The 106,203-nt window shown below is 61.9% G+C and carries 130 protein-coding genes and 1 tRNA gene (2 of these 131 running past the window's edge); 57 read left to right on the top strand and 74 right to left on the bottom strand.

The genetic code is table 11. The features are described from left to right. From ACFPFG_RS11715 to radC, 5 genes are all read right to left on the bottom strand, one after another. Positions 1–178, bottom strand: partial view of a Smr/MutS family protein gene (locus ACFPFG_RS11715; protein WP_013803859.1) — the start only. Its footprint begins 482 nt before the window's first position; only the first 178 of its 660 coding nucleotides appear in the window; the start codon lies at positions 176–178; its stop codon lies off the left edge, out of view. A 68-nt stretch (positions 179–246) separates the two neighbouring features. Further along, positions 247–2,817 carry a TonB-dependent siderophore receptor gene (locus ACFPFG_RS11710; RefSeq protein WP_380106651.1) on the bottom strand — a complete coding sequence of 857 codons (2,571 nt, stop codon included), beginning with the start codon at positions 2,815–2,817 and terminating at the stop codon, positions 247–249. 98 nt (positions 2,818–2,915) lie between these two features. After that, positions 2,916–3,908, bottom strand: a complete 993-nt coding sequence (locus tag ACFPFG_RS11705; RefSeq protein ID WP_380106649.1) for a FecR family protein — start codon at positions 3,906–3,908, stop codon at positions 2,916–2,918. A gap of 8 nt (positions 3,909–3,916) precedes the next feature. Then, positions 3,917–4,429, bottom strand: coding sequence for a sigma-70 family RNA polymerase sigma factor (locus tag ACFPFG_RS11700; protein WP_183018830.1), 513 nt, complete (start codon positions 4,427–4,429; stop codon positions 3,917–3,919). Positions 4,430–4,478: 49 nt separating this feature from the next. Next, positions 4,479–5,159: a RadC family protein gene (gene radC, locus ACFPFG_RS11695; protein WP_197957217.1), complete on the bottom strand. Its 681-nt coding sequence runs from the start codon at positions 5,157–5,159 to the stop codon at positions 4,479–4,481. 97 nt (positions 5,160–5,256) lie between these two features. Here radC and ACFPFG_RS11690 point away from each other — a divergent pair, with 97 nt between their 5' ends. Together ACFPFG_RS11690 and ispH are read left to right on the top strand one after the other, a co-directional pair. After that, positions 5,257–5,727 carry an FKBP-type peptidyl-prolyl cis-trans isomerase gene (locus ACFPFG_RS11690; RefSeq protein ID WP_012203830.1) on the top strand — a complete coding sequence of 157 codons (471 nt, stop codon included), beginning with the start codon at positions 5,257–5,259 and terminating at the stop codon, positions 5,725–5,727. A gap of 1 nt (position 5,728) precedes the next feature. After that, positions 5,729–6,727, top strand: coding sequence for a 4-hydroxy-3-methylbut-2-enyl diphosphate reductase (gene ispH, locus ACFPFG_RS11685; RefSeq protein ID WP_197957216.1), 999 nt, complete (start codon positions 5,729–5,731; stop codon positions 6,725–6,727). A gap of 75 nt (positions 6,728–6,802) precedes the next feature. Here ispH and ACFPFG_RS11680 read toward each other — a convergent pair whose 3' ends face one another. Then, on the bottom strand, positions 6,803–7,501 hold the full coding sequence (locus tag ACFPFG_RS11680) for a CBS domain-containing protein (RefSeq protein WP_183018833.1): 699 nt from the start codon (positions 7,499–7,501) through the stop codon (positions 6,803–6,805). 137 nt (positions 7,502–7,638) lie between these two features. Between ACFPFG_RS11680 and serS the strand changes: the two genes are divergently transcribed. Both serS and ACFPFG_RS11670 read left to right on the top strand, forming a co-directional pair. After that, on the top strand, positions 7,639–8,955 hold the full coding sequence (gene serS, locus ACFPFG_RS11675) for a serine--tRNA ligase (RefSeq protein WP_183018834.1): 1,317 nt from the start codon (positions 7,639–7,641) through the stop codon (positions 8,953–8,955). 33 nt (positions 8,956–8,988) lie between these two features. Further along, positions 8,989–9,078 (top strand) — tRNA-Ser (locus tag ACFPFG_RS11670). Between the two features lie 78 nt (positions 9,079–9,156). Here ACFPFG_RS11670 and ACFPFG_RS11665 read toward each other — a convergent pair. The 28 genes from ACFPFG_RS11665 to ACFPFG_RS11530 form a co-directional block, all read right to left on the bottom strand. Continuing rightward, a complete protein-coding gene (locus tag ACFPFG_RS11665; protein WP_380106645.1) occupies positions 9,157–9,630 on the bottom strand; it encodes a site-specific integrase in 474 nt (157 codons plus the stop codon). A gap of 266 nt (positions 9,631–9,896) precedes the next feature. Continuing rightward, positions 9,897–10,262: a helix-turn-helix domain-containing protein gene (locus ACFPFG_RS11660; protein ID WP_380106643.1), complete on the bottom strand. Its 366-nt coding sequence runs from the start codon at positions 10,260–10,262 to the stop codon at positions 9,897–9,899. A 26-nt stretch (positions 10,263–10,288) separates the two neighbouring features. Further along, complete coding sequence (locus ACFPFG_RS11655; protein ID WP_380106641.1) at positions 10,289–10,591, bottom strand: hypothetical protein; 303 nt, start codon at positions 10,589–10,591, stop codon at positions 10,289–10,291. 66 nt (positions 10,592–10,657) lie between these two features. Next, positions 10,658–10,897 (bottom strand): hypothetical protein, encoded by a 240-nt coding sequence (locus ACFPFG_RS11650; protein ID WP_380106639.1) that lies wholly within the window; start codon positions 10,895–10,897, stop codon positions 10,658–10,660. After that, the gene (locus ACFPFG_RS11645) at positions 10,894–11,763 is read right to left on the bottom strand and encodes a hypothetical protein (RefSeq protein ID WP_380106638.1); all 870 of its coding nucleotides are present in this window, start codon (positions 11,761–11,763) and stop codon (positions 10,894–10,896) included. The genes ACFPFG_RS11650 and ACFPFG_RS11645 overlap by 4 nt, the downstream gene beginning before the upstream one ends. Beyond that, positions 11,760–11,984: a hypothetical protein gene (locus ACFPFG_RS11640; RefSeq protein WP_380105566.1), complete on the bottom strand. Its 225-nt coding sequence runs from the start codon at positions 11,982–11,984 to the stop codon at positions 11,760–11,762. The genes ACFPFG_RS11645 and ACFPFG_RS11640 overlap by 4 nt, the downstream gene beginning before the upstream one ends. Next, positions 11,981–12,229: a hypothetical protein gene (locus ACFPFG_RS11635; RefSeq protein WP_380105564.1), complete on the bottom strand. Its 249-nt coding sequence runs from the start codon at positions 12,227–12,229 to the stop codon at positions 11,981–11,983. The genes ACFPFG_RS11640 and ACFPFG_RS11635 overlap by 4 nt, the downstream gene beginning before the upstream one ends. Further along, complete coding sequence (locus ACFPFG_RS11630) at positions 12,230–12,463, bottom strand: hypothetical protein (RefSeq protein WP_380105562.1); 234 nt, start codon at positions 12,461–12,463, stop codon at positions 12,230–12,232. It lies immediately after the preceding gene. 38 nt (positions 12,464–12,501) lie between these two features. Next, positions 12,502–12,915 carry a hypothetical protein gene (locus tag ACFPFG_RS11625; RefSeq protein WP_380105560.1) on the bottom strand — a complete coding sequence of 138 codons (414 nt, stop codon included), beginning with the start codon at positions 12,913–12,915 and terminating at the stop codon, positions 12,502–12,504. Positions 12,916–12,917: 2 nt separating this feature from the next. Further along, positions 12,918–13,145, bottom strand: coding sequence for a hypothetical protein (locus tag ACFPFG_RS11620; RefSeq protein WP_380105558.1), 228 nt, complete (start codon positions 13,143–13,145; stop codon positions 12,918–12,920). After that, positions 13,142–14,617, bottom strand: coding sequence for a hypothetical protein (locus ACFPFG_RS11615; protein ID WP_380106636.1), 1,476 nt, complete (start codon positions 14,615–14,617; stop codon positions 13,142–13,144). The genes ACFPFG_RS11620 and ACFPFG_RS11615 overlap by 4 nt, the downstream gene beginning before the upstream one ends. Beyond that, on the bottom strand, positions 14,614–15,216 hold the full coding sequence (locus ACFPFG_RS11610) for a hypothetical protein (protein ID WP_380105554.1): 603 nt from the start codon (positions 15,214–15,216) through the stop codon (positions 14,614–14,616). Before ACFPFG_RS11610 ends, ACFPFG_RS11615 begins: the two co-directional genes overlap by 4 nt. A 164-nt stretch (positions 15,217–15,380) precedes the next feature. Further along, complete coding sequence (locus ACFPFG_RS11605; protein ID WP_380106496.1) at positions 15,381–15,872, bottom strand: hypothetical protein; 492 nt, start codon at positions 15,870–15,872, stop codon at positions 15,381–15,383. A 7-nt stretch (positions 15,873–15,879) separates the two neighbouring features. Next, positions 15,880–16,374: a siphovirus Gp157 family protein gene (locus ACFPFG_RS11600; protein WP_380106495.1), complete on the bottom strand. Its 495-nt coding sequence runs from the start codon at positions 16,372–16,374 to the stop codon at positions 15,880–15,882. Between the two features lie 43 nt (positions 16,375–16,417). Then, complete coding sequence (locus ACFPFG_RS11595) at positions 16,418–17,089, bottom strand: hypothetical protein (protein WP_380106494.1); 672 nt, start codon at positions 17,087–17,089, stop codon at positions 16,418–16,420. A gap of 49 nt (positions 17,090–17,138) precedes the next feature. Continuing rightward, entirely contained in the window at positions 17,139–17,789 is a 651-nt protein-coding gene (locus tag ACFPFG_RS11590; RefSeq protein ID WP_380106492.1) for an ATP-binding protein, read from the bottom strand. A gap of 199 nt (positions 17,790–17,988) precedes the next feature. Continuing rightward, complete coding sequence (locus ACFPFG_RS11585; RefSeq protein WP_380106490.1) at positions 17,989–18,288, bottom strand: hypothetical protein; 300 nt, start codon at positions 18,286–18,288, stop codon at positions 17,989–17,991. After that, entirely contained in the window at positions 18,285–18,500 is a 216-nt protein-coding gene (locus ACFPFG_RS11580) for a hypothetical protein (protein WP_380106634.1), read from the bottom strand. Before ACFPFG_RS11580 ends, ACFPFG_RS11585 begins: the two co-directional genes overlap by 4 nt. After that, complete coding sequence (locus ACFPFG_RS11575) at positions 18,497–18,742, bottom strand: hypothetical protein (RefSeq protein WP_380106633.1); 246 nt, start codon at positions 18,740–18,742, stop codon at positions 18,497–18,499. The genes ACFPFG_RS11580 and ACFPFG_RS11575 overlap by 4 nt, the downstream gene beginning before the upstream one ends. A 2-nt stretch (positions 18,743–18,744) precedes the next feature. Continuing rightward, on the bottom strand, positions 18,745–19,035 hold the full coding sequence (locus ACFPFG_RS11570) for a hypothetical protein (RefSeq protein ID WP_380106631.1): 291 nt from the start codon (positions 19,033–19,035) through the stop codon (positions 18,745–18,747). Positions 19,036–19,102: 67 nt separating this feature from the next. Further along, positions 19,103–20,164 (bottom strand): hypothetical protein, encoded by a 1,062-nt coding sequence (locus ACFPFG_RS11565; RefSeq protein ID WP_380106629.1) that lies wholly within the window; start codon positions 20,162–20,164, stop codon positions 19,103–19,105. A 14-nt stretch (positions 20,165–20,178) separates the two neighbouring features. Continuing rightward, on the bottom strand, positions 20,179–20,373 hold the full coding sequence (locus ACFPFG_RS11560) for a hypothetical protein (RefSeq protein ID WP_380106626.1): 195 nt from the start codon (positions 20,371–20,373) through the stop codon (positions 20,179–20,181). Continuing rightward, positions 20,363–20,722: a hypothetical protein gene (locus tag ACFPFG_RS11555; protein WP_380106625.1), complete on the bottom strand. Its 360-nt coding sequence runs from the start codon at positions 20,720–20,722 to the stop codon at positions 20,363–20,365. The genes ACFPFG_RS11560 and ACFPFG_RS11555 overlap by 11 nt, the downstream gene beginning before the upstream one ends. 567 nt (positions 20,723–21,289) lie before the next feature. Then, complete coding sequence (locus ACFPFG_RS11550; protein WP_380106623.1) at positions 21,290–21,529, bottom strand: hypothetical protein; 240 nt, start codon at positions 21,527–21,529, stop codon at positions 21,290–21,292. 25 nt (positions 21,530–21,554) lie between these two features. Next, a complete protein-coding gene (locus tag ACFPFG_RS11545; RefSeq protein ID WP_380106621.1) occupies positions 21,555–21,890 on the bottom strand; it encodes a hypothetical protein in 336 nt (111 codons plus the stop codon). An 806-nt stretch (positions 21,891–22,696) separates the two neighbouring features. Then, positions 22,697–22,957 (bottom strand): hypothetical protein, encoded by a 261-nt coding sequence (locus tag ACFPFG_RS11540; RefSeq protein ID WP_380106619.1) that lies wholly within the window; start codon positions 22,955–22,957, stop codon positions 22,697–22,699. 2 nt (positions 22,958–22,959) lie between these two features. Next, positions 22,960–23,358 (bottom strand): lipoprotein, encoded by a 399-nt coding sequence (locus ACFPFG_RS11535; protein ID WP_380106617.1) that lies wholly within the window; start codon positions 23,356–23,358, stop codon positions 22,960–22,962. Between the two features lie 11 nt (positions 23,359–23,369). Then, positions 23,370–24,074, bottom strand: a complete 705-nt coding sequence (locus ACFPFG_RS11530; protein ID WP_380106615.1) for a S24 family peptidase — start codon at positions 24,072–24,074, stop codon at positions 23,370–23,372. A gap of 58 nt (positions 24,075–24,132) precedes the next feature. On the opposite strand from ACFPFG_RS11530, the gene ACFPFG_RS11525 reads away from it, so the two are divergent. From ACFPFG_RS11525 to ACFPFG_RS11345, 37 genes are all read left to right on the top strand, one after another. Beyond that, a complete protein-coding gene (locus tag ACFPFG_RS11525; RefSeq protein ID WP_380106613.1) occupies positions 24,133–24,348 on the top strand; it encodes a helix-turn-helix domain-containing protein in 216 nt (71 codons plus the stop codon). A gap of 27 nt (positions 24,349–24,375) precedes the next feature. Next, the gene (locus tag ACFPFG_RS11520; RefSeq protein WP_380106611.1) at positions 24,376–24,609 is read left to right on the top strand and encodes a hypothetical protein; all 234 of its coding nucleotides are present in this window, start codon (positions 24,376–24,378) and stop codon (positions 24,607–24,609) included. Between the two features lie 24 nt (positions 24,610–24,633). Continuing rightward, positions 24,634–24,828 (top strand): hypothetical protein, encoded by a 195-nt coding sequence (locus ACFPFG_RS11515; RefSeq protein ID WP_380106609.1) that lies wholly within the window; start codon positions 24,634–24,636, stop codon positions 24,826–24,828. 33 nt (positions 24,829–24,861) lie between these two features. Further along, the gene (locus ACFPFG_RS11510; protein ID WP_380106607.1) at positions 24,862–25,614 is read left to right on the top strand and encodes a hypothetical protein; all 753 of its coding nucleotides are present in this window, start codon (positions 24,862–24,864) and stop codon (positions 25,612–25,614) included. Continuing rightward, positions 25,611–25,985: a hypothetical protein gene (locus tag ACFPFG_RS11505; protein WP_380106605.1), complete on the top strand. Its 375-nt coding sequence runs from the start codon at positions 25,611–25,613 to the stop codon at positions 25,983–25,985. Before ACFPFG_RS11510 ends, ACFPFG_RS11505 begins: the two co-directional genes overlap by 4 nt. Beyond that, positions 25,963–26,934: a DnaB-like helicase C-terminal domain-containing protein gene (locus ACFPFG_RS11500; protein WP_380106603.1), complete on the top strand. Its 972-nt coding sequence runs from the start codon at positions 25,963–25,965 to the stop codon at positions 26,932–26,934. Before ACFPFG_RS11505 ends, ACFPFG_RS11500 begins: the two co-directional genes overlap by 23 nt. 28 nt (positions 26,935–26,962) lie before the next feature. After that, entirely contained in the window at positions 26,963–27,142 is a 180-nt protein-coding gene (locus ACFPFG_RS11495) for a ClpX C4-type zinc finger protein (protein ID WP_380106453.1), read from the top strand. Beyond that, the gene (locus ACFPFG_RS11490) at positions 27,139–27,918 is read left to right on the top strand and encodes a hypothetical protein (protein ID WP_380106451.1); all 780 of its coding nucleotides are present in this window, start codon (positions 27,139–27,141) and stop codon (positions 27,916–27,918) included. Before ACFPFG_RS11495 ends, ACFPFG_RS11490 begins: the two co-directional genes overlap by 4 nt. Further along, complete coding sequence (locus ACFPFG_RS11485; RefSeq protein ID WP_016449449.1) at positions 27,915–28,313, top strand: hypothetical protein; 399 nt, start codon at positions 27,915–27,917, stop codon at positions 28,311–28,313. The genes ACFPFG_RS11490 and ACFPFG_RS11485 overlap by 4 nt, the downstream gene beginning before the upstream one ends. Beyond that, positions 28,310–28,747 carry a DUF3310 domain-containing protein gene (locus ACFPFG_RS11480; protein ID WP_380106449.1) on the top strand — a complete coding sequence of 146 codons (438 nt, stop codon included), beginning with the start codon at positions 28,310–28,312 and terminating at the stop codon, positions 28,745–28,747. Before ACFPFG_RS11485 ends, ACFPFG_RS11480 begins: the two co-directional genes overlap by 4 nt. Next, positions 28,744–29,082: a hypothetical protein gene (locus ACFPFG_RS11475; RefSeq protein WP_380106447.1), complete on the top strand. Its 339-nt coding sequence runs from the start codon at positions 28,744–28,746 to the stop codon at positions 29,080–29,082. The genes ACFPFG_RS11480 and ACFPFG_RS11475 overlap by 4 nt, the downstream gene beginning before the upstream one ends. Continuing rightward, complete coding sequence (locus ACFPFG_RS11470) at positions 29,079–29,411, top strand: hypothetical protein (RefSeq protein WP_012203863.1); 333 nt, start codon at positions 29,079–29,081, stop codon at positions 29,409–29,411. Before ACFPFG_RS11475 ends, ACFPFG_RS11470 begins: the two co-directional genes overlap by 4 nt. Next, complete coding sequence (locus ACFPFG_RS11465) at positions 29,408–29,992, top strand: recombination protein NinG (protein ID WP_380106445.1); 585 nt, start codon at positions 29,408–29,410, stop codon at positions 29,990–29,992. The genes ACFPFG_RS11470 and ACFPFG_RS11465 overlap by 4 nt, the downstream gene beginning before the upstream one ends. Beyond that, the gene (locus ACFPFG_RS11460) at positions 29,985–30,350 is read left to right on the top strand and encodes a hypothetical protein (protein WP_380106443.1); all 366 of its coding nucleotides are present in this window, start codon (positions 29,985–29,987) and stop codon (positions 30,348–30,350) included. The genes ACFPFG_RS11465 and ACFPFG_RS11460 overlap by 8 nt, the downstream gene beginning before the upstream one ends. Positions 30,351–30,508: 158 nt before the next feature. Next, positions 30,509–30,916: a terminase small subunit gene (locus ACFPFG_RS11455; RefSeq protein WP_380106601.1), complete on the top strand. Its 408-nt coding sequence runs from the start codon at positions 30,509–30,511 to the stop codon at positions 30,914–30,916. Continuing rightward, on the top strand, positions 30,913–32,217 hold the full coding sequence (locus ACFPFG_RS11450; protein WP_380106599.1) for a PBSX family phage terminase large subunit: 1,305 nt from the start codon (positions 30,913–30,915) through the stop codon (positions 32,215–32,217). Before ACFPFG_RS11455 ends, ACFPFG_RS11450 begins: the two co-directional genes overlap by 4 nt. Next, positions 32,214–32,378 carry a hypothetical protein gene (locus tag ACFPFG_RS11445; protein ID WP_209672598.1) on the top strand — a complete coding sequence of 55 codons (165 nt, stop codon included), beginning with the start codon at positions 32,214–32,216 and terminating at the stop codon, positions 32,376–32,378. The genes ACFPFG_RS11450 and ACFPFG_RS11445 overlap by 4 nt, the downstream gene beginning before the upstream one ends. Then, entirely contained in the window at positions 32,378–34,591 is a 2,214-nt protein-coding gene (locus ACFPFG_RS11440) for a portal protein (RefSeq protein ID WP_380106597.1), read from the top strand. Before ACFPFG_RS11445 ends, ACFPFG_RS11440 begins: the two co-directional genes overlap by 1 nt. Then, on the top strand, positions 34,588–34,878 hold the full coding sequence (locus tag ACFPFG_RS11435; RefSeq protein ID WP_380106594.1) for a hypothetical protein: 291 nt from the start codon (positions 34,588–34,590) through the stop codon (positions 34,876–34,878). Before ACFPFG_RS11440 ends, ACFPFG_RS11435 begins: the two co-directional genes overlap by 4 nt. Before the next feature lie 74 nt (positions 34,879–34,952). Continuing rightward, on the top strand, positions 34,953–35,915 hold the full coding sequence (locus ACFPFG_RS11430; protein ID WP_380106592.1) for a hypothetical protein: 963 nt from the start codon (positions 34,953–34,955) through the stop codon (positions 35,913–35,915). 12 nt (positions 35,916–35,927) lie between these two features. After that, positions 35,928–36,899, top strand: a complete 972-nt coding sequence (locus tag ACFPFG_RS11425) for an SU10 major capsid protein (RefSeq protein ID WP_380106590.1) — start codon at positions 35,928–35,930, stop codon at positions 36,897–36,899. Positions 36,900–36,953: 54 nt separating this feature from the next. Continuing rightward, positions 36,954–37,268, top strand: coding sequence for a hypothetical protein (locus tag ACFPFG_RS11420; RefSeq protein WP_209672593.1), 315 nt, complete (start codon positions 36,954–36,956; stop codon positions 37,266–37,268). Further along, on the top strand, positions 37,265–37,843 hold the full coding sequence (locus tag ACFPFG_RS11415) for a phage adaptor protein (RefSeq protein WP_380106588.1): 579 nt from the start codon (positions 37,265–37,267) through the stop codon (positions 37,841–37,843). The genes ACFPFG_RS11420 and ACFPFG_RS11415 overlap by 4 nt, the downstream gene beginning before the upstream one ends. Then, positions 37,840–38,910 carry a hypothetical protein gene (locus tag ACFPFG_RS11410; RefSeq protein WP_380106586.1) on the top strand — a complete coding sequence of 357 codons (1,071 nt, stop codon included), beginning with the start codon at positions 37,840–37,842 and terminating at the stop codon, positions 38,908–38,910. Before ACFPFG_RS11415 ends, ACFPFG_RS11410 begins: the two co-directional genes overlap by 4 nt. After that, entirely contained in the window at positions 38,907–39,530 is a 624-nt protein-coding gene (locus tag ACFPFG_RS11405; RefSeq protein ID WP_380106584.1) for a hypothetical protein, read from the top strand. The genes ACFPFG_RS11410 and ACFPFG_RS11405 overlap by 4 nt, the downstream gene beginning before the upstream one ends. Then, positions 39,527–39,844 carry a hypothetical protein gene (locus ACFPFG_RS11400; protein ID WP_380106582.1) on the top strand — a complete coding sequence of 106 codons (318 nt, stop codon included), beginning with the start codon at positions 39,527–39,529 and terminating at the stop codon, positions 39,842–39,844. Before ACFPFG_RS11405 ends, ACFPFG_RS11400 begins: the two co-directional genes overlap by 4 nt. A gap of 2 nt (positions 39,845–39,846) precedes the next feature. Beyond that, a complete protein-coding gene (locus ACFPFG_RS11395) occupies positions 39,847–41,385 on the top strand; it encodes a hypothetical protein (protein ID WP_380106581.1) in 1,539 nt (512 codons plus the stop codon). After that, the gene (locus ACFPFG_RS11390) at positions 41,385–41,630 is read left to right on the top strand and encodes a hypothetical protein (protein WP_380106579.1); all 246 of its coding nucleotides are present in this window, start codon (positions 41,385–41,387) and stop codon (positions 41,628–41,630) included. Before ACFPFG_RS11395 ends, ACFPFG_RS11390 begins: the two co-directional genes overlap by 1 nt. A gap of 3 nt (positions 41,631–41,633) precedes the next feature. Next, a complete protein-coding gene (locus ACFPFG_RS11385; protein WP_380106577.1) occupies positions 41,634–42,647 on the top strand; it encodes a hypothetical protein in 1,014 nt (337 codons plus the stop codon). Further along, positions 42,647–43,003 carry a hypothetical protein gene (locus ACFPFG_RS11380; RefSeq protein ID WP_380106575.1) on the top strand — a complete coding sequence of 119 codons (357 nt, stop codon included), beginning with the start codon at positions 42,647–42,649 and terminating at the stop codon, positions 43,001–43,003. Before ACFPFG_RS11385 ends, ACFPFG_RS11380 begins: the two co-directional genes overlap by 1 nt. A gap of 1 nt (position 43,004) precedes the next feature. After that, positions 43,005–43,817, top strand: coding sequence for a hypothetical protein (locus ACFPFG_RS11375; protein WP_380106574.1), 813 nt, complete (start codon positions 43,005–43,007; stop codon positions 43,815–43,817). After that, entirely contained in the window at positions 43,817–45,019 is a 1,203-nt protein-coding gene (locus ACFPFG_RS11370) for a hypothetical protein (protein ID WP_380106572.1), read from the top strand. Before ACFPFG_RS11375 ends, ACFPFG_RS11370 begins: the two co-directional genes overlap by 1 nt. Beyond that, complete coding sequence (locus ACFPFG_RS11365) at positions 45,019–47,247, top strand: hypothetical protein (protein ID WP_380106570.1); 2,229 nt, start codon at positions 45,019–45,021, stop codon at positions 47,245–47,247. Before ACFPFG_RS11370 ends, ACFPFG_RS11365 begins: the two co-directional genes overlap by 1 nt. A gap of 146 nt (positions 47,248–47,393) precedes the next feature. Then, entirely contained in the window at positions 47,394–47,816 is a 423-nt protein-coding gene (locus ACFPFG_RS11360) for a hypothetical protein (RefSeq protein WP_380106568.1), read from the top strand. A gap of 68 nt (positions 47,817–47,884) precedes the next feature. Then, positions 47,885–48,199, top strand: coding sequence for a hypothetical protein (locus ACFPFG_RS11355; RefSeq protein ID WP_380106566.1), 315 nt, complete (start codon positions 47,885–47,887; stop codon positions 48,197–48,199). After that, positions 48,196–48,702: a glycoside hydrolase family 108 protein gene (locus tag ACFPFG_RS11350; protein ID WP_380106564.1), complete on the top strand. Its 507-nt coding sequence runs from the start codon at positions 48,196–48,198 to the stop codon at positions 48,700–48,702. Before ACFPFG_RS11355 ends, ACFPFG_RS11350 begins: the two co-directional genes overlap by 4 nt. Further along, a complete protein-coding gene (locus ACFPFG_RS11345; protein WP_380106562.1) occupies positions 48,699–49,142 on the top strand; it encodes a holin family protein in 444 nt (147 codons plus the stop codon). Before ACFPFG_RS11350 ends, ACFPFG_RS11345 begins: the two co-directional genes overlap by 4 nt. 311 nt (positions 49,143–49,453) lie before the next feature. On the opposite strand, the gene ACFPFG_RS11340 is transcribed toward ACFPFG_RS11345, so the two are convergent. The 18 genes from ACFPFG_RS11340 to ACFPFG_RS11255 all read right to left on the bottom strand — a co-directional run bounded on the left by ACFPFG_RS11340 (position 49,454) and on the right by ACFPFG_RS11255 (position 67,469). Next, a complete protein-coding gene (locus ACFPFG_RS11340; RefSeq protein ID WP_183018835.1) occupies positions 49,454–50,434 on the bottom strand; it encodes a hypothetical protein in 981 nt (326 codons plus the stop codon). 23 nt (positions 50,435–50,457) lie between these two features. Beyond that, positions 50,458–51,459: a hypothetical protein gene (locus tag ACFPFG_RS11335; RefSeq protein ID WP_183018836.1), complete on the bottom strand. Its 1,002-nt coding sequence runs from the start codon at positions 51,457–51,459 to the stop codon at positions 50,458–50,460. 697 nt (positions 51,460–52,156) lie between these two features. After that, positions 52,157–52,399: a DUF2274 domain-containing protein gene (locus tag ACFPFG_RS11330; protein ID WP_004883121.1), complete on the bottom strand. Its 243-nt coding sequence runs from the start codon at positions 52,397–52,399 to the stop codon at positions 52,157–52,159. Then, complete coding sequence (locus ACFPFG_RS11325) at positions 52,396–53,676, bottom strand: TraB/TrbI/VirB10 family type IV secretion system protein (RefSeq protein ID WP_004883119.1); 1,281 nt, start codon at positions 53,674–53,676, stop codon at positions 52,396–52,398. The genes ACFPFG_RS11330 and ACFPFG_RS11325 overlap by 4 nt, the downstream gene beginning before the upstream one ends. Before the next feature lie 2 nt (positions 53,677–53,678). After that, the gene (trbG, locus tag ACFPFG_RS11320) at positions 53,679–54,671 is read right to left on the bottom strand and encodes a P-type conjugative transfer protein TrbG (RefSeq protein ID WP_004883112.1); all 993 of its coding nucleotides are present in this window, start codon (positions 54,669–54,671) and stop codon (positions 53,679–53,681) included. Continuing rightward, positions 54,668–55,372 (bottom strand): conjugal transfer protein TrbF, encoded by a 705-nt coding sequence (trbF, locus tag ACFPFG_RS11315; RefSeq protein WP_004883108.1) that lies wholly within the window; start codon positions 55,370–55,372, stop codon positions 54,668–54,670. The genes trbG and trbF overlap by 4 nt, the downstream gene beginning before the upstream one ends. 29 nt (positions 55,373–55,401) lie before the next feature. After that, on the bottom strand, positions 55,402–56,766 hold the full coding sequence (gene trbL, locus ACFPFG_RS11310) for a P-type conjugative transfer protein TrbL (RefSeq protein WP_004883106.1): 1,365 nt from the start codon (positions 56,764–56,766) through the stop codon (positions 55,402–55,404). Continuing rightward, on the bottom strand, positions 56,763–57,089 hold the full coding sequence (locus ACFPFG_RS11305; protein WP_004883103.1) for a hypothetical protein: 327 nt from the start codon (positions 57,087–57,089) through the stop codon (positions 56,763–56,765). The genes trbL and ACFPFG_RS11305 overlap by 4 nt, the downstream gene beginning before the upstream one ends. Positions 57,090–57,101: 12 nt before the next feature. Then, positions 57,102–57,839: a P-type conjugative transfer protein TrbJ gene (trbJ, locus tag ACFPFG_RS11300; RefSeq protein ID WP_004883101.1), complete on the bottom strand. Its 738-nt coding sequence runs from the start codon at positions 57,837–57,839 to the stop codon at positions 57,102–57,104. Further along, positions 57,836–60,286: a conjugal transfer protein TrbE gene (trbE, locus tag ACFPFG_RS11295; RefSeq protein WP_004883099.1), complete on the bottom strand. Its 2,451-nt coding sequence runs from the start codon at positions 60,284–60,286 to the stop codon at positions 57,836–57,838. Before trbE ends, trbJ begins: the two co-directional genes overlap by 4 nt. Positions 60,287–60,297: 11 nt before the next feature. Further along, a complete protein-coding gene (locus ACFPFG_RS11290; protein ID WP_004883097.1) occupies positions 60,298–60,570 on the bottom strand; it encodes a VirB3 family type IV secretion system protein in 273 nt (90 codons plus the stop codon). Beyond that, entirely contained in the window at positions 60,567–60,950 is a 384-nt protein-coding gene (locus ACFPFG_RS11285) for a TrbC/VirB2 family type IV secretion system protein (RefSeq protein WP_004883090.1), read from the bottom strand. Before ACFPFG_RS11285 ends, ACFPFG_RS11290 begins: the two co-directional genes overlap by 4 nt. Beyond that, on the bottom strand, positions 60,947–62,014 hold the full coding sequence (gene trbB / locus ACFPFG_RS11280; protein ID WP_004883088.1) for a P-type conjugative transfer ATPase TrbB: 1,068 nt from the start codon (positions 62,012–62,014) through the stop codon (positions 60,947–60,949). The genes ACFPFG_RS11285 and trbB overlap by 4 nt, the downstream gene beginning before the upstream one ends. Continuing rightward, positions 62,011–62,475, bottom strand: a complete 465-nt coding sequence (locus tag ACFPFG_RS11275; RefSeq protein ID WP_004883086.1) for a ribbon-helix-helix protein, CopG family — start codon at positions 62,473–62,475, stop codon at positions 62,011–62,013. The genes trbB and ACFPFG_RS11275 overlap by 4 nt, the downstream gene beginning before the upstream one ends. Further along, positions 62,472–64,487: a conjugal transfer protein TraG gene (locus tag ACFPFG_RS11270; RefSeq protein ID WP_004883083.1), complete on the bottom strand. Its 2,016-nt coding sequence runs from the start codon at positions 64,485–64,487 to the stop codon at positions 62,472–62,474. The genes ACFPFG_RS11275 and ACFPFG_RS11270 overlap by 4 nt, the downstream gene beginning before the upstream one ends. A 266-nt stretch (positions 64,488–64,753) precedes the next feature. Next, a complete protein-coding gene (locus ACFPFG_RS11265) occupies positions 64,754–65,029 on the bottom strand; it encodes an EexN family lipoprotein (protein WP_004883082.1) in 276 nt (91 codons plus the stop codon). Continuing rightward, positions 65,026–65,970, bottom strand: coding sequence for a LysR family transcriptional regulator (locus ACFPFG_RS11260; RefSeq protein WP_004883081.1), 945 nt, complete (start codon positions 65,968–65,970; stop codon positions 65,026–65,028). The genes ACFPFG_RS11265 and ACFPFG_RS11260 overlap by 4 nt, the downstream gene beginning before the upstream one ends. Before the next feature lie 74 nt (positions 65,971–66,044). Continuing rightward, entirely contained in the window at positions 66,045–67,469 is a 1,425-nt protein-coding gene (locus ACFPFG_RS11255) for an efflux transporter outer membrane subunit (protein WP_028699135.1), read from the bottom strand. 109 nt (positions 67,470–67,578) lie between these two features. On the opposite strand from ACFPFG_RS11255, the gene ACFPFG_RS11250 reads away from it, so the two are divergent. The 6 genes from ACFPFG_RS11250 to ACFPFG_RS11225 all read left to right on the top strand — a co-directional run bounded on the left by ACFPFG_RS11250 (position 67,579) and on the right by ACFPFG_RS11225 (position 75,285). After that, the gene (locus ACFPFG_RS11250) at positions 67,579–68,214 is read left to right on the top strand and encodes a TetR/AcrR family transcriptional regulator (protein ID WP_028699136.1); all 636 of its coding nucleotides are present in this window, start codon (positions 67,579–67,581) and stop codon (positions 68,212–68,214) included. After that, the gene (locus ACFPFG_RS11245) at positions 68,214–69,380 is read left to right on the top strand and encodes an efflux RND transporter periplasmic adaptor subunit (protein WP_023123862.1); all 1,167 of its coding nucleotides are present in this window, start codon (positions 68,214–68,216) and stop codon (positions 69,378–69,380) included. Before ACFPFG_RS11250 ends, ACFPFG_RS11245 begins: the two co-directional genes overlap by 1 nt. A gap of 22 nt (positions 69,381–69,402) precedes the next feature. Further along, a complete protein-coding gene (locus ACFPFG_RS11240; protein ID WP_004883075.1) occupies positions 69,403–72,519 on the top strand; it encodes an efflux RND transporter permease subunit in 3,117 nt (1,038 codons plus the stop codon). A 190-nt stretch (positions 72,520–72,709) separates the two neighbouring features. Next, the gene (locus ACFPFG_RS11235; protein WP_004883073.1) at positions 72,710–73,045 is read left to right on the top strand and encodes a DMT family transporter; all 336 of its coding nucleotides are present in this window, start codon (positions 72,710–72,712) and stop codon (positions 73,043–73,045) included. Between the two features lie 12 nt (positions 73,046–73,057). Continuing rightward, a complete protein-coding gene (locus ACFPFG_RS11230; protein ID WP_004883071.1) occupies positions 73,058–73,675 on the top strand; it encodes a DUF3313 family protein in 618 nt (205 codons plus the stop codon). A 155-nt stretch (positions 73,676–73,830) separates the two neighbouring features. After that, on the top strand, positions 73,831–75,285 hold the full coding sequence (locus ACFPFG_RS11225) for a patatin-like phospholipase family protein (RefSeq protein WP_196636953.1): 1,455 nt from the start codon (positions 73,831–73,833) through the stop codon (positions 75,283–75,285). Here ACFPFG_RS11225 and ACFPFG_RS11220 read toward each other — a convergent pair. From ACFPFG_RS11220 to ACFPFG_RS33595, 9 genes are all read right to left on the bottom strand, one after another. Continuing rightward, positions 75,278–77,260: a relaxase/mobilization nuclease domain-containing protein gene (locus ACFPFG_RS11220; protein ID WP_004883068.1), complete on the bottom strand. Its 1,983-nt coding sequence runs from the start codon at positions 77,258–77,260 to the stop codon at positions 75,278–75,280. The two genes, ACFPFG_RS11225 and ACFPFG_RS11220, sit on opposite strands and share 8 nt — an antisense overlap. 436 nt (positions 77,261–77,696) lie before the next feature. Next, a complete protein-coding gene (locus tag ACFPFG_RS11215; protein ID WP_004883067.1) occupies positions 77,697–78,296 on the bottom strand; it encodes a S26 family signal peptidase in 600 nt (199 codons plus the stop codon). Further along, the gene (locus ACFPFG_RS11210; protein ID WP_004883064.1) at positions 78,293–78,838 is read right to left on the bottom strand and encodes a DUF2840 domain-containing protein; all 546 of its coding nucleotides are present in this window, start codon (positions 78,836–78,838) and stop codon (positions 78,293–78,295) included. The genes ACFPFG_RS11215 and ACFPFG_RS11210 overlap by 4 nt, the downstream gene beginning before the upstream one ends. After that, on the bottom strand, positions 78,835–79,110 hold the full coding sequence (locus ACFPFG_RS11205) for a hypothetical protein (RefSeq protein ID WP_004883063.1): 276 nt from the start codon (positions 79,108–79,110) through the stop codon (positions 78,835–78,837). The genes ACFPFG_RS11210 and ACFPFG_RS11205 overlap by 4 nt, the downstream gene beginning before the upstream one ends. Further along, positions 79,107–79,745 (bottom strand): ParA family partition ATPase, encoded by a 639-nt coding sequence (gene parA, locus ACFPFG_RS11200; RefSeq protein ID WP_004883061.1) that lies wholly within the window; start codon positions 79,743–79,745, stop codon positions 79,107–79,109. Before parA ends, ACFPFG_RS11205 begins: the two co-directional genes overlap by 4 nt. 265 nt (positions 79,746–80,010) lie before the next feature. After that, a complete protein-coding gene (locus ACFPFG_RS11195) occupies positions 80,011–80,853 on the bottom strand; it encodes a replication initiator protein A (protein ID WP_004883059.1) in 843 nt (280 codons plus the stop codon). 26 nt (positions 80,854–80,879) lie between these two features. After that, positions 80,880–81,164 (bottom strand): helix-turn-helix transcriptional regulator, encoded by a 285-nt coding sequence (locus tag ACFPFG_RS11190; protein ID WP_004883058.1) that lies wholly within the window; start codon positions 81,162–81,164, stop codon positions 80,880–80,882. Between the two features lie 112 nt (positions 81,165–81,276). Further along, on the bottom strand, positions 81,277–82,044 hold the full coding sequence (locus ACFPFG_RS11185; RefSeq protein WP_004883055.1) for a DUF2285 domain-containing protein: 768 nt from the start codon (positions 82,042–82,044) through the stop codon (positions 81,277–81,279). A 343-nt stretch (positions 82,045–82,387) separates the two neighbouring features. Beyond that, positions 82,388–82,738, bottom strand: coding sequence for a DUF2958 domain-containing protein (locus tag ACFPFG_RS33595; RefSeq protein ID WP_028699139.1), 351 nt, complete (start codon positions 82,736–82,738; stop codon positions 82,388–82,390). A gap of 319 nt (positions 82,739–83,057) precedes the next feature. On the opposite strand from ACFPFG_RS33595, the gene ACFPFG_RS11175 reads away from it, so the two are divergent. Next, on the top strand, positions 83,058–83,351 hold the full coding sequence (locus tag ACFPFG_RS11175; RefSeq protein WP_064717570.1) for a helix-turn-helix domain-containing protein: 294 nt from the start codon (positions 83,058–83,060) through the stop codon (positions 83,349–83,351). Here the strand turns inward: ACFPFG_RS11175 and ACFPFG_RS11170 are convergent. The 4 genes from ACFPFG_RS11170 to ACFPFG_RS11155 form a co-directional block, all read right to left on the bottom strand. Further along, the gene (locus ACFPFG_RS11170; protein ID WP_103790875.1) at positions 83,348–83,566 is read right to left on the bottom strand and encodes a hypothetical protein; all 219 of its coding nucleotides are present in this window, start codon (positions 83,564–83,566) and stop codon (positions 83,348–83,350) included. The genes ACFPFG_RS11175 and ACFPFG_RS11170 overlap by 4 nt on opposite strands. Positions 83,567–83,653: 87 nt before the next feature. Further along, complete coding sequence (locus ACFPFG_RS11165) at positions 83,654–83,968, bottom strand: DUF736 domain-containing protein (protein WP_004883051.1); 315 nt, start codon at positions 83,966–83,968, stop codon at positions 83,654–83,656. 810 nt (positions 83,969–84,778) lie between these two features. Next, a complete protein-coding gene (locus ACFPFG_RS11160) occupies positions 84,779–86,845 on the bottom strand; it encodes a ParB/RepB/Spo0J family partition protein (RefSeq protein WP_004883050.1) in 2,067 nt (688 codons plus the stop codon). A gap of 80 nt (positions 86,846–86,925) precedes the next feature. Continuing rightward, positions 86,926–87,756: a DUF932 domain-containing protein gene (locus ACFPFG_RS11155; RefSeq protein WP_004883049.1), complete on the bottom strand. Its 831-nt coding sequence runs from the start codon at positions 87,754–87,756 to the stop codon at positions 86,926–86,928. A gap of 640 nt (positions 87,757–88,396) precedes the next feature. Between ACFPFG_RS11155 and ACFPFG_RS11150 the strand changes: the two genes are divergently transcribed. The 5 genes from ACFPFG_RS11150 to ACFPFG_RS11130 all read left to right on the top strand — a co-directional run bounded on the left by ACFPFG_RS11150 (position 88,397) and on the right by ACFPFG_RS11130 (position 95,680). Then, positions 88,397–88,627: a type II toxin-antitoxin system RelB/DinJ family antitoxin gene (locus tag ACFPFG_RS11150; RefSeq protein ID WP_050554911.1), complete on the top strand. Its 231-nt coding sequence runs from the start codon at positions 88,397–88,399 to the stop codon at positions 88,625–88,627. 61 nt (positions 88,628–88,688) lie between these two features. Then, a complete protein-coding gene (locus ACFPFG_RS11145; RefSeq protein ID WP_380106545.1) occupies positions 88,689–90,098 on the top strand; it encodes a Shedu immune nuclease family protein in 1,410 nt (469 codons plus the stop codon). A gap of 105 nt (positions 90,099–90,203) precedes the next feature. After that, positions 90,204–92,342: an AAA family ATPase gene (locus ACFPFG_RS11140; protein WP_004883041.1), complete on the top strand. Its 2,139-nt coding sequence runs from the start codon at positions 90,204–90,206 to the stop codon at positions 92,340–92,342. A gap of 8 nt (positions 92,343–92,350) precedes the next feature. After that, positions 92,351–94,144: a UvrD-helicase domain-containing protein gene (locus ACFPFG_RS11135; RefSeq protein ID WP_207570148.1), complete on the top strand. Its 1,794-nt coding sequence runs from the start codon at positions 92,351–92,353 to the stop codon at positions 94,142–94,144. Positions 94,145–94,432: 288 nt separating this feature from the next. Next, positions 94,433–95,680, top strand: coding sequence for a hypothetical protein (locus ACFPFG_RS11130; RefSeq protein ID WP_004883036.1), 1,248 nt, complete (start codon positions 94,433–94,435; stop codon positions 95,678–95,680). 239 nt (positions 95,681–95,919) lie between these two features. Here the strand turns inward: ACFPFG_RS11130 and ACFPFG_RS11125 are convergent, their stop codons facing one another. The 6 genes from ACFPFG_RS11125 to ACFPFG_RS11100 form a co-directional block, all read right to left on the bottom strand. After that, positions 95,920–96,987 carry a PDDEXK nuclease domain-containing protein gene (locus ACFPFG_RS11125; protein WP_004883035.1) on the bottom strand — a complete coding sequence of 356 codons (1,068 nt, stop codon included), beginning with the start codon at positions 96,985–96,987 and terminating at the stop codon, positions 95,920–95,922. Beyond that, on the bottom strand, positions 96,984–98,183 hold the full coding sequence (locus tag ACFPFG_RS11120; RefSeq protein WP_004883034.1) for a tyrosine-type recombinase/integrase: 1,200 nt from the start codon (positions 98,181–98,183) through the stop codon (positions 96,984–96,986). The genes ACFPFG_RS11125 and ACFPFG_RS11120 overlap by 4 nt, the downstream gene beginning before the upstream one ends. A gap of 205 nt (positions 98,184–98,388) precedes the next feature. Further along, the gene (locus ACFPFG_RS11115) at positions 98,389–98,670 is read right to left on the bottom strand and encodes an H-NS histone family protein (protein WP_183018837.1); all 282 of its coding nucleotides are present in this window, start codon (positions 98,668–98,670) and stop codon (positions 98,389–98,391) included. Positions 98,671–98,804: 134 nt separating this feature from the next. Continuing rightward, positions 98,805–99,164, bottom strand: coding sequence for a hypothetical protein (locus ACFPFG_RS11110; protein WP_380106541.1), 360 nt, complete (start codon positions 99,162–99,164; stop codon positions 98,805–98,807). A 151-nt stretch (positions 99,165–99,315) separates the two neighbouring features. Next, the gene (locus ACFPFG_RS11105; RefSeq protein WP_197957199.1) at positions 99,316–99,669 is read right to left on the bottom strand and encodes a four-helix bundle copper-binding protein; all 354 of its coding nucleotides are present in this window, start codon (positions 99,667–99,669) and stop codon (positions 99,316–99,318) included. A 128-nt stretch (positions 99,670–99,797) separates the two neighbouring features. After that, positions 99,798–100,154 (bottom strand): PRC-barrel domain-containing protein, encoded by a 357-nt coding sequence (locus ACFPFG_RS11100; RefSeq protein WP_183018840.1) that lies wholly within the window; start codon positions 100,152–100,154, stop codon positions 99,798–99,800. A 400-nt stretch (positions 100,155–100,554) separates the two neighbouring features. Between ACFPFG_RS11100 and ACFPFG_RS11095 the strand changes: the two genes are divergently transcribed. Next, positions 100,555–100,923 (top strand): bacteriocin, encoded by a 369-nt coding sequence (locus ACFPFG_RS11095; RefSeq protein ID WP_183018841.1) that lies wholly within the window; start codon positions 100,555–100,557, stop codon positions 100,921–100,923. Between the two features lie 99 nt (positions 100,924–101,022). Beyond that, positions 101,023–101,373, top strand: coding sequence for a DUF1304 domain-containing protein (locus tag ACFPFG_RS11090; RefSeq protein ID WP_380106538.1), 351 nt, complete (start codon positions 101,023–101,025; stop codon positions 101,371–101,373). A gap of 500 nt (positions 101,374–101,873) precedes the next feature. Here the strand turns inward: ACFPFG_RS11090 and ACFPFG_RS11085 are convergent, their stop codons facing one another. Then, positions 101,874–102,284 (bottom strand): hypothetical protein, encoded by a 411-nt coding sequence (locus ACFPFG_RS11085; protein WP_380106536.1) that lies wholly within the window; start codon positions 102,282–102,284, stop codon positions 101,874–101,876. A gap of 54 nt (positions 102,285–102,338) precedes the next feature. Continuing rightward, positions 102,339–104,051 carry a 4-hydroxythreonine-4-phosphate dehydrogenase PdxA gene (gene pdxA, locus ACFPFG_RS11080; RefSeq protein ID WP_380106534.1) on the bottom strand — a complete coding sequence of 571 codons (1,713 nt, stop codon included), beginning with the start codon at positions 104,049–104,051 and terminating at the stop codon, positions 102,339–102,341. 138 nt (positions 104,052–104,189) lie between these two features. Between pdxA and ACFPFG_RS11075 the strand changes: the two genes are divergently transcribed. Beyond that, positions 104,190–105,092 (top strand): LysR family transcriptional regulator, encoded by a 903-nt coding sequence (locus ACFPFG_RS11075; RefSeq protein WP_183018845.1) that lies wholly within the window; start codon positions 104,190–104,192, stop codon positions 105,090–105,092. A gap of 17 nt (positions 105,093–105,109) precedes the next feature. Here the strand turns inward: ACFPFG_RS11075 and ACFPFG_RS11070 are convergent, their stop codons facing one another. Then, positions 105,110–106,021, bottom strand: a complete 912-nt coding sequence (locus ACFPFG_RS11070) for a LysR family transcriptional regulator (RefSeq protein ID WP_380106531.1) — start codon at positions 106,019–106,021, stop codon at positions 105,110–105,112. Between the two features lie 142 nt (positions 106,022–106,163). Between ACFPFG_RS11070 and ACFPFG_RS11065 the strand changes: the two genes are divergently transcribed. Next, on the top strand, positions 106,164–106,203 hold the 5' end (the start) of the coding sequence (locus ACFPFG_RS11065; protein WP_183018847.1) for a DUF3311 domain-containing protein. Its footprint extends 167 nt past the window's final position; the window shows 40 of its 207 coding nt (coding positions 1–40); it begins with the start codon at positions 106,164–106,166; its stop codon lies off the right edge, out of view.

The raw sequence follows: 106,203 nt of genomic DNA, 5'->3' as shown, positions 1-106,203 counted from the left end.
GCGCGGACTTGAGCGCATGCACCGGGCCCACGGTGTTTTCGAACAGCTTTTGCTCGGCCAGGAGGCGGCGCGCCGCCTCGGCGCGCTGCTGCTGGAGCAGGGCCTCTTGGGCGGCGGCTTCGGCCAGTGCGCGGCGCACTGGCGCGAGGTCCTGCAGGCTGGTGGCTTTCAAAGTCATGGTGACGCCGGTTGTACCGCAATTTCGGCACCCCGGCGGCCATGGCGCCCTCTCGATGGCTGGCGAGTCTAGAAGCGATAGCGGGCGCTGACCTGGACATTGCGCGGCGCGCCGTACATGCCCGAGTACCACCAGCCGGACATGGCCGCGATGTACTTGCGGTCGAACAGGTTGTTGACGTTCAGCGTCAGCGACAGCTGGTCGCTCACGTCATAGCGGGCCATGAGCCCGGCCACGGCGTAGGAGGCCTGGCGTGCGCTGACCTGCTTGCCGACCTGCCAGGCTTCGCCGCTGTACTCGATGCCGCTGCTCCAGTTGACGCCACCGCCTACGGTCAGCCTGCGCCATTCGCCGGGCATGCGGTAGGTGGTCCACAGGCGGGCCATCTGGCGCGGGAAGGTGGTGTTGATGCGCTGGCCCGTGGCGTCTTCGGAGCTGCTGAAGTTGTAGGAAGCGGCAATCGACCATTGGCGGTTGATGGCGCCGTTGACTTCCAGGTCCAGGCCCCGCGTCTTGGCGCCCTTGATGGCGCGCGACGCGGTGGTGGTGGTGCCCGGGATGAACTGGCCGGGATCGGACTCGGCCAGGTTGTCCTGGCGGATGAGGTAGACGGCGGCGCTGGTGGCCAGGCGCCCGTCCAGGAATTCGCTCTTGATGCCGGCCTCGTAGGTGTTGCCTTCCTGCGGGTCCAGGAAGGAGCCGTTGCGGTCGCGCGAGGTCTGCGGGCTGTAGATGGTGGCAAAGCTGGCGTACAGCGTGTGCTGCGGGTTCAGCGTGTAGACCAGGCCTGCATAGGGCGTGAACACGCGGCGCTCCGACGAGGGCGAGGTCTGGTGGTATCCGTCCGTGGTGTCGGTGCGGTAGTCGCTGTCGTAGTTGAACAGCTTGCCGCCCACGATGAGCTTGAGGTCGTCGGCCAGCGCGAAGCGGCCGGCGCCGTACAGGCTGGTCTGGCGGCGCGTGCTGTCGAAGACCACGAAGCGGTCGCCGAACACCGGGCTGCCGCTGCTGTCCCACTGGTAGATGTTGACGGGCTTGTTGCGCAGGCCCGTGATGTCGAAGCTGCCGTCGGTCAGGCTCTGGAAGTCGGTGTAGTCGAAGCCCAGCACCGCCTCGTGCTCGCGCCCGCCCAGGTTGAAGGGGCCGCGCAGGTTGATGTCCACGGATTTGTTGCGCAGCCGGTAGTCGCGCCGCTCGGCGTTGAGCGACAGGCCATCGCCGGTCTCCCGGTCGAACAGGCTGTTGTTGACGGCCAGGTAGACCGCGTCTTCGCGCTGGTTGGAGCGCAGGTAGTTGGCCGAGAGCTTGAGCTGCCACCGGTTGGCCAGCGCCTGCTCCAGCGTGACGAAGGCGCTGGTGGAGTCGGTGTTGAAGCGGTTGTCGCGGCTGGCCGGGTTGAAGGAGACGGGGAAGTCGGTCTGCCGCCCGTCGCTGCTGAACAGCGGAAAGCCCAGGTAGGCCATGGAGCCGCGCGAGCGGCCGCGCTGGTGGTCCAGCCCGGCGGTGAGCTTGAGCGTGGAGGTCAGGTCGGCCTCGATCACGCCATAGAGCACGTCCTTTTTCCTGCTGTAGAAGTCGATGTGGCTGTCGCCCTCCTGGTGCACGGCGACCAGGCGGCCGCGCACGCTGCCCGAGGCGTTGAGCGGCGAGGACAGGTCCAGCACGCCGCGCCGGTTGCCCCAGGAGCCCACGCTGGCCTCGGCCGAGCCCTGGAACTGCGCCGTGGGCTTCTTGCGCACCATGTTGACGATGCCGGACGGATCGCCCGCTCCCGTGGTCAGGCCCGAGGCGCCGCGCAGCACCTCGATGCGGTCGTACAGCGCCATGTCGGCAATGCTTTGCGTGGGCAGGGCGTCCAGGCCCAGGAATTCGGTGTGCGTGCTGACGCCGTCGAGCTGGTAGTTGGTGATGGGGTAGCCGCGCGCATTGGCGTTGCTGCGCTCGGTGCCCAGAGCCGAGGTGGAGATGCCCGGCACGCGCGCCAGCACGTCGCTGATGCTGGTGAGGTTTTCGTCCTCCATGCGCTGCTGGGTCATCACGCTGACCGACTGCGGCGTGTCGCGCACGCTCAGCGCCAGGCCCGTGGCCACGCCGCTGGGGCCGCGCGCGGTGTAGCTGCCCGTGCCTTCGGTCGTGCCCGGCCGGTCGGCCTGGGCGACCACCTTGACCTCGGCCAGCGCATGGTCCTGGGTGCGGCCCGGCACTGCCGTGGCCGATGACGCTGCGGGCGCGGAGGGGGCGGCCAGCACCGTGAGCGTGCCCTGGGGCGTGCGTGCCAGCCGCAGCCCGCTGTCGGCCAGCGCCAGCTGGGCGGCCTGCTCCACGCTGTAGCTGCCCCGGATGGCGGGCGCGCGCTTGCCGGCCAGCAGGGCCGGATCGGCGCTGATGCTGCGCTGGGCCTGGCGGGCGATGCGCGCCAGCGAGTCGTCCAGCGCGCCGGCGGGCAGGTTCCATTCCAGCGTGGCGGCTGCCTGCGATGGGCTGGCCGCCGCCGGCTGTGCCCAGGCCTGCGGCGGTGCGGACAGCGACCAGGCCAGCGCGGCGGCCACGGGCAGCAGCAGCGACGGCGGGATCGGCCTGCGGTTTGCGGGCGTGCTGCCGGGCTGCGGGATACGGAGAGGGCGGCGTGCGGAGGCCATGGAGTCGGAGGTCCTTGTCGTTGCGGTGGAAATGAAGGGCTTTCATTCCGTATGTGCGACAAGGGCGGCAAAACCCCTCACGCGGCGCAAAAAAAGATTCAAGCGGACCGGTCTCGCACGTCGATCACCGTCAGCCAGTCCCCCCAGCGGCGCACGCTGACGGGATGGGTGTCCACCAGGTCCTGCAGCACCTGGTCGGGCCGGGCCAGCTGGAACACGCCGAAGATCCGCAGGCGCGCGGCCTCGGGGCTGATGCGGATGATGCCGGCCTGGTAGGGCCGCAGCGCTTCGATCACCTCGCCCAGCGGCTGGTCGCGCACGTCGATGACGCCGTCGGCCCAGGCGGCCGGCGCCAGGTGGGCGGTGTCCTGCGTGCGGATGCCGTCGGCGTCGATCCAGGCGCTGCGGCCCTCCTGCAGCCGGTGCTGCCGGCCGTTCAGGCTGGTGAGCAGCACGCTGTGCTCCAGCACATGCACCAGGGTGCTGCCTTCTGCCTGGCGCACCATGAAGCGCGTGCCCAGCGCCTGGGCCGTGCCCTGGGCGCTTTGCACGACGAACGGGCGCAGCGGCTGGCCCGGCGCGCTGGCAGCCACCTGCGCCAGCAGCGCGCCTTCGCGCAGGCGCACCAGGCGGCGGGTGTCGCTGTAGGCAATGTCGGCGGCCGAGCGGGCATCCAGTTCGATCTCGCTGCCGTCCGGCAGCCGGTGGTGGCTGCGCTGGCCGGTGCCCGTGCGCAGGTCGGCGGCCAGCGTGGTCAGCGGTGTTTGCCGGTGCACCAGCCAGGCCGTGGCGGTGCTGGCCAGCAGGGCGGCCAACCCACCGCGCAACAGGCCGCGCCTGCGCGCGGCCTTCGGGATGGGCGCCACCAGCGCCTGCAGGCCCAGGGACGCCGTGCCCCCGCCCTGCCGGCGCAACTGCACAAGGGCGGGCTCCACCCCGGCGGACAGGCGTTGCTGCACCATGGCCCAGGCCTGGGCATGGCCGGGCGACTGGCGCAGCCAGTGGGCGAAGGCGCGGCGGTCGTCATCGCTGGCGTGGCCCGAGTCCAGGCGCACCAGCCAGTCGATGGCCTGATCGGTGGCGGCATCCATGCAGGCGATCAGCCGGGGCAGGCCTGCGGCGAGAGGTACAGGTGCACCAGGGCCTGCTTCATGTAGCGCTCCACCGTGGCAATGGACACGCCCATGGCTTCGGCGATCTCGGCGTGCTTGAGGCCGTCGAGCCGGCGCAGCAAGAAGGCCTGCCGCACCTTCGGGGGCAGGCCGTCCAGCCATTGGTCCAGGGCCTCGATGGCTTCGCGCACCAGGGCGTAGTCCTCGGGGGAGGGCGCCACTTCCTCGGGCAGCGTGGCCAGCGCATCGAGCCAGGCCTGCTCCAGCTCGCGCCTGCGCCAGAAGTTGTAGAGCACCCGCTGGGCCAGCGTGGTCAGGTAGGCGCGCGGCTCCTGGATGGCATGGGCCTGCCGGGACGCCACCACGCGCTCGAAGGTGTCATGCGCCAGGTCCTCGGCCTGGTGGGAATTGCCCAGCTTGCGCCGCAGCCAGCCGTGCAGCCAGTCATGGTGGGCGACGTAGAGCGTGTGCACCGGGTCGGCGGTGGACGGGGAGGGCATGGTGCAGCGGCTTTGCAAATGAGAATTTTTCTCATTTTACAGAGTCTGCCTACAGCAGCCCCTCGCCGGCCATGGACAGCGAGGCACCGGGCGCCACGATCACATGGTCCAGCACCTGGATGTCCACCAGGCCCAGGGCGGCCTGCAGGCTCTGCGTGACGGCCCTGTCCGCGGCGCTGGCCTGGACATGGCCGCTGGGATGGTTGTGGGCCAGGATGACGGCGCCCGCATGGTGGTGCAGGGCGCGCAGCACCACCTCCCGGGGGTAGACGCTGGTGCGCGTGAGCGTGCCCCGGAACATTTCCTCCAGCGCGATCAGCCGGTGCTGGCTGTCCAGGAACAGCACGGCGAAGACCTCATGCTGGCGCGCCGCCAGGTGCAGCTGCAGGTAGCGCGCCACGGCCTCGGGCGAGGCCAGGGCCGGGCGCTCGCGCAGTTGCTCGGCCATGGCGCGGCGCGCCAGTTCGAGCACGGCCAGGAGTTGCGCGCACTTGGAAGGCCCCAGCCCCTTGATGGCCCTCAGGTCCGCGTGCCCGGCCTGCAGCAGCCCGGACAGGCCGGCCCGGCCGGGTAGCTGCAGCAGTTCCTGGGCCAGTTGCAGCACGCCCTTGCCGGCCATGCCGGTGCGCAGCACGATGGCCAGCAGTTCGATGTCGGAAAGCGCCGAGGGGCCGTGTGCCGCGAGCTTTTCGCGCGGCTGGGCCTGGGCGGGCAGGTCTTTGAGAGCCATGGTTCAGCCAGGTGGGGGGCGCCGCAGGGACACCGTTGCACGGGGCGTGGGGGCATGGATGTTTTTCTACAATACGGGCCAGTTTATCGGGACTTCCATGACCTCTAGCGCTTCTTCCTCGGCCCTCCCCACGGTCCAGACCGGCTCGTTCCTCACGCTGCACTACCGCCTGTCCGGTCCTGCAGGCGATGTGATCAACACCTTCAACGACAAGCCCGCCACGCTGTCCCTGGGCGCGGGCGAGCTGTCGCCCGCCGTCGAGCAACGGCTGCTGGGCCTGGCCGAAGGCACGCGCACCACGTTCGAGATGCCGGCCGGCGAAGCCTTTGGCGAGCGCAACGGCGACATGATGCAGTGGGTGGCGCGCAAGCTGATGAACGAGCTGGGCGACCCGCACGAGCAGTACGCGCCCGGCGACGTGGTGCAGTTCCCCACGCCCGACGGCCTGGGCAGCTACGCGGGTGCCGTGGTGCAGGTGCGCGAGGACGGCGCCGTGCTGTTCGACTTCAACCACCCGCTGGCGGGCCAGCCGGTGACCTTCGAAGTGCAGATCATCGGGGTGCTCTGAGGTGCTGGATTCGACCTCGCCCCAGGAAATCCTGCTGGCCGAGCCCCGGGGCTTCTGTGCCGGCGTGGACCGCGCCATCGAGATCGTGGAGCGTGCGCTGGCCAAGTTCGGCGCGCCCATCTACGTGCGCCACGAGATCGTGCACAACACCTTCGTGGTCAACGATCTCAAGGCCAAGGGCGCGATCTTCATCGAGGAGCTGGACGACGTTCCGCCCGGCTCCACCCTGGTGTTCAGCGCCCACGGCGTGAGCCGGGCGGTGCAGGACGAGGCGCGGCGGCGCGGTTTCTCCATCTTCGACGCCACCTGTCCGCTGGTGACCAAGGTGCATGTGGAAGTGGCCAAGCTCGCCAAGGAAGGCTACGAGTTCCTGATGATCGGCCACAAGGGGCATCCCGAGGTCGAGGGCACCATGGGCCAGCTGTCCGAGGGCATCCACCTGGTCGAGGACGAGGCCGATGTGGCCCGCGTCAACCCCCGCCAGACCGAGAAGCTGGCCGTGGTCACGCAGACCACGCTGTCGGTGGACGATGCCGCAGGCATCACGGCGGCCATCCGCGCCCGCTTTCCGCAGGTGCGCGAGCCCAAGCAGCAGGACATCTGCTATGCCACGCAAAACCGGCAGGACGCCGTCAAGGTGCTGGCGCCGCAGGTGGATGTGCTCATCGTCGTGGGCAGCCCCACCAGCTCCAACAGCAACCGCCTGCGCGAGCTGGCCGCGCGCCTGGGAACCCCCGCCTACATGGTGGACAACGCGGGCGAGCTGCGCGAGGAATGGTTTGCCAAGGCCGGGCGCGTGGGCCTGACGGCCGGCGCCTCCGCCCCCGAGGTGCTGGTGGACGAGGTCATACAGCGCCTGCGCCAGCTGGGCGCGCTGTCGGTGCGCAAGATGGATGGCATCGAGGAGACGGTCAAGTTCCCGCTGCCCAAGGGCCTGAAGATCGACGCGGCCACGGGCCTGGAGATCTCCGTGGGCAAGCAGCCCGAGACGGGCGGCTGAACCGCAGGCGCAGCGGACATTGGCCAAAAGCAAACGGGCGCCGGGCGCCCGTTTTGCATGGTGGGGCCGAAAGCCTCAGCTCCACAGATCCAGCGGAGGATCGGAGGCCACGGCGCGCAGGATGTCGGTGCGGCTGATGAAGCCTGCCAGCAGGCCTTGTTCATCGGTCACGGGCAGGCCCGGCAGGCCGGTCTCCAGCAGCACGCCGGCCACGCGGCGCAGGTCGGTGGTGGTGGCCACCGTGGGGATGGGGGAGATCATGACCTCGTTCACGGGCCGGCGCGCCAGGGCAATGGCGTCCTTGATCGCACCGGGCTCGGGCAGCAGGTCCAGCGGCGCCATGTCGGCGCGCAGCAGCAGCCCGACCACGCGGCCACCGGCATCCAGCACGGGCGCCTGGGCCACGCCATGCTCGGCCAGCACGCGCCAGGCGTCGTTGACACCGGCCTCGGGCGATACCGTCACGGCCTCGTGGCTCATCACGTCGGCCACGGTCTGCAGGGGCTGGCGTGGCTGGCTGGGGCCTTTTTCCGTGGAAAGGTAGGCATCGACGGCGCCGCGGCTGCGCGGGGCCGGCTCCGGCGCGCTGGCCGGCTGGCCCGCGAGGTCGGCCAGGATGGCGGGGAACGAGGCGGCGGCGTCGCCCGCCATCACATCGGCCGAGCGTGTACGCAGGGCCTGCGGCCGCTGCACGCGGCGCACGGGCGCCACCTGGCCCAGCCGCTCGGCGGGACCGCGAAACATCTGTCCGTTGGGACCGAAGACAAAAAACATGGGTGCTCCCGGGTGCGCAAACCGCTGTGGGCGGCATATTGGAAGTATCGGCGCTGGCGCGGGATTTCTGTAGCGGCAAGACCCCCAACGCCCAGGGGCGGGCGCTGCCATGGCGATACCGCCTAAAATTGCCGGCTATGCTCGATATCCTTCTTCTTCGCAAAGACCTTGACTCGGCCGTCGCACGGCTGGAGACCCGCAAAAAGCCCCAGGCCTTCCTGAATGTGGAGGCCTTCCAGTCCCTGGAAGCAGAGCGCAAGTCCCTGCAGACGCGGACCGAGGAGCTGCAGTCCAAGCGCAACCAGCTGTCCAAGCAGATCGGCATGCTGATGGGCAAGGGCGAGAAGGACGCTGCCGAGGCCGCCAAGGCCGAAGTCGGCAGCCTCAAGACCGAGCTGGACCAGTCGGCCACGCGCCTGGAGCAGATCCAGGGCGAGCTGCAGACCATGCTTCTGGCCGTGCCCAACCTGCCGCACGACAGCGTGCCCGTCGGTGCGGACGAAAGCGGCAATGTGGAGGCGCGCCGCTGGGGCACGCCCAGGGCCTTTGATTTCGAGGTCAAGGACCATGTGGACGTGGGCCAGCCGCTGGGCCTGGACTTCGACATGGGCGTCAAGCTGTCGGGCTCGCGCTTCACCGTGATGAAGGGCCCGATCGCCCGCCTGCACCGCGCCCTGGCGCAGTTCATGATCGACCTGCAGACCGACTCGCATGGCTACACCGAGTGCTATGTGCCCTACGCCGTCAATGCCGACTCGCTCAAGGGCACGGGCCAGTTGCCCAAGTTCGAGGGCGACCTGTTCGCCGCCAAGAAGGGCGGCCAGGACGGCGAACCCGTGCCCGACAACGCGGCGCTCTACCTGATTCCCACGGCCGAGGTGCCGCTGACCAACTTCGTGCGCGACGTGGTCGTGGCCGAGGACCAGCTGCCCATCAAGCTCACGGCCCACAGCCCCTGCTTCCGCTCCGAGGCCGGCAGCTATGGCCGCGACACGCGCGGCATGATCCGCCAGCACCAGTTCGACAAGGTCGAGATGGTGCAGATCGTGCATCCGGAAAAGAGCTACGAGGCGCTGGAAGAGATGACCGGCCATGCCGAGGCCGTGCTGCAGAAGCTGGGCCTGCCCTACCGCGTGATGAGCCTGTGCACGGGCGACATGGGCTTTGGCGCGGCCAAGACCTATGACCTGGAAGTCTGGCTGCCTGCGCAGAACACCTACCGCGAGATCAGCTCGGTCTCCAACTGCGAGGCCTTCCAGGCACGCCGCCTGCAGGCACGCTTCAAGAACGCCCAGGGCAAGAACGAGCTGGTGCACACCCTCAACGGTTCCGGCCTGGCCGTGGGCCGCACGCTGGTGGCTGTGCTGGAGAACTACCAGAACGCCGATGGTTCGGTGACCATCCCCGAGGCGCTGCGTCCTTACATGGGCGGACAGGCTTTGCTGAAGGCCTGAATTTTTAGGCTATAATTTCAGCTTCGACGCTGCGGAGAGGTGGCAGAGTGGTCGATTGTACCTGACTCGAAATCAGGCGTACGTGCGAACGTACCGAGGGTTCGAATCCCTCCCTCTCCGCCAGAAACATTACGCCCAGTGCTACATAAAAAATAGCACTGGGCGTTTCTGTTTTTGCCGTGCTGGTAAAAATCTGGACAACTAGCCAATCTTCCTGACGGCGCGTGTAATCGCCTCGGTTGAAAGATGGCTGTACCGTTGGGTACTTCGGCTGTCCTTGTGCCCAAGAACCTTCCCTATGGTGTAGAGGTCCACGCCGGCCTTAAGCATCGCACTTGCTGTGCTGTGCCTCAGGTCGTGGAAGTGCAACTCAGGAAGTCCTGCAGCGTCCCTCGCCTTGCGCCAGTTGGCCTGGATCGTGATCTTTGGGCATTGCCGGAATCTGCGAGCGCAAACCGAAACCTTCGGATGAATCGGCACAATCCGGCGCTCGCCGTTCTTTGTGTCATCCAGCACCCAGTTTGAGCCCATTACACGCGCCGCCAAAATCTCGCTCAGACGCATCCCGGAATAGAAGGCCATCCGGATCGCCATCCGGGTCATCCTGTGGCGCACCAGCTTGGCTATGTTGAGCATCGCTGCACGGTCGATGTAGTGGTGACGCTCGTTCTTCACCTCAGGGACTGCGACTTTCTCTCCTGGGTCGTGGTCGCAGTAGTCATGATGTCTCCACGCATACCGACAGGCGGCGGTGAGGTAGCGAATGCGATTCCTGATCGAAGCCGGTGCAAGCGGGCGCCCATCAGCGTTCACGGCTTTCTGAGCGTATTCCCGGCATACCTGAGGAAGTTCAGAGAGCTTCCGGCCTTGGTAGGCCCAGAAGATCAAACAAAGCTCTCGCTCAACATTAGCGCCTTGCTTGAGGGCCGGAGCCCTCTCGGTCAAGTAACAAGTGACAGCGTCCTCGATTGAGCGCTCTTCTTTCTGCAATCCTGTACTTGTCGAATATAGCCGTGCTGATTCTTGCCGGTCGTAGGCGTCAGCCTGGGCTCTAGACCACGTTTTCGGAAGAGCTTTTGTAGCGCGGACTCGGCGCCCGTCAATACGGCGCGAGAACTCGAAAACGTAGCAGCCTCTTTCTTTGTCACGGTAGATCGACATGAGAGTTTGAATTCCATCAAATCAGTTTCATCAAAAATCACCTTTCGCCCGACGCGAAGGCATGGGATAGGGCCGTCGGGGGCGGCCAGTGTATAGACGTAGCGCTTGGAAACTTGCAGAAACTCTGCGGCTTGCTGTGCGTTCATCTGTTCCTCCAAAGAAAAAGCCCCGACTAGCGGGGCGTGGTGTTTTCGGTAAGTGCTGCTCTGATCTCTGCGTACGCCCTGGAGACCAGGCTCCCAGACCATCCGCAATTCACAGAGATCTGGCGCTTCATGCGCAATGGAATTTCCGCAGGCATCAACTGAAAAGCCCTGTACAAAATGTCAAAGTCGTGATCTCCTGGGCCGATCCAGCTGTCCATAAGGACAATGATCTCGCTCAGTGATTCCTTGTCAGACGGCCCATCTGGAGGCATGTGACGCTGTATAACCGTCATGATCGCGTTCAACGTGTCGCGGTCGGTAGTTGCCATGTCATCCCCTCAAATAAAAGAACCCGCTGGTGCGGGCTCTGGTTGCTGGTCCTGTGGCTCGCTTGCTCATGGCTGGTCCTTTCTGGCTCGGATGGCGTCAGCAGCGGCGTCGCAGCCCTTTTCCCAGGCCCACGCGCCGTCGCGCTGGAACTCGCCGGGCACCGGGAGGTCATCGCATGTCTTGGCGGCTTTCTCAAGCGCGCATTTCCACGCCCACTCGACCTTCTCCTGCTCGCTAAGCTCGGCCCACTGGTTCATTGCGTCAGCCTGGGCGTTCCAGGCTGCGATGATCTCTGCGTACGTCATGACGATCCTCCGGTGATGCCAGGCAGCGGGCCGGTGGCCTTTGACGTGAGCCCGGCGCGGCCCTCCTCGGTGAGGTGCAGGCGCGTGACGCGCAAGGGGCCGTCTGAGACAACCTCGCGGCTGGCGATCAGCGATGCGGTCCGATTTTGCGAATTCGCGGTTTTGTCAACCAGCGGTTCTTGCAGATTCGGCGATTTGTCAACCAGACAGGCGTCGTGCTGATCCGTGATCGCCACGAACCACGCCTCGGCCTCGGCGGCGTCGTTGAAGTGCAGGCTGACCGTGGCGCCGCCGTCGATGCTGCTTGCCATCGCGCCGGCACGGTAGCTCAGCGGCAGCGGCTTGCGCGCCTCCAGCTCTGCCAATTGCTGGGTGGCCTGAGCATGCATCTGGGCCTGCATGCGGTGCTGCTGGGCCAGCTGGTCAGCGCGCAGCTTGTGCTCGGCCGTGGCGCGTGCTTCTGCTGCAAGCTTCTCTTCCATCTCTGCCATGCCGACCTCTCGGCCCTGGCGAAATCCTGCCCAGTCTGGCTTGAACTCCTCTTTGGCCTCCAGCTCTGCGATGCGGGCGTATGGGTCGAAGGCGTCCGGCCTCTTGCTGTCTGCATAGCGCTCGGTGATGGCGCGGATTTCGGGGTGGTGCTGGATGCTGCCCAGGGCCAGTTCCGCTGTCATGTGCGGCTTGCTGGCGTGATGCACGGCCCAGCGCTCCACGAACTCCAGCGTCTCGCGCATGGCCTCGTTGTCGGCCTGCAGGCGGCGCAGCTCGGCGGCGGCTGGCTGGAGCCATGCCGCGTAGCCGCAGAAGCCTTCCTCAAGGCCTCGGGCCAGGCGCTCCGCTTCGGAGGGTGTTGGTGCTGTGGTCACGGGGTCTGTCCTTTCTCGGCTGCCAGCAACTGTTCGCTGGCCTCGTGCATCCGCTTCCAGGCTCGCTGCCGTTCTGCGGCGCAGAGCTTGATGATTCGCTGCGTGGCGTCGAAGTGCTCCATGCTGGGCGCGCTGGCACCTTCGAGCATGCTGATCACGGCGTTGAACACGTAGAGATCAGCATTGGCGCGCGTGGCCTCTTCCAGTGTTGCCCGCTTCATGCACGTCCTTTCTGCTGCGCCTGGGCGCGCTTCAGGCGCCACTTGATCTGACGGGCATAGATGTTGTCGGGGGCATGCTCCACCGCGCCATCTCGCATCATCTTTTCCAGCTCACGGCGCACGGGAGCGGCGTTGCCACGGAAGCCGACGCAGTTTGCGATGTGGTATGTCATGGCCCCATCGGAATGAATGTTCAGCATCTTGAGGATCTCTTCGCGCGAAACGCGCTTTGCTTTTTCGGCCATTCAGCTCTCCTTGTGCGCCTGGGCGCGCTGCTTGTCGATGATTGCGTCCCACTCGTCGGCACGGCCACGAATGTCGATGCGCTCGCCGCCGCTGGTGACGTGGTTGGTGGTGGCCTTGAGCCAGCGGTAGCGCTCGGCATCCATGCCGTCCGGTGAGCGCATCCAGAGGACGAGCACGGCCAGGCCGCCGCCGAGGACCCCCAGGCCCAAGGCGAACAGGTAGTTGAGGTCCATGTCAGCTCTCCTTGTGCCCAGTGGGGCGCGCGGGTTCGTTACCAGACACGGAAGCCTCCAGACTTCTCGGCCCAGTCAGCAAATGCGCGCGTTTCCTCAACGAAGTCGCGGCGCACGGGCAGGGTGTAAAGGCGGGTGCGGTCGTCACGCATGCGCTGCTGTTCGCTGGCCGGCATCTTTTCCCACTCGGCATACAGGCTGTCCTGCAGGTCGGCCACCCAGCGAGCGATCTGCGCCATCTGCTTCGCCTCGGAGGCCGAGACCCGGGCGCCATCGTTTGTGGAAACGCACAGTCCATCCTTGCGATTCCGCGCGACGTACTGCCCAGGCACGAAGGCCTTGCCATAGCCCAGGGGCAGGCCAACGCCGGCATCCAACATCCACGGCCACGAGAATCCGCCGGCGTTGAAGTCGCCTGCCGCCTTGTTTCGCGGGTTCAGGGTGTATCCCATGCTCACGTCCCCTTGGCTGCTGCCTGGGCTGCGGCCTTGCGGTTCTTGGGCTGCCGTGCTTCAGCGGCCGCACGGCGCCACCCTTTCGCGCGAGCGTGGTCTTTCCCGTGATCGCCGTTGTCGGGTGGACAGGGCAGGCCGTCTGCGAACATCTTCCTGCCCTCGGCGTCCAGGCCGCCCTCCTTCTGGACCTTCTTGTGCAGGGCCTTGTGTCCGAGGCTGCGGCTCATTGGTCACCGCCTTCCTTGGCCTGGGCTGCGGCTGCGCATGCTGCGGCGGCCGTGTCGCCCTGGCCGCGCGCCAGCACCTTGCGGTCGGGGTTGATGAGCTGAGCGCCGTACATCGGCTTGTCCGTGATCCACGCCATCCAGCCTGTCTGCCGCGTGTACGCCAGCTCGAAGTAGGCGTAGGGGTTGGCATCCAGCAATGCGGCGTGCACGTCCAGCAGGGCCTGCACGGGCGCCAGTGCATCCACTGCAGGCGCAGCAGGTGCTGCCAGAGCGCCCTTGAGCTGATCGCACAGTGGCACAACGATGTGTGCGATACGCTCGCGCAGTTGCCCGGCGCCGTGGTACTTGATCGCGCAGTCGCGCAGGTCGTTGACCAGGCGCGCGGTCTGGTGGTCCTTCCAGGGCGCAGCAGGTGCTGCCATCGGGGCCTTGGATGCAAGGTTGGTCAAAACCATTGCCAAGGTCCCCATGCTGTATCGAATGTTGGGCAGGTCGCTGTATCCCTTGGCCGTGTCTGCAAACCTTGCCCAGTCCAGCAGTTCCTCGCGCGCAACGGGCCAAGCCATGGGTGTGGGCGCAGCAGGTGCCTGGGGCGCTGCTGCCGCGAGGTGAGCCTCAAATTCCAGCAGCGCGCCTTCTGCTGTGGTCGGCTCGCGGTCCTCTGGCTGGGAGTACATCCATTCGATGAATTGGCGAGCCGAGCCGACGGGGGCTGCAGGCGCTTCCAGGGCGGGCGCTGCCGGGGCAGACTGCACTACCGCGCGCGCGGCTGACAAACCATCGGCCCATGTGTTGGGGCACTCGTATCCCGTCCAACTCGGCTCCGAAAGATCGTCAATTGCTGCCAGTGTTGCAGCCCGGTCGATGGCCGGCCCAGCCACAGCGGCAGGCCGATCGGCGCGCATCTCGTGCGCAACACCCTCTGTCGGCTGATCTGCAGCGATGGTTGCTGCGTCGATCAAACCGATACCTTGAGCCCAGGCCGGACCGTTATCAATGGCGAACTGCTGCAGAACGTCGCTGGTCCCGTCCAACCAGCTCGTGAGCACCAGGTCGTCAGGGCGCCGTCCATGGCACAGCAGAGCGATAGCGTCACCGAATCGCTGGAGGTAGGTCGTGGGCTTGCGCCAACCCTCGCCCTGAGGCGCCACAGCGGGAGGCGCTTCCAGGGCGGGCGCTGCCAGTGCTTTGATGCGATCTGCCACGGAGCGCGCGCAATCCTGCATTTCAGAATGGCTGTCGTAGATAGCGCTGTGCTGCAGGTCGGACGCGCAGAGCAGTAGGGAATCATCCTTGTCGCCCTGGGGCGCCACAGCGGCAGGAGCTGCCCCGGCGAGGCCTGCGGCAAACACGTCCCGGCCATACGCCAGCAGTGCTGCGCGGTCTGCGCCGGTGACGAAGTTCAGGGAGTGGGGCGCCATCAGCGACGTCAGGTGCAGGTCGTCGCCGGGCTGGATCTTTGTTGCTGTCATGCTGCTTGCTCCGTGGTGTCGGCGGGGTTGAGGAAGTCGGCGGGGAGCAGGACGCCCAGCTCGTTTGCGGGCCGCCAGCAGAGCGGCTTGCACGTCGCAATCACTGCGTTCAGGACATCGAATGCCTCGCGCAGCTCATCCGGGACCTCGCCGTCTTCTGGCAGGTCGTCCATGAAGTGCTCATTGGGGTCGATGGGCTGCGCGTGCACTGGCTTGCATTGCACGAGGCGAACGTCTGCTGGATTTAGTTCGTGCTCCTCCAGCCAGTCGCTCAGGTCATCGAGGTCGAAGAAGTAGCGATCGCTGTCGAAGACGCACAGCGGCAACAGCTCCTCAGAAAGAGGCGCCTTCGGCATGGCCTGCCACTTGGTCTCGTTCTTTTCAGCGTGGCACGCCTCGCAGTAGGAGCGGTTTTCGACCGGGCCGTGCTCGGGGTTGGCTTCGCAAAGCCTGTGGGTCGATCCACAGTAGCGCGCCATGTGCTCGTCGTTGCCCCAGAACCTACCGCCGCGCGAAACCCAGCCGGTGACGGTCTGAATGCTTGCGGCTTCGGGGGAGCTGGCCAGGATCATTTCGGGCTGTTGCTTCGTTGCTGTCATGAGGCTTCCTTGTTGAGCAGCCGCCAATGCGCTGCAGTGGTTTGGATGACGTGGCCTGCGCGCTGCAGCAACTGCTGGCAGGCCGGGGGTGGGGTCGGGGTCATGGGGCGGAAACAGGAAAGCCCTCGCGGCATGCACCGGGAGGGCTTCGGGGGAGGGGAGTGTCAGGCTCTGACGTCGAGCCGGTTTTTGATCGCCGTTACCTTCTGGTGGTACTCGTTGGCCGCGTACACGCGCTCCAATGCGTCACGAAGCTCTCGCCGCGTGCACTGCTGCTGCATCTCATTGCAGATGCGTAGGGCCTCGTAGATAGCGTCGTACTCTGGCTTGGATGCTCCCCAGGTCTGTGCGCGGTCATGACGGGCGCTGATGGAGCGCATTGCGTCCTGTGCAGCCACCATCGCAGCTTCTGCATCTGGGAAGTAGTCGCTCGCCAGGAACCTGCCCCAGTTGATCCGCAGCGTCAGCGTGTGCCACGTCGATTCGTCGGCAGTGCCTTCGATCAGCGTGGTGGCGAGACCGAGCGGGACAAGCTGTAGCTGAGTCTCGTCTGCCTTGCCGAATCGGATGTTGATGGGCAACTGGATGTGCCCAGCACCACGAACAGGGCGCCGCTGCTTCTTGGCCGCGCGGCGCTGGGCTCTGTTGAGTTGCATGGGGGCCTCAGCTGATGACGAGTCGATCTTTGCGGATGATTTGAGCCCCGCTGACCGGCTGGCCTGCCTTGATGGCAGCCTTGATCTTGGTCTTGCTGGGTTCTGGCGGCTTTGGCTCATTGCAAAGCTCTGGCGGGAACTGATAGCCATCAGACAGCACAACAACCTCATCGCGCCCAAAGTACAGCTTTGCGCCGAACAGGCCGTTTTCATGCTTGACCTCGGTGATGCCGGTAGCCTGCATGCAGTCAGCCATGTATGCCTTGAAGCGGACAAGGCGATCTTCCCGGGCCCTCAGCTTCTCCTGCATCTGCTTGAGCATCGCCTTGGCTGCAGCGATGTTCACTTCTTCATCCTTTGCATAGGCCACGCACGCCACGGCCTTCTGCTCGAACAGGGCCACACTGCCTGCGTAGGATTCGGAAATCTCTCCTGTGTCTGGGTCAATCTCCCCCATGGCCTCGCGCACTTGCTGCGCTGCATCGAACAGAGTGATGTTCATGATTTCTCCAAAAGAAGAGGGCGCCGAAGCGCCCCCTTACGCATCAATAGGGAAAGTCGTCATCGCTCGGGGCAAAACCAGCGTTGGCTGGATGCCCAGCAGGCGGACCGCCGTTTTGCGCATGTCCGGCGCTTTGGCGTGGCGCTGGGCGGTTCTTCAGCGGGCGATCTGCCAGCATGGAAGCCAACGCATCCAGCTTCTTCGCTTGCGTTGCGCGGTCCAGGATCTCGGAGGCAGTGAAGCCGGTAGCCGCCTCGAATGGCGCGACAAGCTCCAGGCGCCATCCTGTTTCGCCAGTCTTTTGGCCATCGCGCATCTTTTCGTATTCCGTGTTGACCAGCACCAAGCCGATAGGCTTGCCAACGAGATCGGGGAACACGTCTGCTTCTTCCTTGTAGCGCTGCTTCGCCTCGTAGTCGTAGCGCTCGACCTCAGCCCGGCCCTCAGACAGGGATTTCAGCTTCATGCAGGCCATGATGGCGTTCACGGCCTTGAAGCCGCCCAGGTACTCGTTTTGGGCATTCATCGTCCAGATGTCGAAGCGCGTGGTCTGCTTCGAATCTGTCTCGAATGTGAAGCCGATGCCGTGCGTTCCCTTCTTCGTGCTCACCAGCTTTTCGGCCCTGGTGAACTTGCCCTTGTACTTCCCCGTTTCGGACAGGTAGTTGCTGACGTTCTCGGCTTCACGAGCTGCTGATGTGTCGAGTTGGTACATTGCGCTTGGTCCTTTGCTTGGTGGCGCTTGGAAAAGAAAAACCGCCCTGTTAGGCGGTTTCGGTGGAGCCGTAGAACTCGCATATCTTTGAGTCCACATCGGCGAGATCGTTGGGTATGTGGTGGTCTTGGAACATGCCCATTGGGGACTTGCAGCAGTCCTGGCCGTTGGTCTGGGTGGCAAATAGGTACTGCCCGTTGATCAGCTCGGTGCGCAGGACGATCGTGAAATAGCCCTCTGGGACAATCATGCTGTCCACCATCTTCCCGACCGTCTTCATCCTCACCTGCCCGGTCTCGTCGGTCTGGGTGTGCGTCATGATGTAGACGCGCCGGTGTTCGGCCAGCTTTCCAGCGGTTTGGAATACGCTCCAGGCGTTCTTGGCGATGTCCGTGAATTTGTCGTAGCCGCGCTCGTTGCTTCGGGAGATCAGCTCGTTGATCAGCACAGCCTGATAGTCGTCAATCACGACGATTTCCTTTGTGCTGCCCTCCAGGATGCGCAGGATCTTTTCAGGGCTGTCGGTGCGAATTACGCTCCCTTGCGGATTCTCTTTGCTGCAAGGCTTCCAGCCGCCTGCGCGGAACGGCAGAGGTTTATTGATGCACTGGATCAGCAGCGTCTTATCTGGGTCCAGGTTGCGCAGGCTCGTTGACTTCCCGCTGCCCGAGTTGCCGAGGATCATTGTTGCAATGGACATGGTTTTTTCCTTGAGTTGCTTGGGGTGCTTGGTCGTGCTCCATTTGTCGGCAGGAGGCTTCCTCTGCCATGGATTCAGCGAGGTCGTAGTGATAGGCCATGGTGATCTCGGTTGCGCTAGAAGGCGCCGGAGTTGATGGCGGCCAGGGCCAGCGTCAATGCGCTGATCCCGAGCCACAGGAAGAGATAGAGCAGGGCGTTCATGGAGCCTCCGCGCTGGCCTTGGCGATCAACTCGTCCAGCCTTTGGACGGAGCCCAGCGGGTAGCCGAAGTAGTTGCCATCCCGCACGAACGCCTGGAACTCCTTGAGCAGATCGAGCATTTCGGGCGCTGCGGCGATCAGCGCCCGGTTCCGTGGGGCAATTGACTCGCCCACCATGTGCCCGCCGTATGCTTCAACATGGTCCGAGCCGCTCATCTCGGGCACAGGGTGATCGGCCACCACGGCGCCATAGTGCTTCCCAATGCGCCACGGGCCGGGGGTGTGTTTGTTCGTCATGCTTTTTCTCCCATGAATTTCTTGAGAGCCTTCTCGGCGAGGTCCACTTCCCAGAAGTGGCTCCAGGAGACGGGCCCAGGGCTGCTCTGGTAGCCGGCCACGCCCGCGCTGTCTTTGACGATGGCCAGCAGGGCCTGGAGCGCGTGCGCCAGCCCGCCGTTGATCTCCGCGATGCGCAGCAGCTCGTCGGTGTTGGGGTGCTCGCGCGTCATGAGCTGGGCTCCTTCTCGCGGGCGCGCAGCATGGCGTCGGCCAGAAAATAGGCGCGCTCCGCAATGGCTTCGCAATAGAGCTTGTCTCCCAGACTGTCTGCAAACACGCCCGCAATTGCCTTGGCTGCGAAGTAGTCGCGCAAGGTCATCCCGCCGCTGGGCGCGATCTCGTAGCGCTCGTCGCCGTCGCTGCTGATGCCGGTGAACTGGGCGTTGAGGCCCGGGAATGCGTATTCGGGCATGGTCATTTCTCCTGTGCACATGTATGGAATCCGTCGGCCCAGATGGGCGTGCCGCCCTCGCATGCCCGGGCTGCGGCGCGTGCAATGCGCTGCTCCTCGGGCGTGGGCTGGGGCTCCTGGGCTTCGGCCTGGCTGCAGCCGACTGTGGCCAGCACAACCAGCACAGCGAGCAGCCAGCCGCCGGGCACGCCATCGGCGTCTGGCTCATGCACCGGGCCGGGCCGCGAGCACTCGCGCAGGTAGCGGGCGTCGGGATCGGGGTTGAAGGGCTCGGAAGGGGTCACTCGTTGCATTGCGGTGGCTCCTGAAAAGCGAAACCCGCCGGGAGGTGCGGGTTCTGGGGGAGTTGGATGGGCGGGGTCATGGGGACTCCTCGGGTTGCAGCAGCCCGTGCTCAACGATGTGTAGCGCGCCGATGGCGGCCGCGAGCGGGATCTGGCCCACGTATTCGTTGATGCAGTTGTTGAGGTCCTGCACCAGCTCGCCAATTTCTGGGTATGGCCTGCCACCAAAATTCGGTCTGGCTACCTTCGCTTCGGCGTTTTCTGCGGCCAAAGATCGGCGCGCCAGGAGCCATACGCACTGCACGTCACTCAGGCCAGCGTTCGATGGGTGGGGGTCATGCACCAGGCGCCCGTCATTCATCACGACCATGTGTGGCGTACCGCGCGGGGAAGTGCCGGACACAAGGTAGTCGGCCTCAAATGAGCGGTTGCCTGGGATCATCACTGCGCTGTAGCCCTGAGACGCGGCGAACGACTCGAACAGCTCCCAGCACTGCTGTGGGCTGCCGCTGGCCGCGAAATCCGGCACCTGGTCGATGCGCAGGCCCAGCATGAAAGCCATAGAACACTGCATGCAGTTGCCAGACCCCGCCACCTGCTTATATCGAATGTTTTCAGGAATATCGGAGCTACGGAATGGGATTCCAGCGTGGTGCAGGCCATCTCTTGCATGGACAGGAGCGGAGCAGCGACGACAGTTGTACGGGTCGGTGCAGCCGTCCAAAGAAGCTGTTCTAGATTCCATCGTCATCTCCTCAGATTGCATCGGCGCAGTGCTGGAGCGCCTGGAGTCCATTGCCAAGATGGCCGCCTGCAATTCCTCCCAGGGCTCCATAAGGTCAGAACAGCGCTCAAGATGTCCTTTGTCCTCGCAGCGCCCCAGCCAAAATGCCATTGCGTTCCACTCTTTTGCCGGGAGTGAAACTGTTTCTACGTCCCCCTCCGATATTGCCGATGCCTCGGGATACTTTTCGAGAGCCGCCCTTGCTGCATCCACGCGAGGCTGTATTGCTTCTGCACAGCCCTCCCATGCCGGATCGCGCTTCGCAGCATCGCGCATATTTCCTTGGGCTATGAACATGTCCGTGAGCAACTGCCTCAAGGCCTCGCGCAGTTCTGCAACTTCAGGGTTCTTCATGGGTATCTCCAAAATCAGATAGCGTCAGCGCTGAACTCCAGCGCCTGGGGTTGTTGGGCGAGCGCGGCGCGCACCAGCTCGGGCGGCATCGGCTCGGAGAACTGGCGCTGCAGCGCGGCTTCGAGCGTGGCGCAGCGGGCTTCGAGTTGCATCAGCCGGAACTCGGCCAGGGCAGGGTGGCGGGCCACGGTTGCGGCGTCAATCAGCATTGCGGGCCTCCTGCATGTCGCGGCGGGCGCGCGCTCGGGCCTGCTGGCACAGCCAGTTGAGAAAGATGACGCCAACGCGGCCGCAGGCCCGCATGTCGGCCGAAGTGATGGACTGCTCGAAGCCGCCGTATCCCTTGGATGCGACCTCCAGTTCCTGAGCAACTGCCAGCGGCATCTTCGGCACCACATCGCACAGGAAGTCTGCAGCGAAGCCCGTGCGCGCGTCCAGGTCGATGTACTCGGCCTTGACCTTGGCGCTCAGGGCCTCGTCCTCGGCGTCGTACTCGCCCAGCTGGTGGGCGTAGGCATCAGCGTCCTGGCTGGCGAGGCATGGGGGGCGGGCGTTCATTGCGGCACCTTGCGACGGTGTGTGTGGTTCATGAATCCCCAGCCTCCTGAGGGCTTGGACGTGTCTGTGTGCCCCTCGCAGTCCGCGCAGAGCGGAGCGCCACACACGAACTGCCCCGTGTGGTCGCATTCCTGCACTGCTTGAGCGCCGCACACACAGCACTTCACGGCGGCATGCTGGGTGCAGATATCGCCATCGCAGGGCGCTTTGCAGGCGCCGCGCCAAGCAAGGTCGTATTTGCAAAAACTCATGGTGTTGCCCCTGTGCGGCCCGCAGGCCATGAAAAAAGGCCCTGCAATGCAGAGCCTGGGTGTAAAGAGCCGCGTGGTGCGCGCAAATCGCTTGCATCCATCTCCGGTGCGCGCGCGGCTGGAAAACCATCACAACTGCAACCGGCAGAGCTGCAGCACTATCCCGAGGGACCCAGTTGCAGATGTGATGGGCCTGGCCTTTAACGTCGCCAGGGCGGACGGCCTACATGGGCTGCTGTAGCCTGTCGCGGATTTCGCTCAGGTCTCGCATGTCGCCTCCTTTCTTGGTTGTCCCTGGGCTTGCCAGGGCGGGGGATCAGCGGGCTTGCATCGCGTTGATCAGGCGCATGGCGGCCTCATCTTGGTCAGCCTGGGTCTTGGCCTGCTCGGCTTCTGACAGCTTGATGGCAAGTTCCTCGTCGCTCATCCCGATCACCTTGGCGATGCCCTGGCGGATCTGGGACGCATCGCTGCGACTCAGCACTACGCCTTCGCTGTTGACCGGCCCAAGCGCGCGAATGAAGTCCGCCGAGTGGGTATAGGGGTGTCTGCTCATCTCTCATCTCCTTGGTGTGCCCCGGCTACGAGCCGGGGGAGGGGGGGCAGGCAATGGCGTAGTCCTTGCCATCCACGACGGTCAGGCTCTCGTGACCGCCGTACTCTTCGACCTCTATGCGCGCGCCCTTGGTCACCCATTCCACTTGCAGTTGCCCACCGCCACCGAGGTAGGCGTTTGGACACTTCTCCTTGGCGATCCGCTCTGCCTTGGCGCGATCCCCGTCGAGCACTGCCTGGACGATCTCCTTGTCGAACAGAAGAATGTCGCGGTACTCGCCATTCCACGAAGACCATCCGGCGCCGTAGCCAGGCGACACCAGGACCGCGATCTGGCCATTCTTTTCGTACTTCTCAGTCATCTCTTGCTCCTGTGTTGAAAAAACGAAGCGCACTCGGCGAATGCGCTTTGGTCTTTCCCCTGATGTCGTTCAGGGCACACGTGCCGCATCGGATGGCGGCAAACACTGCAGGTTCTCCCGGCCGCTGCAGGCCTCCACCCTCGGGCTAGAGAGACGCACACCTCGGCGGGTGCTCAGCTACGGGATTCCTTCGCTGCTCTCAGTCATTGCCGTCACCGCGTCCGCAACACGCACGCCCCTTGAGGCTCGACCTGCCCTCTGCTTCCTGTCGGGCTTCCCGGCTCCGTATCGCTTGCCGAGGTCGTTTCGCGTTTGTTGCTGCGATGGGTGTATTGAACTATAGTTTTCGCATGCCGTCAACTATAGTTTCTCGAAGAATGAACAAAAGTTCAAAAAGCCCTACACTTGAGCCAAGCAGACATGAAAAAGCCCGCACGGGGCGGGCTAGGAGGTTGTGATGGACAGTCTAAAGAACGATGGCACCAAGCACCTGGACATACTTGCCAGTGCAAGCAGGCCAACGCCTGCGTACAGCTACAAGGAGATCATCCTCTTCCTTGAGACGCTAGAAGCAGGATCCGCGCGGTTTCCTCAAATGCTTCAAGCTTGCGATCTCTTGATATGCTTGCAAGAAGACTTGATCGCATCCGCTCAAGGTCGGCTTGCAGAGCTGCAGCGAATGCGGGGTCGTCTTTCCGCTCTCTGAGAAGCGCTGTCAGCGCAGGCATCATTGCCAGTTGTGTGCCTGCAACTGCGTCTAGGTGGTCTTGCAATCTCTCTAACATAGCTCTCCCCCATACAGGCTGTCACGCGATCTTGTAGGCGATGAAACCTGCGATGACTGATAGGACGCCGCCCCACCAGCCAATGCCTCTATCAATCTTCTTCAGGTGCTCCCGCATGTCGTTGATCTGCCAGCGTTGGTTTTCTTCCCACTCGTGTTGCTTGGCATGAAGCCTCTCCAGAAGGCTGATCATTTCTTGAGCATGCCTATCCATTTCTAGGTGATGCCTAGCCTCATCGCTCATCCGTTCTGAACGATCCTCGAAGGCGTCAATCTCATGCATCTTCACATCCTGATCTGTAGGTCGTACGTTGCGCCTGCATCGTCCTGACATTCTCCGAATCCCTGGCTGTTCGTGGTGGAGAATTGGAACTGACAGCGCAGGCCAGATCCATCGGCCGCGCGTGCGATCAAGTTGCCGCCACCCACGCCGGAGCTGGAGCCGAAGCCAGCAAAGCTCTTGCCCTTGCCAGCTGTGCCGAACATGGAGCCAACAGAATCGCCAGATGCGAACACATACTGCCCTCGGTAGAGCTTATCGCCCAAGGTGATCTCTACCGAGCTGTCGTTCTCATGGGCTACACCCTTACCCGTGACAGGCCCTCCGCGCTGCTGGAGATTCAGTTGGTATGAGCAGCCGGCCAACGCCAGGCAGGCGACGGCTCCAATCACTATTTTCCTCATCGCACTCCTCCTTAAAGCTTCTGGCCATTCCAAGCCCAGAGCACACGCCCCAGGACGTTCAATTCCTCGCGCCCATCAAGCACATCCACAGTCTTGATGGACGGGTTATCGCTGCTGATCTCAAAGCTCCCGTCGTACTTCTGTCGCACGCGCTTGATGAAAACCCGCCCGTGCCCCTCAAGCACATAGACGCCATCAATCGTCGGATCTTTGATTCCCGTGTCCACCAGAAGCACATCCCCATCGTTGTATGTGCCCTTCATAGAGTCGCCGTAGCCATGAATGAATCTCAACGCTCGCAAGCTTGATGGCCTGATGCGCTGTTGAAGCCAGGAACGTGAGATTGGCAGGTCGCCTGTGAAGACCTCGCCATCAAGGCCGTCATCTCCCTGTCCCATAGAGCCTGAGTTCGCCAGCAAAGGAACCATCAGCGTGTCCTCGTCGTTCTGCGGGGCTGGCACAAGCGCTGGCACCTCGATCACTTGGACGCGATCCTTCGGCCCTTCCCCCAAGGCCAGCCAGTCAGAAGCCACATTCAGTTCACGCGCTGCCACGGCATTGTTCTCGGCGCTGAAAGTCTTGCTCAGACCCTCAACCACCTTTCGCGCTGCTTGATAGGACACGCCAAGACGCTTGGCAAGCTCCTTGGTGTCCACCTTCGCAGAAGTCATTGCCTCGTTCAGGCGCTCTCTGTAATCAACCATGGTTGTGATCATTGGTTGTTTCAAGAAAACTATAGTTTCCTTTGTGCGTGAACTATGGTTAAATGAGCGCATGACGATCCAGAAAACCGATGCCATAGCTGTGCTGGGCGGCTCGAAGCGCGATGCCGCTTCGGCCCTCGGCGTGTCCTACCAGGCCATTGACAAATGGCCGGAGACCTTGAGCAACAAGGTCGCTGATCGCGTGCTCGCTGCGTGGGCTCGGAGGAACGTGAAGAACCTCCCTGGGCCATTCCGCGCAACCAAGCAAAAGCCCACCTCCCGCTAACCCAACAACAAAGATCCCGAGCCTCCTATGTACGCCGACCGTAAACGACTCTGCAAGAACCGCGTCCCTGTCTATCTGGACGACTACATCTACGAACGCCTGACCCAACTGGTGTCTTTGCAGGGTGGTGAAAAGTCTGTGGTGAGCCGGGATGCTTTCGTTCGCGGCCTGGCGATTTTGGAAGAAGAAGTGCATGCCAAAGAGTGTGCACAGAACAGCGAAAACAAGCGAGACGTAGGTCCAGCCTATGTCAATGCGTGAGTAAGCACTTCTGAGGCACTGAAAATGTTCCGCCCCACACAACCGCCACCAAACCACGTTGCAGAGCTGACCGACGAGCAGCTAAAGCAGGCCAAGCGCATCGCTTCCAAAACAGGCAAGACCCTGGAACAGGTCATTGCCGCAGCAATCAGCCGTGGCGCATCTGCCGCCTACACGGATGTTCTGACGGGCCGCGCGCCTGTTCGGAATCCCAGCTGATTTTTTAAAGCACTGAAATAACACGGAGCAGACATGCGCGACTACGGCAAGGTCCACAGCACGTTCTGGTCAAGCCCCACGACCAGCAGCATGACGGACGATGGAAAGGTGCTGGCCCTGTACCTGCTGACGTGCTCGCACAGCACCATCGCAGGGGTTTTCAGGCTGCCTGATGGGTACGTTTCTGAAGACTTGGGATGGCCTTTGGAAAGGGTTGCTCAAGGGTTCGCGGAACTGTTTGCCAAGGGTTTCGCCAACCGTTGCGCGACCACTAAATGGGTCTGGATTTCCAAGCATTTGGAGTGGAACAAGCCGGAGAACCCAAACCAGCGCAAGTCAGCCGCCAAGATCGCCATCAGCGTGCCCGACGAATGTGGCTGGAGGCTAGAGTTCATGCGGGTTTGCGGCCCATTGCTTGAGATTGAAGCGCCACAAATTTCTAACCCTTCCGAAACCGTTAGCCAACCCTTTCTTAACCAGGAACAGGAACAGGAACAGAAGAGTATTGATGCTACTTCTGCGAAGTCGCCACGTGGCACCGCCTTGGCGGCGGACTGGACCCTTCCTGATGACTGGAAAACCTGGGCAGAGAAGGAACGCCCGGATCTGGACATGGCGAAGGTTGGGGACTCGTTCCGCGATTTCTGGATTGCCAAGCCGGGGAAGGACGGGCGCAAAGCGGACTGGCACGCGACGTGGCGCAACTGGGTGCGGAACCAGCGCCAGGGCTACCAGCACACCCAGGTCAACGGACGGGCAGACACCGCCCCGAGGAACTTCGTGTGATCGGCCACGCCCCCCTGCTGAAGATGCGCCGCGATGGCGTGCTGCCCTACGACGTGGTGCACGTCATCGACGGTGACAGCGAATTCTCAATCGAGCTTGCCCAGCAATGGCACCGCATCCCGAGTTCGGCCAGTGGCCTGCTCACGCCGCACGTGGTCGTTGGCCAGGAAGACAGCCCTGAACGCCTGGACGTGCGGTTCTGCCGCCAGCTGGGGGTTGTGCTGGAAGCCAACCGAGGCCAAGAGCGCGCACAGCGTTTGTTCAAAGCAATCCGGGCAGTTGAGCCAGCCATTCTGTGCTGCGCCATGCCCGACGAAATCTGGTTTTACACGAAGGAGCAAGGCGGCAATGGCAAACGTATTCACGCCTGACGACATCGATTTCGCTGCATACGAGCACGAGACCGATGCGCAGCAAAAGGTGCTTCCGGCATCGTCCTGGGTGCAGGAGCTGATCGACCGGATCCGCAATCCGATCCGTGCCAAGCAGGCCTTCATGCCCTGGCGCAAGACGGCCCAGTTGGTGCAGTTCCGCCCGGGCGAGGTGACGCTGTGGGGCGGCGCTAACGGCAACGGCAAGTCGCTTGTGACGGGGCAAGTCGCGCTGTCGCTGTGCGGCCAGGGCGAGCGCGTGGCAATCGCCTCGTTCGAGATGAAGCCCATCAAGACGCTGGAGCGCATGGGCCGTCAGTGGTCCGGCACCAACCCTGCGCACCCGGCCTATGCAGGCAACGACGACGGCCAGCGCATCCTGATCGACACCTACGAGCAGTTCAGGGACTGGACCGACGACAAGCTGTGGCTGTACGACCAGCAGGGCACCGTGACGACCGCCCAGGTCTGCGCCGTGGTCCGCTACGCCGCTGTTGAGCTCAAGGTCACGCACTTCGTCGTGGACAGCCTGATGAAGTGCGTGCAGGGCGAGGACGACTACAACGGTCAGAAGCTCTTTGTTGACGAGCTCACCGCAATTGCCCGCGACCACGGCATCCACATCCACCTGATCCACCACATCAAGAAGCCGGCCAGCGAGGACCACAAGCCCAACAAGTACGACATGAAGGGCTCGGGCGCCATCACTGACCAGGTGGACAACGTGATCGCCGTGTGGCGCAACAAGCCCAAGGAGCGCAAGCGCGATGAGGGCCTGCTGACCGAGGAAGCCGACGTGAAAGAGCCCGACTGCCTGCTCATTTGCGACAAGCAGCGCAATGGCGAGTGGGAAGGCTCCATCGGCCTCTGGTTCGAGCGCGACAGCCAGCAATTCGTTGCATCCCATGGCGAAGAGCCGCTCGTGCTCTACACGCCCGACATGCAGTAACTCAACGGATCAACAAAGGAGTGGGGCAATGAGGATCGATTTGAAAGAGGGCGAGAAGCTCTACATCTGCGACTTCTGCGGCATGTCGTCCGAGGCTGACGCGCATTTCATAGTGGCTCGAAACGGTGCCACTTGCATCTGCGAAGAGTGCGCCAAGAGCGCCGCGCAGTTCATCAACGAGACCAAGGCATCGAAGGAGGCAGCATGAGCAAGACACAGAGCGAGGCGCTGAGGCTGGCGCTCGAGTTTGAAATTTGCGAGGACTTCGACATCAACCCATCGATCATCGATGCAGCCGCAGCGGCCGCCGAGCTGCGCCGCCTGTACGCAGAGAACATCGCGCACAAGGCCGATGTCATGAGCTTCCACTACGCCATGAAAGACGCCGGATGGCACCCTGGCCGCACCGATGACCTGCTGACCGACATCATCCGCGCCAAGGGCAAGGAGCTGATTCAGGTGCACGCAGAGAACAAGGCCCTGCGTGGCTTGGCCGCTACCTGCTACGCCGGCTTGGGCGCTGAATGCAACCTCCCCGAGAACTGGCTGGATGCTCTGAAAGCGGCGGCTGACGGTGAGCCCTTCGAAACCGAGGGCCTGCTGCCGTTCAATGCAGCCGAGGCGCGCGACGAGACCATCCGGCAGTTGGAGGCACAGATCAAGGCCCTGCGCGAAGTGCTGCAGGCCGTCGAGATGGATGTGGTCTACGTGGGCAGCGGTGAGAACGTGATCAGCGATGCGACGCGCGCCAAGGTCGAGGCGGTGCTTGGGAAGTTCGGAGCGCCTCAGGCAGTTACCCAGCCAGTTGGCGATGATCGTGAGGCGTTCGAGGCCTGGGCCAAAAGCCAGCCCATGATCCTTGATCTAAGCCCACGAGGTGATGGCTACGCGGGCGCGTTTGCGCAGACGACATGGATGGGCTGGAAGGCTCGTGGGGCAGTTCTGGCGCCCCAGGCAGCAGCCAAGAATGGAGGCGCAGCATGAGCACCGAACGCGAAATGCTCGAAGCAGCGGCACGGGCCATGGGCATGCACGTCCTGGCAGAAAGCGAGCCGTGGCCGTCCGAGTGCGAGGGATGGTTTTTCAAGGAAGTGGATGGTCAGGCCTATCTGTGGAATCTCGACGGCCCGGCGAGGCCGTGGAACCCGCGACACTCCAAGGAGCAATCCATGGACTTGATGGCCGCCCTGCGCATCAGCGTGGAGCACAACGACCCCTACGACCGCCATCCCTGGGTCTGCGCCAGCGTGTGGACGGACGGCGATTCTTCGGCGCAGCAGTACCTCGAAGACGTCCCCGACGAGTCCCAGCGTGCCGACCGCATGCGCCTGGCCATCCTGCGCTGTGCTGCGGATCAAGCGCCGAAGGAGCAAGCATGAGCGCCCTCAACACCCAAGCAGGCGGCACCCACTACAAGGACTGCCCCATCCAGCCCATCCAGTACATCCACGCCAACGGGCTTGATTTCTTCCAGGGCAACATCGTGAAGTACGCCACCCGGCACAAGGCCAAGAACGGTGCCGAGGATCTGCGCAAGGTCATCCACTACGCCCAGCTTGCACTGGAGCTGCAGTACGGCATCAAGCCCGCTGACGAGCTCGCAGACATGGTTCGGGCCGGGAAGGGGGCCACGTCCTGGAAAGACCCGGGCTGCTGGTGCGAGGCGTGCGATCTGGCCGCGAACGGCCCTTTCCGCTCGCGTATGAGCCTGTGTCCGGCCTGCGGCGACAAGCGCTGCAAACGGTCCAAGGACCACCGGGAGAACTGCAGCAACCCAGCGCAAGCCCAGGCGGGGAAGGGGGCTCAGGCATGAGCGACCGCGCGCCCATCGATCCACAGGTGGCCGTGGACTACATGCTCCAGACCGCGCCCCGCTACGCCGCTGCGAAAGCAAAGCGCGTGCAGCTGGAGGAGTTCCGCAAGAGCAAGAAGGCCATCCTGATGCAGCAGTCCGAAGGGAAGACCGTGGCGGACCGCGAGGCCTCTGCATACGCCCACCCGGAGTACATCGAGCTGCTGAATGGCCTGGAAGCTGCCGTGGAGGCCGAAGAACTCTTCCGCTGGAAGATGAAGGCGGCAGAGCTGCAGGTGGAGATTTGGCGCAGCCAGGAGGCAAGTAGCCGCGCAGAGGGGAGGGTGGTTCGATGAAAGCCGACCAACTGGCAGAGATCATTCTTCGCGCATCGACCCGCAACTTGGATGATGAAGTTCGGATCGTCGTTCACAACCCGGGGAAGGTTGGGCCGCGTTCTTCTGTCCCCCTTCAGGTGGCTGGATACGGGATGGATTGGGAGCGCGGCACGTTCGAGTTGATCCCGGCCATGCCTCTGACTCGCCTGACACCAGAGGATGTGGCCGCGATCCACAAGAGCGTCAGCGCAGGCTCATCCTGGCATGCATACCAGGCGCACAAGAAGCTGCACGAGCGCATTCAGCAGCTTGAGGCCGAGATTGCGGCACTGAAGGGAGGCCAATGACCTTCCGCCGCACACGTTGTGCCCACTGCCGCGCCAAGCTCACGCCAGAGCGCCCGAGCCAGATCGTCCACGCCGAATGCGCAGAGCCCTACGCCATCGCCAAGCGCGAGAAGGAAGAGCGAGCCCAGGCCAAGGCGGTGCGCATGGCCGCCAGGGTCGAGAAGGCTGAAACGCGTCGGCGCAAGGCAGCTCTGATGACTGCCCAAGACGCCCGCAGGATCGCCCAGCGCGCCACCAATGCATTCGTCCTGGCCCGTGACCATGGACTGCCCTGCATCTCATGCGGAAAGACTGGAGAGGGCGCATACCACGCAGGGCACTACAGGAGCTGTGGATCAGCCCCGCACCTGGCTCTTGATCTGCGCAACATCCACCGCCAATGCGCGCCCTGCAACCTACACCTGCACGGCAACCTCATCGAATACCGCAAGGGTCTGATCGCGCGCTTTGGCGAGGACTTTGTTCTGACCTTGGAAGCAGACGAGACGCCCCGCGCGTACAAGAAACACGATTACGAGGCAATCGCTGCAGAGCGCCGCGCCGCCACCCGAGAGCTGAAGAAAGGGGATCGCCATGGATGAACAGAACTACCTGGATCAGATGCTTAACGAGTGGCTCGCACGGTGGCACCGCTGGACCGCAGGCTACCGCTATCAGGCGCAGCCGGATGAGCGCGAGGATGAGCCCAGCATCTGGGAAGACCCAGCACGCAGCATCAACGAGCTGCAGTCATTCGAGGCGTCGATCTACGACATTCAGGAGCCGCACCGAACGTGCCTGATGATCCAAGCTCGAAACCTGGCATGCAGAGCAAATGTGTGGACAAGCCAGAGGCTGCCAGCCGATCCGAAAGAGCGGTTTGTATTGCTGCAGGAGGCCAGAAATCAACTCGCAGCCAAGATGATCAAAAAAGGGTTGCTGTCAGTTGACACAGCCTGAAAAATCGCTACTATCTGATCCGGGTGCGGTGGTGCGCCCAAAATTACCAAGGCCTCGATTGCTCACGCAGTCGGGGCTTTTTCATTTCCGCAGGGCGGCACTAACCCCTCAAGCCCTCCTCCTTCGAGTGCTTAGCCCTGCACCCAACTGAGACCATCATGGCCCTGACCATCAAGCAGGAGGCCTTTGCCCTTGCCTACGTGGAAACGGGCAACGCCTCCGAAGCGTACCGGCGCTCCTACAACGCCGAGAACATGAAGCCAGCAGTGATTGCAGTGAAGGCCAGCGAGTTACTGGCAAACGGTAATGTCGCGGTAAGGGTGGCTGCGCTCCAGGCGTCGCATGTTGAGCGGCACGAAATCACGGTGAGTGACCTGATCCGCGAGCTTGAAGAGGCCCGGGTTGCCGCAAGCACTTCTGAGAAGCCAAAGGCTGCCGCAATGGTGGCCGCAACGATGGGCAAGGCAAAGCTGCTGGGCCTGGTCACTGATCGGCAAGAGCTATCCGGCAAGTATGGCGGACCAGTCGAGACTGTCACGAGAGTAGAGCTAGTTCCCCTGAAATGACCACTGCGCAGATTGCCATCCCTGAGAAGCTGATTGAGCTGTTCTCGGGGGAGGCAGACGTGCGCGCGTGTGATGGCGGTCGAGGGTCTGGCAAGACACGCAGCTTCGCCAAGATGGCTGCTGTCAAGGGCTATCAGTACGGTAAGGGGGGCGTCACCGGCATCTTGCTGTGTGCTCGGCAGTTCATGAACTCGCTTGAGGACAGCTCGCTGGAAGAGTGCAAGCGTGCGATTGAGGATGAGCCATGGCTTGCCGCTTACTACGACGTGGGCGACAAGTACATCAAGAGCCGCGACGGGCGCATCACGTTTGCGTTTGCCGGCCTGGATCGCAACATCGCATCTATCAAGTCCAAGGGGCGTCTGCTGTTGTGCTGGGTGGATGAGGCTGAGCCAGTGACGGATGAAGCCTGGACAACGCTGATCCCCACGCTGCGGGAAGAAGGCACGGATTGGAACGCTGAACTCTGGGTGACGTGGAACCCGAAGCGCAAGAGTGCGCCGGTCGAGAAGCGGTTCAAAGGGTTGAGCGATCCGCGCATGAAGTACGTGCGTTGCAACTGGAGGGACAACCCGAAGTTTCCCGCGCTGCTTGAGCGTGTGAGGCTGCGTGACTTGGCTGAGCGCCCTGAGCAGTACGCGCACATCTGGGAAGGCGACTACGCCACGGTGATCGAGGGTGCGTACTTTGCATCGCACATCGTCAAGGCGCGCCAAGACAACCGGATTGGCCGCGTGCCGGCCGACCCGCTGATGACGCTGCGAGCCTTTGTGGACATCGGCGGCACAGGCGCCAGGGCTGATGCCTTCGCGATGTGGATAGCCCAATTCGTCGGCAAAGAGATTCGAGTGCTCGACTACTACGAGCAAGTGGGTCAGCCGCTGTCGTCGCACCTGAATTGGATGCGTGAGCACGGCTACGACAAGGCCCAGATCTGGCTGCCACACGATGGCGCCACACAAGACAAGGTGCACGACGTGTCCTACGAGTCCGCGCTACGCCAGGCGGGCTACACGGTCACGGTCGTGCCGAACCAGGGCAAGGGCGCTGCAAAGGCCCGTATCGAGGCTGGCAGGCGCCTGTTTGGGTCGATGTGGTTCAACGAGGCCACGACTCAGCCAGGCCTAGAAGCGTTGGGCTGGTATCACGAGAAGCGAGATGAGCAGCGCGGCATTGGCCTTGGTCCAGAACACGACTGGTCCAGCCATGGCGCTGATGCATTCGGGCTGATGTGCGTGGCGTATGAAGAGCCACACGCGGCCAACAAGCCCATCCAATACAAGCGAAGGATGCTCGCATGAACGAGACACACACCTATCCCGATGGATCGGCCCGGGTTGGATGCCCGCCGTTCCCGAAGCTCTCCCCGATTGAGCAGGCCGCTGGCAAGCAAGAGCCAGAAGCCCAGACAGAGACCCTCGACAAACCGAAGCGCGCGCCGCGACAACCAAAGGCTGAGTGATGGCAAAGATGGACAACGACACGCTGATGAAGCACCTGCAATCAAATGAGCAGGATGCGGCGCAGTACGTCGAAGCCATTGGGAACACTCGTCTTGCTTCGATGCGCGAGTACTACCGTGAGCCGTATCCTGGTGATGCAGACCTTGAGGGCTGGTCCCAGATCGTCACGTCTGAGACTCAGGACACGGTTGAGTGGATCTTGCCCGAGCTGCTGGACGTGTTCACGTCTACGGATGAGGCGGTCTCCTTCGAACCGCGCAAAGCCGAGGACGTGACCGGCTCGTCTCAAGCCACGGACACCTGCAACTACGTCTTCTACAAGCAGAACAACGGCTTCCTGACGCTGTACACGGCGTTCAAGGATGCGCTGATCGCCCAGAACTGCGCTGTGCAGTGGCGCACGGTGGTTGACCAGGTGCGCGAGAGCCAGGAGCTGCAAGGCGCATCGCCCGAGGTTCTGGCGATGCTTGAGCAGGAAGGCTTTGAGATCGAGGCTGCAGAGCCGATCATGGGCGCCATGGTGCCGCTGTTCAATGTGAAAGTGGCCAGGACTGTCGAGAAACGCAAGATCTGCGTTGAGGCCTTCCCTCCTGAGCAGCTGATGGTCAAGCGCGGCTGGACCTCGCCGCTCCTGTCCGACTGCCCCTATGTCTCGCGCGTGATGGAAGTCACGCTGTCCGATCTCAAGCAGATGGGCTTCAAAGACGTGGAGGCCTCTGATCTCCGTGCCTCCGAGGACGCCTTGCCCCAGGGGCTGGAAGAGGACTACAGGCTACAGCGCACCGATGGCCGCTACACAAGCGCAGATGACACCATCGACAACGCAGACGAGAGCCTGGCGACTGGCTGGCTGCGCATCGAATACGTGCTGGTGGACTTTGACGGCGACGGCATTGCAGAGCGCCGGCTAATCTATCGCCTGGAAAACAAGCTGCTGTCCAACGAGGAGACCAGCCACGTCCAGATCGCCACGACCAGTCCCATTCTGAACACGCACCGTTGGGACGGCATGTCCATCGCTGAGGCAGTGGCTGACCTGCAGCGCCTGAAGACGGACCTGACCCGCAGCATGGTCAACGCTGCGAACCTGGCTGTGAATCCGCGCAAGACCGTCCTGACAGATACCAACGGCACGCCATACGCCGACATCGATGATCTGTTGGACTTCCGGATCGGCGGAATTCTTCGAGTGAAGAAGCCTGATGCGCTTGGCATCGAACCTGCTCCATTCAACGGCAACCAAATCCTGCCCGTCCTATCCTATGTGGACGAGATGGCCGAGAAGCGCACTGGCGTCTCCAAGCAGCAGCAGGGCCTGGACCCGAACAGCCTGCGCCCTGACCGCACGGCTGCCGAAGTGATGATGACGGCCACGGCGGCCAAGCAGCGCGTGAAGCTGATCGCGCGCATCTTCGCTGAGACGCTGGTGAAGCCCATCTTTCAGGGCATCCTGAAGCTGCTCACCGATGGTGACATGGAGCCGCTTGCGTTTCGTCTGCGCGGCGAGTTCGTGCAGTACGACCCGAACGAGTGGCGTGACCAGTACGACATGACCATCAATGTCGGCTTGGGCACGGGCGACAAGTCACAGCAGATCGGCTTCTTCCAGAACCTGCTGCAGTTGCAGATGGGCTTGGCGCAGTCGCCTTATGGGCAACTGATGATCCAGCCTCAGAACATCTACAACACCTACGCCAAGCTAGTGGAGCTGGGTGGGCAGAAGAACGTGGGCGACTTCATTGGGGACCCCCAGGGAAAACAGCTTCCGCCGCCTCAGCCCCCGCCACAACTGGCGCTGGAACAGGCCAAGATGCAGCAGCAGGCCCAGGCGACCCAGATGGAGCTGCAGTACAAGGCCCAGGCCGACGAGATGCAGCGCAGGCAGCAGGCTGAGCTGGAGATCATCAGGCAGCAGGCCCAGCAGCAGACGGACACAAACCGGCGTGAACTCGAAGCGCAGATGCACCGGATGAAGCTCACCCAAGAGGCAGAGTTGAACGCGATGCAGGCTCAGTACGAGGATGCCAGGCACCAGCGCGAGATGGCATTCCAGCAATGGAAGTCCGAGCAGGACATGCAGTTCAGCCGCTGGAAAGCCGAGCTTGATGCCGCCACCAAGATCGAGTCTGCGAACATCAGCAGCAAGGCCAAGATCAATAATCCCGCGACACAGGCGGCCACGGACGAGTTGGGCCGGGAGATCCAGCCATGACAGACCAGCAGATCGCAGACATGGGCGAGTACGCAAAGCAGGTTCTGTCCAACCCCGCGTTTGACGAGGCAATGAAGAGATTGCATGAGGTGGCTCACCAGGCGTTCAAGCAGACCGACATCAGGGACGCCGAGGGGCTCAAGCTGGCCCGCCAGTTTGCTGCGGTGACGGATGATTTCGAGGTCATCCTCAAACGCATGGTGGAGGGAGGGAAGCTGGCCCGAATCAACCTTGACAAACATCGAGACGAGGGCGCAGTGAAAAAGCTGGCCCGCAAATTCCGGTAGTCGCCTACCTCATCGGGCGCTGCCCACAAGCCACCCTGGCGACCTCGGGTGGCTTTTTGTTTTAGGAGCATCAAATGGACGGACAAGCCGATCAGGCCCCGATCTCTAACGATGATCTGGCTGCCTTCTTGCTCGACAACCCGGAAGCAGACCGGGCCGAGGATCAAGGGGAGCAACAGCCAAACGCTGAGTCCCCCGACGAGGACAAGGACGAAGCGGAAACCACAGACGACAGCCCGGATGATGGCGGCGATGAGCCTGCCGAGGAGCCCGATCCGACAAGCAGTCGCAAATTCAAAGTCACCGTCAAGGGCGAAGACGGCGCGGACCTTGAGCAAGAGGTTGACGAAAAAGAACTCGTGGCGGGCTACCAGCGTCACTCCGACTACACGCGGAAGATGCAGGGCCTGTCGCAGCGAGAAGAGCAGGCGGCAGAGATTGTGCGCACACGGGTGACCGATGCGCAAAACCACTACGTCCAGCAAGCGCAAATGGCACAGGCGCTTGTGGCTCGGCTCGCTGGGTTGAGGTCTCCCGAGGAAATGCTGGCACTGTCGCACAGCGATCCAGCTGCTTACGTGGCCGAGCAGGCTCGCACGCAGCAGATCCAGGGCGTCATCGCACAACTGCAAAACCAGTGGCAGCAGGAGCAATTTCAGCAGCAGCAGGCTCAACAGGCAGAAATGCAGAAGAGCTTTGCGCGCTGCTGGGGCGTGATCGGCCAGAAAGGCATTGATCGCCCCAAGCTGCAGCACATATTCGAGACGTTCTCGAAGGAATACGGCGTGTCGCAGGATCGGTTCTCGACCCTGAATGATCCGGCCGTCGTGCTGGCCATGGCTGATGCAGTGGCATACCGGGAGCTACTCAAGAAACGCGATGAGGTGAAGAAAAAGGCTGAGGGCGCCCCTCGTCTGCCTCAGAAGAACGGCGTGCCCCGCAACGAGTCGATGGACAAGCGACGCGTTGATCGGCTGCGTAGTGGCAAGGGATCGCAAGGCGACCTGGCCGCATTCATTGCACAACACAATCTGTAAGGAGCTGCCAAGATGGCCGTCCCAACCAACACCTACAACCGCTACACGGCGGCAAACAACGTCCGCGAAGACCTCGCCGACTTCATCTCGCGCCAAGACCCCGAGAGCACGCCTATCGTGTCTGGCGCCGGCCGTGGCAAGGCCACAAACACCCTGCATGAGTGGTCCCGTGACGCTCTGCGCGCGCCCAACGCGGACAACGCGGCACTGGACGGCGACGACGCTGCCGCCTCGGCCAAGACGCCCCCCCAACGCGTCGGCAACATCTGCCAGATCTTCCAGGACACCGTGTTCATCTCGGGCCGCGTGGAAGCTGTGGACAAGGCCGGCAAGAAGTCCGAAATGGCCTACCAGAAGGCCAAGATGTACAAGGAGCTGCAGCGCGACATCGAGAAGATGGTGGTGTCGAACAACCCCGCTGTGGTGGGCTCTGGCGCCGTCGCGGCCAAGTCTGGTGGCCTGGGCGTCCTGCTGTACACCAACGCCAGCCACGGCGCGGGCGGCTCGACTGTTGCCCACACGTCCGGCGCCCCCACGACGGCGCCGACTGCTGGCACTGCGCGCGCTCTGACGGAGACCATCTACAAGACGACGCTGCAGACCACGTACACCACGGCCGGCAAGATCCCCCGAGATGTGTTCTTCTCTCCTGCCCACAAGGTCGTGGCATCCAGCTTCGTCGGCATCGCGCAGATCCGCCACGAGGCCAAGGGCGAGAGCCAGGGGACCATCGTGGGCGGCGCCGACGTGTACGTCTCCGACTTCGGCGCGGTCAGCCACATGCCTCACTACATGATGGCAGGCGGCACGAACGTGTACGGCCTGGTCCTGTCCGAGCTGGATACGGTGTACCTGCGCTCGTTCCAGAGCAAGCCCCTGGGCCGCACTGGCGACAGCGACAAAGAGCAGATCCTGGTCGATGCCACGTTGCGCGTGAAGGCCGAGAAGGCCAACTTCAAGATCGCCGACCTGTCTGGCGGCTGATCCATCCAACTGAGCACAAAGGGCCCTTCGGGGCCCTTTTTCTTTGGAGTGAACATGAGCTTCGGCCACTTCCAGATTGATGAGGGTGTGAACCCAAATACCGGCGTCCGGACCATCTACCACTTCGAGGGCGATCAAGTGGTGGTGCAGAAGGTCTACGACGCTGAGCCCTACATCCTGAGAGCCAAGGAAATGCGCGCTCGCAATGAGGGTAAGCGCTGGGGAGAGGGAAAAGAGGTCGGCGTTCTCCCGCCGTGGGTATCTCACCAGATCACCGCCATCGATGACGAGGCACAGCGCACCAAGGCCATGAAGGCCTTCTTCCGCGAGAACCCCGTTTTCCTGGCTTACGACGCATTCCTGCAATGAACTACGGCCAACTCAAGGCGGCGATGGCCGCCTACACGCACAGGTCGGATGCGGCAGCCATGGCGGATTCGTTCCTGCCGATTGCCGAACAACGCATCTACTTCGGCGAGTCCAATTCGCCAGCGATCCGCGTGTCGTCGATGCTTTCCACGGTCGCGATGGCCGATGGCGCCAGGCCTGCGGGCTTTCTGGAGGCTAAGAAGGTGTTTGAGCTGGGCAAGCCATGGATGCCGCTCGAGTTCCGACCGATGGAGTTCATGGATCACGAGTGCCGCGCTTTCTCATGGGACGGCGAAACCATGGTCCTGTCGCGCGACATGGCGTTTCCCATGCAGCTGACCTACTACGGGCAGTTTGCGACGCCTGCATTGGATTCGGACACGAATCCGATCCTCGCCAAATTCCCTAACGTCTACCTCACCTCGATGCTTGTTGAGTTCGCCCGCTGGGCGCGCGATGACGAGATGCTTGTGCGTGAGGCGGGCAACTATGCAAGCGCTGTTTCTTCGGCGCAATCCGCAGATCAACGGACCCAGCACTCTGGTTCCATGCTCGTTATGAGGAAAAGGCCATGAGCGTAGAAGCCGCCCTCTATCCACCACAGCTGAACACGTCGTGGCCAAAAGCCGATGACATGGTTTCGGAGGGTGACAACCACATCACCCTCATCAAGACTGTGCTCAAGACCACGTTCCCCAACGTGGCCGGCGCTATCAGCGCCACGGATGTGCAGATCAACTACCTGGTCGGCGTTACCGCTTCTATCCAGGGCCAGATCGACAGCAAAGGCGCAAAGGCCGGGCAGACGTGGACCGGCACGCATGACTTTTCTGGCGCAACGGCCATCACGGTGCCGACTCTTGCCCAGGCCACGAGCACGACAGGGGCCGCATCGGCAGCCTTCGTGCAGAACGAGTGGTCCACTCGCCTGCCGAACTACACCGGCCCGATCACGGCATCCACGACTGAACTCAACCGCATGGTTGGTGTGACCTCTGGGGTGCAGTCGCAGATCGATTCCAAGGGGGCCATTGCAGGTCAGACGTGGACGGGGACGCACTCCTTCCCGAGCACGACGACAGTTGGCCCGTTGACGCCGACGATCCAGGGCTATCTGGCCACCGTGACCAGCGATGTGCAGACTCAGATCAACACCAAGGCGGCGAAGGCTGGCGACACCTACTCGGGTACACACAACTTCACCGGCGCGGCCATCACGGTTCCGACGCTGACAACTGGAGCTACCGGCAATGGCGCCGCGAGCGTGGATTTCGTCAATGCCACGGCGCTCTCTGGTGCGCTTCCTGGGCAATCTGGCAGCTCTGGGAAATTCATCACAACTGACGGGGCGAACGCCTCATGGCAGTGGCCTCAGATTCCTGCGGTGGTGCACACAACAGGCGGCGTCCTGCAGATAGGTCGTTTGAATATCCTGAATTGCACCGGACAGACCTTTACTTTGCCAGCTACATTTCAAGATAACGACACGTTTGGGTTTGTTCATATCAACGCGAATAGCGAAAACTCTATTGACTGGGGTAGCCGCAATCTATTTGGCCGCCAACCATTGGTGATGGTTCTGTCTGGTGACAACGTGCGCGGCTATGTGCGTTGGAATGCCCTTGCCGGGAGTTTTGTATGAGTGATTATTCTGATTTCTTTGGCGGCGGTGGCGGTTCCGCAAAGCTTTGGGCAAGTGGAATGACCGTCCGGAAATGGCAGACAGTTCAAAGCCCGTCGGATGGTGAGCTTTACACGCGCACATCGGCAACCGGCTCCGGATCGACTGACCCAGCAGACGACTTCACAAACTATGTGGCGGCCAGCTATGTCCGCACATCGTCTCTTCGGTCGTCGGCACTTTCTCCTATAGGGGCTTCATCAACTTTTGCCCAGTACGGGGCGACAGTTGTAAACCCTAGCATATCCGCAGGAGTGCGGACGCTAATAGTTAGCGCGACGGGGCGTGGTAGTGTTGGATTTCTTGGCGTCTCAAATTTTATTGGTTCTTCCAGGACATTCCGGCTTGAGTTAATAATTGATGGTCGCGCCCTGGTAGACAACAATATATCTCTTTCGACAAATCAATATATCTTGCCTATTGGTCGCACATCAATGAATAGCGCAGGAAATGAGGGGTACTATGCGTGGGATGACAACTACCCCATCAATTTCAGGAGATCAGTTGCTGTATACGTAACTCCAACGACTGCAGTAAGCACATCTTTCTACATCGCGCATAATCTGCGAGGCATGGCATGACAGAAATGATCACGGAAACCGTTGGCGGTCTTGAGATAACGCGCTGGCCAGATGCTGCAGCAGAAGATCTGCGCCACCAGCGACATATCAGCGTTGGGGCGTTCTTTGACCGCTTCGGCGCGCTCAAGTGGGCCGTACTTGCAGATTCAAGCGACAAAGTTAAGGCGGTGATCCAAGACGCGAGTGTGCGCAAGTACATCGACCTCGACAATGTGGATCTGCCTGCCGGCCTGGCGATTCTCCAAGCAGCCGGCCACGCGATTGATCCGGTTGCCATCCTCGCCGCGCCGATACAGCCGCACGAGCTGCCCTAGACATGCCGATAAAGACATCAACTGATCTTGGGAAGATCGGCATTGTCAAAGACATGCAGTCCCAGGAGATACCCACGAATGCATGGTCAGATGGGGCGAACGTGCGCTTTCGAGACGGAGGCGTCGAGCGCATGAAGGGCGAGCTGAAGGTGTTCGATACACCTTCGGTCGTGCCTTACTGGCTTCAGCCGTACTACCAGGGCGGCAAACGTCACTGGATCCATGCCGGACTGAATGCCGTGTTCGCCGATGACGGCGCGGCGCGAGCCACAATCACTCCCACCACTGCGCCAACTGGTGCGATTGACGACCGCTGGACGGGCGGTGTACTCAATGGTGTCTTGGTGGCCAACAACGGCAAGGACGTTCCGTGGTCTTGGGGTGGGACTGGCCTCATGACTGCGTTGCCTGGATGGGATGCAACATGGCGCGCAAAGTCGCTGCGGCCGTTCAAGTCGGTTCTTGTGGCGCTGGGGATTACCAAGGGCACGACCGTATACCCGCACATGGTCAAGTGGTCTGTGCCTGCTGTTCCTGGAGCGGTTCCGGCATCGTGGGATGCAACGGATGTGACGAAGACTGCCGGCGAATTGGATCTCGCAGAAGAGCCGAGCCTGCTTGTTGATCAGCTGCCCCTGGGTGATGTGAATGTCATCTACAAAGAAAACAGCATGTACGCCATGCGGGCGACTGGTGGGCTGGACATCTTCTCGTTTCAGCGCCTGCCCGGTGCTGTCGGCGCGCTGGCCCGGGGCTGCATCGCACAGACACCTGTCGGGCATGTTGTGCTCACTCACGGCGACGTGATCGTCCATTCCGGCCAGGGTCCACAGTCGATCATCAACGGGCGCTTGCGCAAGTGGCTGTTTGCCCAGATCGACAGCACGAACCGCAGCCGCGCGTTTGTGGTGTCGAATCCGCCAGTGAAAGAGGTTTGGGTGTGCTTTCCTGAGCTTGGCAAGGAGTCCTGCACGCTTGCGGCTTGCTGGAACTGGGAAGAGAACACATGGAGCATCCGCAGTCTACGTAATGTGACGTGCGGCGCTATCGGGCAACTTGACTCCGGCACTACAAACACATGGGGCTCGCAGAACTATGCGTGGCAAGACGCCGCGCAGGCCTGGAATGAAGACCCGTTGTCTCCGGCCCAGGAGCGGCTGCTGATTGGCTCCACGGCACCCATCATCAACGCTGTGGAGATCACTGGAACGATCAACGGCGCTGGATACACGAGCTATGTGGAGCGCACTGGCTTGACACTGGACTCGCCGGAGACGGTGAAGACTGTGCGCGGTCTGCGATTCCGCGCGCAAGGCGCACAAGGGACACGGCTGCAAATCGAAGTCGGTGGCCAGATGAGCATGGAAGACCCTATCAAGTGGTCCCAAGCTGTGAACCACACGATAGGCGGCAATCCCTATGGCCAGATCGACACTTTTGCAAATGGCCGGTTTCTGGGAGTGCGCGTCACGTCGCTTGACAACCAGCCCTGGCGCTTCCAGAGCTACGACACCGATTTCGTGGTTACAGGGAGGTACTGATGTACGTGCCGAACAACGTCCCGGCAAACCCTGCCGAGATTCCGCAGTTCCTGCAGCAAGAGCTGCTCAACTTACAGAAGGCCCTCAGCGGGCCTTTTTCTTTTCTGTTGCTCGACAAGCAGTATGTGCCGCCGAACCGCCTATTTGAGGGGATGGTGGTTCTCGCAGATGGCACGCAGTGGAATCCGGGATCTGGTGCTGGCTTCTATGGCTATCGGGATGGTGGCTGGAAACTTTTGGGGTGACATATGGATTATCTCTACAAATATGCTGATGGCTCGACTGGAAGTTCTCCCTTCCAGAAAGATGCGAGCGGCAACTTCATTCAAGGCCCGAACGGTCTTGTGGAGGGCTGGTTCCAGGGGACCAAGAATGACAGCGGCGGCTACACCCAGGGCTTGAGCAATCAGGCTGTGGGGGGTGCCTTGGGTGGAAATGGCTTCACTGTCTCCACAGGCAACAACCAAGCGCCGGGCGGTTCTGGCGGCTACTCAGGAGATCTGGGTGGAGGTGGTGGCGGCGGCGGGGGAGGTGGTGGCGGCGGCGGCGGCTCAAGCTACATGAATCAGACGAATCCATATCTGCAGCAGCAGATGGATGCGATCACGAAGACCATGACCGGCAACTTCAATCGCAACGTGCTGCCCAATATCTCGTCTCAGGCCATGGCAGCCGGTGGATTCGGTGGATCGCGCCAGGGCGTGATCGAGGCCAATGCCATGAGCGACTTCGGTCAGCAGCTTGGCGGCGCTCTCGCAGGCCTGGGCAACAGTGCATTCGGGCAGCAGCTGCAATACGACCTGGGCCGCCGTAACAACGATCTGGGCTACTACAACGCGGGCAACAGCTACAACCTGGGCCTGGGGAACCTCGGCCTTGGGTACGCAGGCCTTGATCGTCAGATCAACAACGACAACAACAGCTGGGCGTTGCAAGGCGCAAACCTCGCCAACAACGCGTGGAACCAGTTGATGGGCAACAACCAGACCGGATTGAACGCTGGGAACACGATCCAGAACACGCCTCTGAACTACCTCAACAACTTCGGAAACTTGATCAACGGCATCGGCTCCGGGTTCGGCACTACCACGGGCACCGGAAGCACTCAGGGGAATCCCCTGCTGGGTGCGTTGGGTGGAATGCAGCTTGGTGGCCAGATCGGCAATCTGTGGGGCTCTGGTAGCAGTGGGGGCGGTGTCAGTGGTGGAGGGTCTGGCCTTGGCCTGAAGGGTCCTGGAACGGGGTTCTGGAGCACTCCGTAATGCACTTCATTCCAAGCACCGTGCCCGATGAGGCTGCAGCGGCTCTGGAGCCAGCATTTCGTCGCACCCACACAGACACCGCCGAAGCATGGCTGGAGCGCTGCCGGCGCGATCTAGCCCAGCTCTGGGAGCACCAGGGCTATTGGGCAATAAGCGAAGTCATCAACGGCAAGACGTGCCGCGTGCTGCACCTTGTTGCTAGTGCGGGCGTGTTCAACAACGAACTGGTGGACGAGATGGAGGCCTGGGGCCGGTCCATTGGTTGCAAAAAAGTAGTGGCCGAGGTGAGGCGCGGTATGACCCGTCGCCGCCACGGCTACCGGATCAAAGCAGTTTCAGTAGAAAAGGACCTCTGACATGCCAGCAGCAATCGCGCCCATCGCCGGGGCAGTCGTCGGCGGACTTATGAGTGACAAAGGCGGCGGCCAAACTCAGACCCAGAATCGGGAGCCATGGGGGCCTGCCCAGCAAGGCTTGAAGGATGTGCTCAGCGATGCGACGAAGCTGCGCGAGTACTACAAGCAGAACCCGTTCAACCAGCTGCAGCAGACCAGTTATCAGAACCTGTACGGGGACATCGACAACTACCGGCAGAACATGGCGCCGTCCATGATGGCCCTGTCGAACAGGCTGATGAACAGCAACTACCAGCGCGCGCCGGCTGGTTCCGAGATGGGCGGGATGCTGCAACCAGAGCGGGCGTTGGGCGCGGGCAACTACCGCTCGGGCGCGGCCATGGGCAACTCGGTAGCTGGTGGCCAGGGAGGCGGCGGCGCGCTGCAGGGGTTGCTAGGCCAGGCCGGCCAAGGCCATACGCCGCTGACGCAAGGCGGCCTACTGGGCGGCATCTCTGGCGCGTTGGGTGGCGCTGGCGGGCTGATGAGCGGGGGCGGCCAGGACATGACTCAAGGGCAAGGCGTGGCCCAAGGCATGCAGTCGAGCGGCCTTCGCCCAACAGACATGATCCCGACGATGAGAACGAACCCTGGGGAAGCATATGGGCAGATCGACTTCAAGGCGCTGAACCCATGGACGAGCGGCGCGATGCCAGAGCCCAAGGCGCCGGAGAGCAACACGGGTAATCTGACTGATGCAGAGATCGAGTATCTGCGCCGCCAGTTCGATCTTGCAGAAGGCCGGCGTCTGCATGGCAGTGATGGAGGTGCGTAATGGCTGGACTACTCGATTTCCTGAGCAGCCCTGAGTCTCAACTGGGCCTGGGGTTGCTGGCTGCGGCCGGCAGTGGACAGCGCTTTGGCCCGGGTCTGTTGAGCGCTGTGCAGTACTCAAATGAGGCGCGACGCGCTGCTGATGATCAGTCGTTCCAAAAGCGTCAGCGCGACCAGCAGACCAAGGCATGGGACTTGCAGGACCAGGAAAGCGCACTTGCGCCTCAGTTCCTGCGTTCTGGTGGTGGTGGAGCGCCGAGTAGCTTTGACATGCAGGGCTATGCGAACGCAGTCATGGGCGTCAATCCTCTGCGCGGCATGCAGCTTCTGCAGTCTCTGCAGAAAGAGGTGCCTGTGGACAAGATCGATCCGACGAAGTTCACGCCCGCCTCTCTGGCAAAGTTCGCGCAGAGTCGGAACTATGGGGATCTGATGCCGCGTGACAAGCTGGAGTTTGTGGAGGGCGTTGGCGTCAACCCGTTCGACCCGAACAACGCAAATCGCTCCATCCCGAACCCAAACAAGCCGTTCCAGATGGACGCTCAGGGCAACATCTTGCCCAATAAGGCGTACCAGAACTACGAGATCAGCAAGGCCGCTGCCGGCGCGGCGCGCACCAGCAACAACATCAGCGTCAACACTGAGAAGTCGTTCCTGAACGAGATCGCAAAGGGCGTTGGCGGGCAGCTGGATGCATCATTGGCTGGGGCGAAAGGAGCGCAATCTACGCTTGGCACTTTGAACAATCTCGACGCTGCGCTGAACAGCAAGAAGCTCCTTGCTGGCCCTCTGACAAAACCAGGGCAACTGCTCTTGCAGGTCGGTCAGCAACTGGGGATCGGCGGGAAGAGTGTAGAGGAAACGCTGCAGAACACGAGAGGCGCCATCCAATCCATGGCCCAATTGGAGTTGGATGCCTCTGGGCAGCTAAAGGGGCAGGGTTCGTTGACGGATCAGGAGCGCGTACTTCTACGCAGGGCAGCTTCCGGTGATATCAACATGACCTTGCCCGAACTCCAATTCCTATCTCGCACTGCCCGCAAGACCGCGGAGAACCGCATCCGCCAGCACAACCAGAACGTGCAGCCTCTGCTGAACAATCCCAATGCTGGAGCCTTGGCGCCGTTCCTCACTGTCCCACAGCCCGAGGCCGCACAAGCGCCTGCAGGCGGTGGCGTTGTTGACTTTTCGAGTCTCAAATAATGGATGTACGTCTGCCGGATGGCACCATCATCAGCAATGTTCCGGACGGCACGACAAAGGCCGACCTGGTCACGAAACTGCAGAAAAACGGGATGGCCGTACCTGCCGACTGGCTGCAGCAAAGCGCGCCCGCTGCTCCCGCGCAGCCAGTGCAGGAAGCGGGCCAAGCAATCAACCGAGGCATCTCCGGCATTCCGCGCCAAATTGGGTTGACCGGGCGTTATGGCTTGGAAGGTGCGGCCAACGCTCTGCAGGTATTCACTGAGCCTGTCGCTGGTTTGATGCGGGCCGCTGGCATCAAGACTGCTCCATTGGGAGAGGTGGCAACGAGCTTGGCAGACGCGGTGGGGCTGCCTAAGCCGGAGGGCTCGCTCGAACGGGTGGTTGGTGACGCCTCCCGCCTTTTGGCAGGCGCTGCAACGGGTGGCGGCGCATTGAGCGCTACTGGGGGCCTGCTTGGGAAGGCTGGTTCTGCACTTTCGCCTAACGCGGCCGGCTACACAGGATGGGCGCGCGATGCAATGACAGCCGCAAAGCCAGCTCTTGCTGAGGCTGGGCGTCTGACTATGCCTGCCGCTACTTCAGCTATTGGCGCTGGCGGGCTCTCCGGCCTGTCGCGCGAGGGCGGCGGGGATGAGTTGCAGCAAGCATCAGCCGGCCTTGTTGGCGGCCTGATCGGTGGCTCTATCCCGTCTGTCGCACGTGGGGCCGCCACATTGGGCCGTCGTTTGGCGCCTGGCTCCATGACGCCCCAGCAGTTGGACGCGCAGATCAGCGTTATCTTCGAGCGGGCTGGTGGCGACTATTCCACCGTTCCAGAGAAGGCGCGCCAGGCGCTAAGGACAGAGCTCGCCAAATCCCTGCAGGCCGGGAAAGAAATCCGCCCTGACGCTGTGCGCCGACTTGCTGACTTCGAGGCCGTGGGCGCAACGCCAACGCGCGGCATGGTCACATTGGACCCTGTGCAAATCACGCGAGAAATGAACCTCGCAAAAATGGGGGCCAACAGTGGCAATCAGGAGTTGCAAGGTCTGGCTCAAATTCAGAACCAGAACAATGCCCGGCTTATCCAGGCGCTTAACGAACAGGGGGCCGGTCGTGGCGATCTGAACCGTGCCGGAGAACAGATCGCATCGTCCATTCTTGGCCGCCGCGACAGTCTCCGTTCTGCCGAACAAGCAGCATGGGATGCCGCCAAATCCTCGCCTGGCTACCGTCAGCCGATCTCCCCCAAGGTGATCAGCGACATCAACCAGACGCTAGGTGAAGAGGGCCTGATGCCCTTCATGAACCCCACAATTTCTCGATACATGGGGGCTTTCCAGCAAGGTGATCAGCCATTCACCCCGCAAGACTACCGCAACCTGCAGTCCATGCTGTCGCGCGAAATTGCAAAGGGCGGCAACGAGGGAGCTGCTGCCAGCGCGGCTGCCCGGGTGCTGGGCCGATCCGAAGTGCAGCCGATCACAAATCCAGGCGGGATCGACTTCGGAAACTCGGTGCTCACTGGTGACATGGCTCAGCGCCTGCGCGCGATGGATGCGGCTCCAGGATCGGCGATTGATGCGGTGAACCGTGCCAGAGGCGCGACACGGGCTGCCTACGCCTACGAAGACTCATCGCCACTGGTGCGGGATGCATTGGCTGCCAGTAAATCATCGGATCCCGCCAATCTTGCTCAGCGGTATGTGGTCAACGGTACGCCCACGCAAGCCAAGATGCTTGCCAAAGAGGTCGGCCCAGAAGGCGTGCCTGTTATCAGAGATGCCATCGTTTCGCATTTGCGAGACAAGGCCTTGGGCGCTGGCACAGCAGATGAAACTGGCAAGTTCAGCAGTTCAGCCTACAACAGAGCACTCAAGGCCATTGGGGATGGGAAGCTCTCTCAGTTTTTCTCGCCAGACGAGATCGAGTCGTTGAAGCGAGTCGGCCGAGTCGCCTCGTACACACAAGCACAGCCAGTCGGCAGCGCCGTGAACAATAGCAACTCTGGCGCACTGGTGCTTGGGCGAGGAGCCGATATTCTCGGTGGGTTTGCCAACAAGATCCCTTTTGGACAAGAGGTGATCACGACACCCCTGAGAAATTTCAACGTGATGTTGAGCCAGGGGAATGCGCAGAACATCCAGCGCGGTCTTCTTGCGCCGGTCGAGCGCGATCCTATGCTGCGTGGCTTGCTCACGCCAGCTGCAGCCTACTCTGGCGGCCTACTTGCGCCCCCTCCATGAGCTGATGATGGCCATGATGATCAGGGCGCAGAACCACCCGATAGCGCCTGGTGAGTAGCCGCTATCTCTGATCATCTGATTGATGGTCTCACGCAAATTTTCCATAGTCCTATGCCCGCCTTGAGCGGGCTTTTTGTTGAGAAAACATGGCTGGTGAATACGACCCAACGAGCGGCATGAGCCCGCTGGAATTGCTCCTTGCTGGCATCGGCCAGGGCATGAACAACACAAAGTCTGGGATACAGCAGTCGCTGGGTCAACTGTCGAAGCAGGACATTCGAGATCTGCGCGATCTCGACTCGCCGCTGCTGTCTACCGGGATGGGGCGCGCGGGGTCAGTCCTGGGCAGTACGTTGAGCATGGTTCCCGTCGCATTCGCACCTGGCGCCAACACATTGGCCGGTGCAGGCCTCCTGGGCGCTGGCATGGGGCTCCTGCAGCCCAGCGGATCCACTGATGAGACGTTGCGCAACGCCGCGATGTTTGGGCTCCTTGGCCCGTCCAGCCAGCTTTCCGGGCGTGGGCTTGGGGGACTGCTTTCGATGCCTGGCAAAGCCGCCGCTTACTAGCTTGGCGATCAGCAACAGTCCGAGCGCTGCAAATGGCACCAGGAAATAGGACAGATAGGACCACACAGATGAGAACCTCCTTGGAGCCTACAGGGCCGGTACAACGGATCATCGAATTCAAACTGCCACTGCAATACCTGCTCTCGATCCTCGGCGGTATCGCCGTGATGATCGTGACGATGTATTTCAAGGGCGAGCGCGCAGCTGAAGAAATCGTGGCGCTCCGTGGCGACATCCGCGAGTTGCGGGCCGAGTTGAAGGTGAAGGACAACACACAGAACGGTCTGTCAGGCGCGCTGACACTGCTGCAGTTCCGGCTTGACACAGCAGAGTCCGACATCCGCGTGCTTAAGCAGAGTGAAGCCCCGAGGAAGACCAAATGAGCGAGTTCCAACCTGCATTTGAATCCATGATCGTGAACGAGGGTGGCTACAAGCTGACCAACGTTGCCGGCGACAAGGGCGGCATGACCTATGCCGGGATCGCGCGCAACCGGTGGCCGAACTGGAGCGGCTGGGACGCCATCGACGCAGGCGGCAGGCCAGCAGCAGATGCGGTGCGCGCCTTCTACAAGCAGAACTTTTGGGATGTGATGAGGCTGGATGACGTGTCGTCCCAGGTGATCGCGCGGCACCTGTTTGACTTCGGTGTGAATGCTGGCCCAGGCACGGCGGTCAAGATCGCCCAGGTAGTGGCTGGTGTCACGCCCGATGGCGCAGTTGGGCCGCTCACCCTGGCAGCGCTCAACATGTCTGACCCCGAGCTTTTCAGCGCACGGTACACCATTGCCAAGATGGCCCGCTACCGCGATATCGTCACGCGCGACAGGAGCCAGGGCAAGTTTCTTCTTGGATGGCTCAACCGCACCCTCAAGGAGGCAGCATGAATCCGTTGATCCTGGCCGGCATCGTGGATGCCATTGGCAAGATTGCTGACGACCTCTTCACGTCCGACAAAGAACGTCTGGACGCGCAGATCGAACTGCAAAAGGTCAGCATTGAGGCCGCCAAGATCGATGCCAGCCTGGCTACCGGCCAAATGGAGGTCAACAAGGCCGAGGCCACGAATACTAGCCTGTTTGTCGCCGGTTGGCGCCCAGCTATCGGCTGGGTCGGCGCTGCATCGATGCTGTACCAGTTCCTAATCTATCCGTTCCTGGTCTGGGGCTGGGCGCTGATGCAGGCCAAGGGCTGGGTGCCGGTTACGATGAGCGCACCGCCCATGCTGGAGGCAGAATCACTCTGGGTGATCCTGTCCGGCATGCTGGGCATTGCAAGCTTGCGCACGGTGGAAAAAGTCAAGTCGGCAGGGGCTTCGAAGGGGTAAAAGTGGTGGGGGGATTTTTGACACAGACCCCGCACAGGCTTCACAGAATGCGGCTGCCGCACTTGCCAAACCCGATGTAGATCAACAACTTGTGGCATCTGCAAGGACTGCGTACAAAACTCGAAATCAGGCGTACGTGCGAACGTACCGAGGGTTCGAATCCCTCCCTCTCCGCCAGAAACATGAAACCCAGTGCTGTGAAAGCGGCACTGGGTTTTTCTGTTTCTGGCGTGCCGGTGGCCGCCTGCAATGGGAAGGCCCTGCCCGGTTGCTTGCTTGCATTCGTGCCTGGCAAGTGCGCCATGCTCCGCTCAGGCCGCACGCCGCTTCCAAATCACCCCGTCCACCAGGTAGTGGTGAAAAGCAAGGGTGAAGTGCGCTATCAGCACGGCAGGCAGCCCCAGCCAGAGCAGTTGCGTGCCTGCCCAGTCGATGGCCAGGTAGAGCATCGAGCCCAGTGCCACGCACACACCACCATATCGGGCAGCGTTCTTCCACAGGCCGGTCTCCGAAGCCTTGTCGGCTTGTGCGTGTCGTTCGCGGCGGATGTTCTGCACCCAGACGAATAGCAGGTATTGCAGGTTGTGCCACAGATTGATCAGGAGCCAACCGAGCGTGATGTCGGTGATCCAGATGTAGGCCAAGAAGCAGGTGAATGCATGCGAGACCACAAAGCCATCGTGACGCCAATCGATGTTTCCCGTCAGAGCCAGGCGAGCCTGTCGCCATAGCCAGCACGCGCTGCAAGCGATGGCCGCAACGCCCATCGCATTGGCCGCCTGGGCAGGTACGGCGGGCAGTTGGATGGGGTAGCCCAGAAAGGTCTCGGGCGCCTGGGCGCAGCGGGCAAGCAGCCCCCACGCGGCAATGAGGTAGATGAGGGCTTCGGCGAGCCTGTCCGGTCGCAAGGGATGCATCCCTGAACGCCGATAGGCCCTGGCGATGCCGAAGGACTGCCTCGCCACGTGATAGCTTTGCGCGCAGAAATATAGCGTGAACAGCCCGGCGACCTCGAATGCCAGCACGGTCGCCACCACACCCCCGAGCACGATCACGGGCAGGCCAAAGATCAGGAAGCGATGGCGCCGGATATCGGCCATGCTGGCTCCGATCCGGGTAAAGGTGGCCATGACATGAGGATTGGCCAAAAGCCAGGTATCCACCAGCACGATGGCGAGCAGCATGGCAGGCGATATCGAAGCCATGGCCGCCATGCCGAGGGCCACTGCCAGCGTGCCGGCAATGAACAGGCTGTCGAATCCTGGATGCCGTGCCAGCAGGCCGGCACGCATGGCGTTTGCGTGTGGCAGGGGAGTCATGTGACGATGGGTGGCCGGATCTGCGGCCGGGGCGACCCGAGCGGTGCGGGCTTTGGCGGGATGGTGAAAACGGTTTCCGGGCGCAAATAGCGCTCGGTGCCATCCTTGAGCCTGTCAAGCGCCTGCATGCGGGCAGCGGCGAAGCGTGACTCGAGCGTCAGCCGGCTTGACATGCCAGACAGGCCCGTTGCCGGCAGGCGCTGGTAAGGGTCATAGACCTCACTGATCTCGCAGGGGTAGCAGCGATTGCCTGCGTCGAGTTGGCTTGCCACAGAAATTTTGTAGACAACGCCTTCGGTTTGATCTGGAGCGATGGGAAAGGTGAAGGTCAATTCGGAAAATATGGAATCCTTCGTCGTATCGCTTGCAAGCTTGAATCCGGCAGCGCTGTATGCGTCGATGATCGTAGTCTTCAGACTTGACGGTTCAATGCCGACAAATGAGTTGTCGTATAGGTTTCTTTCTCCTCGCCAACGGTTCTGATAGTTGAATCCAAACTCCGCGTCCATGGATTTTCGCCCGAGATCGTGAATGTCGGCATAGGCTTGATCGATGGCCGAAAATACCTGGCGACTCAGGTCGTACTGAAGCATCCACGAAGAAGATTGAAGGCTGGGGAGATCGGGAATCATGGTCAACCGCAAGAAGCAGTTGGCGCACCTCCTGCTCTTGTCGAGGTTCTCGTCCACGCGTAGCACCACATCAATGCGCTGAATTTTTCCTCCCGTCGCCAAGGAGTAGAAGAATTTGTATTGCGCTGTTCCATCCTTCGATTTTTCAATGGCCGTATGGGAGAACCGGGCGCGTTCAAAAGAACTGATCACCAGTTTTCTGAAATCATCCACCTTGATGCCACGATAAATGGCGACTGGAAAAGCATTGGGCGATGTTCTTTCGTGAAGCATGATCGGTGATTGGATGTTCTGCCCTGGGGCACCATGGACCATGGTCATCCAAAATAAAGCGATCATCACCAGTGTTTTTGATCCGTCAAACATGATGTTTCTTTGGTGCAGTATTCATAATGATCGCTGAAGCCGCGCGACGTGGGCCAAGTTGCATGAGATCAGATCTGCTGCGCAAAGGCATTCTCAATTATGGGGTTCATCACCAATGCATTCAGAGGAATCTGCCTCTTGAAACCACAAAGGCTGCTTACCATACCAGCAAATGCATGGTTTCAGCAGTTGTGGTGCATGGCAGTCCCGCTCAATGCCGCCGAGGCTTGTGGCCCGAGTCGCCGCCCACTGGGCCAATGGGCAGTGGCCTCCTGGCTTTCGGCGTGGACTCCTGGCAGGAGGATTTTGCCAACGGCCCTCTGAGCTGCTCGAGGCTCTGCTGCCTTTGCAGAACGGTGGTGCAACTCCGGCCTGTGCTGAGGCAGCAGGGCGTTGCGGCCATAAAAAATGTCCGCAGTCAAGCGATTGTTGAAATCAGCCTGATGGCCGGAAGTCTATATGGGGTGCGGGTTTGGCTCTACTTCGGGCCGCCTTGCGGGGCTGTGGCGTTGTGGGCTGGGAGCCACATAGGAGCTTCGCGGTAGAAAGCCCGAGCGTGCTGCATCGGGGGCGGTTGCCTGCAGGCGGTAGCCGCGTTTGGTCTTCATAGCCCAATCGGTCGCCGTCCTCCAGAATGAAGAACGCGCAGCCTTGGGCTGCGCGTTTGAGGGATGGCCGCCAGCGGAAACCGGCATCATCAGCTTGGCTTCGGCGGCGCGGCCTTGCCCGCGCCTCCCTTCCTGAATCCCCGATCTCCGACCATGAAGGCTTCTAGCATGTGCGGAATTAGCACCGTGGCATCGACCGCCTCGCCGTAGGTCTGCGCGTGCAGCGTAGCGTAGCGGTCGAGGTCGGCTTTCAGGCTGGCCGGGCAAGCAAAAGTCAGCTTCGTGGATTCCGTTTTCGGCAGCGGCCCGAGCCGTAGCTTGCGCGTCGTCATCGCGAAGTCCCCCTGTTGAAGAAAAGTGGCTGGTACGGCCGCAGCACCAGATCGCGGTTGACGATGATGCGAACCGGCAAGCCGGGGCGCTCCGTCAAGGTGGGCTGGATGTTGAGGTTGCGCCGGGTCATCTCCTGACCGACCTGATTGATGCTGTCCTGGGCGCTATCGCGGCCGGCGATGATGACGCGATCACCGTCCTGCCGGTTCTCCGGCGCAGCCAGTTCGGCACCGATGCCCAGTAGCGTCGTCAGTGCCGCACCGGCAAAGACGCGATCCCAATGCCAATCCACATCATCTTCCAAGCCGGCGTAGCCGGCCGGATCGGTGCCGGCCAAGTTGTCGAGCTTGAGCGAAGACGTGTCGGGCAGGATGATCCGGTTCCACACCACTTGCACGCGGCTCTGCCCGTAGCTGACCTGGCTGTTGTATTTGCCCAGGATGCGTGACCCCTGCGGGATCAGCAGGAACTTGCCGGTAGCCGTGTCATAGACCGGCTCCGTCACTGTGGCGATCACATCGCCCGGCAAGTCCGACTTGATGCCCGTCACCAGCGCCCCGGCGACCACCGTTCCGGCCATGACCTGATACGGCGACGCCGGCAGCGTCAGGTTGCCGGAATCACGGGCTTCCGTGGTTCCGGCTTTCTGGAATGCCTCTTTCTGGTCTTGCCGGTTCTGCACGGCGGTCGGGTCGGCGGGCTGGGCCGCCGTCGACGCAGGCCCGGCCGCCAGCGGGTCGAAGGCCGCATTGGCGGTGAAGCCCGGCGCAGCGGCTACCTGTGTCTGCGCCACCGGCGCGGCCTTCTGCGAACCAGAGCGGAAGAACACCGCCGATGCCGCTGCTGCTTCGGCTTCCTTGCGCAACGCGTCGTTGGGGTCGTTGCCGGGGGCCGCGTAGGCGGCCGTCACCGGCTGCTGCGACTTCACAATGGCCGGGCCAAGATCGCCTGGCAGCGGCGGCCCCAACTCCGGCACGGATGCCGCCAAGGGGGGCGGCAGCTTCGAGTAGTCCGCCGGCAGCGCGTCCAACCCTTCGGACTTCGAGACGCGATCGACGTTGTAAAGCTCGGTCTGCTCGCCTGCACCGCGCCGCTGCGGTTGCAGCGACCACATCAGCGCGCCGAGCACAGCGACCGAGAGACCGCCGACGAGGATGGCCAGCGTGCGCCGGTTCAGGCGCGTGACCGGGCGCGGTTGGGCGCGCAGCGCAACTGCCTCGGGTGCCACCTTGCCCGCATGCGGCGTGGCGAGGTCGGGAGTGTCGTCCTGGCTCATGGTCAGTTCCTCCGCGCCAAGCCATCCGTGCGTTCGATACGCACCACGTCACCCTTGTCGCCGCCCAGGCGCAGTTCGGCCGCGCCGAACAGCCGATCCACGATGTAGTAAGGCGAGCGAAAACGGTAATTCACCAGTTGTCCGTCGCCCTGCGCGCCGATGACGAACAGCGGTGGCAGCTCGCCTTGGGCGATTCCCGGCGGGAACTGGATATAGACCTTCTCGCCATCGTCGAAGGCGCGCAGCGGCTTCCACGGCGGATTGCTGCCTGAGACGGAATATCGGAAGCGGATCTTCTCCAGCGACAGTCCGGTATCGACCGGTGCGGCGGCGCTAGCCGCCTGCGACTGGCGCTGCAAGGCCAACATCCGGTCTTTTGGGTAGTCCCAGGACACCGACGCCATCCATGCCTTTTCCGTCGAGGTCAGTTCCAGCAGGTATGTTCTGCGACTGGTGGTGATGACCAAATTCGTCTTGAGGCCTGAGCGGATGGGCTTGACCAGCACATTGATGCGCATCGCGTCGCCGCTGCCGCTGGACGTGTCACCGACGATCCAGCGCACGGTATCGCCGGCTGCGACCGTCACTAGTTCCTCGCCCGGCTGCAAGGAAACCACGGTCACGCGTCCCGGCGCGGCATAGACTTGGTAGAGCGCACCATCGGTGAAGGGCCACACCTGAATCGCATTGACGTAGCCCTCGCGCGTGGGCGCGATGCGCGCCTCGGCATTGGCACGGGAAACGCGCACCTTCTCATCGGCCGGCTCCGGCTTAGCCGGGGCCGCGTCCAACTCGTGCAGCGGCTTCAACTGCGCTGGCAGCGCCAGCGGCTCGGGCATGGCGACGACTTCCACTGGAGCAGGCGGCTCCGGCAGCGGCTGTGCCTGCACCGGCTCATCGAGCGAAATGGACGGAGGCGGCTTGCCCTGCGAAGCGCAGCCCGACAGGGCCACCACGGTCAGCGCGAAAGCGTATAAGCGGAAAGACAGGTTCATGGCTTGGCTCCTTCAGAAGAATCCAGTTCGCGGCTCCACGACAGGCCGTTGACGTAGATACCCAGCGGGTTCTTGCGCAGGCGCTGTTCGGTGCGCGGGGTTTGCAGGACGGTGGAAAGCACCGCGTTCCATCGCTCGGTCCCGGCGGGGGCACCGTTGATGAACCGTTGCTCCGTCCAACGGACGTTGAACGAGGCATCGCTGGCGCGTACCACGCTGGTGATCTGCACCGTCACCGACTCGCGGCCAACACGGGCGAAAGGATCGTTCTTGCTGGCGTAGTCGTTGAGCACCGCCGCGCCTTTGTCGGTGGTGTAGTCGTAGGCGTCCAGCCAGTTTTGCCGCACCACGATGGGATCGATAGACAGCGAGCGCACCAGCGTCACGAAGCGCGCCAGGTGGTGCGCGATCTGCGCATCGGCGGGCCGGTACGGCGTGGCGGCTTCGCCGACGGCGCGCACCTGCCCCGACTGATCGACCTCGATGACGTAAGGGGTGACGATGGACTGCGCCGAGCGCCACACCAGGCCACCGGCCATCAGCAGCGCAAGCGTGAGGCAGCCGAAGGCCATAAAACGCCAGTTCTTGGCCTGGACGCGGGCCGAGCCGATGCGCTCGTCCCACACCTGCGCGGCGGATTGGTACGGGGTGGCAGGCTGCGGCGTGTCGGCATAGCGCACCTGCGGGCGTTTGAATCGCATAGGGTTCTCCTTGGTGGTCAGGTATCGGGTCACGCATCGGGGCGCAGGCTTGGGCCTTGCCCTGAGCCGCCGCCGTCGCCACTGCGCAGCGTGTGGGCTGCGGTGGTTGCGGCATGGGTGATCTGCTGGCGGCGGTGCATCCGCTTTGCCCAGGCGGGTTGCTCTTGCTTCGGCGCGCTGGCTGCGCCTTCGCCTGCGGCGGCCTGGCCGGAACCGGCAGCGCCGACATCCGCACCGTTCCATCCTGCCCGGAAGGAGTCGGCCACCTTCTGACCGGCAGCGGAAGCGCCCGATGCAGCTCGGCGGCCTGCCGCTTGCGCGCCGGTCTTGGCGACATTGCCGAGGCCCGCAGCCGCGCCTTTAGCCCCGCCGCCCGCAGCGGCGGAACCGGCCTGGAATGCGGACTTGGCGCTGCTGGCCGCCGACGTGGCGGCGCGTGCGCCGCTCCCGGCCAGCTTTGCGGCGGCCGGGGCCATGCGTGCGCCCGCCATGACGGCACCGCCCACGCCGGTCGCGGCGGCACCGATGGCAACACCCGTGCCTACCGCGCCGACGGCAGCGCCCGCCATCGCACCCGCGCCGAGCTGCGGCGCACCGGACACAAGGCCCGTGGCGATGCCGGGGCCGAAGATGCCCAGCGCCAGCAAGGCAAGCGAAGCCAGCATCACGACAAGCGCATGGTCGATGGAAGGCTCGTCGGGATGAACCTGGAACTCCGCGAACAGGCCCGAGCCGATGCCGACGATTACCGCCAGCACCAAGACCTTGATGCCTGACGAAACCACATTGCCGAGCACCTTTTCCGCGAGGAACGAGGTTTTGTTCCAGAGCGCAAACGGGATCAAGACGAAGCCGGCAAGCGTGGTCAGCTTGAACTCGATCAACGTGATGAAAAGCTGAACCGCGAGCACGAAGAAACAGAGGATCACCACCAGCCAAGCGATGAACAGCACCACGATGGGGTCGAGGTTCACGAACACTTCGGGGAAGCCGGCCATGTCACCGATCTGGTCGAGGATCGGCGCAGCGGCGTCGATGCCGGTCTTGGCAAGCCGACCCGGCTGCAAGAAGTTCTCCATCGTTATGGCCGAGCCAGTGGCGGTGATGCCTAGCCCGGCGAACGAGCGGAACACGATGCTCGACAGCCAATTGAAGTTACCGATGATGTAGGCGAAGGCACCGACGTAAAGCACCTTGCGCAGCAGCTTGGCGATCACGTCCTCGCCCTGGCCGGTCGCATGGCTCATGGCCCAATACAGACCGGCAATGGTCATGTCGATGACAATGAGAGTGGCCGTCAGGAACGCGACTTCGCCTTGCAGCAGACCGAAACCGGAGTCGATGTAGCGCGAGAAGGTATCGAGGAATCTGTCGATGATCGTTACGTCGTTCATGGCGTGTCCTCCGCAGCGGCGAGCGACGCATCACCTTCCGGCGCGTCGTCGGTTGGCGTGTCGAAACTCGCCGGAATCGGCGGCAGTTCTGCCAGCGTCCGGTATTCGTCCGGCCCAGTCTGGCCGGTGAAGAAGCGCCGCCGGAAGGCTTCGGCAGCGGCGCGACAGGTGTCTTCGCCTGCGGTTTGCCGGTCGGCTGCGCATTGGGCGCGCAGCGCCTTGAGCCGCACGGGATCGGCGGCCAAGGTGGCGGTCAGGTCTTCAGCCGGCTGCTGGCCGCATGCGGTCAGCAGCACGGCCAGCAGGACAGGAACGCATCGCATGGCCGCCTCCCGTCAGTTGTTGTAGAAGTTGACGGACTGCGGTGTGTACGGCGTGCCGGTGCCCAGGAAGCGCCGCCGCACTTCGCGGGCGCGCTCGGTGGCCGCTGCCTGCCGCGCCAGCTCCAGCGAGGCCGCCCTGTCTTGTGTGATCTGGAGCTGCTGGGCCTGGATGGACTGCTTGGCCTGCAAGGCGAGAAGCTGGTTCGTTGCCTGCATCGCTTGCAGCGCACCCGTGGCCGATTGGCTTTGGCTCACGAGGTCGGCCAGCGCGCTTTCGTCTTGCGTCAGGTTCTGCGACACCTGCGCCTGCATCCGCATCGCGGTGTGCAGGCCGTCGAGCGTGTTCTTCCAGCGTTCGCGTGCGTCCTGTGCCATGCGGTCGCCGCTGATGGTGGCGGCGTACTGCTCCGGGTACAGGCGCGAGAACGTGGCATCCATGCTCTGCACGTCGTAGGCCAGCCCTTGCGCCTCGGCAATCAGGCGTTCAGTCGTGGCGAGCGTCGAGCGCAGCCGGTTGACGATGTTGAAGTCGAGATTCGCCAGGTTGCGCGCCTGGTTCATCAACATCTGCGCTTCGTTCTGGAGCTGGTTGATCTGGTTGTTGATCTGCTCCAGCGTGCGGATGGCAGTCAGCGTGTTCTGCACCAAGTTGACGGGATCAACGAAAGTGAGCGCCGCCGCTGGCTGAGCGAGCATCAGCGAGCCGGCCAGCGCGGCGGCGAGCGAAACGGAAAGTACACGGGTCTTCATGGCGAAATCTCCAGGGGTTGAGTAGCGAGGAAAGAAGCCGCCGACGGCGAGGACGGCAGCAGGTCGGCGGCCCAATCGAGGCCGCGATGGCGTAGCCACGCACCGGCGAAGCCGGGAGCGCCGGCCTGCGTCAGCACTCGGTCAATGTCGCGTTGGTCTTGCGGTGTGGATGCGCCCGAGAAGGCGAGCGCGGCTGGCCCCAGGTCGAGGTCGAACAGACGATTGCCCAGGCGCGATTGGTAGTAGTAGTCGCGCTTGGGCTGCGCGGTGGCGACGATTTCGATTTGCCGACTGTTGAGGCCAAAGCCCTCGTAGACCGTGCGAATCTGCGGCTCGGTCGCCTGCGGGTTGGGCAAGAAAATCCGGCTCGCGCAGCTTTCGATGATCGCGGGCGCGATGGTCGAATCCTTGATGTCGGCAAGCGACTGCGTGGCGAAGATCACCGACACGTTTTTCTTGCGCAGAGTTTTCAACCATTGCCGGATGCGTGCCGCGAAGGACGGTTCATCAAGGAATAGCCAGGCTTCATCGAGAATCAGCAGCGTGGGAGCACCGTCGAAACGTGCATCGAAGCGGGCGAACAAGTAGCGCAGCACCGCTTGCACGGCGGCGGGGCTGTGCATTAGCTCTTCCATCTCAAAGCCCTGCACGTCGCCGCTGCCGAGCCGGTCGCGGTCGGCATCCAGTAGCTTGCCGTGCGCGCCGCCCAGCACATACGGCGACAATGCCTGCCGCAGCGCGTTCGATTGCAGCAGCACCGAAAGCCCGGTCATCGTGCGCTGCTCCACCGGCGCACCAGCGAGGCTGCCGAGCGCCGACCAAATGGCGGCTTTCTCGTCGGGGCCGACGGTCACGCCTTCATGCAGCAGGCGGCCTTCGATCCACTCGGCGGCCCAGGTGCGATAGCCTTCGCTGTCGATACGGGCCAAGGGCTGAAAGGCAATGGCGCCGTCCGCGCCGAGGTCGTAGTGTTCGCCGCCCAGGCCCAGCACCGTCGCCCGCATGGATCGCCCCATGTCGAAGGCGAAGATGCGCGAGCCGCCATAGCGGCGGAACTGCAAGGCGAGCATCGCCAGCAGGACAGATTTTCCCATGCCCGTCGGCCCCGCGACCAGCGTATGCCCCACGTCGCCGATGTGCGTCACCAGCCGGAACGGCGTCGCGCCATCCGTGCGCGTGACGATCAGCGGCGGGCCGTCGAGATGGGCGTTTTTCTCCGGCCCAGCCCACACGGCGGACACCGGCATCATGTGCGCCAGATTCAGCGTCGAGACGATGGGCTGGCGCACGTTGGCATAGGCATTGCCTGGTATGGACGACAGCCACGCATCGACTGCATTTAAGGTTTCGGGGATGGTGACGAAGCCACGTCCTTGGATGACACGTTCCACCATGCGCAGCTTTTCGTCGGCTACGGCAGGGTCGTCATCGAACACCGTCACCGTGGCGGTGAGGTAGCCGAAGGCGACTTGATCGCTGCCAAGCTCTTGCAAGGCGGCATCCGCGTCGGCCGCCTTGTTGCTGGCATCCGTGTCCACCAGCGGCGATTCCTGCTGGAAGATGGTTTCGCGCAGTAGCGCAATGACATTCTTCCGTTTCGCAAACCACTGGCGACGCAGGCGGCCCAGCTCCTTTTCCGCCTCGGCTTTATCGAGGCAGAGAAACCGGGTACTCCAGCGATAGGCAAAGCCCAGGCGATTGAGGTCGTCCAGCAGGCCCGGCCAGGTCGAGGTCGGAAAGCCCCGCACCGACACCACGCGCAGATGCTGGTCACCCAGCATGGGCGCAAGGCCGCCGACTAGGGCGGAATCGGCCAGCAGTGCGTCGAGGTGGAAAGGCACCTCGGGCACGGCCAGCCGGTAGCGCCGCGTGGACACCGTGGCGTGAAGATAAGTCAGCGTCGCGGCATCGTCCAACCAGACGATTTCTGGCATCACGCCATCGAGCAGGTCGAAAACCCGATCCGTTTCTGCCAGGAAGGCGTCAAGCCGACCGCGCCAGTCCACACCATCGCCCGGCGCGTGCTCGTAGAGCAGCTTGGCTGCACGAGCGCGGGATTCCTCCGGCGGCAGATAGGCTAGCGTCAGGTGATAGCTGCTTTCGTAGTGGTTCCCCGATTCCTCAAAGGCAGCGCGGCGTTCTTCGTCCACCAGCCAGGACAGCGGTTCGGGAAAGTCGGAATGCGGATAGTCCGCGGCCGACTGGCGCTCGGCTTCCACGAACAGCGCCCAGCCCGAACCCAGCCGGCGCAACGCGTTGTTTAGCCGTGCCGTCGTGGCGATCAATTCGCCCTGCGTGGCGCTGTCCAGATCAGGCCCGCGAAAGCGCGCCGTGCGCTGAAACGAGCCATCCTTGTTCAGCACCACGCCCGGCGCGATCAGCCCAGCCCAGGGAAGCCAGTCGGCCAGCAAGGCGGGCCGCTGGCGGTATTCGGCAAGGTTAAGCATGGCGGCGTCTCCTACACGTCCAGCAGCGGCTTGTGCTTGATGTGCCGGGCGAAGACCTGCATGAACTGCGGATCGACCCTCGCGCCCCACACGGCCAGCGAGTGACCGACGATCCAGAGCACTACGCCAGGAATCCAGAGTTGCAGGCCCAGCCCGACGGCAGCGGCTAGCGTGCCGTTGGCAATCGCCACCGTGCGCGGTGCGCCGCCCATCAAGAGCGGCTCGGTCAGCGAGCGATGTAGCGGCACCTCGAAGCCGGCCGCGAAGCTATCCGGGCCACTCATACGACAGCCCCGCCGGAGAAGCTGAAGAACGACAGGAAGAACGAGGACGCGGCGAACGCGATGCTCAAACCGAACACGATCTGGATCAGCTTGCGAAAGCCGCCCGACGTGTCGCCGAAGGCGAGCGCGAGGCCCGTGGCGATGATGATGATGACCGCGACGATGCGTGCCACCGGCCCCTGAATCGACTCCAGAATGGATTGCAGCGGGCCTTCCCATGGCATCGAGGAGCCGGATGCCTTCGCCGTGCCCGCCGTCATCAGCATGACTGCGGCCAGCAGCAGGCCGTGGTGCGCGGGGCCGGCCAGCCGCCGCAGGCGTGCGATGGTTGAAACCGGATTTACGGAATTACGGAAAGCGTGAACGTGCATCTGCGTCATGGCAGTTCTCCAGGTAGGTCAAGGGACGAGGAAGGCGCAGCGGCATCGGCTGCGAGAGGAACCGGCATCAGCTCGGGAAACGGTGTTTCCAGCGCGTCCGCCAGGCGATAGCCGGTGCCGTCGAAACCGACGACACGGGCGATGCTTTCGACGCGGCGCTTGCGGCCACGCCCGGCGATGTGGATCACGACGTTGACCGCCTCGGCGATCAGCGCACGCGGTGGGTTCACCGCCACTTCAAGAATCAACTGTTCGAGGCGCAGCAGCGCGCCCAGCGCGGAACCGGCGTGGATGGTGGCGATGCCGCCGGGGTGGCCGGTGCCCCACACCTTAACCAAGTCCAGGGCTTCGCCGCCGCGTACCTCGCCGACGATCACGCGGTCGGGGCGCAGGCGCATCGTGGCCCGCACCAGCTCGGTCATAGACACGACGCCAGCGCGGGTGCGCAGCGGCACATGGTCGCGGGCTGCGCATTGCAGCTCGATGGTGTCTTCGAGCACAAGCACGCGGTCGCCCGTGGCGGCGATCTCCGCAAGCAAGGCATTGGCGAGTGTGGTTTTGCCGCTGCTCGTCGCCCCGGCGATCAGGATGTTCTGGCGCTCACGCACGGCGCGGCGCAGGAACTCGGCCTGGCCTGTGGTCAAGATGCCGTCGGCCACATAGCGATCCAGCCCGATGATGCTCACGGCGCGCTTGCGCAGCGCGAAGGCTGGGCCGGGCGCTGCGGGCGGCAAGATGCCCTCGAACCGCTCGCCGGTTTCGGGCAGCTCGGCGGTCAGCAGCGGCCGCCCGCGATGCACCTCTGCGCCGACGTGCGCAGCCACCAGCCGGATGATGCGTTCGCCATCGTCTTGGGACAGCTCCACGCCCAGCGGCATGCGGCCCGATGACAACCGATCCACCCATAGGGTGCGGTCGGGGTTGAGCATGATTTCCACCACGTCGGGGTCGGCCAGCGCAGCGGCGATGACTGGCCCCATTGCCGTGCGCAGCATCTGGATACGGCGATCCAGAGAGGTTGCGGCGGATGAGAGTTCGGGCGGGGTTTGCGGAATGGCGCTCATGAGGCACGCTCCTGCGCTTCAGCCAGTGCCTCCGCGTCATCCATTCGCGCCGGGTCTGGGTGCAGTTCTTCCACAACGTCGCGCACCAGGCTGCGGCCACGCAGCAGGTGGCGGCCGAGCCGCTCCACGAATTGCTCGAAACGCGCTTTGCCTTGGGCGCGAGCTGCGTCCTGATGGGCTTCGGGAATCGGGGTGCTGACGGTCAGGAAGTAGCGGATGAACAGCGCCAGTGTTTCGATCTGGATGTTCTGGTCGCGCTCCATGCGCTCGGCCTGCCGCGACAGGCGATCGAGCCGCTTGGCGATGGCCGCCTCGCGCTGGTCGCCAGCATCGGGCGATAGCCACGACGCGAGCGCCGCCGCGACAATGGACGACTTGGACACGCCTTTCTTGGCGGCCAGTTCTTCGAGACGCTTGGCGTGCTCGGGCTGAATGAACAGATTGAGGCGGTATTGGCTCATAAGTCGATTCCGTCGTTGGGGTCGAGGGAAGCCAGCCGGGCCGTGCGCTGCATGGCCGGGTCGAGCTGGCCGGGAAGCGGCAGCGGCAGGTCGTCGTCGTCATCGAGCAGAGTCAGGTCATGGCCGGCGAGCAGCGGTTCGGGGCTGTATTCGCTGACTTCGGATAGCTCCGGCTGTCGGCGTGGGCCGCCGTCATCGGCGGTGCCTGTGCCATCGCCGGACAGGCCCGCAGCCCGGACCGTTGACACGGCTGGGATCGATAGGCCGCTCCAGTCGTCGGGCCGGGCCGGTGGCGCGTCCGCGTATTGCCCGGCCGCGAGCACAGGCGGCGGTAAAACGCGGTTCTTGAAATTCGCGTCGGCGTAGTAGCGCAGCTTCTTGGCCTTGATCGGTGCCACGCTGGACACCATCACCACAGCTTCCTCAGTCGGAAGCTGCATCACTTCACCGGGCGTCAGTAGCGGGCGGGCCGTCTCCTGCCGCGACACCATGAGGTGCCCCAGCCACGGTGCCAATCTGTGCCCGGCATAGTTGCGCTGCGCGCGCAGTTCGGTAGCGGTGCCAAGCGTTTCGGAGATCCGTTTCGCAGTGCGTTCATCGTTGGTGGCGAACGTCACGCGGACATGGCAGTTATCCAGAATCGAATGGTTCTGGCCGTAGGCTTTGTCGATCTGGTTGAGCGATTGGGCGATAAGAAAACTGCGGATTCCGTAGCCCGCCATGAAGGCAAGCGCCGTCTCGAAGAAGTCCAGGCGGCCCAGCGCCGGGAACTCATCGAGCATCAGCAGCAGCTTGTGGCGGCGTTCGATGCCGTCGCTGCCGTCGAGCGATTCGGTGAGCCGTCGGCCGATCTGGTTGAGGATCAGGCGAATGAGCGGTTTCGTCCGCGAAATATCCGAAGGTGGCACTACCAGATAAAGCGACACCGGATGCTCGGACGCGATCAGGTCGGCGATACGCCAGTCGCAGCGCGAGGTGACTTCGGCCACCGTGGGGTCGCGGTAGAGGCCCAGGAACGACATGGCGGTGCTCAACACGCCGGAACGCTCGTTGTCCGACTTGTTGAGCACTTCGCGCGCCGCCGAAGCGACGACTGGATGCGGGCCACCACCTTCCACGTTCACGAGGTGCTGTGTGGTCATCATCCGGTGCAAGGTCAGCTCGAAGGGGCTGGCCGGATCGGAGAGGAAATTGGCGACGCCGCGCAGCGTCTTGTCCTCGCCCGCGTAGAGCACATGCAGGATGGCCCCGACCAGCAGCGCGTGCGAAGTCTTCTCCCAATGGTTGCGCTTCTCAAGCGCGCCTTCTGGATCGACCAGAATGTCGGCTATGTTCTGTACGTCACGCACTTCATGTGCGCCGCGCCGAACTTCTAGCAGCGGGTTGTAGGCCGCCGACTTCGCATCGGTCGGATTGAACAGCAGGCAGTGTGAGTAGCGTGAGCGCCAACCTGCGGTGATCTGCCAATTCTCGCCCTTGATGTCGTGGACTACGGCGGATGCAGGCCAAGAAAGCAGCGTCGGCACCACAAGGCCGACGCCTTTGCCTGAGCGCGTGGGCGCGAAAGTGAGGATGTGTTCCGGGCCTTCATGCCGAAGGTACTTGCCATCGTGCTGACCGAGGAACACGCCGATCGGCTGCGTAAGGCCGGCTTTGCGAATGTCCTCCGTACTTGCCCAGCGTGCCGAGCCATAGGTCGTGACTAGGCGTGATTGACGAGAGCGCCAGATCGACATGCAGACTGCGACCACCACCGCCAGCAAGCCACTGCCACCCGCTATGGCACCGCCCGTGTCGAAAACGCGTGGCGCGTAGGCATCGAAGAAGAACCACCACTCAAACAGCTTCCACGGGAGGTAGATCGGTGTGCCGAGGAAATCAAACCAGGGGGAGCCAAGGCGTACCTGATAGCCAAGGGCTGCTGCCGTCCATTGTGTGGCGCCCCACACACCCGCGATCACGATGCCGAATACCACGGCTATCTGACCGAACAGCACATTCGTACCTTGCATAGCCCCGCCTCCAATCTCTCCTACGCTGATTCCCTTGGGAAACGCGGCTTAGAAATGTGCCGCAGGCGTCAGGATCGGTGCTGGCTTAGTGCCGGTCAAAGACCGTTTGGGGCAGAAAGGTCGATAAGAAAGAATGAATTCGCGCTGTGTCTAGCCAGGGAGTGACTCCGTAAGCGCCGGCGAATATCAGCGTGCCGAACAGAAGATTCAGGCAGACTAGCGAATTGCTGAATTGCTGAATTGCTGAATTGCTGAATTGCTGAATTTCAGAATTTGGGGGATTCTTTGGGCGGTGTGTATGGCGTTTTTCCGTCACCGTAGAACCGCTTACGTGTTGCCTCCGCTACCCGGTTGCAAAGCAGTTCGCCCAAAGTAGGCCGATCCGTCTTGCATTGCTGGCGCAACTTCTTGAGCTGTTCCGGGTCTGCCACCAGCTCTTCTACTGTCGGGGTTTTCTTTTCTGCACTAGTGGCTTTGTGCGGTTTATCAGATTGACCGCATGCGACTAGCATTGCAGCGACGAGCGTGATGGCGAGTCTCATGGCATCAATTCCTCCGGAAGATCGGGATTTCGGCTTTTTGTTGACCTGAGAAACTCTGGCAATTCGATGGCCTGTACTCGCTGAATGAAGCGCGCAAGCTCGTCAAACGGATCGCCTTCAAGTCTGAGTAGATAGGTCGTCAAAGGTGGTACGCGTGTCGAAAGCGGCCTCGCCACGACTCCTGGCTCTCGGGAGGCTGCAATGTGTGCAGCCCCTGTAAGTCCGAGTGCAAAACCGGCAGATACCAACGCCATCATCAGGTCGAAAGTGGTAACCCGCTCGGCAACTAGAGGCTGCATTTCAGCCCGGCTAAGTACTCGCTCAATGTGCTTGGCGTGGCCCTCGCACACTTGAGGATCAGATAGCACTAGCGGGTAGCGCAGCAGTTCATCCAATGGAATTCGCTTAAGAGCCAGCAACGGATGCCGAGCTGGCAGCGCCACCATAAGCGTGTCAGTCCACGCGGGAAGTGCGACGATTCCATCACCTACGTCGTCGGACTGTGCAAAGCCGACGTCATACAGGTCGTCGTGCAATCCTTTGATTTGTTGGGATAGTGGCACCTCAAAAAAGCGAATCTCAACCTCGGGCTCCTCCTCGCGACACAACGCCAATAGGGCTGGTAAGCACAGTAGTGTTGCGCCGTCTGACAAGGCGACGCGGAGTTGTCCATGAAAGCCATTTTTTGCTGCCTTCACGCAGTCCCGCGCCTGTTGCAAGGATGCGAACACCCGAGGTGCGTGCTCCATGAGCATCAACCCAGCTCGTGTCAAACGCGTGCTTCTCGTGTTCCGAATAAAGAGCTGTGCTCCTAACTCCTCTTCGAGTTCTTTGATCGTGCGAGACAGTGGGGACTGCTCAATATGCAGTTTCGCAGCGGCGCGAGCGAAGTGAAGTTCCTCGGCGAGCGCCATAAAACAACGTAGATGTCGAATTTCCATGCGTCCCCTACTAATCGTCGATCTATTCAGTATTTAAAACTCGCTGCCATGCTGCGTTCTTCCAACTCAAGGACTCAGGGTGAAGATTGCAGATTCACATGCTCTGGCGAACCAGAAAGCGCTTTAGCGAGAACACCCCATTGCACGGCTGCGTCGGCGCGAGCACGGACCAGAGCCGCTCGCTGGGACAAGGTGCCACGCTCCGCTTCTGCAACAACGGTCGCATCCACCTGTCCCGCCTCAAAGAGGCGTCGACTGCGGTCAAGGAGTCGATCAGCGACGACAAGACCATCGACCTGATGCTGCAGAGAAGTCCGCTGGGTCTGCCAGCCCAGATAAGCGTTCTCCACATCCTGAAGCGCAAGCAAAACCGTGCGTTCCAGGTCAGCCTGTGCGCCGCGACTGCGTGCTGAGCCCTCGTCGATTCCCGCTTGTATTGCTCCACCGTCAAAGATCGGAAGCGTCACACCCAAGCCCAGAGAGAAAATGTTCCCTGCCACACGTGTTCCGTTGTTCTCGAAGCGTTGGCGCCCACCACTCAAATCGAGCACAAGTTTGGGGAACCGCTCGCCTTCTGCTGCGTTCCATCGCGCCGTCGCCGCTGCAAGACGCGCCTGCGCGGCTCTGACGTCGGGGCGCTGCTGCAGCAATTCGCCTGGCACGCTTCTGGGAGTCCAATCGGGCATGGTGAGAGAGGCAAGCGCAGGACCGCTGCCAAGCGCCCCCGGAATCCGGCCAACGAGCACATCCAAGGCATGCGTTGCTTCGCCGCGTACGCGTCGCAACTGCTCTTGCTCCACCCGGAGGGCGATGACCTCGGAACGCGTGCGTTCAATGTCAAAGCCCGTAGCTTGACCTGCCTTGAACTTCTGCTCTGTCAGACGCTCAAGGCGCTCGGCGACTTGAAGTCGCTCTTTTGCCAGATCTTCCAGCTCTGCCGCCTGCCGCTGCTGCAGTGCAGCGGACACTGTCTCAAAGGCGATCTGCCAACGTGTCGCGAACCAGTTCTGTTCGACAGCAACTGCGTCCATCCGTGCGCCATCAGCGGCATGCGAGAGGCGGCCCGCTAGATCAACTTCCCATGAAGCCGACAGCGGAAGCCTGGCATCGCTGCTGATGGTCGGTGCCAAAGAAAAGTCGCGCGCGCGCGTTGCTTGGGGCGTGAGCGCCAAGCTAGGGAACATTGAAGCGCGTGTACGTCGGGTGATCGCCACAGCTTCATCAATCCGCGCTCTTGCAATAGCGAGATCGGTGTTGTGCTCCAGCGCGTTGCGCACCAGCGCGTCAATCAGCGGATCACCGTACGCCGTCCACCACTCGGCCGGGAGTGCTTGTGCTGGCACCTGCTGCACAGCCAGACCCGCTTCGTTCATGAATTTGGCCGGAACCTCAACGCGTGATGTCTCCACCCTGTGAGGCGAGTGGCTGCACGCGGCGAGAAGCGTGATCGATAGGAATGCAACAGCAGTAAGGCCGCGGCGGGCGTAGGGATCGGACATGTTGAGCCACTAGGTTGTGAATTGAGGAGGCCGTCTTGACGGGCATAGTTCATGGCGTGTACTATACCGTCCAGACGGTTCAAAAATCAAGCATCTTTGGAGTTTCACCATGGCAACTCGTATGAAATCAAGCCCAGAGGAGTCGCATTCGGCGGACAACGGCGCTGAAGCCCCCTCCATCTCTAAGAAAGCGCAACAAACACGGGAGCGCATCCTTCAAGCTGCGCGTGACGTAGTCATGGAGGGAGGTGCCGGGCACCTAACGCTTGACGCGGTCGTTGCACGGGCAGGAATGAGCAAAGGTGCGTTCCTGTACCACTTCGAGACCAAGCGCGATCTGCTCCTCACGATGATTGATGACCAGGTCTCGGCGTTTGATGGCGGGCAGGAAGAGCGAGAGCTGCCATTCGTCGGCGATCCAGACCCTTGGCTATCCAGCCAGGTCTCGGCTATGCCTGACGGCGGGATGCAAAAGATGAGCGCTGCATTGCTGGCGGCCGTGGCTGAAGACCCCACGCTGCTTGAGCCTGTGCGCGGCTGGTACCGCAGGCAGTACGAGAACGCGAGCAAATCTCCACGCGGCACCGATATCGCCGGAATCGTTCTATTTGCCTTGGACGGAGTCTTCCTCGCCGAAATGATGGGTTTTCCGACGTTTGCTGCCGAAGACCTTTCTCGACTCATGCACACCCTCCAGGCGCTCGCCCGCGGCGAACTGGAACTCACCCCTATTGATAAACGCTGATGAAAGGCCTTCCCGTGTCTTGCACTCCCTTTAAATCCCAGTCCTGGCAAATGCAGAAAGTCGGCCTCGCGTTTGTTCTGCTCGCATCGCTTGCCGGCTGTGGTAGTCAGAAGGAGCCTGCTTCCGATCCACCGCGAGCGGTCAAGCTGCTCACGGTGGGGGATGTAGGTTCTGTGGCCAATCGCATTGAATTGAGTGGTCTAGCTCGCTCCAGTGAGCGGAGTACCTTGGGGTTCGAGACTGGCGGGCGTATCAGCAAGCTTCATGTGGACGTGGGAGATCGCTTCTCTCGCGGACAGCTTCTGGCTGAGTTGGATGTTCAGCCCGAGCAACTCCGCCTAGAACAGGCTCGGGCGACACTCGCTGCTGCGGAAGCCGCATTGGCAGACAGAATCGTGCAGACAACGCAGCAAAGGGGGCTGCTTGAGGGCAACGTAATCTCCCCGGCTGCATTCGAGAGTGTGAAAGCACAGTTGGTTGCAGCTGAAGGCCAGGTGCGCAATGCAAAGGCCGCATTCGGCCTTGCCGAGCGTGCGCGAAGGGGGGCCGCCATTCATGCGCCATTCGACGGCGTCGTCGCGGAGAAACTCGCTCTGCCGTTCACAGATATTGCAGCCGGAGCGCCGGTGCTTCAAGTGGATGGACTACGCAGCGGCGTAGAAGTCCTTGCGACTGCATCGACGACCCAGGCGGCAAATATCAAAATTGGGCAGGTCGCCGAACTGCGCCTGAGCGAGTCAGCAAGTCCCGTTCGTGCTTCGGTACAACGCATCGGCTTGCGTGCTGAAAATGGCTCACTTTTACCTGTCGTGCTCGTTCCTCAAGATGCTACTCTTGCGCGCAGTCTTCGACCCGGGTCTGCCGTTCAAGTATTGCTGAAGGCACCGGAAGCGAAGGATGCCTCACCAGATCGTCTGATGCTTCCCTATTCGGCACTGGTGCTCAGTGAGAAAGCAGGACAAGCCGCAGTGTTTGTATATGACGTGACCGGAAAGAAGGTGCACCGCCGGGAAGTGCAATTCCAGAGCGAGCCAGGCGGCGACAACGTTCGCGTTGTGGGCGGCCTGAAGCGCGGCGAGATGGTAGTCGCGGCTGGCGCGAGTTGGCTGACGAACGAGCAACAAGTCACCCCACTCAAGGCCACGACCCAATTGGCCGGACGCTGACCCGCTACAGGAAGACTTCGCTATGAAGATCACAGAAATGGCGCTGCGCGCCAGCAGACTCACCTACCTTGCCGCGGTCATCATTCTTGTTGCCGGCATTGCCACGTTTCTCAATTTCCCTTCGCAGGAAGAGCCATCGGTCACGATTCGAGATGCGGTTGTTGCCGTTCTGAACCCTGGCATGCCAGCCGAACGTGTTGAGCAGTTGATCGCGCGTCCGATCGAGGAGCGTTTGCGGGAGCTGGCCGAGGTCAAGCGTGTAACCACAACCGTTCGCGCGGGCGGGGCCGTCATACAGGTCACGATCTGGGAGCGGTACACCGACCTAGCCCCCATATGGCAGCGCGTTCGCGCGAAGGTTGCCGATGCTCAGCCTCTGCTTCCACAGGGTACGTTGGGGCCATTTGTCAACGACGACTTCGGCCGTGTTGCCGTGGCCTCCATTGCGGTGACCGCGCCGGGCTACTCCATGGGCGAAATGCGTGTGTCGTTGAAAGAGATGCGCGATCGCCTATACGCGCTTCCCGGCGTTGATCGCATCAGCTTCTACGGCTTGCAGGAAGAGCGCGTCTATCTCGAATTTGATCGACCAAAACTAGCCCAGCTTGGATTGACCCCACAAGGGGTGATCGATCAACTCGTTAAACAAAACGTCGTGCTTTCAGGCGGGCAAATCGCCATCGGTGGCATCAACGCTTCGCTGGCTGTTAGTGGAGAGGTTCGCGACGCCGCCTCGCTGCGCGCGTTGCCGATCATGATGGCGCAAGCTCAGGGTGCGCGCGGTGCTTCGCCTGCTCCTTCAATCTCACTGGGAGAGCTTGCGCGCGTGCAGGTACAACCTGCAGATCCTCCCGAGTCTGCTGCAGTCTATAAGGGCCAGCCTGCCGTAGTGATGGCAGTGTCCATGACCTCGGGCCAGAACGTGGAGCAATTCGGCGTAGCCCTCAAATCCCGTGTGGCCGAGCTTGAGAAACTTCTGCCCGCAGGTTTCGAGCTCTCCTATGTGACATTCCAGGCAGACGTCGTCAAACGTGAAATGGGCAAGATGAACCAGGTGATGATCGAAACGATTGTCATCGTGCTCGGCGTCGTCGTCCTTTTCCTGGGATGGCGCACAGGATTCATCGTCGGGATGATCGTGCCGCTTACCATTCTGGGGGCACTGATCGTGATGCGCGCGCTGAACATCGAGCTGCAAAGTGTTTCGATGGCAGCCATCATCATCGCTTTGGGGCTCTTGGTAGACAACGGCATCGTGATTGCCGAAGACATTGAACGGCGCTTGGCAGCCGGTGAAGACCGCAAACAGGCTTGTCTCGAAGCGGGTCGTACCCTCGCACTGCCGCTGCTGACGTCCTCATTGGTTATCGTCATCGCCTTCTCCCCGTTCTTCTTCGGCCAGAGTGCGACGAGTGAGTATCTGCGCTCTCTCGTCATTGTCCTCGCGCTCACGTTACTCGGATCTTGGCTGTTGTGTCTGACCGTCACTCCACTGCTGTGCTACCACTTCACCAAAGTGCATCATCAACCGGCGAATGACGCGCAAACCTACAACACACGCTTCTATCGCGGCTATCGCAAGTTGCTTGAGTGGGTGCTTGACCACAAGGCGATCTACGTTGGTGTGATGACGGGTGCATTGGCCGTAGCTCTGTACGGATTCACGACACTGCCATACGACTTCTTGCCGAAGTCCGACCGAGTTCAATTCCAAATACCGGTGCAGCTCGCCCCTGGAACGGATTCACGGCTCACTCTTGCCAAAGTGAAGGAAGTGAGCGGCTGGCTCGGTGATCAAGAAATCAACCCCGAAATCACGGATCACATTGGCTACGTCGCTGACGGTGGGCCGCGCTTCATCCTTGGGCTCAATCCCCCATTGCCAGCATCGAACATCGCGTACTTTGTCGTGACGGTCAAGGCAGGCACCAACATTGACGTCGTGATTGCCCGAACTCGGGCTTACTTCGCGCAGCATCATGGAGATGTACGCGCAGAGCCTCAGCGGTTCTCGCTAGGCACTACCGAAGCCGGCACAGCCGTCTACCGGGTCAGTGGGCCGGATCATGAGGTGCTGATGAATGCGGCGGCGAAAATTGAGTCCGCGCTACGGGAGCTGCCAGGTACGGCCAACATCAAGAACAACTGGGATACCCGTGTCGGCCGTCTCGATGTTCGGGTCGATCAAGATCGTGCGCGACGTGCTGGCGTCACCACCGACGACATAGCTGCCTGGCTTGGCACCCGCTACATCGGCCAGTCGATCTCTGTGATCCGAGATGGCGATACCAGCGTGCCAATCGTGATGCGCGGGACGTCCAATGATCGGCGCAGCACTGCGGACGTTGGTTCGACGACCATCTATCCAGCGTCGGGTGGCCAGCCGGTTTCCCTGGCGCAAGTGGCCGATGTCACGCTCGCTAGCGAGCCGTCTGTGATCCAGCGCCGCAATCTCATTCGTACAGTCACAGTTCAGGGGCAGAACACCGCATACACCGCGCAAGAGATCGTGGATCACCTCGCACCTCGGATCGCCGCAATTGAACTACCTGCAGGCTATGCCATAGAGCTTGGTGGAGAAATTGAGGAATCGGCTGAATCGAATGCATCGCTCACGCACTACATGCCGTTCGCTCTTCTGGCGATGTTGCTGCTATTCATCTGGCAGTTCAACTCCTTCCGCAAGCTGATCGTGATTCTCGCAACGATTCCCTTCACGTTGATTGGGGTCGTGATTGCACTGAAGGCAACAGGCACTCCTTTCAGCTTCATGGCGACATTCGGGGTGCTTGCGCTGTTCGGAATCATCGTCAACAACGCCGTTCTTCTGCTCGAACAAATTGAACACGGCCTCTCGGAAGGTCTCGCCCGACATGAAGCCCTGGTGGGAGCTGCGATGCAGCGGCTGCGTCCAATCGTGATGACCAAGGTGACCTGTATCGCGGGTCTCGTGCCCCTGATGTTGTTTGCGGGGCCGCTGTGGAAGGGCATGGCCATCGGCATGATCGGTGGTCTCGCACTTGGCACGCTCGTGACGCTTGGCCTGATTCCGTTGCTCTACGAGGTGCTGTTCGGAATGAAGTGGCCGGGCAGCAAACGGAGTCACGAGGCGGTACAACAACCAGTGCAACCGGTCTGATCCCTCAGCGTAACTGTCCACACGCTTCCCCCGATCTCTCTCGTGGCCGGAGAGATCGGGGAGACAGATTCTCGCCATCAGAGAGTTTAAGAAGAAATCAGAAGCAGAGCGAATTGACCGCCTACTGCCTATTCTTTGATGCTTTGATGCTTTGATAATCAATTTTCACTGAATAGATTTGGAGAAATATATGAACCCGTTGTCATGGAATCCATGGTTGGTTCTACTGATTGCCGGCCTGTTCGAAATCGGTTGGCCACTAGGCCTCAAGATGGGTGCGGCCAATGCAGCGATGCGCTACGTGGGGCCGGCGATTGCAGTTGCCTGTATGGCAGCCAGCGGCTTTTTCCTATGGTTATCTCTTAAACAGATCCCCATAGGAACAGCTTATGCGGTCTGGACCGGCATCGGTTCGCTGGGCGCGTTTTTCGTGGGCGTGTATGTGTTCGGCGATACCGCCTCCTTGATACGTTGGGTTGGAATTGCGCTGGTTGTTGCTGGCATCGTCTGTCTGAAAATGGGATAAATGAAAATATATATGAAACGCCCTATTTCATTAATCCATTTTGTGCTGCTGGCAGGCCTCACGGCAACCTTATCTGGCTGTGCTTCAAACGGAATGACTCGATCAGGGTTTCTTGGTGATTACGATGTATTGGGAAAAACGAAGTACGAAAATGTTCTGCTCTTCAAGGCGCCAGGCTTTGAACCCAGTCGTTACCGGGAAATATTAGTCGAGGATGCTCAGGTAGTGACGGCAACTGGACGCATAGGTGGGCTTGAAGCTGAGCAAGTGCGAGAGCTTCTCGATCACGTCAACAGTGAACTGCGACATCTCCAAACTAAGTCCGAAGCTCCCGCATCGTCAGGCCGCATACGTGTGCGTGTGGCAATTACGACCATTGAGACGCCCAATAGAGCAGTCAACACCCTAACGACGTTGCTTGTTGGACCAGTGACAACTGGGGGAGCTAGTTTGGAGTTTGAGGCAGTAGATGAACAAACAGATCGTCGGGTGGCTGCTGCTAGCTGCTTCGAGCACGGCAACGCTCTCGCGGATTTCAAAGGCTCCTACACACTGCTCGGGCATGCAAAGTCTGCAATCACCACCTGCCTTGAACGGATCAATAGCGCTTGGAGAAGTGCTGGCTCGTGAATAGCTGCTATTCCATAACTTCGCGCGGATCGCGAGGAGCCTCATCAAGGGGATTCGTAGGGTGCCGTTCTTGTAACGTCTGCAGCATTCTGGAGTGGCTCTGCTTCGTCGCAAAATTGCCGGCGTTTCTCGTTCTTGTCTATTCGAAACGCTGCGTGGTGCTGCTTGCAGAGGTAAAGCGCCTGGAGGTGTGTAAATTCACACGATGGAGTTTGGCCGGTGTGCTGGCAACGGTAGTTCTGACAGGGTGTTCCACTTACCGTCCTTGGATCAACCCGACACTTTCCGACGCCGCCTTAATGTCTCTCGCCGAGAACGACCAACGCATCAGGCCGTCGGAGGTCAACCAACCGGTGGTTGTAGCGGTGACACTGTCAGGCGGGGGCGCTCGGGCGGCGGCCTTCGGCCTGGGCGTGCTGCGCGAACTCAAGGCCACACGCTTCGCGCTAGAGGGCCAGGAGACCACTCTGTTGGATCAGGTGTTCCTGGTCAGCGGAGTGTCGGGGGGCAGCATCCTTGCCGCGCACTTCGCGGCCTTCGGCGATGCCACGCTGACTCGTTTCGAGCCGGATTTTCTGCTTGTGCCTTTTGAGGGGCGACTCATACGTGAAGCTCTGTGGCCTGAGCGTCTTTATAGACTAACTTCACCTTGGTTTGGGCGCAGCCAGATCCTGGCTCAACGCTTGGACGAACTTTTTGAAGGCCGCACCTTTGGTGACGTGCGCCGACGACCGGGCGCGCCCGAACTGATGATCACGGCAACCGACCTCACGACCGGTGCCCCTTTCGATTTCACCACCGAGCAATTCCGGCTAATCTGTTCCGACCTCGATGCAACGCCGCTGTCTTTCGCGGTGGCGGCCTCGTCGGCAGTACCGCTGGTGCTGTCGCCCGTAACGGTGCGAAACAACGCCAATACCTGTCCGCCGCCTCTCCGATCTTTGCCTGTCAGAGGGCAAAATTACAGATCACGCATCCTGCAAAGCGGCATAGACAGCTACCTCAATGCGCACGATCGGCCCTATATCCACCTCGTGGACGGTGGTGTCTCCGACAACCTCGGCGTACGTCTGATGCTAGACCGGCTAGTAGCTTCGGGCTCAATGAGCGCCAATTTCTCGGAGGTCAAGCCCGGAAGCTTGCGCCGACTCGTGTTGGTGACGGTGAACTCCGAACGAGGACTGAGCGAGAGAGTGGACAGTAGCGACCGAGTTCCCAGCACGACGCAAGTACTTGAGTCGCTGATCTTCGGTGCCGGCGCTCGCGAGACCCAGGTGACGCTGGCCATGCTTAACGACGACCTGCAACACTGGCGTTCCGAGATTGTCCGCACCCGTGGCCAAGCGGACAGCCCCTTTGCGGCCGACGCAGAAATCTACGTAGTAAGCGTAAGTCTGAACGACGTGCCGGACGACAAGATCCGGCATTCGCTGCTGCGCGTGCCCACAGCCTTCACGATCGAGGCTACGGATGTCTTGGACCTGCAAACTGCGGGAGGCGAAGCACTGAGGCAATCCAAGGAGTTTATGGCATTGATTGAATCTCTAAGAAGAATCACAGCAGCCAAGCAGACTGCGCCTGGTACTCAGCTTCCCTTGATATCTAACTGATACCGATACTGGGCTTTCGTCCAAGTTCCCAAGAGGCACTTCCGCCGATAACCTTTGCGGCAAGCTGTTGTCCCAGTCGCGGCTCAATTACCGGCCGCCACGGCACAAGGCTGAACCCCATGCCGTCATCGAGCATCGCGTAGCGCCCGCTGGCGAGCATAATGGAACGCCGGTAGATACCGGCTACGCGCTGCCCGTCGGCCACCGGGCGATGCTCTAGGCCGGTTTCCGCCGCAATGTCTTTCGCGGCCTGCACTAGTTCCCGATTGCGTAGCGTGCCCAGCAGGTTGCGCGCGAGGATGACGCGCTGCCCGCGGCGCTGTGCCAGCCCCTGTTCTTCGAGGAAATCGGCTCGCTGCTGTATGGCCTGCTTGGTATCACCGCCAAAGCCCAAGTTGCCCAGCCCACGGCCACCGCCGATCAGTTGCTGGTCAAGCCAAGTCGCGCCGATGACGCGGGCCTGCCGTTCAATAGGAAGGTGTGATTTCAGCTCTACGGCTACATCGCCCAGCCGTTGCGCGTCGTATTGGCGGCCACGCTCGGCCAGGTCGTCCGGTACCTTCCATAGCCCTTCGGCCACGCGCTCCACGATGCAAGCCCGGCGCAGGGCTTCCAGCCGCCGGACATGAGCGGCGACGACTTCCTGCGGGTCGCGTCCGGGCGTAGCCCGGCCCTGCTCGATTACCAGGTGATGATCGGTGCGGTACAGGCCATCGCTCGCCAGCGAGGCGATGTTCTTGTCGGCCGTGCGCACCTCAGTCGAACCCTTCACCTCTACCACAGCGCCCGTGGGATAGTTCGCCAGTTCGTCGCGGGCGTTCAGTGCAACGTAGTGGGCCTTACCGTCCGTGCCGTCGATGATCAGATAGCCTCGGTCGTGCAACTCATCGGCAAGCCCCTTCGCGGCCACGCGGCCGATGAGGCTGCGACCATCGTCGCCCGGCTCGAACACCGCCAGCTCACGCGGCTGGCCGCTCATGGCCCGCTGCATCGTTCGGATGATGTCGCCACGCTCACCCAGGGCACGCAAGGTCTTCTCGGCATCGGCATGAATGGCCCAGGTGCCGGGCTGCACCTCGTCGGCTAGGCCCAGGCGCTGCAAGCGTTGCAGGCGGCCGATCAGCAGCAGGCGCTGGCGTTGCAACCTCGGCTCGTTGAGCCGTTCGACATGCACCCGGCCATCCTCGCCGGTCTCGCGCTGCAAGGTGCGATCCAGGCTCGTCCACCGCTCCTGTTCCACCTCGCGCCTCAAGGTCTGCTGAATCTCCAGTTCGGTGCGCGGCCCCAGCCACTCGGTCGCCAGCTCGGCGGCGCGATGGCGGAAGCCGTGGGCGATGTAGTCACCCGCGATGATGAGGTCTTTGCCGGTGTCGTCGCGCCCGCGCACGATCAGGTGGGTGTGCGGGTTGTCGGTGTTCCAGTGATCCACCGCCACCCAATCCAGCCGCGTGCCCAGGTCGGCTTCCATGCGGCTCACCAGATGCCGGGTGTAGGTGCGCAGGTCGTCCAGCTCGGCCCCGTCCTCGGGCGAGACGATGAAGCGGAAATGGTGCCGGTCGTCGGCGCAGCGTTCCTTGAAGGCGTCCAGATCGGCTTCGTCGGCCTGTGGCCCGTAGCCCCGGCCCGGTTCGCCATCGCGACCCGCGCCGTCGCGCTCGATGTAGCGCAGGTGCTTGGCGAGCGATTGCGGGCTGGCCCGCTGGTGATTGACCAGCAAGGTCTTGATGGTCACGCGCCGCGACATGGGCATTAGCTTCGCCCCGGCGAAGCGCGCCGCCGTGTGGCCACGTCCGAGCCGAGAGCCGGGCCGCTGGCCGGTGCCAGCCGCGCCAGGACGGCGTACTGCCGACTTGCCGCTGCTGGCTTTGCCGGCCTGCTTGAGCACCTTGGAAACGAAGCTCTGCCCCTGGCCCTTGCCCCGGTTCTTCGGGGCGCTGGGGCGCACGCGAAAGTCGTCGTCGCGGCTGTCGGTCATGGCTGCGCTCCCCGCAAGCTTGGGCGTGTCCTGTCGTGCGAAGCACGCGGACATGCCAGCATTGGCGCGACCCTCGCGCCAAACGCGGCACGGTGGCGAAGCCGCTCCGTGCCGCGTTCCCCCCATGTGCTGACTGGCTTTCGACGCGGCCAGGTGCCGCGTCCTTTTGTCTTGCCTTCCGCCTTTGCCCTTCGCTGTCGCTCCAGGCAACGGCGGCCCGGCGGCGCTGCTGCGTGAACAGACAGCGCGCCGGCGAAAGCGCCAATGGCCGCAGGCCGGGCGCGTTCGAGGCAAGACGCCTGAACGTTGGACGGCTGCGCCGGATGCTGCGCGACGTGCGGTGCGAATGCACCGGCACGACAGGCGCAGCGACACTGAAGCAGCCAGCAGAACGACATGCCCGATGGCACGTCAGAGCGCAGCGAATCGGCGGCCATCATGGGCGTATCTCCGGCCACACCGGATGCGCAACGCCGATCACGGCGGATGCGCTGACCGGGCCGAAATAGCGGCTGTCGAACGATGCTGGATTCGTCACGCTCAACAGGAGCAGTTCGCCCGGTTCAAGGCGGCGGCAAAGCTGCAAGGACGGCAGCGCCCGGCCCAGCCGGTCGGCGGGCAGTACGGCGGCCGAAGGCACGCCGTCGATGCGTACCTGACCGGCGACGATGCAGACGTGTTGCGGCGCGACCGCGCCCACACGTTTGAGCAGCGGAACGCGCGTCGGCAGGTAGCCGCGCTGCGCAGCGAGCGCGGCAGCCGTGGCCGGAAGCGGCACCAGCACGATGCTGTCCACGGACAACGGACGTGGCAGCGAGGCGGTGCGCGGGTCGAACGGGTCAATGCGATACCAGCCGACCGCCACGCTGTCGGACGGGTTGTAGGTCAGACGCGGCAGCGGCGACACGAAAGCCGCCCAGGCCAGCGCAGCGAAGCCGATGGCGGCCAGTGTCGCCAGCACGATGCGAGCGCGCAGGCGTGAGCGAGGACGCGGCGCCACGTCGGGCGCGTTGGGTGTGGTGGTCGGGGCGGTCATGGCAGCACCTTCCCGGCCAGCCAGGCGGTATGCCGCTCGGTGGTGTATTCGGGCAGCGCAAGGCGAGCCGCAAGACGGTTGCCCAGCGTGCGCCAGTACGCCGGCGACACGTCGATGGCAGCGATGCCCAGCGCCTCGATGCCGTCGATGCGCTCCAGCACGGCGCGCACGTTGGCATCGCCTTCGGTGTGTAGGAGCAAGCGCGCGCCCGGCTGAACACCGGGGATGCGCTGCGCCGCGTCCAGCGGTGTGCAAGCCTGCATCACCATGAGTTGCCAGCGGATCGTGCCGTAGTCGTTGGCCTGCCAGCGGATGCGGCAGAGCATCGCGCCCGGCAGGAACACCGCGCAGCGCCGCCAGCGGTCGAGCTGAAGCGTGCGCGCCGGTTCGCCGAAGCGCAGGTAGAGCTTGAAGCGATGTTCGAGGTAGGCCAGCGAAACGCGCGTCAGCGGCACATTGCCGGCCTGTCCGGCGAGTGCCGAAAGCGCAGGCAGCGGCGCAGCCGGTGCCGCGTTCGCGGCAGGCCAAGCGAATGCGTTCATGGTGTGTTCTCCGGCGGAAACTCCCGCTCCAGCAGGCCGCGCAGCAGGTCGGCCACGGTCACGCCTTGCGTGAAGGCCGACACCTTGATGCGCGCCCGCATGGCGGGCGTGATGTCGAGCGTGAGGCGGGCCGTGTAGAGGTCGCCTTTGCCCAGCGCGTCGGCATCGCCCTGACGAATCCACGCCTCGGCGTGCGGATTCGCGGGCGGACGTGCGCCGATGCCGACGCGCTTGCCCGTGCGTTTGCTGTTGGGTGGCTGCTGCGCTGTCATGTCGGCCACCGCAGCAGTTCGTCCACCAGGGCGGTGATTTCGCGGGCGGCGGCACTGTCGGGCGCTGTCTCGCGTGCGAGCCGGCCAGCGGCCACGCTGTCGGCGAAGACGATGCGCTGATGCACCTCCGAGCGCAGCGCGGGCAGCGGCTGTTCGGCGAGCGATTGCCGCGCCTCGCGCCCGATGATGGTGGTGCTGACGCGCCGGTTGATGACGAAGGCCGCGCGGAGCAGCGGCCGGAACACCTGCGCCTCGCGGATCAGCGAAACCATTTCCGAGCTGGCCCAGAGGTCGTAGGGGCTGGGCTGCACCGGGATCAGCACGCGCTCGGCCGCCAGCAGCGCGGAGCGCGCCAAGGCGGCGATGCGCGGCGGCCCGTCGATGATGACGTGATCGGCCCGCCTGGCGAGTTCTGGCGCTTCCTGATGCAGCGTTTCGCGTGCGAGGCCCACGGCGCTGAACAGCCGTGGCAAGCCTTGCTGGCTTCTGCGCTGCGTCCAGTCCAGGGATGAACCCTGCGGGTCGGCATCGAGCAGGACGACATGCTGGCCGCGCATCGCCAGTTCGCCCGCGATGTGCGTGGCGAGCGTGGTCTTGCCGACACCGCCTTTCTGGTTGAGCAGAGCGAGGATCATGGCGCGGCCCTCCCTGCTGGAAAGCCGGGCTTTACCTGCCGTGCAAAACGCTGTTCGCCGTGCCGTTTCTCGGTTGTCCACCGAAACGGCGCGCTTCTACTAAAAGTTATGTATTTCTTGTTAGGGAAGTTAGAGGGGCCGCAAACCCGCGCCGTTATTGGCTTTCCGGCGTTTTCGTACTCCTGATAGCACGATAGGCGTACTCCCGATAGCACGATACCCGGTACTCCTGATAGCACGAGGCCGTCCACACCTTTTCCACGAGTTATCCCCGTGCCGTGTGCAGCACGGGCCGGAAGGTCAGCAGTTCTTGTCCGTCGTCCGGCATTCGCTCGATGCCCAGGACGTAGCCGGGCAGCGACTGCCGCGCCACCAGGACGCGCAGGTCGTAAGCGAAGTCGGAGAAGCGCGCAGCGCTGCCCGACTTGCGGTGCAGGTGCCGGAAGTCGAATTGCCAGCCGCCCGGCTGCTTGCCGCCGTGCTTGCGCACCAGGCGGTACAGCCAGCGCTCGATCCCGCCCTTCAAGCGGAAATAGGCTGGGTCGATGGTCAGCACCAAGGCGGCATCGAGCACGCCCGCATAGAACCAGTCCGGCAGGATCAGTTCGATGCCCAGCGGCACGCCGCTGGCATCGGCCAGTTCCTTCCACTCGTTGATCCACGAGAAGCGATGCAATCGCCTTCCCGTGGTTTCGCGGATGGACGTGGCCACCGTGGTCGATTGCAGCCGGTCGAGCGCGGCTTTCAGGCGCAGGTAGTCGTTGAGAGACGTGCCGCGCCCGATGAAGCGCAGGATCTCGTAGGGAGTGGCGCGTATCCAGCGCGACGGGCGCAAGCCCGCGTCGCGCGCCTCCACGATCTGCGAGGCGGCCCAAATCAGCAGGTCGGCATCCCATATCGTTGCGATGCCGTGCTCCTGCGTACCCTCCACGCGGATGGTGATGCCGCCGGCGCGGAAGTCGATCGGCGCGGTACGCCGCGACTTCGCCAGCGAGAAGAACGGAAAGGCCATCAAGTCCTGGCTGTCGCGGGGTGCCATGTCGCCCGGCAGCGCGCGGAACAGGTCGAGCTGTTCGCGCTGCAAGGCTTGCCCTGGCGGGCTGGACATGGCGACGGCCACCCACGCGCCAGCGATCAGCGGCCATCACGGTAATCGCCCGCGTGGCGTTCGGCATATTCCGGGTCGGAAGTCGCCTCGTAGCTGCGCTGGTCGGCCCAGGCATCGAGGTCGGACACCGCGTACATGACGCGGCGGCCGAACTTGCGGAACTTCGGGCCGCCGCCGATCACGCGCTGTTTCTCCAGCGTGCGTGGCGACAGGCGCAGGTACTCGGCGGCTTCGTCGTTGGTCAGGTAGCGTTGGGGCTGCGCAGGCGCAGCGACAGCAGCGGCGGCAGGCCGCAAGGGAGCGGGTCGCATGGGATGTACCTCCATCAAGCCCGGCCACACCACGCGGCCGGTTAGAGGCACTTTCAAGAAAGCGAGGCTGCTTGCTAAGGGACGATCTACGGGGGACGCGAAACGTCCCCCCCTACTGCAACGGCGGCGGAAGCTGTGCCAGGCGGCGATAGCCGCCACGCATCAGCGCATCGCCACGACGTACCAGCCGCCGCACGCGGGCACGTAAGGCGCTGTCCTTGTGCCAGTCGGCGGCGACGGCATCGGCGCCGAACAGCCCTTCGGCCACTTCGCGCAATGACGCGCCCGCCAGGGTCGCGTCGAGCGTCTGCAAGGTGTGCAGTTCCAGCACCGCGGCCGTCGTGGGCCTGGAACGGGCCGCCGCCGCAGGCGTGGCAACCGTGGCCACGGCCAATGCGTCCAGCTCGGACGCGAGCGTGCGATAGCGCGCGCAGGGCGTGGCGCAGGCGCGGGTGGCGTAGAGGTAGGCCATGCCGTCTTCCAGGCCCGGCGCGAGCGCGAGCCGCAGGCAGCAGCCGGGCCAATGCGACACCAGCACCAGGCGCTTGCCGTCGTGGATCAGTTGCTTGCGGCCAGGGACGCGCCAGAACTCGAAGGCATGGGCTTCGGGTGGCGGGTCATCGTCCGGGTAAACCTGCACGACGGCATCGTGATCGGGAAACCAGGCCGGATGCGCGTCGCGCGCATCCAGGGCTGGGTCTTCCAGCAGGCGCAGGCCCCACGCCTGCGCCGTGTCCGGCCGGCGGCGGCGGCGCAGCCAGTCGCGGCGGTAGTCGGGATTTCGGCGCAGGTATTCCCACGCCAGCGCAGGGCCGTCAAGGTGCAGAACGTAGAGATAGGCCGCTGTCGGATACCAGTGTTCGGCGCTGCGATCAGTCATGGCGAAACCTCCCTCTGTTTGGGATGCGTCGCCACGATTTCCGCGATGCGGGAACTATCGAAATGCCATCAGGTCGTCATCAAAATTGGTTAGGCTGTAACTGTCGGTGTCAAGACCATTTGGCTCTGCGTGTTGCGGAAATCGTCTGAATGCGACGGCTACGCCTTCAGGAAAATGACGCGCAGCACCGAACACCGTGCCGCAGCCCGCGCCCAAGATCAGGACTGTTTTCAACAGGATCGCACCACTTCGGTGCAAGAATGCGGATTCAGACCTGCACGGTCTTGATCAAGATTGAAATAGTCACGATGCGCCCCGGCTGGCTAGGCCGCGCTGGTTTTCATCAGTCCGTGATCGCGCCGTTCTCCTGCGCCAGCCGGACGTACTCCGATAACGGGCGCACCGCCTGGAAATACCGATCCCGCCGCACCGGCAGCTTGCGCGGCCCGACGATGCCCGCCAGGTCGGACAGCTTGACCATCCCGAGCTCAGGCATACCGATACCGAGGTCGATCAGGCCGTAGGCCGTGTCGCCATCCGCCGGGTCGAGCGACACCAGCAGCCAGGTCACATGCGCGTCCGGGGTGAACAAGCGCACCACGGGCAGCGGGTCGAGCCGCTGACCAGCGGCGAGCGCCGCGCCGTGGGCCAGCAGCCGGGCGCGTTCATCAGCGGTGACAAGCGGCAGGGTCATGGGCAGCTTCTCCACGAAACCGACGATGCGCGAATGCGCTTTGGTGCCGAAGCGCAGAACTGCCGAAACGCATCCGTGCATTCGTGTGGAAGCACCGATGTGCAAGCCATCGCATCCGTAGAAGAACAGAAGCGCCGAAGCGGAATTGTCGGAAGCCGGAAAGACACGGATGCGATTCCCCGGTTCTGTCGGAATCCGCATCTGCGGATTTCCGTAAAAGCACGAAAGCGGGCCTTTCAGCCATGAATGAACACTATAGATTGTAGCCCTATAGGGCGCAATGGGCTGTCATCTTGGTTTTTATGGGGAAACCAAGTTAGTGACAGCGAAACACTCATTGGCAACGGCAATACGGACAGTCAGGAAGGCGCGAGGCTTGAGCCAGGAAGCGTTCTCCGACGTGTCCAGCCGCACCTATATGAGTACGCTGGAGCGCGACTTGAAAAGTCCGACCCTGCACAAGCTGACCGAGCTGTGCGAGGTCATGGAAGTGCATCCGCTGACGCTGTTGACGCTGGCCTACGCCGGCGACGACACGCACAAGGCCGACGAACTGCTGGCGCGGGTGCGCCAGGAGTTCGAGGCCGTGCTGAAAGAGCGCGACGCGCCCTAGCGCGTCTGAATGCCCGCAAGCGGAGCGCGCAGCGCCGCCAGGCGCGAAGGCGTGAGGGATTGAAGCCGAATGGACATGACGCCATTGGCGGCATGGGGCGCAGCCCGAAAGCCCGGCGGCGCAATGCGCCGACACGCCATGCTGTTCCTACTGCCACGGGCTTCGAGCCATTCGACCATCACCAATGCAATGCTGGCCTTGGACATGCGGGACATGGGGCAACTGCCGAAACCCTGTGCGTGCGATGCTGCGATCAGCAGCACCGCGCCCCGCCGCAATGGGCGGGGCGCGGTGGGCGGCCGTCAGGCCGCCTTGGGCTTGCTGCGCGACCAGATGAGGTCGTGCGTGTCATTCTCGCCTTCGATCAGGCGGGCATAGACCGTCGCCGGGAATGAAGGATCGTCGATGGCCACCGACAGGTAATCCCGCCCGGCCTCGCTGGTTTTCTTCCACGCCGCGCCGAAGTCGTGGCCGGCCGCTTGCAGGCGGAAGTCCGGGGCGCTTTCGTTCTCGCCCTTGTCGTTGGGAACCAGCTTGACCTTGAAGTTGAGGGTCAGGGTGCGGAGCTGGCCGGTGAAGCCGTCTTTCTCTGCGGTGAAGGTGCCGATGTTAGCCATGATGATTTCTCCTTTCGGGTTGAACAAGGTCGCGCCAGTGCGTCCTTGTTGTGATCCGTCCGGCGGGGGATGGGCTGGCCGCACCGCGCAGCGGTCGCAACACCGTGGAGAACCTGGAAGCGAAAAGAATTTGTCCCGCGAGGAATGCGCGCAGCGCAGGGGGAATTGTTTTCGCTGGAAGGTTGCGGCCATGAAGCCCAGCCACCGCCAGGATTCACAACAACACAAGGACGTACTGGCCGCCCGCTCCCGAATGGAGGCATGGCCGACTCGGCATCCCCGCGCGACGGCTTCACCGGCCTGCGCCCTGACACGGGCAAGGACAATGCCCAGCGACAAGGTGAAAGCGTTCCTACCGCTGCTTGCGGCCCTTTGCGTGAGGCGTGGCGTGGAAGCTCCATTGCAAGGCCGGGCGGCGTGTCGGTGAACCGTCCTTCGTGACGTACAGGCGACGAACCGCCAGCGTCGAGGACGGCACGCTTTCGTGCAACCTGCGGCAGCAAGCCGGGGCGTAGCCCCACACGCCCGTCCATTGCGGTGGGGCGCGTTCGGAATGTCGTCGGCGCTGTGCGCCGACGCACTTATGGGCTTCGAGGGTTTCCCGCGCACAAGGTCACTTGTGCGCCGCCCCTTCGCCGTCCGCCCGAAGGCGGCGAAGGGGCGTTCTGGCTTTGGGCTTGGAAACCGGGCGCGGCCACCGCCGCGCCCGGATTTTTGACCATCGGCACCAGGGCGGAACGGCCTGGGGCCGATGCTGATGGAACAGCGAAGCGCCCCGGCCGAAACCGGGGCGCTCGGTGGTGGTGAAGGTCAGGCGGCGAGTGCGTGGGCCTGCTGCTCGTCGTCGTTGTCGATGGCTTCCGGCTCGTCGTTCGTCACCGCCTGCGGCGCATCCTGCGCCGTGGTGTCGTCGGTGCCTTCGGCCTTGAAGATGGCAGGCATCCAGCCGGTGCCATCGGCCAGCCGCTCGGCTTCGCTGGCAATGTCGGCCTTCTTCAACTTCGCCAGCCGGGTGACGTGCGCCGGGGCGTACTGCTCCACGGCTTCCAGAATCGCGGCCTTCGGCACATGCCGGAAATAACCCTCATTGGTGGGCTTCCACCATGCGGCCATGTCCAAGCCGACAGCCTGCGCCAGTTCCGCGCCCGGTTGCTGCGGCGTGGCGCGGGGTGTCACCACGTCCACCGTGACGGCCACGGATATCGCCAGCAGCCGCACCAGTTCATCTTGCGACTTCGCTAGCAGCACGGCGAACAGTTCGGCGCTGTCCTCCGGCAAGCCTTCGCCTGCTACCTGCTGCAACTCGCGCAGCGCCACGGCGGCGGGCGAATCCGGTATATCCGGGGCGATGCCTTCCAGCCGGTCTTGCGCTTTCAGGCTCACGCCCAGCGGCAAGTCGTGGCCGTAGTGGCTGCCCTGCAAGACGGTCTGCACCATGCCATGCACCAGCGCGGCCAGCGCCACTTGCGGATGCCGGGCGACTTCGATTTGCAGCGCGGCGGTGCGGTGGGCGCTCAACCGCTGCGCCAGCTTGTCGGACATGGCGGCGGTCTTGGGCTGCTCGTCGTCCTCGCCTTCGTCGTCGTTCCCGGCTTCGCTTTCGCTGCCGAAACCTTGGCGCAGGCGTTCCAGTGTGCGCAGCGCCTTGGCCTCGGCCTCGCGCATCAACCCGCGATGAATCACTGCCTGCCCGTTGCGGTCGATGGTGACGATGGCACCGGCTGCGGCCTTCACGGTCGTGCCGTAGTCCTGCAAGCCATCTTCCAGCGCCTGCAACTGCTCGCCCACGGCTTCGCCTTCTTCCTGCAAGGCATCGGCCTTTTCCTCGTCCTCGGTATCAAGCGCGTCATCCACGGCGGCGGCCAGTTCGTGCATCTTGGTTTGCAGCTTCTCGATGCGCTGCGCTTCGCGCTTGTTCGGTTCGCGGCGCTCCCTCGGCGCACGCTGGAAGGCGTGCAGGTCGGCATGGGTCACGGCGGGGGTGGCATCCACCCACGCCCAGCCTTCGTCCTTCACCTCGGCGGCGATACCTGCCAGCTTGTCTTGCGCCAGCCGTTCCAGCAGCGCGGCATCGGTCAGATACACGCCCGCGTCACCTTCCGCGAACAGGTCACGGCGCACACCACCGCCTGCGGCTCCGTAGGTATCCAGCCCCACGAAACGCACCAGCGGATGCCGGTATGCGTCAATCTCGCGCTCGGTGAGGCGGTCGCGCAATTGGGAAGGGTTGCGCTGCCACGTCGGCGCGTCGTAGAACGCGGTTTCCTGCGCGGCGTGGTCGTCGGTGATGGCAAGGGCCATCAACTGATCGAGCGTCACGGCTTCGGCGCGGTAGTCGGCCAGCAGCCGGGGCGAGACGTTCGCCAGCTTCAAGCGGCGCTGCACCACCAGCGGCGTGACGCTGAAATCGGCGGCTATGTCCTCGATGGGTCGGCCTTCGGCCACCAGCGCGGCGAATGCCTCGAACTGGTCGGCGGGGTGCATGGCTTCGCGCTGCACGTTCTCGGTGAGGCTGGCCGTGCGGGCGGTGCCATCGGCCACCAACAGGCAAGGCACTTCCCATTCCTTGCTGATGCGGCGCTTCTTCGCCAGCAGCTTCAACGCGGCCAGCCTGCGGCCACCGGCCACGACTTCGTAATGCTCGCCATCGGCGGCGGCAATGACGATGAGGTTTTGCAGCAGGCCGACACGCTGAATGCTCGCGGCGAGTTCGGGAATGGACATGCGCGGGGTCTTGCGCACGTTGCGGCCAGCAGGACGCGACACCAGCCGCGACAGCGGAACCAAAATCAGGTTCTTGGTCGGGTCGGCGGCTTCCAGCGGGATAGCGGCGGCGGTGTTGAGGGCGCGGGCTTCGGTTTGGGTAATGGCGTTCATGGTGATAACTCCTATCGGTTCAGGGATGCAGCAGCGAAGAAAGCGGCAAGGGCTGCTGCCTGCCCCTGCCGCGTGGGGAATCAGGCCTTCAACTGGCGCAGGCCATCGGCCAACATCCAGAGGGCGCGATTGAGGCGCACATCGGAATCAATGCCCTGCACGGGGCGGGTCTGCTGGCGGCGTCCGTTGGCGCTGCGGCCATGCAATCCGCCTTTGGTCAGGTTTTCTTGGGTGCGGTTGAACACGCTCCACAAGTCCGGGCGGCGGTCGTCGAACCGGCGCGGCATCAGGATTTGGCTTTCCGTGATGGGCGCGGGCTTGTTATCGGTGGGGTCGTACTTGAGGGCCAGCGCGGAACGGGCGAACACTTCGGCTTCGCCTTCGTCCAGCGTGATAGCGCGCATCAGGTCGCGGGATTCCTTCACGCGTTCGAAGCCGCTCAACACCTCGAAAGCGCCTTCGATGACAGAACCGGCCACGTCGCCCTTGTGCGGCACGCGCACATCGGCCACGGTATCGCCGCACACAAGGCCATTGCTGCAAACGAACCGGAACATTCCGGCCAGCATCTGATAGCTGCTGGTGCCGTCGTGCGAGTTCAGCAGCACGATTTCATTGGCTTCCGCGCCGTTGATCTGACTGGCATGGCGCAGGCGAATCATGTGTTTGGTGTAGTCGCGGCGGTCGTCGTGCCGCACGCGGGTTTGCGCTGCCATGAAGGGTTCAAACCCTTCCTTGCGCAGTTCCGCCAGCACGGCGGCGGTGGGAATGTAGGCGTACCGTTCGGAGCGGCTATCGTGCGGGGCCTCCGCGAAGATGGACGGGGCTACGCGGCGGATTTGGTCGTCGGACAGCGGGTAGTCACTGCGCAGCGTCGGGGAATGGGAAGCGAATCGAGATGCGAGTTGCATGGTTTTCTCCAATGAGTTGCTGTGGTTTCAAAGCTGACCGGATTCCAAGATTCGGAGCCCGTTGTGGCTTCGGTTGGTTCGGCGCAGAGACCTGGGCCGGTCCTGTTTGCCGCCGTCTTTCCTGAGTTCATCGCCCGCGAAAAACCGGGCCAGCGAGGGACTGGCCGTCAAGGGAGAAGCGCAGGGTTGGTGCGGCCCGCAGCGCAGCGAGGACTCGGCCCTGCGCGCCTTGACGGCCAGGCACCGCGGGCTACGGTCGCGGGAAAAAGCGATGAACTTGGGGAAAGACGAACAGCGGCCAATGGGCCAGGGGGTGCGCTGAAACCAACGCCGCGCGGCGAGCGCCCCTGCGTGCCAGCGGCACGCCTAGCTGGATGGCTGTTGGTCGATCAGGTGCAACCTGTTCGGTGCATGCGAGGGGCGCCAAGCAAGGCGCGGCGGGGATGGGCTGTCCAGCCGATCCCCTGGAGGGCAAGCGCCGCGCGCAGGCCAGGAGCGAAGAGACGGCCGGAGGCATCAGGGATCAAAGCCGCATGGCCGCGACTCGGCACGAGGCGCGGGGCAACGCCCGCGAGCCCGACGGCGGCACGCCGGGATGCTCTACTGTTCACAACAAAATGTAAGTGACGCAATAGTACTTATGAGCCACAATGTAGCTACATCTATTGTGAGCGCAACAATGGCAAGTAACGACGTCGTTCGTGCCCGGATTGACGGGCAGATTAAAGAAGCCGCAACTGTTGTTCTGGCTGAAATGGGGTTATCAATTTCGGATGCGATTCGGATGCTGCTGACCCGAATCGCGGCAGATAAGGCACTCCCCTTTGACATCAATCGTGTGTCGTCCGATTCTGATCGGAAGGCACCATAAGGTTGCGCTGAGGCAAGGCCCGCAAATCGTTTCTCTGAACAGTAGGGATCAAGAATAGTTCATGGCATCTATCAGACCTTCAGCATTCAATCAACGTGAGCGTTTGGACGGCGGCCCCTTCCTTGTCATTGAAGCAGCCGAACCGGAAGAGGAAGGCATTAACGTTTTCTTCACTGATATTCCCGCAGCGGAGCGCAAGCCGGATTCGCCAATAGCGAGACTGCTCAATGTGTGTCCAGACAGATTGACCATTTGGCCTCTTAATATTCGAGAAGATCGCGACGATTACCTGCAACCTGAATACGGCACCCTTGAACGCATCGTCGTCGCTCGGCCTGTTATCGAGCCCTACATACTGCCAGAGACTACTGACGATGTCGTTGGGCTTCTTGAGCAGTTGCCGGATGGGTTTGCCAAAGATTTTCGATTCGGTTTGGGGCTTCTGTGGGAATATCGGCAAATTTGCGAAACAGCCGCCAGCTTAGAAAACGTAAGCATACTCATTGTCCACAAAGGAAATGACGCGAAAATTGATTCGCCATTCTTTATTCTCGGAATAAGAAGATTTCATGAATTAAGAAAAGAATTAAATCGCATAGCCTCTCGCCACCAGAGAGACGCGCGCAAGGACAAGCAATTTCATGTCTACCAGACCTTATTACATGCTGCCGATTCAGCACAATTTCCCGCTCTAAAGAAGAGCGTAAGACCTGATGCACTAACGGAAATGACCGATGGTGGGCGGCAGCATGTGACGCTTTCCAAGCGTGATCGGCGCGCCGCTGTTCGCATGGTTCAAGACAATATAGAAGCACTGGCGGAATCTGAGCCGCGCTCGCTGCTGGCATTAAAGAATGATATTGAGCTCATCACACTGAATCAACTGATTGAGCGATACCAGGAAATGCTTGGAAAAGGACTGACGGAAAGCAAGTGGCAAAGCTTCTTTCTGGAAAATCCTTTCATACTTAGTCTTGCATTTGCCGTTCCAGCCATGCTGGTTCAGGGGCAAGCTTATGCAGGTGGCAAGCGACTTAACGGGTCCGGCGGAAAATTTTCAGATTTTCTATACGCATCCGCTTCCACGGGCAATCTTGGCCTCATTGAGATAAAAAAGCCGCAAACCGAACTGCTAGGAAAATCTCCCTATCGTGGAGATGATGTTTTTGGCCCATCGACAGAATTGGGTGGAGCGATTGCTCAAATTCTAGATCAGCGTTTCAAATTGCAGAGTGAACTACCCGTCATAAAAAATAACATGAACCGATACGACCTCCACAGCTATGCGGTTCGCTGCATAGTTGTCGCTGGCATGACGCCACAAGAGCATCAGCAAAGAAAGTCATTCGAGCTCGTTCGAAATGCGTTCGCAGAGATCGTGATCGTGACTTTCGATGAACTACTTGCAAGGCTAACCGAGATTAAAAATGCGCTCCAACCGATTCCTACCTTAGACACGGTGCCGTTCTAAAACCAACTGACAGTTGGCCATTCCGTAGTTGGGATCAATGGCTGCAGTGTTCAACCAATCCATCGGCCGATCGGCATGTGGATTTCAACAACAAGATTGAATCAAATGCATATATCCAAGCTCAGCCTGGTCAACTACCGGAACTTTCCCAACACGAAGCTGCTGTTCCAGAAGGGTATCAACACTGTCATCGGCGAAAATGGATCTGGCAAAACCAATCTCTTTCGCGCAATCAGATTGCTGCTTGATGACAACATGATTCGCTCTGCCTACCGGCTGGAGCATACCGACTTTCATCGCGGCCTAGGGCGCTGGCAGGGACATTGGATCATCATCAGTCTTGAGTTTGAGGAAATCTCTGCGGATGAATCAGTGCAGGCGCTCTTCCGACATGGGACGGGCGTAATTGAGGAAGAGGCGAACGGCAAGGCCACTTACAACCTGATCTTTCGTCCGAAGAAGGAAATCAGGCTGCGACTTTCTCAATTGAACGATGGTGATCAGGCAGGCCTCGACGCTATCCTGAACCCGGTCACCATCGACGACTATGAAACGATTTTCACAGGTCGGAGTGAAGCCGACTTCAACGACGAGGCCTTCTATAAGGATGTGGTCGGCGACTTCGCGAATGTTCGATTCAATGAAGAGGTTGAATTTCGTGTTATCGGCGCGAAGATTCCGAACGTGCTGTCCGTCTCCAAAGAAATTTCGTTCACTTTCGTCCAGGCGCTACGGGACGTCGTCTCCGAATTTCACAACAACCGGACAAATCCGCTCTTTTCGCTTCTGAAGGGCAAGAGCGGCGATATCGACCCCGTGGCGTTCCAGGCTATCACCGACGGGGTAAAGGCATTGAATGACTCCATCGAAGCGTTGCCAGACGTGCAGGTCGTCCGGACGGATATCAGAGACACCATCAAGGATGCGGCGGGTGAGGCGTATTCGCCGTCTTCTCTTTCTATCAAGTCGGATCTGCCAGACGAAGCTGACAAGTTGTTCCAGTCGCTCAAGCTGTTCGTTGGCGAATCGGGGGAGAGCCACGAAGGACCGATCCACGAGCTGAGCCTTGGTGGAGCAAACCTGATATTCCTCACGTTGAAACTGCTTGAATTCAAGTATCAAAAGGCTAAACAGTCGATCGCCAACTTTCTGCTTATCGAAGAGCCGGAAGCTCACATTCACACACATATCCAGAAAACACTGTTCGACAAGCTCAAATACGACGACACACAGATCATTTATTCGACCCATTCGACGCACATCTCTGAGGTCAGCAATGTTCAGAACGTGAACATCCTCGGCAGAGAAGGTGATCGTTGCGAGGCATACCAGCCTGCAATTGGCCTAAACCCAGAAGAGATCGGCAACATTCAACGCTACCTGGATGCTGTCCGTAGCAACTTGTTGTTTGCCAAGAGCGTCCTCTTAGTGGAGGGCGATGCAGAAGAAATTCTCGTTCCGATCCTGATCAAGAACGTGCTAGGCGTCAGCCTTGATGAACTCGGCATCAGTTTAATTAATATCCGCAGCACTGGATTTCAGAACGTCGCGGTTCTTTTCGATGATGCCCGAATCCGGAAGCGGTGCAGCATCGTCACCGACCTTGACAAGTCCATCATTGACACAACGCCGGCGGCGGGAGACTCCGAAGGGCTGCTCCGGCGCAAGGGCAAGTATCAGGCATCCCAGGAAAAAGGGGTCGCCAGGAAAGCGTTATTGGAAGACACCTTCAAAGATAACGGGTGGGTTTCTCCATTCTTTGCCCCCCATACCTTCGAGGTCGACTTCATTGCCGCCGGCAATGCGCGTAAGGTGGTCGGCATCCTTCCTGATGTCTACAAGGATGCACCAACCATCGCGACGGCCAAGGCGGAGCTCGAATCAGCGGACATCGCGTTGTTCGGTCAGCGCGCATTGACCATGGCGGACAACTACGGCAAGGGATGGTTTGCCATCTTGCTGGGAAAGAAGATCGATCCGCAGACCGCCATTCCGAAGTACATCTTGGACGCCATCGCTTTTGCGCATCCGGTGGTCACTAAGGAAGTCTGGTTTAACGTGCTGAGCTACCGCGTGAACTACATCGATGCAGAAGATATCTTCACTGCGTCTGCCGTATTCGACGACTTTAGGGCCAAGCTGCTGGCCTTCCGAAATGGAGACATCGACTTCGTCGGCATCCGAAACGAGATGCTTGCCACGTTCCCAGATGATCGCATCAACGATGTACTCGCGGTGTTCTGATCATGTTCATGTGGAACAAAGATGATCTGAATCCCGAGCAGGAAGCAGCCATTCTGAAGCCAGGGAGCGTCTTTCTCATCGCTTGCCCGGGCAGCGGGAAAACGCGCACGCTCACCTACAAAATCGCCTATGAGTTGTCCAGGCTGAAATCGAACAAGCAGTTTGTCGTTGCCATCACTTATACGCACCGTGCCGCCGACGAAATCCACGAGCGCATTGAGAGCCTTGGGGTGGATACATCCCGATTATGGATAGGAACGATACATTCGTTCTGTCTTGAATGGATATTGAAACCGTACGGCATCTATCACGAAGCGTTGGATCGAGGCTTCCGTGTGATCGATCAGCATGAGCGCGAGAAAATCCTGGAGGCATTGTGCAAGCCTTACCAGAAGCCAAAAATAACATTCTGGGATTGTGAGTTTTATTACACCGAAACTGGATATGTGCTCTCCTGCCCACAAGATTGGAAGCATTCGGGTCTTCACGTCATATTGGGCAAGTATTTTGAGATTCTGCACGAAAGTCGGCAGCTAGACTTTGAGCTCATTCTTTACTATGCGTACCAACTGATCGCACGTCATCCTGCGATCAGCACTCTTCTGGCACAGTTGTTCTCTTTCGTGCTGATCGACGAGTATCAGGACACCAAACGAATTCAGTATTCGATCATCACCGCCATTCTGAAAGCTGGTCAAGGTGCGACCAAGGCCTTTATTGTCGGAGATCCTAACCAGGCGATTTATCAATCGCTTGGCGGATATCCGATTGCCTTCGAGGATTTCAAGGCGATGGCCAATATCGATTTGGACGAACTCGAACTGTCGCGGAACTACCGTTCTTCTGAGCGCATCATTGAGTACTTCGGAAACTACAACGTTCACAACACACGCATCGAAGCCGCATCCGAGGACAAGGCGTACCCAAGCCTTATTTCATTCGACGACACAGTGAGCAAAAATGATCTGGACGCTGAGCTCATCCGGCTCATCCGTTTCAACATTGAGACTATGGGCATCTCACCTCACGAGGTGTGCATTCTCGCGCCACAGTGGACGCATCTTGCAAGCATGACACGTCGTTTGGTCGCCAGCATGCCGGAGTACTCATTCGATGGCCCCGGTATGGTTCCCTTTGCACGGGACACAGAGAATTTCTGGTACAGGCTTTCTAAGATTGCACTTACTCAGGCATCGCCGGGAATGTATGTGCGCAGACTGCGGTGGGCCGGGGAGATTCTGAATGACCTAGAGGCGGCCGGGGCTAGCGTGTCGAAGCTCACGCGGAGGTCCTTGTTGAGGGAGTGCAATGCAATTAAGATCGATGAAACAGATGGTCTTACCTACTTGAGCGCATTTTTCGAGCGTCTGTTTGCAAACTTAGCAATCGACTTTCGCCTTTTCACGCTGCTTCAAGAGCATCACGTTGCCTTCTTCGATAGTTCGCAAGCCCGGGTAAATCGATTGAAGAGTGAAGGTAGCGAATTTATAGGCGATATTGAGACATTCAGGAAGGTATTTCAGCATAGGACTGGAATCACCATCTCGACGATACACGGCGTCAAGGGAGCCGAGTTCGATGCAGTGATCGCTTATGCATTATTAGAAGATATGGTGCCGCATTTCAATGATCCGAACGGTCAAGAAAGCGCGATGAAATTGCTGTATGTCATTGGTTCGCGGGCAAGGAAGAACCTGCACCTTGTTTCGGAACGAGGTCGAGTTCGCCAGTATTCTGGCGAAGAGTATCAAGTAACTCGCAAGCTTGCCTCATGCAGTTTTGGATACGATCAAATTCCATAGAAATCACGAGTAGCGCAACCGCGCTCTCTATGGGATGCCCTACAGCTTTGTTTAGCGTTTGGCTGAATCATCTGCGCGCGGCTCGCTCTGCATGCCCTGCTGTCGCCAGCTCAACATGCAAGCGGAGCGCGCAGGCCCGGATCACAGTGTCGGGCCGTGGAGGGCTGGCGAATGCCAGTCCCGTCAGGGATGAGCGAATAGCGAACGTGGAGCAGCGCGATCCACAAAGTGGAGACGCTCAAGGTTCCGTCGCTTACTATTTGGACTACGGCGAGTTGAGTAAAAAATATGAAAAATATCTTTGAAGAAATCAATGAATTTTCTTCGGAAAAAATCGCGTTATTCAGCTTTGGGAAATTTTGCTACGTCTTTCTTAATAAAGACCCGATCTTTGTCAAGAAATTGCTTCCCCTCATCCAAACCTCTCTGGCAAATGAGAGCTTTCAGGCAGACGTAATGCGTGCTTATACGGAGGGCTGCATGAATGAAAAGGCGGCCATTCTGAAAGAATTTGAAGCCAAACGCGACCATCCAAACGCAGCCAAGTTTTATGGGCCACAGCTTGATCTAGTGGACAAGCGATTGGCTATAAAGACAATCCAGCATTTAATGGACTACTTAAATAATTATCTCAACGAGTATCCGGGATCGCTAGAAATTCTCAACAATTCCTACAAGCATATCCATGACGAAGATGGTGTTTCGTACATAAAAGAAAATTACGCAAATTATCGCATTGGCTGCATTTTTTATTCCAAGCACCAATCAATCATGGGGAGGGCTGAGATGCTGGAGCTAAAATATTCCAAGGTAGTTGAACGTGAGTACGAGAAAATTGGAATTGACATAAGAAAGGAAGATGCTCAGTTCTCTAAATATAGTCTTGTCAGCCTGAACGAGAATATTCAGATATTCAACGACAAGGATAGTCAGACAATACGCGATGAACGCATAGGGCGACACTTCTGGATAAAAGTTCCGAGGAAGCTGCTTACCTCTATCGAGGAACTCATTGAAAAAGGAATGCTGTCCGAAATAGCATTCAGGATTGATTACGTCTCCGATTATGTCCCTGCAATGGAGGAGATGGAGTTTGGCGCTCCGTTGCGATTGAAAATATCTTCCCTTCCTAGATTGTCAAAGTTCTACTCCACCGATAAATATGAGAACAATCTATGGATTCACCATGACGCAGAGAAGCTAAGTTTGACTTTTGAAGAATTGATGGAGGACTTTGAGGTGGCAGGCGACGACGTCGTAACGCAAGTCATCCATCTTGAATACAGTTCAAAAGGCGATGATTTTTTTATAACTCACTTGGATCACGAATTTATCGTATATACGTTGGATAGCTATCAAGAAAGATTGAGCAATGCCAACATCAAGGGGCATAGAAAAATAAAGACATTCAAAATAGATAACTCAATGATCCCGTTTGATATAAATATTAGCGGGGATCTTTTTCTGTTTCAGGTTCTCGATTCGTATTTAAAAAATGATGACTTGATTCGTGAATATTTTGAAAAAATTAACTGACTTTATAGTTTGAGATATTTAATTAAAACAGCGATCGGCATAGAACATGGCGCTGCTGCCCGCGATAATCATGTGATTGGGCGCTCGCGCCCACTAGCCCCAGCGCATCCTTGAGCCGCAGGCCAGTTCCTTATCGGCCTATGGCGATTCCACACTAGCATGGAGCCTCGATAGAGCAAGAGATCCGTTGCCACATGCTCGTGCTGTGGTTTGGGTGTACGGTTGGACAGATGCTGCTGTCAGGACTTCTCGCCAGGCTGCCGCTGCTCGATCTGCAACCGCGCCCGTTCGGTCGCCTGCTGCAACCGCTCCCCCAGCACCGCACGCGGCGGCAGGGTCGTCAGGTATTCGGCTACGTGGATGCCCGACTTGTCCAGCTCCAGCAACTCGATCTGCTCTGACTTCTTGCCGGTACAAAGAATGATGCCCAGCGGCGAGGCTTCCTCCGGTTCGCGTTCGTGCTTGTCGAGCCAACGCAAATAAAGCTCCATCTGCCCCTTGTATGCTGCCTTGAACTCGCCGATCTTCAACTCCACCGCCACCAGCCGCCGCAGCTTGCGGTTATAGAACAGCAGGTCCAGGTGGAAATCCTCGTCGTCGATCTGGATGCGTTTCTGCCGGGCTAGGAAAGAGAAGCCCGCGCCCAACTCCAGCAAAAAAGACTCCATTTCGCGGATGATCGCGGCTTCCAGGTCGCCTTCCTGCCAGGTATCGCGCAGGCCCAGGAAGTCGAGGATGTACGGGTCGCGCATGACCAGCGCCGGCGACATGCGCTGCGCATCGCGCATCGCCGCCAGCTCTTGCGTGATCGTCTCGTCCGGCTTCTTGGACAGCGCCGTGCGCTCGTATAGCATCGAGTCGATGCGCTCGCGTAGCGTCCGCACGCTCCAGCGTTCGGCGCTGGCCATTTGCACGTAGTAGTCCCGCTGGAGCGGGTCTTTTAGCGGCAGCAGCGCCACGAAATGCGACCAGCTCAATTGTCGTGACAGCGTCACGACAATTGGCTCGTCCGAGAAGGTGGCGGCGAACTGCACCATCCGGCGCAGGTTCTTGTCCGCGAAGCTACGTCCGTAGTCGCGGACAAGCTGCGCCGCCAGGGTCGGCAGGATTTCGTCGCCGTACCCGGCCCGCTGCCCGGCAAGCACTTCCGTATGGATGCGCTGGCCAATGCGCCAGAACAGCAATGTCAGCTCGGCATTGACCGCCGAGGCGACGCGCTGGCGCGACGCTTCGATCAGTGCCCGGATGTCGCCCAGCAGCGCGGGCGGCGCTGCTGGCGCTGAGACGGATGCCTTGCGCCGGGTCATGCGGCCACCTCCTTGGCTCCCTGCATCCCGGTGATCGTCTTACGCCGATTCGCCACCAGTTCGGCCGCCTCTCGCACCGGCTTATCCTCGGTGTGGACGTAGCGCATGAACATGACGACGGTCTTGTGCGCCGTTAGCGCCATGCCGACCTTGACCGGGATGCCCGAATTGGCAATGTCGGTCGCCGAACGGTGGCGGATGCCGTGCGTGCCCACGTGCGTAGCGCCAGCCGCCTTGAGCGCACGGCTCCAGCCACCGTAATACTCGCCCGTGGTTAGATGCTTGCCAGCGTGGCTAGGAGAAGGCAGCACATAGCGGCTACCCTCCTGCCGGGGTGCCGTCGAGAGTAGCCGATAGGCTTCCTCGCTCATGGGCTTAGACATGCCGCCTGTCTTGCTGTCAGGCCAGACGACGCGCCGGTTCTGCAAGTCAACCCAGTTCCATTCCAGCGCGATGATTTCCGAGCGGCGGCCGGCGAACTCGAACTGCAGGCGGATTCCCAAAGGGATGACGTAGTTCTCCAGCCCCTCCGACTCGATCTTGTCGAGCTGTCGGAACAGGTTGCCCATTTCTTCGTCGCTGATGAGGTGAGTCGATTTGCCGGCAGGGAACATCGGGACGTGACGGCAAGGGTTGGTACCGTCGGGCCGATAGCCCCATACCTCGGCCATGTTGAACATCTTGCGCAAGACGCTGAATACCTTGTTCGCCTCGGTCTGCTTGTACGAAAGCTTTTCCATCAGTCCGGCGATTTCAGGACGCTTCACGTCCTGAACTTTCTTGCGTCCCAGCAGCGGAATAATGTTGCGATTGATGACAGCCTGATAGCCGGCTTGGGTGCTGAGCTTGTTGCGCTTCTTGGAGTAGTCCTCCATGAACTTCGTGCATAGCTCCTTGACCGTAGGTGCCTGGCGCGCCTCCGCCTTCTCTGCGGCGGGATCTCCGCCTCGGCGGACTTGGGCCAGCCATTCCTGCGCCAGCGACCGCGCCTGTTCGACGGTCAGCTCCCCGTACAGTCCTAGCGAGGGCTTGCGGCGCTCGCCAGCGTTCGTCCGGTACTGGAGCATGAACACCTTGCGACCCGCCGGGGTAATCTTGCACAGGAAGCCGGGGACCAGCGTGTCCCGGAGTTCGACGGCCTCTGCCTGGGGTTGCGCCGCATCGACAGCGGACTTAGTGAGTTTGATCTTAGCCATGATGACTCCTTGGAAAGACCTGGATTCCAAGGGCCGGATAGGAGTCAGGCGGTCGGAAGTCAGGTCAGGTTTCGGAAAGCACCGGCATATGTTGAACTCGCTTAAGTCATTGATAAACCTGCTGTATCGGGCTGTAGCGTAGTCCAGCGAATTTCGGTGCTGGAGTCATGGTGAAATAAAAAAGGCCCGCATTGGCGGGCCGTGCTCAGATCTCGAGGGCCTTGCGGTCCTTTCCTTCAATCCAGCGCGGCGGTTTGCCCCGGCCGGTCCAGGTGGCGCCGGTGGCGGGGTCGCGGTATTTGGGCACGCCAATGCTGGCGGATTTGGCCTTGCCAGCGCCGAAGATGTCATCCTGGGTCAATCCGAACTCCTCGACGAGTCCGCGGACCGTGGAGATGACTCCGCCTTTTTCCGCCTTCAGGGTTGCGGCGATCTTTGCCTCAAGCTCGGCCTTTTGCTGGAGGAGGGTTTTGTAATCTGCTGTCATGTATTCCTCATGGATAGTGTGCTACACAATGACGCATTCTATGGAGACAAGGCTGATGTCGCAGGTGGGACATCGTTGGTGTTTGCACCTAGCCTCTGCGCCGCCTGTCCCCATGCGCTGGGCGCGAATCGGGCCTATGCCTCGGCAAATTCGCGCCTGGCGCTGAAGTGCAGGATTTCGGAATCCTGCGCTCCCCCCTGTCTTTGAATGACGATGGTGCCGTTGGCATGCAGATAGATGCGGATGCCCGGCAGGGTGTCCGAATCCAGATGGCAAGGGCTTTTGTCCAGGTTTTTCCAGCCATGTTCTGCACACAGCGTGCGTTGCCGCATGCGGTTGAGCAATTCCCGGCGAGCGCCGGCGCCTTCGCAGATGCGCATCCAGAGCAGCAACAGCATGTCGTGTGCCTCCTGGCGGGATGAGCAGGGAGGCATGTGCTTCAACTGGTTCAGCAGGGTGACGAACCGTTCCTCTGCGCTGATTTCGAGTGCCATGCTTGCCTCCTGTGTGCCTGGATATGCATCAAAGTGTAGGCAGGCCCGGTTCTGCGAAGGCGCGGCGTTTGGCGACAGCGCCGGTGGCGTTTTTTCCTGCGTGTTTGCAGGATTTCTGCCTGGCCGCCTGTCGTGACAACGACGCGTGGCGTCAGTGCGACTGCATGCCCATGAGATTGCACGACATGGCGCATTGCTGGCAGGCCGCCGCGCAGGTCTGGCAATGGTCGTGGGAATGCTTGCTGCATTCGTCGGCGCAGGCCTGGCAGATCTGGGCGCACAGGCGGCAGATGGCAGGCGCATGCGGACTCTGGCGCGCCATTGAGGCCACGGCCAGTTCGCAGATCCGGGCGCACTCCAGGTCCTGGGCAATGCAGGCGGCCATCATCCGGACGTCTGTTTCCTTCAGGCAGGCAGCCGCGCAGGTATCGCAGGCAATGACGCAGGCCTGGCAGGCGTCCATGCAGGCCTTGTAGTCGATGGCAGGTAGGGTGGTGGTATTCATGGCAGTTCTCCAGGAATGAGGGGGTGAAGTCGCGCAGGGCGTTCTTCCATGGCCATTTGTCGGCAGCTATCCGCACCAAAGAAAACGCCCCGCGAACGGGGCCGTGTCAAAGACCGCAAGGCCTGGATTTACAGGTAGGGCACGCCGTAGTAATCGTTCACGCGGCGGCCATATTCATCGGTGTAGTCCGGGGCGGTATCGCGCTCGTAGCGTGGAGCGTTGTCCAGCTGCTCACGCGTCAGCGACACCACGTAGCCGTTCATGTTGGGCTCGTACTTGAGGGATTCCCAGGGCAGGGGATAGCGTTCCGTGCCGATGCCCAGGAAGCCGCCGAATTCCATGACGGCGTAGCGCACCTTGCCGGACAGCTTGTCGATCATCAGCGTGTCTATGCTGCCCAGCTTGTCGCCTGCGGGGTTGTAGACATTGGTGCCGCTGACGGTTTCGGAAGAAATGACGCTCGATGCGGTGTTGGGTGTGACCATGATGTTCTCCGGTGAGTGGGTTTGTGCTGGCACGCCGACGCGATGCGTCTGGCGGCTGGGCGATGCGACGTTGAAAAAGGCGCGGGACGCGGACCTTCGAAAGCCTGTGCATCGCCTGGCGAGGTCGAAGCCTGTGTGCTTCTGGGTTCCAGCTTAGGACCGCAATGGCGTGCTCCGGGTAGTCGGTGCGCCGCGACCGGCGTAGGAAGGTCCTTGGGCGTCGGAGGCCAGGTCCTACGAGGCCTTGTAGTCATGGTCTGCGCAGCTGCGGCCCTTGGCTGACGCGGCGGCGCAGCCTGGACCGGCGTCGGCCTGGCGGGCACAGGCGTACAACAAGGTTGCAAGAGGGATGCGGCGGATGCAGTCCCGCATCCACGTTCCATCCCCGAAGGAGAGTCCCATGAATGCAAGCAACAAGCCATCCATCCCGCCGGTGTCTGCAGACGCGGTGGAGGATGAAGACCTGGCCGAACAGGCAAGACCGGGCCACGGAGTACCTTCCCAGGACCCCGATGCAGCTGCCCAGTACCAACTGTCGCCAGAGGATGCGCAGCGCGAGTCGCGCTCGGTGTTCATCGGCGGTGGCGTACTGGCCGGTGCCGCTGCCGGCGCTGCCGCCGGTGCGGTCATCGCCGGACCGGTGGGCGTGGTGGTGGGCGGTACCGTGGGCAGCGTGGCCGGTGCGCTGGGCGGTGCGGCCGCAGGTGCCGTGGCACCGGCAGAGAGCGCGCAAAAGCCCGTGCCACCCGACAGCAAGTCTTCCGGGTGACAGGTGCGGGAGGTGGCAGGCCGTGTGTGGCGCGACGGCCATGGACGGCGGCGGGCGCATCCCGTATACAGGGGCCTGTCCACTTTCTTCTCACCCCAGATGGCCAACGTTCTCATAGGCATCGTCGCCGCAATCCATGTCTACATCCTCGTGCTGGAGATGTTTCTCTGGGACAGGCCGGCTGGCCGGAAGGCCTTTGCACTGACGCCGGAATTTGCGCAACAGACCCGGACGCTGGCCGCCAATCAGGGCCTGTACAACGGCTTTCTCGCCGCCGGGCTGATCTGGGGCCTGGCGCAGGGCGGCGATGGCCTGGCCTTCAAATACTTCTTTCTTCTGTGCGTGCTGGTGGCAGGCCTGTATGGCGCCGCCACGGCCAGCCGCAAGATCCTCTGGGTGCAGGCGGCGCCGGCCGCCGCCTCGCTGCTTGCGTTGTACTTCGGCCTGTGAGGGCGCTCGGGGCGAACTCGCCGTAGTTCAGCGTCTCGCGCCGGTAGTCCAGGCGCTGGTCGATTTCGCTGGCGCGCTGGCGGCCGTGGCCGGCTTTATTCATCGGATGCCAAGCCAACTGGCCAAAACAACTGATCAAAAGACTTCGGAAATGGCAGGCTCCATGCAGCCATTCATTCGATTCTGAAAATGCAGGCGGCGCCATTGAAGGCTTTCCACATGCCAATGGAGCGCTGGCTGCGGGGGCATTCAGGATGAATGTCATCGTTCACCAGACGACATGATTGGCCAGTAGGGCTGGCACGCTTGCGGAGCGTACAGAAGCCTTGGCGCGGCCTGGTTGCTGTCTGGAGTTCTCGAATGGCCGGGATGGCGGCCATCAGGGCATGCAACCAGGAATTTTCTTGATATTGATGGTGTTTTGTATTTTCTATCGATAGAGAAAAATCATTTGCTCCAAGCGCTGTCAAAACCTGCCGGCTATTGGAAAACCTGGGTATTCATGCGATTGCTTTCCGGGGAAAATCAAGGAATGGCGCAAGTGTATTGCGCCAGGTTCTGATTGATTTTTGGGTAGGCATCCGGGTGGATTCATTGACGCAGGCTGCAGCACTGCGCCAATGCAAGGGGCCGGAATCATTTGTCCTGTCTTCATGAACTCTCCGGCGCATCGCGGGCAAGGCCGACGCAGATACCGAGCATCCTGGCGGGCGCTCGCTGCGATGGCTTTGGCTGCCGTCGTGGCCTTGGTGGCGGGCCTGCATGCCTGCAGCGGGCCGCAGCGTTTGCAGGCACAGGGCTGCCGCGTGGATGGCGTTGCGGGCGGCGCGTTGTTCATGGCCAAGAAGCGCCAATTCCATGTGTTGCAGCGGCTGAAAACGCACCGTCTGGCCGAGGCCGAACGGCAGCAAATGCTGCTGGCGCGGGATGCCGTGCGAGGCACGCGCGTGCTGGCCGGGCCAGCCTCAGTCCAGCAGCGCCTGTATGGCCTGCAACTGCGCCGCCAGCCCGGGCCGCGCGGCTGGAAAAGTCTCCTCGAAGGCGGCGGTGCCTACCGTGAAACCCGCGGCACCGCTGGCAAGCACGGCCGCGATGCGTTCGCTGCGATCAATGGAGCCGGCCACGACCACGGGTTTGTCCACCGCATCGCAGACCGCCTTGATCAGGGCCGGCACGTCGCCCCGGAATCGGTAGGCCAGCAGGTCCAGGCCATGAACGCCTTCCAGCCCCGCGATGCGGCGCGCGCTGGCCACGATGTCCTCGGCCGGCCCTGAAAGCACGCTCGGATGCCCGCTGATCCTGCCGGGGAACGGATAGTAGGCAATGCCGCTGCCGCGCAGCACGGGCAGCACCGCCTCGGGGCGCGTGCCGCCCATGAGAACGTCCACCCCGAGTTCGACCGCCGCGCGGGCCGAAGCCACCTCGCTGGCCTCGTCCAGGCTGACGACTTCCAGGTAGACCCTGGCACCGCCCGCGCGGATGTCGCGGGCCAGCTCGCGCAGCTGGGGCAGGGGCAGGCCTATGTCCTTGAAGCCCACATGGCGCACGCCCTGGGCCAGCACTTCGCGCAGCCGCTCGCGCGCATCGGCAATGGTCTTGTCCTGCTGCGTGAGCATGAAGATGAAGTCCGGGCGCTGAGCCTGCCCGCAGGCGCCGGAGCGGCCCGCCTGCACCATGGCCGCCGCCTGGCGCAGCGCGCAGGCCAGGCTGGCATGGTCCGCACGGCCCGTGCCGGCGATGTCGAAGGCCGTGCCGTGGTCCACCGAGGTGCGCACGAAGGGCAGGCCCACGGTAATGTTCACGCCCTGCTCGACGCCCAGGTACTTCACGGGAATCAGCCCCTGGTCATGGTATTGGGCGACCACCACGTCGAACTCGCCCCGGCGTGCCCGCATGAAGACCGTGTCGCCCGGCCAGGGGCCGTTGGCGTCTATGCCTTCGGCCCGTGCGGCCGCAATGGCGGGGATGATGACCGAGCGGTCCTCGTCCCCGAACAGCCCGTTCTCGCCGGCATGCGGATTGAGGCCCGCCACGGCCACGCGGGGCCGGGCGATGCCGAACGCCCGGCAGGCCCGGTGCGCAAGGCGGATGGCACGCAGTTCGTTGTCCGGTGTGACTGCGGCAATGGCCTGCTGCAGCGGCACATGGATGGAGACCAGCAGCACCCGCAGCTCGTCATTGGCGAGCATCATGGCGAAGTCGCGCGTGCCCGAACGCTCGGCCAGCATCTCGGTGTGGCCGGGATGGGGGCAGCCCGCGGCGCGCAGCGCCTCCTTGTGGATGGGGGCGGTCACCAGGCCTGCGACTTCGCCGGCCAGGGCCAGGTCGATGCCGCGCTGTATGTAGGCATGGCAGGCGGCCCCGGCGCGCGCATCGATGCGGCCCCGGGCCAGGTCCGTGGGCAGCCGGTCCCCGGTCTGGAGCACGAAGAGGGTGGCGGGTGGCACGGTGGAGGGAACCTGGGCCGGCGTATCGATGGCGTGGATGCGCGGGTGCACGCCCAGGATGTCGGCGGCCCGCTGCAGTTGCCCCGTGTCGCCGATGACGAAAAAAGGTGCATGGGGCCGGTCAGGGTCCATGGCCAGTTTGACGATGATCTCGGGGCCTATGCCCGCGGGATCGCCCATGGTGATGGCCAGGGGGGCGGTGGCGATGGCGGGGACTTCGTTCATGGTCATTGCTGAAAGCTCAATCGATGGAGGTACTTTGCATGAAAATTGCATTGCAAAAAATCGATATGGATTCAGTATTAGGTTGATCAAAAGTCAATTGAAAACTCTCCTCACTCCCTTTCCCCGATGTCGCCCTCCCGTCCCATGCCACCACCCACCCGTATGCCGCCGCTGTCCGCCCTGCGTGCCTTCGAGGCCACGGTGCGCCACGGCAGCGTTTCCAAGGCCGCGCGCGAGCTGCACCTGACCGACGGCGCCGTGAGCCGCGCCGTGCGCGACATGGAAGAGGCGCTGGGCTTTGCGCTGTTCCAGCGCAGCAACCGCAGCATCATTGCCTCCCCCACGGCGCGTGTGCTGGCCGAGGAGGTGGCCCTGGCGCTGGAGCGCCTGCGCGGCGCGCTGGGCCGCGCGCGGCAGGCCGCCGGGCCGGACCGGCCGCTGGTGCTGTCCTGCGAGCCCACCTTTCTGATGCGCTGGCTGATTCCCCGCCTGGGCGGTTTGCAGGAAGCGATCGGCACGCAGCGCGAGCTGCGCCTGGTATCGGCCGGCGGCTCGGTGCCCTTTGCGCGCGAGGGCATCGATCTGGCCATACGCCGCGCGGATTTCGACATGGGCAGCGATGTGCTGGCCGAGCCCTTTCTGCAGGAGCACGTGGGTCCCGTCTGCCGGCCTGCACTTGCGAAGACGCTGGCACGCTCCGGGCCGCTGGGCGGCGTGCTGCTGCACACAGGATCGCGCCCGGACGCATGGCGGCATTGGAGCGAGCTGACCGGCGTGCCGCTGCAGCCCAGGCGCGAGGCCCGCTTCGAGCATTTCTACCTGAGCCTGCAGGCCGCCGTTGCCGGGGCGGGCATTGCCATCGGGCCACGGGCGCTGGTGGCCGACGATCTGGCCAGCGGCACCCTGTGCGCGCCGCGCGGCTTTGTGGCCGACGGCTCGCACTACGTGCTCATGTCACCCAGGCCGGTGCATGACGAGGCCCGCTTCGCCCTGGTGCTGGACTGGCTGCGCACGCAGACATTGCCGCTGGCGCAGGCCGATGCCTGACTTCAGCCTGCCCGGCCTCACTGATCGTGCTCTGACAGCTCCCGCCAGTGCGTGCGGGTGAATGCATAGACGGTTTCCAGCGCCGGTGACAGGCTGCGCGCGCCCATGCGCGCCATGGCGTAGCGGCCGCAGCGCCGGGGATCGGCGGGCAGGGGCACTTCGGCCATGGCGCCGCTGGCGCGCTCCTGGCGCGTGATGGACAGCACGCCGAACAGCAAGGTGTCCGTGGCCAGGGTCACGCTGCGCAGCAGTTCCAGGTCGTTGCAGTGCAGGGTGAACAGCTTGTCGGGCTCGGCGCCCTGGTCCCACAGCTCGGCCAGCTGCCGCGCCATGGCCGTGCTCAGCGTGGTGGTGGCCAGGGGGTAGCGGAGGATCTCGTCCATGCGGGGGTTTTGCAGCACGGGGTGGCCCGCGCGGCAGACCAGGCCGGCGGGCAGCTCGCCCAGCAGCTCCATTTCCACGTCATCGGCGGCGCGCAGCACATAGGCGTCGCCGACGATGGCGTCTATCGACTCATTGCGCAGCAACTCCAGCAGCGCGCTGGTGGCGCCCATCTCGGTGCGCACCTTGATGCGCGGATGCGCCTGCGCCATGTGGATCAGAAAGGGCTTGAGCAGCAGCGCTGCCGGGGCCGGCGCCACGCCAATGGCCAGTGCGCCCTCCTGGCCGCCGCGCAGCAGCTCCAGGTCGCGCCGCAGCTGGGTTTCCTCCAGCCGCATGCGGCGTGCGCGCTCGGCCACCAGTTCGCCGAAGACCGTCAGCCGGGCGCGCCGCGCCCCCCGGTCGAACAGCTGTGCCCGAAGCTCGTCTTCCAGCGCGCGGATGCTGCGGCTCAGCGCCGGCTGGGTCAGGTGCACGGCGCGCGCCGCGTCCGAAAAAGTGCCGTGCTCGACGATGGCCAGCAAGTGCCGCAGCTTCTGGGTATCCATGCGCAGTCCTCATGGTTTGTTGGCAGATTTCTCATTTGAATTATAGGTAGGCGTTTCCTAAGATCGCATCCATGGACATTGAAACGTCCTATAGAGCGGCCACAACCGCCAACTCTTTCATCGGAGCAAAAGGAGACAAACCATGCTCAAGCTGTTCATCGGCATAGGCATCCCGTACATCG

Origin of the sequence: Delftia deserti (genome assembly GCF_042653485.1) — a bacterium.
In the GTDB taxonomy this organism is placed as follows: Bacteria; Pseudomonadota; Gammaproteobacteria; order Burkholderiales; family Burkholderiaceae_C; genus Comamonas; species Comamonas acidovorans.
This window is presented reverse-complemented; position numbering and strand designations above follow the sequence as displayed.

Excerpts from the sequence above, each read along its gene's own strand:
- trbL (WP_004883106.1), bottom strand. The coding sequence starts at position 56,766 with ATGAACGACGTAACGATCATCGACAGATTCCTCGATACCTTCTCGCGC.
- ACFPFG_RS11240 (WP_004883075.1), top strand. The coding sequence starts at position 69,403 with ATGAAGATCACAGAAATGGCGCTGCGCGCCAGCAGACTCACCTACCTT.
- ACFPFG_RS11495 (WP_380106453.1), top strand. The coding sequence starts at position 26,963 with ATGAGGATCGATTTGAAAGAGGGCGAGAAGCTCTACATCTGCGACTTC.
- ACFPFG_RS11405 (WP_380106584.1), top strand. The coding sequence starts at position 38,907 with ATGAGTGATTATTCTGATTTCTTTGGCGGCGGTGGCGGTTCCGCAAAG.
- ACFPFG_RS11555 (WP_380106625.1), bottom strand. The coding sequence starts at position 20,722 with ATGAACGCCCGCCCCCCATGCCTCGCCAGCCAGGACGCTGATGCCTAC.
- ACFPFG_RS11110 (WP_380106541.1), bottom strand. The coding sequence starts at position 99,164 with ATGGCACTCGAAATCAGCGCAGAGGAACGGTTCGTCACCCTGCTGAAC.
- ACFPFG_RS11170 (WP_103790875.1), bottom strand. The coding sequence starts at position 83,566 with ATGTCCCGCATGTCCAAGGCCAGCATTGCATTGGTGATGGTCGAATGG.
- ACFPFG_RS11400 (WP_380106582.1), top strand. The coding sequence starts at position 39,527 with ATGACAGAAATGATCACGGAAACCGTTGGCGGTCTTGAGATAACGCGC.
- ACFPFG_RS11465 (WP_380106445.1), top strand. The coding sequence starts at position 29,408 with ATGACCTTCCGCCGCACACGTTGTGCCCACTGCCGCGCCAAGCTCACG.
- ACFPFG_RS11215 (WP_004883067.1), bottom strand. The coding sequence starts at position 78,296 with ATGACCGCCCCGACCACCACACCCAACGCGCCCGACGTGGCGCCGCGT.
- ACFPFG_RS11510 (WP_380106607.1), top strand. The coding sequence starts at position 24,862 with ATGCGCGACTACGGCAAGGTCCACAGCACGTTCTGGTCAAGCCCCACG.
- trbE (WP_004883099.1), bottom strand. The coding sequence starts at position 60,286 with ATGCTTAACCTTGCCGAATACCGCCAGCGGCCCGCCTTGCTGGCCGAC.
- serS (WP_183018834.1), top strand. The coding sequence starts at position 7,639 with ATGCTCGATATCCTTCTTCTTCGCAAAGACCTTGACTCGGCCGTCGCA.
- ACFPFG_RS11655 (WP_380106641.1), bottom strand. The coding sequence starts at position 10,591 with ATGGCAACTACCGACCGCGACACGTTGAACGCGATCATGACGGTTATA.
- ACFPFG_RS11165 (WP_004883051.1), bottom strand. The coding sequence starts at position 83,968 with ATGGCTAACATCGGCACCTTCACCGCAGAGAAAGACGGCTTCACCGGC.
- ACFPFG_RS11535 (WP_380106617.1), bottom strand. The coding sequence starts at position 23,358 with ATGAGGAAAATAGTGATTGGAGCCGTCGCCTGCCTGGCGTTGGCCGGC.
- ACFPFG_RS11620 (WP_380105558.1), bottom strand. The coding sequence starts at position 13,145 with ATGAGCCGCAGCCTCGGACACAAGGCCCTGCACAAGAAGGTCCAGAAG.
- ACFPFG_RS11530 (WP_380106615.1), bottom strand. The coding sequence starts at position 24,074 with ATGATCACAACCATGGTTGATTACAGAGAGCGCCTGAACGAGGCAATG.
- ACFPFG_RS11455 (WP_380106601.1), top strand. The coding sequence starts at position 30,509 with ATGGCCCTGACCATCAAGCAGGAGGCCTTTGCCCTTGCCTACGTGGAA.
- ACFPFG_RS11190 (WP_004883058.1), bottom strand. The coding sequence starts at position 81,164 with ATGCGACCCGCTCCCTTGCGGCCTGCCGCCGCTGCTGTCGCTGCGCCT.
- ACFPFG_RS11130 (WP_004883036.1), top strand. The coding sequence starts at position 94,433 with ATGAAAAATATCTTTGAAGAAATCAATGAATTTTCTTCGGAAAAAATC.
- ACFPFG_RS11460 (WP_380106443.1), top strand. The coding sequence starts at position 29,985 with ATGGATGAACAGAACTACCTGGATCAGATGCTTAACGAGTGGCTCGCA.
- ACFPFG_RS11120 (WP_004883034.1), bottom strand. The coding sequence starts at position 98,183 with ATGGCTAAGATCAAACTCACTAAGTCCGCTGTCGATGCGGCGCAACCC.
- ACFPFG_RS11440 (WP_380106597.1), top strand. The coding sequence starts at position 32,378 with ATGGCAAAGATGGACAACGACACGCTGATGAAGCACCTGCAATCAAAT.
- ACFPFG_RS11375 (WP_380106574.1), top strand. The coding sequence starts at position 43,005 with ATGCCAGCAGCAATCGCGCCCATCGCCGGGGCAGTCGTCGGCGGACTT.
- ACFPFG_RS11430 (WP_380106592.1), top strand. The coding sequence starts at position 34,953 with ATGGACGGACAAGCCGATCAGGCCCCGATCTCTAACGATGATCTGGCT.
- ACFPFG_RS11210 (WP_004883064.1), bottom strand. The coding sequence starts at position 78,838 with ATGAACGCATTCGCTTGGCCTGCCGCGAACGCGGCACCGGCTGCGCCG.
- ACFPFG_RS11585 (WP_380106490.1), bottom strand. The coding sequence starts at position 18,288 with ATGACGAACAAACACACCCCCGGCCCGTGGCGCATTGGGAAGCACTAT.
- ACFPFG_RS11390 (WP_380106579.1), top strand. The coding sequence starts at position 41,385 with ATGTACGTGCCGAACAACGTCCCGGCAAACCCTGCCGAGATTCCGCAG.
- ACFPFG_RS11650 (WP_380106639.1), bottom strand. The coding sequence starts at position 10,897 with ATGACGTACGCAGAGATCATCGCAGCCTGGAACGCCCAGGCTGACGCA.
- ACFPFG_RS11590 (WP_380106492.1), bottom strand. The coding sequence starts at position 17,789 with ATGTCCATTGCAACAATGATCCTCGGCAACTCGGGCAGCGGGAAGTCA.
- ACFPFG_RS11485 (WP_016449449.1), top strand. The coding sequence starts at position 27,915 with ATGAGCACCGAACGCGAAATGCTCGAAGCAGCGGCACGGGCCATGGGC.
- ACFPFG_RS11545 (WP_380106621.1), bottom strand. The coding sequence starts at position 21,890 with ATGACTGAGAAGTACGAAAAGAATGGCCAGATCGCGGTCCTGGTGTCG.
- ACFPFG_RS11305 (WP_004883103.1), bottom strand. The coding sequence starts at position 57,089 with ATGCGATGCGTTCCTGTCCTGCTGGCCGTGCTGCTGACCGCATGCGGC.
- ACFPFG_RS11475 (WP_380106447.1), top strand. The coding sequence starts at position 28,744 with ATGAGCGACCGCGCGCCCATCGATCCACAGGTGGCCGTGGACTACATG.
- ACFPFG_RS11290 (WP_004883097.1), bottom strand. The coding sequence starts at position 60,570 with ATGAGTGGCCCGGATAGCTTCGCGGCCGGCTTCGAGGTGCCGCTACAT.
- ACFPFG_RS11525 (WP_380106613.1), top strand. The coding sequence starts at position 24,133 with ATGACGATCCAGAAAACCGATGCCATAGCTGTGCTGGGCGGCTCGAAG.
- ACFPFG_RS11275 (WP_004883086.1), bottom strand. The coding sequence starts at position 62,475 with ATGAGCCAATACCGCCTCAATCTGTTCATTCAGCCCGAGCACGCCAAG.
- ACFPFG_RS11205 (WP_004883063.1), bottom strand. The coding sequence starts at position 79,110 with ATGACAGCGCAGCAGCCACCCAACAGCAAACGCACGGGCAAGCGCGTC.
- ACFPFG_RS11635 (WP_380105564.1), bottom strand. The coding sequence starts at position 12,229 with ATGGCCGAAAAAGCAAAGCGCGTTTCGCGCGAAGAGATCCTCAAGATG.
- ACFPFG_RS11680 (WP_183018833.1), bottom strand. The coding sequence starts at position 7,501 with ATGTTTTTTGTCTTCGGTCCCAACGGACAGATGTTTCGCGGTCCCGCC.
- ACFPFG_RS11070 (WP_380106531.1), bottom strand. The coding sequence starts at position 106,021 with ATGGATACCCAGAAGCTGCGGCACTTGCTGGCCATCGTCGAGCACGGC.
- ACFPFG_RS11565 (WP_380106629.1), bottom strand. The coding sequence starts at position 20,164 with ATGAAGAACCCTGAAGTTGCAGAACTGCGCGAGGCCTTGAGGCAGTTG.
- ACFPFG_RS11580 (WP_380106634.1), bottom strand. The coding sequence starts at position 18,500 with ATGACGCGCGAGCACCCCAACACCGACGAGCTGCTGCGCATCGCGGAG.
- ACFPFG_RS11285 (WP_004883090.1), bottom strand. The coding sequence starts at position 60,950 with ATGACGCAGATGCACGTTCACGCTTTCCGTAATTCCGTAAATCCGGTT.
- ACFPFG_RS11610 (WP_380105554.1), bottom strand. The coding sequence starts at position 15,216 with ATGACAGCAACGAAGCAACAGCCCGAAATGATCCTGGCCAGCTCCCCC.
- ACFPFG_RS11450 (WP_380106599.1), top strand. The coding sequence starts at position 30,913 with ATGACCACTGCGCAGATTGCCATCCCTGAGAAGCTGATTGAGCTGTTC.
- pdxA (WP_380106534.1), bottom strand. The coding sequence starts at position 104,051 with ATGACCATGAACGAAGTCCCCGCCATCGCCACCGCCCCCCTGGCCATC.
- ACFPFG_RS11245 (WP_023123862.1), top strand. The coding sequence starts at position 68,214 with ATGAAAGGCCTTCCCGTGTCTTGCACTCCCTTTAAATCCCAGTCCTGG.
- ACFPFG_RS11640 (WP_380105566.1), bottom strand. The coding sequence starts at position 11,984 with ATGAAGCGGGCAACACTGGAAGAGGCCACGCGCGCCAATGCTGATCTC.
- trbG (WP_004883112.1), bottom strand. The coding sequence starts at position 54,671 with ATGAACCTGTCTTTCCGCTTATACGCTTTCGCGCTGACCGTGGTGGCC.
- ACFPFG_RS11480 (WP_380106449.1), top strand. The coding sequence starts at position 28,310 with ATGAGCGCCCTCAACACCCAAGCAGGCGGCACCCACTACAAGGACTGC.
- ACFPFG_RS11500 (WP_380106603.1), top strand. The coding sequence starts at position 25,963 with ATGGCAAACGTATTCACGCCTGACGACATCGATTTCGCTGCATACGAG.
- ACFPFG_RS33595 (WP_028699139.1), bottom strand. The coding sequence starts at position 82,738 with ATGACCCTGCCGCTTGTCACCGCTGATGAACGCGCCCGGCTGCTGGCC.
- ACFPFG_RS11265 (WP_004883082.1), bottom strand. The coding sequence starts at position 65,029 with ATGAGACTCGCCATCACGCTCGTCGCTGCAATGCTAGTCGCATGCGGT.
- ACFPFG_RS11560 (WP_380106626.1), bottom strand. The coding sequence starts at position 20,373 with ATGCTGATTGACGCCGCAACCGTGGCCCGCCACCCTGCCCTGGCCGAG.
- ACFPFG_RS11145 (WP_380106545.1), top strand. The coding sequence starts at position 88,689 with ATGGCATCTATCAGACCTTCAGCATTCAATCAACGTGAGCGTTTGGAC.
- ACFPFG_RS11625 (WP_380105560.1), bottom strand. The coding sequence starts at position 12,915 with ATGGGATACACCCTGAACCCGCGAAACAAGGCGGCAGGCGACTTCAAC.
- ACFPFG_RS11100 (WP_183018840.1), bottom strand. The coding sequence starts at position 100,154 with ATGGTCACACCCAACACCGCATCGAGCGTCATTTCTTCCGAAACCGTC.
- ACFPFG_RS11255 (WP_028699135.1), bottom strand. The coding sequence starts at position 67,469 with ATGTCCGATCCCTACGCCCGCCGCGGCCTTACTGCTGTTGCATTCCTA.
- ACFPFG_RS11185 (WP_004883055.1), bottom strand. The coding sequence starts at position 82,044 with ATGACTGATCGCAGCGCCGAACACTGGTATCCGACAGCGGCCTATCTC.
- trbB (WP_004883088.1), bottom strand. The coding sequence starts at position 62,014 with ATGAGCGCCATTCCGCAAACCCCGCCCGAACTCTCATCCGCCGCAACC.
- ACFPFG_RS11395 (WP_380106581.1), top strand. The coding sequence starts at position 39,847 with ATGCCGATAAAGACATCAACTGATCTTGGGAAGATCGGCATTGTCAAA.
- ACFPFG_RS11380 (WP_380106575.1), top strand. The coding sequence starts at position 42,647 with ATGCACTTCATTCCAAGCACCGTGCCCGATGAGGCTGCAGCGGCTCTG.
- ACFPFG_RS11515 (WP_380106609.1), top strand. The coding sequence starts at position 24,634 with ATGTTCCGCCCCACACAACCGCCACCAAACCACGTTGCAGAGCTGACC.
- trbF (WP_004883108.1), bottom strand. The coding sequence starts at position 55,372 with ATGCGATTCAAACGCCCGCAGGTGCGCTATGCCGACACGCCGCAGCCT.
- ACFPFG_RS11705 (WP_380106649.1), bottom strand. The coding sequence starts at position 3,908 with ATGGATGCCGCCACCGATCAGGCCATCGACTGGCTGGTGCGCCTGGAC.
- ACFPFG_RS11115 (WP_183018837.1), bottom strand. The coding sequence starts at position 98,670 with ATGACAGCAGATTACAAAACCCTCCTCCAGCAAAAGGCCGAGCTTGAG.
- ACFPFG_RS11090 (WP_380106538.1), top strand. The coding sequence starts at position 101,023 with ATGGCCAACGTTCTCATAGGCATCGTCGCCGCAATCCATGTCTACATC.
- ACFPFG_RS11250 (WP_028699136.1), top strand. The coding sequence starts at position 67,579 with ATGGCAACTCGTATGAAATCAAGCCCAGAGGAGTCGCATTCGGCGGAC.
- radC (WP_197957217.1), bottom strand. The coding sequence starts at position 5,159 with ATGGCTCTCAAAGACCTGCCCGCCCAGGCCCAGCCGCGCGAAAAGCTC.
- ACFPFG_RS11570 (WP_380106631.1), bottom strand. The coding sequence starts at position 19,035 with ATGCAACGAGTGACCCCTTCCGAGCCCTTCAACCCCGATCCCGACGCC.
- ACFPFG_RS11615 (WP_380106636.1), bottom strand. The coding sequence starts at position 14,617 with ATGACAGCAACAAAGATCCAGCCCGGCGACGACCTGCACCTGACGTCG.
- ACFPFG_RS11330 (WP_004883121.1), bottom strand. The coding sequence starts at position 52,399 with ATGACGACGCGCAAGCTACGGCTCGGGCCGCTGCCGAAAACGGAATCC.
- ACFPFG_RS11150 (WP_050554911.1), top strand. The coding sequence starts at position 88,397 with ATGAGCCACAATGTAGCTACATCTATTGTGAGCGCAACAATGGCAAGT.
- ACFPFG_RS11355 (WP_380106566.1), top strand. The coding sequence starts at position 47,885 with ATGAGAACCTCCTTGGAGCCTACAGGGCCGGTACAACGGATCATCGAA.
- ACFPFG_RS11575 (WP_380106633.1), bottom strand. The coding sequence starts at position 18,742 with ATGCCCGAATACGCATTCCCGGGCCTCAACGCCCAGTTCACCGGCATC.
- ACFPFG_RS11155 (WP_004883049.1), bottom strand. The coding sequence starts at position 87,756 with ATGCAACTCGCATCTCGATTCGCTTCCCATTCCCCGACGCTGCGCAGT.
- ACFPFG_RS11335 (WP_183018836.1), bottom strand. The coding sequence starts at position 51,459 with ATGTTTGACGGATCAAAAACACTGGTGATGATCGCTTTATTTTGGATG.
- ACFPFG_RS11075 (WP_183018845.1), top strand. The coding sequence starts at position 104,190 with ATGCCACCACCCACCCGTATGCCGCCGCTGTCCGCCCTGCGTGCCTTC.
- ACFPFG_RS11230 (WP_004883071.1), top strand. The coding sequence starts at position 73,058 with ATGAAACGCCCTATTTCATTAATCCATTTTGTGCTGCTGGCAGGCCTC.
- ACFPFG_RS11360 (WP_380106568.1), top strand. The coding sequence starts at position 47,394 with ATGGCTGGTGAATACGACCCAACGAGCGGCATGAGCCCGCTGGAATTG.
- ACFPFG_RS11095 (WP_183018841.1), top strand. The coding sequence starts at position 100,555 with ATGAATGCAAGCAACAAGCCATCCATCCCGCCGGTGTCTGCAGACGCG.
- parA (WP_004883061.1), bottom strand. The coding sequence starts at position 79,745 with ATGATCCTCGCTCTGCTCAACCAGAAAGGCGGTGTCGGCAAGACCACG.
- ACFPFG_RS11540 (WP_380106619.1), bottom strand. The coding sequence starts at position 22,957 with ATGCATGAGATTGACGCCTTCGAGGATCGTTCAGAACGGATGAGCGAT.
- ACFPFG_RS11550 (WP_380106623.1), bottom strand. The coding sequence starts at position 21,529 with ATGAGCAGACACCCCTATACCCACTCGGCGGACTTCATTCGCGCGCTT.
- ACFPFG_RS11235 (WP_004883073.1), top strand. The coding sequence starts at position 72,710 with ATGAACCCGTTGTCATGGAATCCATGGTTGGTTCTACTGATTGCCGGC.
- ACFPFG_RS11660 (WP_380106643.1), bottom strand. The coding sequence starts at position 10,262 with ATGAACGCACAGCAAGCCGCAGAGTTTCTGCAAGTTTCCAAGCGCTAC.
- ACFPFG_RS11435 (WP_380106594.1), top strand. The coding sequence starts at position 34,588 with ATGACAGACCAGCAGATCGCAGACATGGGCGAGTACGCAAAGCAGGTT.
- ACFPFG_RS11160 (WP_004883050.1), bottom strand. The coding sequence starts at position 86,845 with ATGAACGCCATTACCCAAACCGAAGCCCGCGCCCTCAACACCGCCGCC.
- ACFPFG_RS11195 (WP_004883059.1), bottom strand. The coding sequence starts at position 80,853 with ATGTCCAGCCCGCCAGGGCAAGCCTTGCAGCGCGAACAGCTCGACCTG.
- ACFPFG_RS11415 (WP_380106588.1), top strand. The coding sequence starts at position 37,265 with ATGAACTACGGCCAACTCAAGGCGGCGATGGCCGCCTACACGCACAGG.
- ACFPFG_RS11350 (WP_380106564.1), top strand. The coding sequence starts at position 48,196 with ATGAGCGAGTTCCAACCTGCATTTGAATCCATGATCGTGAACGAGGGT.
- ACFPFG_RS11325 (WP_004883119.1), bottom strand. The coding sequence starts at position 53,676 with ATGAGCCAGGACGACACTCCCGACCTCGCCACGCCGCATGCGGGCAAG.
- ACFPFG_RS11260 (WP_004883081.1), bottom strand. The coding sequence starts at position 65,970 with ATGGAAATTCGACATCTACGTTGTTTTATGGCGCTCGCCGAGGAACTT.
- ACFPFG_RS11125 (WP_004883035.1), bottom strand. The coding sequence starts at position 96,987 with ATGACCCGGCGCAAGGCATCCGTCTCAGCGCCAGCAGCGCCGCCCGCG.
- ACFPFG_RS11595 (WP_380106494.1), bottom strand. The coding sequence starts at position 17,089 with ATGTACCAACTCGACACATCAGCAGCTCGTGAAGCCGAGAACGTCAGC.
- ACFPFG_RS11365 (WP_380106570.1), top strand. The coding sequence starts at position 45,019 with ATGGATGTACGTCTGCCGGATGGCACCATCATCAGCAATGTTCCGGAC.
- ACFPFG_RS11105 (WP_197957199.1), bottom strand. The coding sequence starts at position 99,669 with ATGAATACCACCACCCTACCTGCCATCGACTACAAGGCCTGCATGGAC.
- ACFPFG_RS11445 (WP_209672598.1), top strand. The coding sequence starts at position 32,214 with ATGAACGAGACACACACCTATCCCGATGGATCGGCCCGGGTTGGATGC.
- ACFPFG_RS11630 (WP_380105562.1), bottom strand. The coding sequence starts at position 12,463 with ATGGACCTCAACTACCTGTTCGCCTTGGGCCTGGGGGTCCTCGGCGGC.
- ACFPFG_RS11425 (WP_380106590.1), top strand. The coding sequence starts at position 35,928 with ATGGCCGTCCCAACCAACACCTACAACCGCTACACGGCGGCAAACAAC.
- ACFPFG_RS11410 (WP_380106586.1), top strand. The coding sequence starts at position 37,840 with ATGAGCGTAGAAGCCGCCCTCTATCCACCACAGCTGAACACGTCGTGG.
- ACFPFG_RS11220 (WP_004883068.1), bottom strand. The coding sequence starts at position 77,260 with ATGACCGACAGCCGCGACGACGACTTTCGCGTGCGCCCCAGCGCCCCG.
- ACFPFG_RS11420 (WP_209672593.1), top strand. The coding sequence starts at position 36,954 with ATGAGCTTCGGCCACTTCCAGATTGATGAGGGTGTGAACCCAAATACC.
- ACFPFG_RS11520 (WP_380106611.1), top strand. The coding sequence starts at position 24,376 with ATGTACGCCGACCGTAAACGACTCTGCAAGAACCGCGTCCCTGTCTAT.
- ACFPFG_RS11140 (WP_004883041.1), top strand. The coding sequence starts at position 90,204 with ATGCATATATCCAAGCTCAGCCTGGTCAACTACCGGAACTTTCCCAAC.
- ACFPFG_RS11135 (WP_207570148.1), top strand. The coding sequence starts at position 92,351 with ATGTGGAACAAAGATGATCTGAATCCCGAGCAGGAAGCAGCCATTCTG.
- ACFPFG_RS11385 (WP_380106577.1), top strand. The coding sequence starts at position 41,634 with ATGGATTATCTCTACAAATATGCTGATGGCTCGACTGGAAGTTCTCCC.
- trbJ (WP_004883101.1), bottom strand. The coding sequence starts at position 57,839 with ATGAAGACCCGTGTACTTTCCGTTTCGCTCGCCGCCGCGCTGGCCGGC.
- ACFPFG_RS11270 (WP_004883083.1), bottom strand. The coding sequence starts at position 64,487 with ATGCAAGGTACGAATGTGCTGTTCGGTCAGATAGCCGTGGTATTCGGC.
- ACFPFG_RS11470 (WP_012203863.1), top strand. The coding sequence starts at position 29,079 with ATGAAAGCCGACCAACTGGCAGAGATCATTCTTCGCGCATCGACCCGC.
- ACFPFG_RS11690 (WP_012203830.1), top strand. The coding sequence starts at position 5,257 with ATGACCTCTAGCGCTTCTTCCTCGGCCCTCCCCACGGTCCAGACCGGC.
- ACFPFG_RS11340 (WP_183018835.1), bottom strand. The coding sequence starts at position 50,434 with ATGCGTGCCGGCCTGCTGGCACGGCATCCAGGATTCGACAGCCTGTTC.
- ACFPFG_RS11370 (WP_380106572.1), top strand. The coding sequence starts at position 43,817 with ATGGCTGGACTACTCGATTTCCTGAGCAGCCCTGAGTCTCAACTGGGC.
- ACFPFG_RS11600 (WP_380106495.1), bottom strand. The coding sequence starts at position 16,374 with ATGAACATCACTCTGTTCGATGCAGCGCAGCAAGTGCGCGAGGCCATG.
- ACFPFG_RS11345 (WP_380106562.1), top strand. The coding sequence starts at position 48,699 with ATGAATCCGTTGATCCTGGCCGGCATCGTGGATGCCATTGGCAAGATT.
- ACFPFG_RS11710 (WP_380106651.1), bottom strand. The coding sequence starts at position 2,817 with ATGGCCTCCGCACGCCGCCCTCTCCGTATCCCGCAGCCCGGCAGCACG.
- ACFPFG_RS11490 (WP_380106451.1), top strand. The coding sequence starts at position 27,139 with ATGAGCAAGACACAGAGCGAGGCGCTGAGGCTGGCGCTCGAGTTTGAA.
- ACFPFG_RS11700 (WP_183018830.1), bottom strand. The coding sequence starts at position 4,429 with ATGCCCTCCCCGTCCACCGCCGACCCGGTGCACACGCTCTACGTCGCC.
- ACFPFG_RS11605 (WP_380106496.1), bottom strand. The coding sequence starts at position 15,872 with ATGCAACTCAACAGAGCCCAGCGCCGCGCGGCCAAGAAGCAGCGGCGC.